Below are 115,343 nucleotides of genomic sequence, written 5' to 3' on the forward strand. Positions count from 1 at the left end.
TCACTAGCTTCTAAAGCTAAATCTGTTCTTACGCTAATCATATAAACCTCCAGTATAAATTAAATGCTAATTATAATTGTTAACAAAATTTAGTATTTTATAACAAAAAACTATAAATTTATTTAAAACAAGTAAAATTAAGGCTTTCAATGTAAGAAAATTGAGTTTGGTCAGTAATTTGTCAGTAAACTTTCTTATCTATCATTTATTTACAAATGTAAAAAGGTAGCAACTATTTATATAGGCGCTACCTTTTCATCTATTTATCATTTTCCTATTAAGTTTTCATTCGTTATATAGATTACCCTGTAACCACCTTACTCCTTTATTCTTGTTGAAAAAATGGTTCAGCAATTTCCAACCATTCATTTGGAAGATAAAGAGATAAATATCCATGATTATAATCCTTAGCTTCATAAATTTGGCAAGTACTAACAAAAGACTTAAACATCTTTGCAGAGTTTTTAACACATTTCATTTCTTTTTCTCCATACCAGTACATTACTTCTGCTTTGGTCGTTTTTATACTCTCTTTAAGCGTATATTTCATCATATAAGTACGATATATATTGTAAAATGTTTCTTTTCTGACATGTGGCATATCTTGCATATAATATTTTTTAATTTTCTCTGGATACTGCATATTTTTAGGTAACAATTTTGGCATCATAGCAATTTGAAAACGACAAGCTTTCTCACTGAATAAAAGTCCTCCAAAAAATCGAATACCAACAATACAAAATCGTGCCATAGTAGGTCTTGGGTAGCAGATACTTCCATCAATAATTGCTTTTTTAGCAATATCAGGTCTTCTAGATAAAAGCTCCATTACAATTTGACCACCCAGTGATACCCCACACAGAGCAAAAAGGTGTCCATCACACTTTTCATCTATATATAACATCAACTTGTCTGCTGTATCCTCAGTGGAAATGTATGTTGTTTCATATTCTTCTCCATGACCATCCAATGTAGGAAGTATCACATAATAATTATTGGACAAAACTTCTGCTTGTTGTAAATAGTTCCACCACGCATTCCCTCCTCCATGAATCAACATAATATGTGGTTTGTTTTTATTTCCAAATTCATGAAATTTCATACGTAACCTCCTTCTATAAAGATGAGATGTATACTATTTTGTCTTATCATTATCAACTGGTGGAGAAGATATAATTGAAAGTTTTCTAAGTTTTAGATTTGACTTAGGCTTCTGCTCTACATATGGCTTCAATAAATCAGCTATAATTTTAAGAAGATTTTCATATTCATCATCACTCATATATAGTAATGCTGAAGTAAAAAATACATTATCTTTTTTATGTTCTTGCTCTTTTCTACTAAAATACTCATTCATTTCCTGCATCAATCCTACATGAAATGCTGTGGAAAGTGCAACAAATGTTTCTCCTTCCATATCTGCTGTATATTCTTTTAGTGCATAAACTTTTTCAATAGTGCCACGCACACGATTTTCTTTTACCACTTCAATCATGTTGTTCTCTTCTAAAATTTTTACATGATGATAAACTGTTGCACGGGGTATATCATTTAGATATTTTACAATGTCAGATGTTCGAACACTACCATGAAGTCTAATATACTGTAAAATACGAAGTCTAACAGGATTTAAAATCAATTTTGCTATGTCCATCTTATCATCCCTTTCTTTAGTCTATAAAAATATTATAGTCTAATTTTTTAGATTATTCAAGTATATGATATAAATAGTGATTATAACTTAAATTGTATTTTTATTAATCCATTTTATAGATATAAAAATATCAAATAATCTATTTATATAGGAGTATAGAAAAGAGTCGTCACACTAAAAAAAGTAATTTTTAGTGCAACAACCCTTTGTGGATTTAAATAATTTATTTTACTATTCTTTTTGAGTTTTAAGAGCTTCACTTAGAGATATTTTATCAATTTTTCTAGCACACATAAATTTGGATACTTCAAATGTAAGAATTATTATAACAAAACCAATTATCACATAAGATAAATTGAGTCTTGCTTCTAAAGCTATATCTAATGATTCAAATATCTTAAATATTACTTTTATTATAGAGTAACCTATAGGAACTCCTATAATATATCCAAGGACTACATATATTCTTGAGCCATTAAGCATCATTGAGTTTATTTCTTTCTTTTTATATCCAAACACCTTCATAAGGGCTATATGATTTTTATTTTCATCTATACTTATAGATGCAACTACATATATGATAATTACACCTATAATAAATGCTACAAATGCTATTCCATATATAAAGGCTGACATTAATTGCATATAGTCTTCTAACATATTAGTTATATTGTTTGGTGTATTTATCATATATACCATATCTTTGTTAATTTCAATTGGTGTTTTTGACATAATCGCATTATATGAACCTTTTTCCAACCCCATCATCTGATTAAAGCTATTTAATGAAGTAAATACATAATCTCCTGAATTGGTCTGAGCGATATCAGTGATTTTTATAGAATACTCCTTATCATCAACTATATTAATAAAAGATAACTTATCACCAATACTAAGGTTATATTTTTTTGCCATTATAGATGTAATAATAAACTTGTTATCATCTATACTTATTTCATTTCCCTTTTTATCCTTTAAACTAATCATCTGTGAATTTTTATTTCCACCTATTAACTCAAAGTCATTATTCATTTCACTATCAAGTACGAACTTAACTCCTGATACTCCTTCTCCACCTATAGGTGGTTTATCTGTACTTAATTGCTTTAATATATACTCATACTTATAACTAATTACATCATTTCTTTCTTGATTTATCATATAATCCATAGAACATTTAGCAATAAACCCATACATTAAAAATACTGTAGCTATAGAAACTCCAATTACCAAAAATGCTAAACGAGATATTGACCTTAATTGTTCTCTTATAGCAAATTTATTTTTAAATTTTAAATTATTCAAAGTCAACTTTCTTTCAATTATATTTACCTTTTGTCTCTTATTTTCATTTTTCATTAACAACACTGGTGACAATTTTAATACTTTATTAATTGATAAATAACTTCCAATAATTGAAAACACCATACATAAAACTATACCCAGTATAAAATAAATAGGACTATATGATATTTTTTCTATTGGTATTGGGAAAAACGTAAGGAATAAATCAAATAGATACTTCTGTACTATAATACCAATTATCCCACCAATTACTCCTGAGAGGCTTGAAAGTATTATAGGATAGTTCATGTAATGAATCATTATTTCTTTTTTTCTATAACCTAAGGCATATAAAGTACCTATGTTTGCCATCTCATTTTTCATCATTCTACCTAAAACAATACTTATTAATACAACTGTTATTAGTAATATGACTGTAGGTAAAATAACTGAATAAACACTTATTGCTGTTACTTCGATATCTAACATTGATATTTTCATATTATTCTTAGCATAAGTCCAATCAATTATATTTACTTCATTAGTGTTCAGGTAGTTTTTAAGATTTTTTGACTGTGTATATATCTCTCTATTTTTATTATATTTTACTGAATATAAATAATCTCCACTTACCATATCTTCTTTATTTAAAATACCTATACCAAAATTCTTTGGATTATTAATCACATCTCCATCTTTTTCAAGTATATAAGCATAATTTGGTATACCAATATATCCTGATATTCTATAAGAAGAATTTCCAATATGATATTCATCCCCAATATTTAATTTATTAGATTTAGCAAATTGAGGGTCTAGTGCTATTTCTCCAACTCTTGGCATAGCACCTTCTAATACTGTTGTAATATTCACTTTTTTATTTGGTGTAAATAATCTTAATGTTTTATCACCATATTTATATTCTTTTACAAGCGTCTCTTGAAACTTTAAATCAAACTTATCTTCTATTTCTCTTATATTATCAATTTTGTTACTAGTATAAAATTCCAAATCTTCTTGAACATTATTTTTTACATACATGTCCTTATTATGCTTTAAGTTTTGAGCTGTAATAGTTAAAGCAACAAACAGAAATACTGATAATATCAACATATATAACATACCTATGTATTGCCCTCTATTTTCTTTCATTACACGTAATATACTTTTATTTAGCTTCATTACCACTCCACTCCCTTTGCATCAATAGGGTCATTATTAATAATATAGTCTTTAACTTCTCCACTTCTAAATTTGTATATTCTATTTGCCATTTCACCTATTGCTGCATTGTGTGTAATTATTAAAATTGTAGTATTAAACTTTCTATTTATTTCTTGTACAAGAGAAAGTACATCAATAGCAGACTCATAATCTAGGGCTCCTGTCAATTCGTCACAAAGTAATATTGCTGGATTTTTTATTATAGCTCTTGCTACTGCTACACGTTGTTGTTGTCCACCAGATAATTCTCTTGGAAATCTATTTTTCTTATCTATTAATCCTACTGATTCTAATACTTCATTAATATCAAGTGGTGATTTACTAATATTTTGTATTATTTCTATATTTTCTAGTACCGTTAAATGTGGAATAAGATTGTATGACTGAAATATAAAACCTGTCTTTTCTCGTCTGTATTCAACTAATTCATCATCTGATAATTTAACAATATCAATACCATCTACAATCACTTCACCGCTATCAGCACTGTCTAATCCTCCAAGAATATTCATCAAGGTAGATTTACCACTTCCTGAAGGTCCTAATATTACACCTATCTCCCCTTTATTTAACGAAATATTCGCATTTTTTAATGCTATGGTTTCTATATCCTCACTCTTATATGATTTACATAAGTTATTGATTTCAATAAACATTATTTTACTCCTTATAGTATAATTTTTTATAAAAATTTATATAATCTTCAACTTCATCAAATAAACTTTTCAAATCTTTTTCATAATTCTCATATGATAGTTTTTCTATCCATTTAATTGATAGTCCATCAAATGTAAGTTCAATCGCTTTTATTGCCATATCAATATCTATATCATCTCTAAATTTTGTCTTATCATAATCCCCCATAAAACTTAATACTAATTGATTTTTGTTCATAGATATATCATTTAACCATTTTTTTGCTATTTTTGAATCATCTAAGTATAAGGTTTTAAAGAATTTAAAAACATATGGATTTTTCTTAAGTATTTTAAACTTAGTATGCACTGCATGTCTGTACAGTTCAAAAAAATCAGTTTCATTAATTTCTTTTTGATTCAATATCTCGTCTTTGATGATGTTTATTTGATAATTACAAAGGTATATGTATAGACTTTCTTTATTTTTAAAATATTGAAATATAGAGCCTTTTGATATACCTGCTTTTGATACTATATTATCTATCGTTGCACTTTTATATCCTTTGCTTGCAAATTCTTCTATTGCAGAATTTACTATTCGTAATTTTTTTTCCTTGTTGAGATTTTCAAACGTCTTATTCAATTAGATACCTCCTTACCCAATAATATGACTATATTAGTCATATTATAATTATATTGTTTATGACTGAATTAGTCAATAATATGGATACACTTGATACTATTGAGAAAATAGAAATTACTAGTGACAACGAAATTTCCACAGTTAATAATTCTTTTTATATTTTAATAATATAAATCTTTCTTATATATTATTTTTCTCCTTAAATAATGGGCTATAAAATAAAAAATCATCTTAATCAATGAAAAATTTATCATAATAGACCATATAACTTTATATTTTTATAAATTTTTTTACTAAATCTATAAAAATGAGCAATTTCTTGTATTATCTTATAATAATTGGAAATACTATCAAAATGTATGTTAATAGTTTGTGTTATCTCAAAATATTTGTTGCAAAAATGAAGTATTAATTTATATACATTAAAATATTTAAAACACAACATAACCCAACCTAAAAACAAGATATTTCAAATTATTTATACACAATCTACAATCTAAAAAATCAAAATAAAAAACATTATTAAAATATATAAATAATAATCCTTGATTTTTAGATTTATTTCTGTTAAAATCTAATATGTTGACGATGAATATGATAAAAAAATACAGGGAGGTGAACACGGTGGCAAATATAAAATCAGCTAAGAAAAGAATAGGTGTTATCGAAAAGAAAACTGCTTTAAATAGAGTTAGAAAATCTCAAATAAAAACTGCAATAAGAAGATTCGAAGATGCTGTTGCAGCTGGAAACAGAGAAGATGCTGTTGCTAAGTTCCAATACGCTCAAAAAAGAATATACCAAGTAGCTTCTAAAGGAACTATACATAAGAATGCTGCAGCTAGAAAAGTAGCTAAATTAGCTCAAAAATTAAACGGTATGAACGCTTAATTACCAGTTTATATTTCTTATATATAATAACCCCTATGTAGGGGTTTTTTATTTTGGAAATTTATACAATAAAAAATAAATAGTTAGAATAACTCTACTATTTATTTTCTATATATTATTAATTTATATAATTTGTCTTTTACAATATCTACTGACCAACATTTCTATTGCTAAAGTATCCCTTATAAGACCTGTTTTTATTTTATAATCACTTTCTAATATATAATTTAAGATTTCTACAATTATATCATCAGAAAAATTCTTAGTTTGCTTTAATGCTTTTCCTACAACAAATTGATGCATTTTCAGTTTGTCAGATATGAGTTTTGTTGAATATCCATCAAGTTGTAACTGTCTTACTTGCATCACTATTTTAAATTGTCTTGCTATCATAGAAAATATCCCTAAAACAGACTCGCCTTCTTGTATCATATCATTCAATATTTTCATTGCATTAGAAGCATTTTGTTCTCCAATATAATCAATTAATTTAAATATATCATTCTCAACTTTTTTTTGAGATAATTTATCAATTACTTCGTTAGTTACATTATTACCCTTACCAACAAATGAACTTATTTTATTTATCTCGTTTTCCAAATCAGATAAAGTCTTTTCACTACTCTTGTCTCTGTATCCTTCTTGCTCGATGAAATACATTATTTGAGAATTTTCTATTATAACTTCATTTAGAGCAAAAGATTTTTTTATCCACTTAAATAAATCCATATCAGAAAGTTTATCACAATCAAAAACAATTCCATTACTTCCAATTTTCTTAACTAAAGATTTTCTTTTGTCAACATCTCCATACACAACAAAAACTATAGTGGTAGTATCTGGAGTATTGTCTAAATGCTCTATTAAGTATTTCTCATCACTATCAGTAAAATTCTTTTTCTTTCCTTTTAGTAATTCAAAATCTTTTATTATTACTATTTTTCTATCATCCATAAATGGAAGTGTTTCTATAGAGCTTATAAGCTGATTTAAGACTATTTCCTTTCCATCTATTATATCTAAATTAAAATCAAGCATTCCCTCGTTTAAACTCTCTTTAAATGCCTTTATTGCATTTTCGATTAAATAATACTCTCTTCCATAAAAAAGATACATTTTTTCAAAATTATTCTCTTTTACATTCCTTATAATATCCTTGTAATCCATTTTCTTGCTCCTTTATCTCTTTTCCTTCTATGTAAAATATGTAAAAAAACACTCCTATGTAATAAATCACTACAATATAAAATTTAGGATTTTCTATATTAATATATGCAAAATTTAAGTTGCTGAGCTTATCTAGTAAAAAAAATATGCTTTCTATCAACGAACTATTGAAAAAGGATATAATTTTAGCTATAACTACACTTACTTTAAATACTATTAAGCTTGCAATACTCAAATACATTATTACACCTACAAATGGTACTATAATCAAATTTCCTATAATTGAAAGTAATGGTATGCCCTTAAATGTATAATAAATTATAGGTAGAGTTAATATATTTGATGATATTGTCAATGATACCATACTTAATTTTACAATACTATTTATTCTATTATAGAATATTAATATAGAAAGTGTAGCTAAAAAAGACAATTGAAAGCTTACATTATATATAACATAGGGGTTATTCATAATTAAAACTATCCCTATTAGAGACAATGTTGATATACCATCCTTTTTTCTATCAATAAATATTGACAAATAGAACACTACAACAAATGTTATAGACCTAATTATGGATGGAGACGCACCTACCATTATACAATATAAAGTTATAAAAATCGACAATATTAATAATTTATACAATTTATTTATACCTCTTAATAAAAAAGATATAATTACACAAAGTATACCTGTATGAAGGCCAGATATAGATATTACATGACTAGTTCCTGTTCTAGTGAACATTTCTTTTTGTTCATCAGTCAGATTTTCAACTTCAGCTAATAATATAGAATTTATGAAATCAGAATTTTTCTTATATAAATATCTGTAAGTCTTACTTACATAAAGCTTTATTTTTCCAACTAAAGAATATATTTTATTTTTACCAATAACTTTATAGTTATTTATATATATTATGCCTCTATATCCAGTGCTTTTTATATATCTTCCATAATCAAAATCATCATACTTCATCTTGTCTAAACTCTTAAATTTTCCTGTAATACTAACTTCTTGTCCAATTTTCAAATTTTTATTTCTTGAATAATCATTTATTAAAAAAACACCTACCTTATATTGATTGTATTTTTTCTTTTCACTTTTACCTTTAACAGCTCCCTGTATAGTTATTATCTTATCATTAAGTTCTTCATCTTTCTTTTTGCTATTTGTGGTCATAAATGATATAACTATTACAAATATTAATATAATTAATAAAGGCCTTCTTATTTGAATTATAATCACTCCTATATAAAAACATATTATCTAGATTATTTTCAAATAGTAAATTTTTAAACAATATAAATTATTATATAAAAAGAATACGCCAAAAGACTTTGAAAATCTTTTGGCGTATTCTTTTTATATATATTCATTTATATAGTTATTTTTTTTAGAAAAAATACACTTAAGTATTTCTATTGTTTCTTTTGAAATACCTTCAAGATTATTTAAGAAAATAGCTTCCTCTACATCTATATACGAAAATGCTAGCTGTGTTAAGGCATTTATATCTAATTTAATATCAAAACCGTCTTGAGACTCTTCTATGGCTTTTTCATCTAATTTTTCTATAGATACCTTATGATTCTTTATAGAAACTTTAAATAGACCATTATTTTCATCTATAAACTTGTCTTCTATTAATAAATTAATCGAACCACTAATATCCTTATCCACAACTATATCCTCTATAAATTTGTTTACATTTATAACTCTTCCCATCATAAAAGGTTTTATTTTTATCTCACAATCTTTAGGGTTGTCTAATATAAATCTTATTTTGTCTATTATAGGAGCAGATATAGTAGCTATCTTACATTGAGTATTGTGATTATATATAAATTTAAGCATTGATTTGAGAGCATCTATATTCTTATAAAATAACTCTCTAACAAACATTTTGTCTCCTTGAAGAAAATAAACTATATATCCATCTTTTTCATTACCTTCATGAATGTATAAAAGCCCATCTTCACTTTGAATTTCTTTAAATAAGTTTTCATAATAATGTTCATCTTTTAACACATTACCATTAACCTCATTTAAAAAAGCTCTATCTATTTGTATTAAATCATCAATTTGTGATACATCAGCTTTTATCATCTTTCCACTTGACTTAAAATTTTTTAAGTCATCTGTATTAAGTGTATATTCAATCTGGTCATAACAGTGTTCATACCCAAATCTTCTATAAAGTCTATAATCGATTGGCATTAATATAGAAACTAATTGTCCTTTTTTATACAATTCATTTAAAGTAAATTTAATAACTTTACTCATATATCCAGCTCCTCTTCCTTCTGGAAGTGTGGAAACCCCTACTACATACGATGTATTGTATACCTTATTGTTTAGTATTAACTTATACTGATTTAGCTGAAGAGAGGAAACAACTTTTCCTTCATCTAAAGCTACTACAGTATTTTCATATTTATACTTATCCTCAAAATAGAACTTCATAAAACTATCACTATCATTAAAACAATAACTCCAAATTTCTTTTATACTTTCTATTTCTTCCTCTTTAGCATACCTAATCTCCATATAGCCTACTAAGCCTCCCTAACACTGTACTTTTCAACAAATCTACAAGGATGATAAGAAAGTTTAGCCTTTCTTAGACCTTCAATACCTAAATCTTCTTCTCTATTTACAAATTCAACATCTTTAAATTCATTTACTAAAAATTGTTGGTTTATAAATGGATATAGACCTCTTATATCAGGATTAGCTTTTTCTATATGAATAAGTGCCATATTTTTGTTTAAAAGCTCTCCTATACTGAATGCTTCTAATTTTCCATCCACATAAACACCAAACACTTTTACTCTATCTTTTAGTACGTCATAATGGTTAAATATCTTTTTGATACCTATCAATTCATCATCCATACTTTCATCAAATTCATCATTTTCTTCCTTATTACTTTCCCATTCTTTCATTAATACTAAACATTCATTGAAGTTTTCTTTATCTAATAATTTAACTTCATATCTACCTGCATATTCTTTTAAGAAATAATTTATATGATTTCTCTTCTTCTGGTTCTTCTTACCAGCTAGAGTTCTTAAACTTTCTGCATCATAGATATAGTCAAATAAATCTCTTTCTTCTATATACTCAAATCTATTTGGATACTTTTCTTTTAAAAATTCTACTACTTCAGTAGTAATACCTCTTAAGTATATCTTTTTATTATTTTTAGAAAAATATTCAAGTACAAAATCTACAACTTCTGGAAGTTTTTCTCTTTTAGCTAGTGGTAATATTGAGAAACTATCCCCTTCGTATTCACCAACTAAAACAGCAAAATCTTCTCCTATATAATATCCTGTCTTATAAACATGTTGCCACATATATAAAGTACTAAAACAGTACTCACAAGCTTCATAATCTACTAAATCAAAATATGGGTCTAGCTCCTTTTTTGAATTTAGTTCAATATCTTTGAAAAACATAAAATCCTCCTACCTTTTTTATTGCTTAATTTTTTTAAATTTTATATCTATAAAAACTCCAATTTTATTTTGGTATTAATTTCATTTATATTGTTTAAAATATAAAATATAATAAGTCATATATATCTTATATTACCCATCATAAATTTATATAAACATGTAATGACTGGAGTGATTTTTTTATTGAGAAATAAAATTTTTTTATTAATACTTATTATAATATCACTTTTAAGCGGTTGTGACAAAAAATCTCTACTATCTATACATATGATAGATGTGGGACAAGGTGATAGTATTTTAGTACAAACACCCACAAATAAAAATATATTAATTGATGGAGGTGATGAAGATAGCGGAAATATAGTTACTAGTTATTTGAAACATAAAAAAATAAAAACTATTGATATAATAATAGCCACACATCCAGATTCAGACCATATAGGAAGTCTTGATAATGTCATAAAAAAATTTAATGTAAGTTCTATATATATGCCTGAACAATCAACAAGTAGTGAATCTTATCAAAATCTAATAAATTCTTGTACTGACAAAAACCTCTCTATTCAATATCTCTATAAAGATGATATTTTAAATATCGATAACAATATAAATATATATGTATTAAGTCCATCATATATACAAGAAGAATCAAATTTAAATTCAATAGTTTTTGAACTAACTTTTAATAATAACTCATTTTTATTTATGGGTGATGCAGAAGAATCAATTGAAAAAGAAATCTTACATTCTTTTGAACTGAACAATATTAATTTTATAAAAATAGGTCACCATGGAAGTAATTCATCATCATCTTTAGAATTTATAAAAAGAATTAATCCAGATATAGCTGCTATATCATGTGGATATAAAAATCAATATGGTCATCCTCATAAAGAAGTTCTCAACAATTTGAAACAAAACCATGTATCGATTTATAGAACAGATAAAATAGGTGATATTGTTTTTTATAGTGATGGAGAAATTATATTTACAAAACATAAATATGAGATAGATACATAAAAAAATAAAACTATAACTACATAATATAATTAGGCTAAAAGTATCAATATAAAATAGTTTTACATTGATACTTTTAGCCTTCAAAATACGTATTTAAACCTTATAAATTAAAATATTTAAACTTATTGTTCTAATAATTCATTCACTATTACAGATGCAATTATTAGCCCTCCTACAGATGGTACGAATGATACACTACCTGGTGTTACTTTTCTCCCATTCATTACTTTCTTTTTAAGTTCTATTGGTTGTTCAGTTGAATATACTACTTTTAATTTTTTAATTCCTCTATCTCTAAGTTCTTTCCTCATAACTTTGGCTAAAGGACAAGTACTTGTTTTGTGTATATCAGTAATGACTATTTTAGTTGGGTCTAATTTATTTCCCATACCCATAGAACTTATTATTTTTAAGCCTTTTTTTTCACAGGTTTCAATTAGATGTATTTTAGAACTTACCATATCTATTGCATCCACAACATAATCATATCTTTCAGTCAATATTTCATCACTAGTATCTTTATTGTAAAGGCTTCTTATTTTTTTTATATTGATATTAGGATTTATATCCAAGATTCTATCTTCCATTACATCTACTTTATACTTTCCTACAGTTGAATGTAAAGCTGGTATTTGTCTATTTATATTAGTTATATCTACATCATCAAAATCCACAATAGTAAGATTACCAACTCCAGCCCTTGCTAGAGCCTCAACAGTAAAACTACCAACGCCTCCGACTCCAAATACTATTACATTTGAACTCTTAAGTTTTTCTATTCCATCATCTCCAACTAGAAAACTAGTTCTCGTTGTAAAATTATTTTCCATTTTTTCACTCTCCTAGATTTTTATCTAAATAATAATAGTATTATAAAATATACATTATATAATACTCAGATATTATATATCATTAAAACTAAATTATCTTAAAATAAATTTAAAAAGGTATCTTTTAATATTAAAAGATACCTTTTACATACTGGCGGGAATGCGTGGGAATCGAACCCACCTAAGAGGCTCTTAACCCCTCATACTAGTTTTGAAGACTAGAGGGCACACCGGCACCCATCCACTCCCATAGTGAAATGCTTCTCAACGAAATCTATAATATCATATATTTTGACTCTTTGCAACAATTTTTATAGATTTATTTGATAGTAAGTTATAATTTAAATAGCTTTTATCTATACATGGTTAAAATTTACTTTTTATTATGTGCTTAAAATTAAAAACTGGAAATTATATTTTATGTATATATAAAGAGCTCCTCTCTATATTAATTAAAATATAATTTCCAGTATAAATATAAATTATCTAATTATTTTAATATACGTATATCTATAGTTTTTCTTCCCCAGTTATAAACTGTCTTTGAGTCATTCATAAATATATCAATTTTATTTCCTTTTATTGCTCCACCACAGTCTTCTGCAGTAAATACCATGTCAAATTGAGGTATATAAACCTTAGTTCCATATGGTATAACCTTAGGGTCTACAGCTATCGTTCCCCACTTAGGCTTTGTTCCTGTAGCAGTTATACTATGACCAGTATATGCAGTTGCTACTACTCTCATATTTTTACCATTGTTACTACTACTATTACTAGATGATGATGAAGCCATTCTTCTTGAGTTTTCTCCCCTTGATGAAGCTACTTGCATCTCTACTTTTGTTCCTTTGCTTACAACTTTGTTTACAGGCTCAGCTTTAACAACCTTTTTCACAAATTCCTTTTCTACTTTCTTTCCATTGTGATAAGTTTCTTTATATATTAATTCACTTTTCCCAGATTTTCCTTCTTCTTTAACTTCAGAGTCTCCCTTTGATAAAGAACCATCTTCAACAACTGTAACTTCAAATGGAATATCTTTAGTTTCTACAACTGTTTTTTCTTTTACATCAATTACTTCTATTTTATCTCCATTAGATAACTTTGAGTTTTCATCTAAAGTAACTATATCATTTGCATCATAGCTAATGTTTTGAGATTCTAAAAGGTCTCCTACATTAGAACTAAATGTTGATATAGTTCTTTCTTCTCCCTTTACTACTAATGTTACTTGTTTATTAAGTGCAGAGTACCCTGATAATATCCCAACTGATAAAACAACCGCCATTACCGAGACTTTAGCATTACTCAATTTTTTAAAATTCATATAAACTTTCCTCCCTCAAATTTTTTTACACTATATATTTTTCTTCATAAAATTCTGCTTTGTAAATTTCTTTTTTTGTTTGTGTTTTTTGTGTAACTAAATTGTAACTATTTTTTCAAGAGTTGTCAACTTGACAAAAAAATAGAAATATGTATGCATAGTATTTTCAACTATTCAAACATATTTCTATAAGTTACAACAATGTCATTGTTTATTGTTGTTTTGTTATCATTTTGTTACCTTTTAATTTTATATATTTTCTATTTGCCAATTGATAGGTTCTTTTCCTAACTTTTCAAGAATTTCATTTATCTTAGAGAAGTGTTTACATCCAAAAAAACCTTTACTTGCTGATAATGGACTTGGATGAGGTGCTTCTAAAATATAATGCTTACTTGTATCAATCAATTCTACTTTTTTACGTGCATTACTTCCCCATAATACGAAAATAACTGGGTCTTCACGTTCGCTTAAAATAGAGATTACTCTATCTGTGAAAATTTCCCATCCTTTATTTTTATGAGAATTAGCTTCATGTGCTCTAACAGTAAGAGCAGTATTTAAAAGTAATACTCCTTGGTCTGCCCAAGGCATCAAATATCCATTGTTAGGTATAAAACACCCTAAATCTTCTTTTAATTCTTTATACATATTTAATAACGATGGTGGAGTTTTCACTTGTGGTTGAACTGAAAAAGCTAAACCATGAGCTTGATTATCTCCATGATAGGGGTCTTGTCCCAGTATCAAAACTTTTGTATCTTTATATGAAGTATGTTTCAAAGCTTCATATATATTATGCATATTCGGGAATATTTGACGTGTTTTATACTCTTCTATAAGAAATTTTCTTAAATTTAAGTAGTAATCTTTTTCAAATTCTTCTTTCAATAATTCATTCCAATCATTTTCTAGGTTAACCATATTTATCACCAATTCCTTTCAATTATTTTTATTATTTTATTTAGAAATTATATCTTCTTGATTATCATCCTTTTCATTTGTATTTATTTTTATGCTAACTCTATTAGGTATACAAACTATGCTTTGACTTGGTTTATTTATAAAACCAGTATGTACACAAACCTTGTCAGGACATGAAGCATCTACTATTTCTACCCCTTTATCATGAATCTTTACTGTATTATACCCCCCTCTATTCTCTATTTTAAATTCTTCTTTGGCATCTATTGGAACAGTTTTATACAACTTATTATCTACATAAATCTCAATATTTCCAGCATTTTTAGAATTTATAACATTTATTATTCCATAACATGCTGTAATAACAACTAAAATGCCTAAAATAAGAAGAATGTCTTTTTTCTTCATTTTTTGTCCTCCTATAAAATTATGTTATAATAAAATAATAACACAATTTCATAGGAGGAATATACCATGAATAAGAAAAAAATCACATTTATTTTTGTGATATTGATTTTAGCATTAATTTTATTTTCATTTTTTAGGAGTTCAAGCCAGAATACTAAATATAGTAAAACTAGCTATTACCTTGGTACAGTAAATGAAGTTACTGTATTTAATATAAAAGAATCCAAAAGTGATAAAATCTTAAATGAATGTGATTCAATTTTAAGATATATTGATAATAAAATGAGCACTCATATACCAGGCAGTGATATTTCTAAAATAAATGATAATGCTGGAAAGAATTTTGTCAAAGTTTCAGATGATACGTTTTTCGTTGTAAAAGAGGCAATACAATACTCCAAACTATCAAGTGGCTATTTTGATATAACAGTTGGTCCAGTATCAAACTTATGGGCAATTGGAACAGATAAAGCTAAAGTTCCAAGTGATTCTGAAATAAAAGAGCTTTTGCCTCTAATTGATTATAAAAACATTATATTAGATGAAAAAAATAAATCTATAAAATTGACCAAAGAAAACATGAAAATTGATTTAGGCGCAATAGCTAAAGGATATGCTGCTGATAAAATTGTGTCCTATTTAAAATCAGAAGGTGTACAAAAAGGTTTAGTTAATTTAGGAGGCAATATATTTACTTTAGAAAATGGTAAAAATGATAAGCCTTTTAAAATCGGCATTCAAGACCCAACTAGTAAAAATGGAGAATCTATAGGAAATATAGAAACCACAAACAAATCTGTTGTTACATCTGGAATTTATGAAAGATTTATAGAAAAGGATGGCAAAATATATCATCACATGCTAAATCCATTTACAGGTTATCCTTTTGAAAATAGCTTAAGTAGTGTAACAATAATATCTGATAAATCTATTAATTGTGATGCTTTATCTACTTCTACATTTGGACTTGGACTTGAAAAAGGTATGAATTTAATTAATAGTATTGATAATGTAGATGCTATATTTATAACTAAGGATAAAAAAGTATACTTAACTGATGGTATAAAAGATAACTTCAAACTTACTGACAAAGCTTTTTCTATTGAAAAACTAAATAAATAGCAAACTCATACTCTAAATACTTACCATAGGTATATATACTTATCTAAAACAAATCTACATAAACCATGTTATAAGAAATAAATTATACTGGCAAAGATAAACTTAAGACTTTAACAACAATAAAAAAAGCACCTTATTATATTAAAGGTGCTTTTCATAGCATTCTATTAATTATTACAAACAATTTATATTTTACTCTATAAAATTTTCTTCATCATATTTTTAAATACATAATCGCTCAAACAATATTATAATTATTGAAACAAAACTTACTTATCTTGTTTTTTAGAATTATTTTATAAAGACTTTAAAAATAAATCCATCCTATTTAAAGCTTCAACCACATTTTCTTTTTGAGTTCCTAAGTTTATTCTAACATAATTCTCACCATCTTTTACAAAATGGCTTCCATCCTCCAATAATACTCCTGTATCAATAGCCAGTTTATCAGTAAATTCACTCGCGCTTATTCCTAGCCCACTTATATCCATCCACGCCAAATAAGACGACTCCATCTTCATCAATTTTATATTATCATATTTTTCTACCCAAGTTTCTAAAAGTTCATAATTTGATTTTATATATTTGTTTACACCACTCAACCACTCACGACATTCATTATAAGCACTTATCAATCCTATAATTCCAAACACATTTGGAGAAGTTATAGAGTTTTGTTTTAGTTTATCTCTGAATATCTCTCTTATATCCTTATTTATAACGATTGAGTAAGAAGTCTTTAATCCTCCAAGATTAAACCCTTTATTTGGTGATGTCAATAGAATAACATTTTCTAAAAGCTCTTTTTCAATTTTAAGTATTGAATTAAATTCACCATAATGAATATGTTCTGCATGTACTTCATCTGCAACCAAAATAACATTGTTTTCTTTACATATGGTTGCTACTTTTTCCATCTCCTCAATTGACCATATTCTTCCAGATGGATTATGTGGTGTACAAAACATCATTAACTTAGGTTTATTTTCTTTAATTTGAGCTTCTAATTTATCAAAGTTTATATAATATCTATCATTTATAATATCTAATGTATTACAAACTATATTTACACCTTGCTTTTTGGCTGATGATTCAAAAGGGTCATAAACTGGTGTATTTAATATTATACTATCCCCCTTTTGACAAAAAGCTTGTACTACATAGTGAAGTGTCGATACAGTTCCATAAGTCAATGTAATCCATTCTCTTTCTACCTTTACCTTATGCATATCATTTTGCCATCTGATAACTGAATCATAAAATTCATCATAGCAGTATGTATATCCAAACACACCTCTTTTTACAGCTTCAATAAATTTATTTTCTATTTCTGTTGGTATTTTAAAATCCATATCAGCAATCCACATTGGTACAAAATCTTCTCTAATATCTCCAAACTTATCTCTTATAATATTTAAATCCCATTTTCTACACTTTTCACTTACTCTATCTGGTCTATCATCAAAATTATACATTTAAATTTACCTCTTCTTTTCTAATTATCTTACTTATTATAAAATATTTGTCTAATTCGCTTTTAATTTACAACTATTAAATCTTTAGTAGATGTAGTCAACCTCATACATCCATCTTGTGTTATAAGTACATCATCTTCTATTCTTACTCCCCCAAGATTTGGTATATATATTCCTGGCTCTATAGTTATAATCATACCTTCCTTTAATACTTCTTTTGATTCAGGAGCTAATGCAGGATATTCATGAACCATAATCCCTACACCATGACCTAAATTATGACCAAAATTATCAGTATATCCATAGGAACCAATTATATCTCTTGCAACTTTATCTATTTCACCAGTAGTCATACCTGGTTTTAAAACCTTTATACACTCTTCATTAGCTTCTTTTACTATATTATATATTTCTTGTAACTCTTTATTTACAGTACCCATACATATAGTTCTAGTAATATCAGAACAATAATTATTGTATTTAGCACCAAAATCAAAAGTAACAAAATCTCCATACTCTATAATTTTTTCACTGGCTTTTCCATGAGGCAATGCTCCTCTCAATCCAGATGCTACTATAGTATCAAAAGACTCTTTTTGACCACCCAACTCTTTTATAAATCTAACAATTTCATTTTCCACTTGTTTTTCAGTCATACCAACTTTTATAAAATCAATTATATGATAAAATGTAGCATCGACTATTTCACAAGCTTTTTTTATATATTTTATTTCATCATCGTCTTTTTCTTTTCTTAAAGTAGATAAATCAACCGATTTTAAAGTTACACTTAACCTTTGACTCATATTCTTATATGAATCAAAAGATACTTCACTTCCTTCAAATCCAATTTCTTTTATATTTTGATTTTCGCAAATTTCATTGACTATATCAAAGTAGGTTCTGTTTTTATCCATTAATATGACATCAAATAAATTTGATTTTCTTTTGATTTCTTCAAAGTATCTAAAATCTACTATTATATATTGTTTCCTTTTAGTTATAAAAACATAACCTGATGAACTAAATAGATTCCCAATGTAAAATTTATTGGTAGAGCTATTAATAAGAATACCTTCTATATCATATTCTTCTAAATACTTTCTTATTTTTTCTATTTTACTCATATTTTTTATCCACCACCTTTAATTAATATATAGGTAAGGCTGGTAATATTAATTAAAACAATATTACCAGCCAAAGTTATCATAAATAAACTTAAATGTTAGTCTATATAATCCACAACAAGTTTACCATCTTTTATTAATTTATTTCTATAGAATATATTTCCTACAGCTATGAATATAGCACCAACTGCTATACCTATGATATACCCAAACAAGTTATCAACTAGAGGCCATGCCCATATAGCTGACTCTGGGAACCATTGAATTGCACCTAGAACTATACCTGTAATAGCTCCTATTACACTTCCCACTATGTTTAAAGGTATAACAAAACCTGGTCTTTCAAGTGCAAATGGTATTGCTCCCTCAGATATACCCATAAATGATAGGAATATAGAAGTCTTTCCTGCTTGATAGAATTGTCTATCATATACTCTTCTTCCTACTAATCTTTTATCTAATAAAGTTGTTAATCCTAATCCAATTGGAGGAACAACTATAGCTATTGTTCTTGCTGTTATTGGTAGTACATTCTCTGTAGTTAAACCAAGTGCAACGAATCCTGCTGCTTTATTTATTGGTCCACCTAAGTCAAATGCTGTAGCTGCTGCTAAAGCTGTTGCATATACATACTCTCCAGCTGCTCCTGCTGCTGTTAAGAAGTTTTTCATACTTTCATTAATTAAACCACCAATTGGAGTTATTATAAATATCATCAATATCATACAAGTTAATGATGCTATTAGTGGTATTAAAAATGTTGTCTTAAAAGCTAACCAGTTATGAGAAACTTTTATAGATTTATTTAACCATTTTACAAAGTATCCTATTATGAATGCTATTAATATCGCACCTAAGAATCCTGATGCAACTGGAACAACTTCAGTCCATTGACCATCCACAAATTGTGGCACACCTACAGGTTTATTAGCTATATATCCACCTATAAAACCTGCAATTAAAGCTGTTTTTCCACCTATAGAATTTGCACAAAATGCTGCAAATAGTGGTATTGCAAATCCAAACAAAGTAAATCCGAAATTTGACATTAATTGTGCCATATTTAAAAGAGTAAGTTTAAACCCTGTAAAATCACCTGAATTCATAGCATCAACTATACCTACAGATGGGTCAAGTCCTAATATGGCATATGGTATTAATTGAGATAAGGCTCCTATAAGTCCACCCATTACTAAAACTGGTATCATATATGATATACCTGTCATTATATGTTTACTTATTTCCTTCCATTTTCCATTTCCCTTTGATTGAGTTGGATTAGATGGAGTAGGTTTTCCTACATTGTTTCCTCCTGTTGTAGAAGCACCTGAACTGTTTATAACTTTTTTCTTAATTGCCATTCTATTTCCTCCACAATAAATTTATTATATTCCTAAATCTTCTTCGATTTCTTTTATAACACCTTCTGCATTTTTTATAGCTTCTTGTAACTCAACTTCATATACTTCACAACCATCAAATCTTTCCATACCTTCTGGAGTTATTGCTACTGCATGTATTATCATAGTTGCACCTAATATATCATCTCTTGTTAACTCATTTTGTACACCATCTGCACCTTGAGTTTCAACTTTAGCTTCATAACCTAGTGCCTTTGCAGCTTGTTCTATTGCCTCTGCTGCCATGAAAGTGTGAGCTAGTCCCATTGGACAAGCACATAATGCTACTAATTTTTTATTCATTTTAAATTCCTCCTACTTTTCAATTAATTATTTGTTTTATTTTAGCCTTAGCGTTTAATTATAAACCCAAAGCTTCATTTATTAATTTAGATATTTCTTCAACATTATCACTCTTTAAAAGAGAATCTTTAAAGTCTTTATTTATTAATTTTCTTGAAAGAGATGATAATAACTTAAGATGAATATTCTCTTTACTTTTTCCTGGCATAAGTAAGCTTATTGCCAATTTAACCTTATCTTCATCTTCATTCCAAACAACATCATCAGTAAATTTCAATACTACTACTGCTGGATTTTCAATTGCATCATTTTTAGTATGAGGTATTGAGATAGATTCACCTAAATTTGTAGTAAATTGTTCTTCCCTAGCCATTAATCCTTCATATACTAAATTTTCGTCATCTGTTAAGTTTAATTCTTTAGCTTTTTTTGCTATAAATTTTAAAACCTCAACCTTAGACTTAGTATCAACATTTAAAAATACATATTCTGTGTTAAATATGTTTGTTTCCATTATTAATTTCCTCCTTAATTACCTATCAGTGCCATTAATTTATTAAAGTCACATATTTTAATAATTCCTCTTACTCCACCTTCATCTTTTATAAAATTATAAAGGTATTTAAATATTGAAAAATTATGTTTTTCTTTAGTGTTAAAAAATACCATAAATACTAGTTGAACTTCTTGTTTATCCCAAACTATTGGATTTTCAAGTATACCAACTCCTATTATAGATTTTTTATCTCCCTTCACAATTGTGTGAGGTATTGCTACTAGATTTCCTATCTCAGTTGATGAGATATTTTCTCTATCTATTATACTTTCTATTGAGCTTTCTTCTATAAAATCTCTTTCTTTTAGTTTGTTTGAAAGAGAAAGTATAACTTCTTCTTTCGTACTAGCCTTTATACTAAAAAAAGCTTTTTCATCAAACATATTACTTATTATCTTTCTTCTTTCCTCTTTTTCGTAAAATGCTTTATTTACGTTTTCAATTAAGCTATCATCAAATATATTTTCGATATACAAGACAGGTTTTTCATAACCTTTTAATTCAACAGTAGACACTATTAAATCAACATCTTGGCTTATAGCCATATCAAGATATCTAACTGGATAAACACCTACAACGTTTAAGTCACTTATATTTTGCTTTAATTTTTCAGAAATAAGTTGACCTGTTCCTATCCCATAATGGCAGACTATACAAATCTTCTTACTAGTATTTTTTTTCATTCTTTCATTTGAAGCAGCAAAATGAATAGCTATATATCCAAGTTCATCTTCATCAAGTTTTAAATTAAACTCAGTTTCTAGTTTGTTTGATAAAAACACAGCTAAATTAAAAGCTATTGGGAACTTTTCTTTTATCTGATGAAGCAGAGGATTATTAGATTTTATATTAGCTTTAGCCCTATTTAAAAATCTCTTTATATGGTCAGATATTGAAACCATAAACTCTTCATCTTTCGTATAATCACTTCCAGAAATAAGTAATATATCTTGAAGTGCACTATTTATAACATTATTTATTCGTTCCTCAATTTCACTTGTATTTTTTCTTCCTTGTGTACCTTTATATGCGATTACACCAGAGTAATTTGAAATATAAATCACTTCATCTTCAATAAGTTTAAATCCAACCTTATCAGATATTTCTTTCATTAAGCTTTCTATAAAAGAGTAATTATGAAATCTATAACTTGTATCTATTAGATTTATATTGTTACTATGTCCTCTCTTACTTCTAAACACAGAAACAATTATCTTTGAAAGCAGAAGATTAAAATCTTTATCTGAAATTATTGTATCTTTCTCTCTTAAATGTTTTTCTAAAATACTTTCTATACAGTGTATATCGTTTTCACTAATGTCATCTAAAAGCACCTTGATTTTACTTTTTTCATCCAGTTTTATTGCATAGTCAGTAATCAATTGTCTTATATTAATTTCTTCACCATGTATATAGCTTCCATAGTAAGGTTTAGATTTTATAACTAAGTCATACTTTTCAAGTTTTCTTTTAAGCTTAGTGGACAATTTGTTTATAGCAGCTATACTTAGATTTAATTCTTCTGCCATTGCTTCTATACTCATATAATTTCTATTAATAAGCATACATATTATATTTGACATTCTTGATTCTTCAGAGTCATCTAAAAAACCATCAATATATTTATTTGCTTCTTTAACAGCTCTTGCTATATTGCTTTTAGAGCCACTTAGCTTATATCCTATACCTCTAGAAGAATCTATTACCAAATCATACTTGCTTAAAATACTATTTAAATCTGCTATATATCTTTTAATAGTTTTTGTAGACACATCCAATTTGATAGCTAATTCATTTGATGTCATATATCCGTCTTTATTGCTTAAACTTTTTACTATTACTGCATGTTTCTTAGTTATCATTGTATCACCTTCTCTTTGATTTCAATTATATATCAAGTAAAATTTTAATTGTATATATAATATGTCTATATAAGGGACATTTTGTATTTATATATTATTGCATAATTCAACTATCGCCTCTGCATATATGGCTATTGAAGTTATAAATCTATCTAAGCTAGCAAATTCATTTGCACTATGGACATTTCCAAAACTACCATCAGGAAATTCACAACCAAATATTACTGAATTATTCATTTCAGAAGCATAACTTCCTGCACTAGTTACCCTAACATCATTTTTTAAATCTCCAGAGTACTTTGTATATATATCATGCAAAGTTTTTACAATCTTTGAATTTCTATCTATATAATTTGCTTGCTTTAAATTTACCCCAATAATCTCGAATTTATTAATATTATTTGTCTTCATATACAAATTAAATTTTTTTATTATTTCCTCAACTGTTAATACTTCTGGATATCTGACACTTAAAACTAATTCTAACTTTCCATCTATTATGTTTATTATTGTTGGAACCATCGATAAAACTCCACATTTTCCTTCAATATCTAAACCAAATAATCTTCCATCTGTATTATCTTGATTTATTAACTTATCTAAACTTTTTGTCCAATCTTCATCAATATTTTCTGATAAAAATTTAATTGCACCTAGTATAGGATTGATTGCTTTCTCAGGCTTAGATGAATGTCCACCTTTGCCATGTATAACATGATTTCCATTATTATAACTTATTGAAGTATTATTAAAATCACAGCATATATTATCTTTACCCAAATTTTTCATATTTTTTATATATACTTTATCTGGTATTGTGTTAAACTCTATTCCGCCACTTATGTATAAAGACTTATCTTCTATCTCTGAAATTAACTTTATTGTTGCCCCACCTTTTTCTCCATTTAGTACAGGAAACTTAGCATCTGGAGTAAATCCACATATACCATAAGGCTCTTTGCTATAATAATGCTTTATACATCTAAATCCACTTTCTTCATTTCCCCCAGCAATTAATCTAACCTTTCTTTTTAAATCAATATTTAGATTTTTTATCATTTTTAATGCTAAAAAATTTACTATCATAGGGCCTTTATTATCTGATACCCCTCTAGCAACCAATTTATCTCCTATAATATTTAATTTAAATGGCTCACTATCCCATCCTTCTCCTGGATTTACAACATCACAGTGTCCAAATATATCTACAAATTCTTTTCCATCTCCATATTCAATTTGAACAGCATGATTATCTATATTTTTGACCTTGAAATTGTTTTCTCTACCTAGATTTTCAAACCAATTTAATGCATCATAAACTCCTTTTCCAAAAGGCATATCTTCAGATACAGTTTTGTCATCATAAAATGACGGTATGCTCACCCATTCTTTCAACAGTTTTAAAAATTCTTTTTCATACTTTTTACTTTCTTCTTTAAATAATTCCATAATTATCACTCCAATTTAGAACTTTATATTATATATCATAGTTTATCTTATTTGATAACTCCTTATACTTTATGTCATTTCAAGGGACAAAACTTTTTTACTATTGATTTTATAATCTATTTATATATAATTATTTGTAGGATAAATTTAATATCATAGGAGGAACAAAATTATGGAACCATTATTTTTAAAACCTATTTTTATGGATAGAATATGGGGTGGTACTGCACTTAAAGATAAATTTAATTATGAAATAACTTCGCCAACAACTGGTGAATGTTGGGCTATAAGTTCTCATAAAAATGGAGATTGCTTAATAGAAAATGGAGAATACAAAGGCAAAAGTCTATCTGAATTGTGGGACAAAAACAGAGAATTATTTGGAAATACACTTGGAGATAAATTTCCTTTGCTTACAAAAATATTAGATGCAAATGATAATTTATCCGTTCAAGTTCATCCAAATGATGAATATGCAAAGAAAAATGAAGGTGGAGAATTAGGAAAAACAGAGTGTTGGTATGTAATAGATTGTTCTGATGATGCAGAAATTATAATAGGTCATAATGCAAAATCTCATAAAGAATTTGTAGATATGATAAAGAATAATGAATGGGACAAACTACTTAGAAAAGTTAATATAAAAAAAGGAGATTTTTTCTACGTTCCTAGTGGTACTATACATGCCATATGCAAAGGTACATTAATTTTAGAAACTCAACAAAATTCAGACACTACTTATAGAGTATATGATTATGATAGAACTGATAATTCAGGCAACAAACGTGAACTTCATGTTCAAAAATCCATAGATGTTACGAATGTTCCTCATATAAATCTTGATACTGATTATAAAACTGTATCAACATCAGACTTTAAATGTACAACATTTGTATCAAATGAATTTTTTAGCGTTTATAAATTAGATATCTTTGGAAAATGTAATTTTACACACGATACACCTTTTTCCTTATATAGTGTATTGGAAGGTAATGGAAAACTAATACACAATTCGGTAGAATATGATTTAAAAAAGGGTATGCATTTTATATTACCAAATAACTTTGGAGATTTTAGCTTTGAAGGTAATTTGGAGATTATATGCTCTCATATTTAGATACAAAATATAACTAAAAATAGGCTATCATAATAGCTTAATTTATGATAGCCTATTTTTTATAAAATACTTACTAAAACATATAGTATTTTGATTTAGAATTTGCTTATAAGAGTCTTTAATAATATATATCAGAAAATTCTATTTTTATTTTTTCTTCAATATTATATATTCTCTTGTCTTCTGTATAATGTTCACTATTAAAACTCTTCATTGGAAGTGAAATCAAGAATTCTGTTCCTTTGTTTACTTCACTTATTACTTCTATATCTCCACCATGAAGACTTACTAGATTCTTAACTATAGCAAGCCCTATTCCACTTCCTTCAGTATTTCTAGATAAAGTCTTATCAACTTGTGAAAATTCTTCAAAAATCAATTCTAGTTTATCTTGAGGGATTCCAACTCCTGTATCCTTTACACTTATGATTACTTTATCTATTTTATAATAAATATTTACATATATCCATCCTCCATTGTCAGTAAACTTAATGCAGTTTGACAATAGATTCAGTATAATTCTCTCAATTTCAACCTTGTCTATATAGACATTAATTTCTTCAAGTTCTGTATCAAACAGAATCTTTATATCTTTTCTACTTGTATACTCTTCTATATTCATAAATAGGTCTTCTATTACAGATACAATATTGTATTTTGCAAGTTTTAATGTATAGAATCCAGACTCCATCTTTGTTAAATCTATAATATTATTTATTAGTCTTTGAAGCCTATAAGAGCTTTGTCTCACTAAATCTACATGAGATTTAATATTATTGTTGTAATCTTTTATTTTCTCACTTCTATAGAAAGAGTCTACTAATTGATTTGAACTTGATATAACATTTAGTGGAGTTTTTAACTCATGAGACATATTTGCAAAAAACTCAGTTTTTATTTTATCTGTTTTAAATCTTTCAAGCAGTTCTTTTTCTGCTTGTTCTGAATATTTTTTATGTGCCAAATCTTTTATAATGAGCATTATGTATCTAGTATTATATATAGCAAAAGGTAATGCACTTAATTCTACTTCCACTATATCATCATAACTATTTATCAACTCATACTCTAGTAAAGATATACTCCTATTCTCATTTAAAACCTTAGACATATTATCAGTAAATTTCATTTTTTCTTCAGTATTTGCATTCATTAATAGCCTAATGTTAGAATCTTTTATATCATCTATATTTGTAAAAGCTAACATATCTAAAAATGACTTATTTGCATAGTTTACACTCAAGTCATCTTTTAGTAAACATATCCCATCAGGTAATATATCTATAAATCTTGAATAAGATGATTGACTTTCTTCAAGTTTTATTTGAGATATTTTTCGAGAAGTAGTATCACGTATCACAATAATAGTTTTATCTGAACCTGCATTAGTATACTGAGAAAAACTCATTTCAACATACTTTACCTCACCATTTATTAAATACCTTTTTTCTGCACTTTCTTTGCCTTTACATATTGAAGAAAAATCAATACTTTCCAAATTATTTTTAAAAATTTCTCTACATGCATTATTCACATATATTTTGTTACTACCTTCGAGTACTACTATACCATCTCCAACACTTTCTAAAAAATCTCTACTTCTCTTATTGGCTTCAATAAGTTTACGTTCATATTCCTTTTTCTTGGTCTTATCTTTTAATACACATAATACCCCTTCTATTTGTGAAGTAATAATTAAAGGAGCAAATATAGCTTGATAAACCTTATTATCACTAGTATTAATAAACTTTTCCACATTCTTTTCATTGTCAAATACAGAATGAATACTATCTATTAAATCGTTGAAATTTTTTATTTTATCGCCTAATTTATCCTGTTCTTTATAATCTCCAAAAATATTTCTAAAACTCTTGTTTGCATATGTAATTACTCCATCTTTACTAAACACAACTATGCTATTTACTGCAACATCCAAAGTAGATTGGAGTCTAGATTCTCTTTTTATAAGTATCCCTTTAAGCTCCTCTATCTTTTCTGTTTCATAAATTAGTTTTTTGTTTTTTTCTTTTAAGCTCTCCGTTTTTATTGTTAACTCTTCATTTGTATCATGCAATTCTAATGCTGTTTTCTTAATATTCTTAGATACTATGTAATTATATAAATAATATAAGGCTACATTTATTATTATCTGAGATAATATCTCCTCTATATGCCTATCAGCAATCACCATATGTAATAAATTTGGAGCCCTTGATAAGATTATTATTATTATTATTCTATTAAAAAACTTTTTTTCATTGTATTCCCATTTGCTTTCATTTGAACTTGAGTTTAATTCAATGCCACTTACAATAGCAGTAATTATCATGAATACAGATGTTATAACTCCTAAAGCATATTGTAATGCATCATTTTCTAGATAATTAAACATTCTAGATATTATGAATAAAGATGCTACAGTTAAAGTAACACTTGCTATGAATAAAACTACACTAGAGTTGATTTGTTTATTATCCCTAACAAATTTAAAACTTAAGTATACACCAAGTATAGGAAATAAGTCGGTTATTGCTGATATTGTGATATTAGTCTCAATCACAGACTCTGTTCTAATTCCCAAGCAATTAAATAAATATACACATTCTAATGCCCCAGTAGCTATAAAAATTAATCCTAAAAATGTAGAAAATGAATCTACTTTAAACTTAGTTGTATTAAATATAACCATTCCTGTAGCTATTAAAAATGTAGCATATATTGCATGTAATAAAGTTTCATATTTATCTATATCTTTTATAATAAATAATAAAAGTACTGAGCCCATTATTATAAATAAAAGGCTCATGTCTTCTCTTTCTTTTATATCTGGATTTACATCAGGTATTATATTCTTCAATACTTTACACTTCCTCTTAATTAATATTTTATACTAATTAATTTATACGATACTCGACATTATAATTCCTTCTTTATACCTCAAAGCAAAAACAGACATTTTCCGCTAAAACAAAATTCTTTTGTTTTCTACTCTCTTAGTTATCTTGTTTCTATCGAAGTTTTCCAGTATAATCATACAATTTTTTCTACTAGAATCAATCAAATCTCTGTATTCTCCTAGTGTTATTTCTTTATTCTCTTTTATATAATTTATTAAGGTATCCTTTGCATTTTCATAAATACCTTTGTCCATTATATACAAATCATCTAATTTCTCTACCTTATTACCTATCATTGACTCTAATACTTCAGCATAGTTATTATTTCCTTCAGAAACTTCATCTATTGTCAATATCGAAGAAACTCCACATGATTTTAATCTTTTTTCTATCTTTTTTGCTATTTCTTTTTGTTTGTCATTTAAAACAACCTCAAAATCAAATAGGGATACTATATTATTTTCTATTTTTATGATATTTTCTGTAGATAATCTTTCTAACAAAATATCCATTTCTCTAGTCTTAAAATTACTTTCTATTTTAGACCTTACTTCTTCTTTTAATATTCCTTTTCTCAATCTATATTTCTTATGGTATTCATTTAAAAGATTTACTATATTTTCTTTTAATTTATTATATTGATTTATATGCATATACATATTACCTATAATAAATACTTTACTTTCCGATATAAGTGTTTCAAGAGCTTTTTTTACATGTTCTTCATGGGCACCACTATAACTCATTATTTCTTTTATATTTGGATAATTTTTTAGGTTTCTTTTTAAGTATTCTTCTATTATATCTTTAAGTTCGCCTTTTTCTTTTATTTTTAATGCTTCTATAACCTTTTCATCAAATCTCTTATGTTTTTTAGGAGATGGGTCGATTATTACACCTCCACCAATAGTTTCCATTGGAGAATATCGTCTAACTACAAAGGTGTCACCTTTTTTGGACACTATACTTTCCTCAAGCCTTAACTGAACATAACCACTCTCTCCACTTTCGATTAACTCTTTATCTAATGGAACTGCTCTACAAAGTATTTCTCTAGTGCCATGATACAGTCTTAATCTATCCCAATGTTTTAACCCTTTGTCTAAATGATTTACCAGTGATAATTTCACATCTAGCATCATTGATTCTTCTAATGAATTTGGTGCAGCCAAAACATCTCCTCTATTTATATCTTCAACTTTTACATTTGATATATTGATTGCTGTTCTTTGCCCTGCATAAGCTGTATCTTTATTTTCTCCATGAACTTGTATACTTCTTATCTTTGTTTTTAATACTTGTGGATATATAACCAAATCATCTTCTATACTTATCTTTCCTTCTATTAAAGTTCCTGTTATTACAGTACCAAATCCTTTTATTGAAAATACTCTGTCTATATTAAGTCTCGATGGAGAATTTTCGTTTTTATCCTCTATATCATCACTCATTTTATCTATTTTTTCAATAAGGGTATCTATACCTTTTTTAGATACAGAATCAACTTCAATTATTTCTGCGTTTTCAAGAAAAGTTCCTTTTATTTTCTCACAAATGTCTTCTTTTACCAATTCTCTAAATTCTTCGTCTACAGTATCAGACTTAGTTAGAACCACTATTCCATTTTTTATATTTAAAAAACTTAAAATATCCAAATGCTCAACTGTTTGTGGCATAACTCCTTCGTCTGCTGCTACAACAAGTAATACAATATCAAGACCAGATGCTCCAGCCAACATGTTTTTTATAAACTTCTCATGTCCTGGTACATCTACAATACCAGCTCTTTTCTTATTTGGTAAATCAAAATAAGTAAATCCTAAATTTATTGAAATACCTCTCTTTTTTTCTTCATCTAATGTATCAGTTTCTCTTCCAGTCAATGCTTTTATAAGAGTTGTTTTTCCGTGGTCAATATGACCTGCTGTTCCAATTACTACATTTTTCATTTTTTGCCCCCTATCAAAACTTCAATACTTCTAATTACAAATTAAATTTAATATCAATATTACCTCAGATTTATTTAATTAAAGGCTTTTCTTAATTCTTCAACTATTACATCAAACTCATCATCAAATATAGTTCTTACATCTAATACATATTTATTATCATATACTCTAGCTATTATATGAGCTTCACTAAGTCTTAACTTCTTTTCTAAAGCTGACACATTCATATGTTCAGGAGTTATTGTTACTACCTTTGTACTTATAGTTTCAAGAGGCATAGACCCTCCTCCCACTTGTGAAAATCCATCTTCTATATTTATAATTGCATTCAAATTTAATGCAGTTATTTTTTCAAATAGCCTATTTGCTTTTGCTTCTAATTCTTCTATTTTATATGTTAACATTTTTAAAGTTGGTATACTTTCTATTGCCTTTGTTTCATCTAAATACATTCTCAATGTTGCTTCAAGAGCACATATTGTAAGTTTATCAACTCTAAGAGCTCTAGTAAGCTGATTTTTCTTCATTTTTTCTATATATTCTTTTTTGCCAACTATAATCCCTGCTTGTGGACCTCCAAGCATCTTATCTCCACTAAATGTTACTACATCTGCACCTTGTCGTATAGAATCTAATACAGTTGGTTCATAAGATAACCCATATTTTGATAAGTCTATAAATACTCCACTTCCTAAGTCTTCTATTACAGGTAATTTATATTTTTTACCTAAATTAACTAACTCTTCTATAGAAACACTCTCTGTGAATCCCATAATCCTATAGTTACTTGTATGAACTTTCATTAATACATTTGTATCTTCTGTAATTGCCTCTTTATAATCTTTTAAATGAGTTTTATTAGTTGAACCAACTTCAACAAGTTCTGCACCACTAAGAGCCATTATACTTGGAATTCTAAATGAGCCACCTACCTCAACTAATTCTCCACGAGATACGATTGCTTCTCCTCCTTTAGCCATTGTGCTAAGTACAAGAAGTACTGCTGCTGCATTATTATTTACAACTAGTACATCTTCTGCACCTGTAAGCCTTTTTATTGTGCTAGTTAAATGAGAATATCTTGAACCCCTTTCTCCATTGTCCAAATCATATTCTAAGTTTGAATATCTTGAAGCGGCACACCATAGTTCATCTTTTATATCTTCACTAAGCAAAGACCTCCCTAAATTTGTGTGAACAACTGTACCAGTTGCATTTATAACCTTTTTTAATGATAGTGAATAATTTAATTTAACTCTGTCTATCGCAGATTCTATTATTTCATCAAACTCTATTGTTACAGAATTTGACGCATCTTCTTTCAATCTTAATATAAACTGTCTTTTAAAATCGATTACTTCTCTAACAGATTCTAAAACTAAGCTTCTTGGATATTCATTTATTATTTCTACAATTCTATTATCACTTAATACTTCATCAACTGAAGGTAACATTGCAAATAATTCTCTTTTGCTCAAAACAATCACTCTTTCTCTATAATATTTTATAAAACGGTAATATATTTTTCCCCTTTTGGAACTACAGAACCTATAATTTTTGCTTCTATCGCTCCATTTAATTTCATATCTTTCACAAGTTCCTCTGCAAGTTCTTCTTTTACAGACATTAATAATCCTCCTGATGTTTGTGGGTCGTATAAAATATCTTGAACTGCTACTTCCACATCACCTACAACTTCTACATCTTTAGATACATAATGCATGTTTTTGTACATGCCAGCAGGTATAATTCCCATTTGTGCCATTTCTATTGCACCTTCAATAATTGGTACATGGTTTGATTCAATTTCAATACTTACTTCAGAAGCTTTAGCCATTTCTAAGGTATGACCAAGTAAACCAAACCCTGTTATATCTGTAACTGAATTTACATCAAATTTATCAAAACTCATTGCTGCGTATTTATTTAAATGTATCATTATTTCTACTACTTTATCTGCTATGTGTTGTTCTACCATACCTTCTTTCATAGCAGTATTTAATACACCTACTCCAATTGGTTTCGTTATAATTAACTTATCGCCAGGCTTTGCAGTAGCATTTGACAAAACTTTATCTGGATTTATAATTCCAGAAACTGAAAGACCATACTTAGGCTCCTTGTCATCTACAGTATGTCCTCCAACTAAAAGTGCTCCACTTTCTTTTACTTTATCAAATCCACCTTTTAATATTTCTGCAAGCACATCCATATCATGGCATGATGGGAAACAAACAATATTCATTGCAACCAAAGGTTTGCCTCCCATAGCATATACATCTGATAGAGAATTTGATGCGGCAATTTGTCCAAATACATACGGGTCATCCACCATTGGTGTAAAGAAATCCAAGGTCTGAATAAGTGCCATATCATCATTTAATTTATAAACAGCAGCATCATCCGCTGTATCTAATCCTACTAATAGGTTTTCTATATTATCATTTTTAGGTAATTGAGATAAAACTGATGCCAGAACCTCTGGCCCTATTTTAGCGGCTCAACCACCTGCTGTTGTCATCTCTGTAAGTTTTTTTTGTTCTTTTTTCATAAAAGTGCCTCCTTTACTAAATTTCCACATATACACACATATACATACATATTTATAATACCATATCTATAAGTAAGTTTTGTATTATATTTTAGTCTACACAAATTAAATCTTTTATATTTTCATATTTTTTATCTCCAATACCATTTACATTTTTTATGTCCTCGATTGAATTAAATTGTCCATTTTCTTCTCTATACTGCAAAATTTTATTAGCAGTAGCTTCTCCAACTCCAGGAAGAGAATCTAGTTCTTCTATTGTTGCTACATTTATGTTTGTTTTTTCTTCTTTAGATGCATTTTTATTATTTTTGGTTTTAGATTCTTTTTTTAATTCGTCGTTTTGATTTGGTTCATTGGAATCATTATTACTTGTCACAGATACCATCTCCCCTATTTTAGGTATTATGTAATGTTGCTCATCTTCTAGCTTTATAGATAAATTAACTCCATTTAAATCGGCTTCACTTGTTGTTCCTCCTAATAATTCTACAGCATCATAAAGTCTCTTATCTGTTTCTATGGTTACAATCCCTGGTCTATTTACTGCTCCACTTATGTATATAGTTATTTTTTTATTTTGAACACTTTTATCTATGTCTTTGACTACTTTATTGTGACCATCCTCTTCAGTTTTAATTGAGTTGTCTACATTATGTTTTTTTTCATTAATTGAATTTTTTTTACTTACAACATAAATATTATCGTTAAAAATATTCGATTTATAAACGATTACTGAAGATAATATTAAAAAACAGAAAACAAAAAATGAAATAAATTTTACCTTTTTTTTCATATATTAACCACTCCTTTCTTTTAATTATTGACAAATATATGCTATACTAAAAGATGAATTTAAAATTTGGAGGTTCACAATGAAAAGAAATTTATCACTTTTATTAATCTGTTTATTGATATTCACTTCATTTTTAGGAAGTTCTAATATCTCTTTTGCAGATGATGAACCAGCTATAGTTGCCAAACATGCAGTTTTAATGGACTATGAAACTGGAAAAATATTATACAATAAAGATGGAGATTCCAAACTTTATCCAGCTTCAACAACTAAAGCATGGACAGCTTGCATAGTTCTAAAAAAGGTTAAAGATTTAAATCAAGTAATAGAGATTAAAAATCTACCTCAAATAGATGGTTCTAGTATGTATCTAAAAGAAGGAGAATCCTTTACTGTAAGAGAGTTACTAAATGCTCTTTTAGTTCATTCTGCTAATGATGCCGCTTTTGTATTAGCTAGATATGTGGGTGGTGGAGATGTACAAAAATTCGTTGACCTTATGAATTCTGAGGCAAAAAAAATTGGAGCTAATAATACTCACTTTAATAATCCTCATGGATTGCCTGACCCTAATCACTACACTACAGCTCATGATATGGCTCTTATAGCTAGAGAAGCCATGCATAATGATATTTTTAGACAAATTGTAAAGACTAAATCACTTAAATTTGAGGCTACAAAAGCATACCCTTATGAAAGATATTTTGTAAACACTAATAAGTTTTTGACATCACATACTAAGATTACATATAAAGGTCAACCTATAGATATAAAATATGATATAGTTGATGGTATAAAAACTGGATTTACTGATGCTGCTGGTAAATGTCTTTTATCTAGTGCTGTAAAAGATGAAAGAAGAGTTATCTCTGCTGTATTTAACTCAACTAATGCCGATTTATATTTAGACTCACGAATCTTGATTGATTATGGATTTGATAATTTTAAGTGTGCCACTATTGTTGATAAGGAAAAATATGCTGATACTAAAAAAGTATTATTTACAAAACAGCATGAATTAGTTTATGAACCAAAAAATAGTTATAAGATATTTTTAGGAAAAAATGAATCTCAAAGTAACTATGATGTTAAAACAGAACTAAACAAAATTGATTTACCTATAAAAAAAGGAGCTAAGGTTGGTACTTTAAATATATACAATGGTGATAAGCTAGAAAATAGTATAGACCTAGTTGCAAAAAACAACCTTGATAGTAGTATTCCATTTATAACTAGTAATGATACTTTAATGACTTTAATTAAGATTGTTGCAGGAATTTTAATACTTTTAATTTTATTTATAATAGCTTCAATCATCAAGAAGAAAAATAAAAAAAATAACAGAAAAAAATCCAAAAGAAATATGAAAAAATAGTAATTATAAGAAAAAAATTAAATCTGTTTCTTCTTATAAAATAGGTACTGTTATAGTAATATGTATTTAATTTATTGAGACAAGCTCTCAAGATTATTAAATATAAAATACTATGACAGTACCTTTAATTTAAATTTATGTATTTTTCTGTTTTTGTTTATCATTAAGTTTACATTTTGAACAATTTCCAAGACATTCATCGACCATATCTAGACATTCATTAAATGCTACCTTACTACTATTCTTATGTCTTACAATTAATATATCTTGTTTTTTAGCTTGAGACTCAACCGTTCTAGACATCTTATGTGAAACTGTTGATGTGAGTATAACAACTGCATCTGGTTTTCCTATAGAATTATTTAATTTAGAAGACATAGTCGTATATACCTTTGTCTTATAACCTTTTTTCTTGGCCATAACCATATAATCTTTTTCCATTCTTTCATGACCACCAATCACTAATAAGTTCATTAGATTTCCTCCTATTTATTTGATATTGATTTTCATTATTATTTATATTATATATAATAGTATCTTGAAATAAATTTGTCAATACTTATTGATATTAATTATCATTTTAATAATAATTTTTTTGCTTATATTTATTTCCAATTTTACTCTTTTTAAACTTACTACTTTTATATACAATAAATTTTTAAATAAAAAAAGCTGTAGATTTGAATGTCATCACCCAAATTTACAGCTTTTTGAAATTTAATATATTATTTTAAATTCTTTTTTATTCCTTTATTTAATATACTCTCATAGTCGATAAAGTCATAAATGTCTTCCTTAAATGCATCTGAAAACTTATGTAATTCTTCTAATGTTAAATCTTCTATTGCCTTTTTATTGTCTTCACAATATATAACGATACTTCCTACTATTCCATGTGCATCTCTAAAGGCAACATTATTTTTAACCAAGTAGTCAGCAACTTCTGTTGCATTTAAAAATCCATTCTTTACTGCTTGTTTCATTTTGTCTTCATTTACTTTTAATGTAGCTATCATTCTATCCATTATCTGTATGCACATTTCAATAGTATGTACACTATCAAAAAAACCTTCTTTATCTTCTTGCATATCTTTATTATATGCTAATGGTATACCCTTCATTACTGTAAAAAGACCAAACAGATTTCCATATACTCTTCCAGTCTTTCCTCTTATAAGTTCCGCTCCATCAGGATTTTTCTTTTGAGGCATTATACTACTTCCTGTAGTATATAAATCATCTATCTCAACAAAGCCAAATTCTTGAGAACTCCAAAGTATCAACTCTTCACTTAATCTACTTAAGTGCATCATTATAATTGAAAAATCACTCATTAACTCTAATAAATAATCTCTATCACTTACTCCATCCATAAAATTATCTACTACTTTTTTAAATCCTAATTGTTCACAAGTTATATTTCTATCTATATCGTGTGTAGTTCCTGCCAAAGCTCCACAACCTAAAGGTGATTCATCTAATATTTCTATAGCATTTTTTATTCTTTTCTCATCTCTATCAAACATACTATAATACGCCATCAAATGATGTTTAAATGTTACTACTTGTGCTCTTTGAAGATGAGTATAACCTGGCATCATCACTGGATTTTTATCAGCAACATCTTTTATAGTTGCTTTAAATTCAGATATTAAATCTACCAAATCATTTGCCTTTTCTTTAGCATACAATCTCATATCAACTGCAACTTGGTCATTTCTACTACGTGCTGTATGAAGTTTCTTACCAACATCGCCAATTCTTTGAATTAAATTTATCTCAGTAAAACTATGTATATCTTCATATTCTCCATCTAATGCTAACTTTCCATTTTCTATATCTTCAAAGATTCCTTTTAAGCCTTCTGTTATAGTCTTTCCTTCTTCCTCTGTTAAAAGACCACATTTTACTTGCATATGAACATGTGCTATACTTCCTTCAATATCCTTTTTGTACAGTACACAATCATAACCAAAAGATTTATTAAATTCTTCCATAAGTTGATTTTCCGCTTTTCTAAAGCGTCCACCCCATAATTTCATACCTTTCACCTCATATTTTAAATTTTTTTATTTTAATTATAATATTTACATCTAAGTTAAAATTAAAAAATCTCTTGGTCAAAAAGACCAAGAGACGAAATATTCCGTGTTACCACTCTAGTTGATAAACAAAGTTTACCCACTCTATTCTCTTAAGGCGAGATTACCTACTACCATACTAAATTTCAAGTAGTATTCTCCAAAGCTCTTTTCAATATAAAGTGTTATCATTAGGCTCACACCATTCCTAACTCGCTGAGATTTTCTTTATACCTACTCTCTTCTTCACTGAATCTAAGTTTTTTATGTTTTATCTATTTGTATTATAATTACTATCAATAAAATAGTCAACCTCTTTTTTCCTGTATATACATTTTTTAAGAGTTAAGTGTTTTTTTTAACTCTAAGAATTTATAAATTGCCTTTGCAACTCCACTATCTTGATTGGTATCTGTAACATAATCAGCTTCTTGTTTAATTAATTCTTCTGCATTTCCCATAGCTATTCCAAGACCAGCAAATTTTATCATCTCTATATCATTATAATTATCTCCAAATGCAATTATATCTTCTCTATCTATATTCATCTTTTCAGCTAAAAATTTAACTGCATTGCCTTTATCAACACCTTCATTCATAACTTCAATATTGTTTGGCCATGAAGAAGTTATCTTTATACCTTGAACCTTTATCAATTCTTTTCTTATATCATCTAAAATAGACGGATTTTTTTCTTCTATGATTACAAATTTTAGTATATCATTTTTTAAGATTTCTTCTCTTAAATCGTCTTTTACAATTACTTTTGTCTCATTACCTAAAAATATACTTAACTTGTCCTCACGTCCCTCTATTTTTCTTGAAAGCATGGAATCTATACTATTACACTGATAGTAAATATCGTATTTGTCCAATACATCTAATATATTTAAACACGTTGTTGTGTCAATTTTATTTGAATATATTATATTTCCATTTTGCTCTCTTATCAATGAACCATTACAAGCTATTATTGGCATATCTTCTTTAAGAAAATCTACATTGCATTTAGCTGAATCGAAGGCTCTTCCTGTTGCTAAAGTTACATTAATACCACTCTCTATAACTTCTTGTAGTGCAGTTTTATTTTCATCTGTAACTTTATGATTATTTCCTAATAAAGTTCCATCCATATCTGTTACAATTAATTTATATCCCATAATCCAACTCCATAACTTTTTATTGTATACCTCTATTTCCTTAATATAATCTAAAGAATTACCCTTATTAAATTATATCATAACTTTCTACTTAAACTATTTCAATTTACAAAATTAATAACATTCATTTAACCCCTTTTAAGAGAAAAATAAATCGTTTCTTGTAGTATTTTTCTGAATATTTTCAATTTATAGTCTTATAATGCTAGAAATTTTACAATATATGATATATAATCATATTAAATAAAGTGAGCTATTATAATATTTATATTCATTTTTTACTATTATATATTTTCAAAATATTTTAAATCTAGCGACTTTTGTAACATTTATTATTGACTAAATAAGGAGTGATGAACTATGAAATTAAAAATTAACAAAGCTATTGAAATGCAGTTGAAAAAAAGTTATGCAATAGAATCTGGGCATTCAGAAGATGTATTTGAGATAGACTGTGGTGAAGGTATAAATACAGTTTCTTACTCAAATAAAGCTGTAGAAGCTTTTAATGCTTTAGAATTTGATATGATAAGAGGATACCCTCATTCAATTGCCTTAAAAGACAATATAGTTGATTATTGGAAAGACTTTATAACATTAGATATTGATAGAATCTGTTTAGCAGATGGTTCTATACATGTTATTTACCTTTTAAATAGACTATTTATTGAAAAAGGAGATAAGGTTTTAGGATATTCTCCTCAGTTCTCTGAATATGAAACAGATATAAAAATGCATGGTGCTACTTATGATTATGTTCTTTTAAAGAAAGAGGATAATTTCAAATTTAATGAAAAAGAATTTATTGAAAAAATAAATCCAGAATATAAAGTAATTTACATAGACAATCCAAATAATCCTACAGGACAAATTATACCTTTATCATCAATCGAAAATATAGTAAAAGAAGCATCTAAATATAATATCGCAGTTATGGTAGATGAAGCTTATGGTGAATACATGCCAAAAGAAAATTCAGCTGTAAAACTTCTAAATACTTATGATAATGTAATTGTCTTAAAAACATTTTCAAAAGGTTTTGGTTTAGCAGGACTAAGAGCAGGATATGCAGTTCTTCCAAAAGAACTTGTTGACCCTATTAAAAAGATTTCTACTCCTTACGAAGTATCTGAAATATCTCGTAGTATTGCAGCCAATTTACTAGATGATGTTCAATTTATAGAAGAATTAAAGGAAAAAACACAAGCTATAAAAAATCAATTATTAATTCCTTGGAAAAATCTTAATATAGCTGAAACTAATGATACTGTATCAATAATGACAGTTGAACATAAAAACAAAGACATAGATTTACAACAAGAATTTGCAAAGTTAAAAATAAGAGTTATATCTGGTAGTGACTTCACTGGACTTGATAAAAATTTTATAAGATTTAGAATGCCAGAAGAAAAGGAACTTCCTGAAGTTGTAAAAGCGTTCCAAATAATCGATAATATAGAGTAAATTATATAAGGGGCATATTGTTAAAATCAATATGCCCCTTTAATTTTTAAATTATTTTACTGTATTTCTGTTAATTAACTTATTAAGCTCCATTAGTATTGATGAAATCAATGCTAGACCTAGACAAATTCCTAATTGATATAGTCCAAACACTTCTGGTATAGAGAATATGCCTCTTAATACTGGTATTAGCGTTAAAGAGTAAAGCCCAAAACAAATTACAACTGCTCCTATAACATACTTATTACTAAAAAAACCTAATTTTATTACGGTTTGATTATTAGAACGTGCAGGTAATGTCTGCATTATTCTAGCTAATATCAATGTTGAGAATGCCATAGCTACTCCAAGTTCTGGAGATACTTGTAATCCTATATACTGTGCAATAATTGTAACTACACCTATTATACAACCTCTTATAGCTACTGCCTTCAATGTCCCTCCTGCTAGTATACTTTCATCTGGATGTCTAGGAGGTTTATCCATTATATTTTTTTCTGACCTTTCAAACCCCAACGCAATTGCTGGTAAAGAGTCATTTACTAAGTTTATAAATAAAAGTTGTAAAGCTGTAAATGGATTCGACCAACCTGCAAATACTGCAAACAATATAGCTACTATAGCTCCTAAGTTTCCTGCAAATAAATAAGTAATTGCTTTTATTATATTGCTGTATACTGTTCTACCAACCTCAACAGCATTTACTATACTTGCAAAGTTATCATCAACTAATACCATGGCAGAGGCATCTTTTGCTACATCAGTACCACTTCCCATACCTATACCTATATCTGCTTGTTTCAATGCTGGTGCATCATTTACACCATCACCAGTCATAGCAGTTATATTGTTTTTATGTTGCCACGCTTTTACTATACGAATTTTATTTTCTGGTGATACTCTGGCATACACACTTATATTTTCCAATTTTTCATATAATTCTTCTTCACTCAAAGCATCAAGTTCTTTTCCAGTAAGAGCTAAGTCCCCATCTTCCATTATACCAATTTCTTTTGCAATTGCCGCTGCTGTTGTTTTATGGTCACCAGTTATCATAACAGTTTTTATCCCAGCACTCTTTGCTTCTTTTACAGCATCCATCACTTCTTCTCTTGGTGGGTCTATCATTGCCATTATTCCAACCAATGTCATATCATGTTCATCATCAATTGAAGGTGTAAAGCCTTCTTCTGGAACATCTTTTATTGCGAAAGCTAATACTCTAAGTGCTCTATTTGAAAATTCTTCATTTTTATGCTTATATTCTTCTATTATCTCATCTGTTATATCTACTTTTGAACCATTTTTTAAAGCATATTTACATCTACTAAATACAATATCTGGTGCACCCTTTGTAAACATTATATAATCTCCATATATGCTATTTACAGTAGACATAAGCTTTCTATCTGAGTCAAATGGAATTTCATTGATTCTAACATACTTACTTCTTAATTTATCATAATCTAAATCATTTTTACTTGAATAATTTATCAATGCTACTTCTGTTGGGTCACCAACTTCTTTACCATCACTAGTTATATGAGAATCATTACAAAGTGTGGAAACCATAGTCAATAATTTAGCATGATAAGAATAGTTTACCTTTTCTTTATTTAACTCATCATTATTAGTTCCATACATGTAATAATCAACAACTGTCATTTTATTTTGCGTAAGAGTACCTGTTTTATCAGTACATATAACACTTGTTGAACCTAAAGTTTCTACTGCTGGTAATTTTCTTATTATAGCTTGTTTTTTTGCCATGCTGTTTGTTCCAACAGCTAATACGATAGTTACTATCGATGATAAAGCTTCTGGTATAGCTGCTACTGCCACGGCTACAGAGAACATGAATGAATCGAGAATTATCTGTGTCATTTCACCATTTCCAGCCATAAAGTAATTTCTTGCCACTTGAATTATAAATATTAAAAGAGCAAGTATTACAATACCTACACCAAGTTTTTTACTAAAGTCTTCTATTTTTTGTTGTAATGGTGTAAGTTTATTTTCAGCACTTTCCAAAAGACCAGCTATTTTACCCATTTCAGTATTCATACCTGTTCCAGTTACTACAAAAGAACCTCTACCGTAAACAACTACAGCACCACTAAATACCATATTTTTCTGGTCGCCTAAGCTTACATCTTCACTTATTTGCTCTGTATGCTTTAAAACTGGCTCTGATTCTCCAGTTAACATACCTTCTACCACCTTTAGAGATTGTGCTTCCATAAGTCTTCCATCTGCTGGTATGTAATCGCCAGCTTCTAAGAATACAATATCTCCAACTACTAAATCTTTTGCTGGAATTGTCATTTTTTTATTGTCTCTTATTACTTTTGCATTTGGTGCAGATAAATTTTTCAAACTTTCTAATGAACTTTCTGCTTTTTTCGTTTGTACGACACCTAAAACTGAGTTTATAATAATAACTGCAAAAATTATTATAGACTCTACAGTTTCACCTAAAAATATTTGTACTAAAGCAGCTATTAATAGAATTATTACTAGTGGGTCTTTAAAACTTTCTAAGAAAAGCTTATACGTAGGAACTTTATCTGCTTCTTTTAATTCATTAGCTCCATTTTTTTCTAACAGCTCTTCTGCTTTTTCTTTGCTCAAACCAGATAAGCTTGAGTCTAAATTTTTAATTACTTCTTGATAAGTACTTTTGTAAGACATTTGTTGCCCTCCTCTTTAATAAATTTATTTTATGTTTGGGGGCTCTTATGTATACTTGAAATTTAAATTTTTTTAAATAAAAATTCCTTTAATAAAAAAAGACCCCAAAACAAACATACTTAATGCTTATTTTGAAGGTCTTGCTATCAAGGAATTCCTTGCTAATTAACCGAGTATTTCTACTGTCTTGACGATTAATTACCACTTTCGTGTAAGCTACTCCCCTTCGAGTAGTTATCTTAAATTGTATTTACATTATATCACCTTATGTAATTAATAGTCTAGCTTATTTTTTATTTTAACCTAAATTTAACAAACTATAACTTAATTTAAATGTAAGTATTCTTCTAAAGTCAAATCATTCATTGCAAAGTTTTTGCTATGTTCAGTTCCAACATATCTATAATGCCAAGATTCATACATATATCCAGTTATATTCTCTTTGCCTTTTGGATATCTAAGTATAAAACCATACTTATATGCATTTTCATACAACCACTTAGCTTCTTTTGTATTATTAAACTTCTGATTTGCCCAACTAGATTGGTCATTTCCTCCAATATCAAAAGCAAGTCCAGTTTGATGTTCACTTTCTCCAGGCTTAGCTGAAAATCTATTTGCCTCTTTTTCACCATGTTCTTTCGCATACGACTTAAATAGTTTATCTTGATATTCATAACTTCTATATGTACTAAAAGCTTTTAAATTTAAACCTGACTTTTGAGCGTCTTTATTCATTTTATAAAAAGCATCTTTTGCTTCACTACTTTCTTGTGGAGAATATTCTTTAGGTAAGCTATACTCCTTATTTGCTACTATAATATTATTTATTGATAATACATTTACGCCCTTCCTGTATTTACTTAATTCAGATGTTATTATTTTCTTTCCTGCACTAGAACTATCAATAAACATTCCTATAAAAACTATAAATAGAGCAAAAACTATGGCTATACAAGTTTTCTTTTTCATATACTACACCTCCATAATTAGTATTTGATACAGAAAAATTTCAAGACATTTTCTTTCTTAGTATAATCATACCACTAATTTATTGCAATATATTTAAAGTATTCTTACGAAATTCTTAATTTCTTCTCTATATGACTAAAAACAACAACAAATTTTTCAAAATTCTCAGGTTAATGGTACATATATTGATTTTTTTTCCAAATAGTGTATAATATATCTATAGAAACTCTAAAGTACTCTTTAGTACTTTATGTTTTTATATGAAAGGAGATAGTAAAGTGACGGATAAACAAAGACTCATTATAACTATTGCACAAAGAATTTTTGACCAGAAAGGTTTTCAAAATACTTCGATACTAGATATTGTAAAAGAATGTAAAATGTCTAAAGCTACTTTTTATAAACATTTTGAAACTAAAGAAATTTTTATCTGCGAAATAATCAATTATTATGATGAAAAATTCTTGGAAATTATACATTCCATTAATGAAAATAAGGATATTCCATCATCTGAGAAGTTAAGAAGAAAGATAATTGCTGTATGGGAAAATATTTTTTCTAGAACTACTATAAACACCTATATAAGAGAAAACTTTTCTGAGGCGCAACGTAATACTACGAGTAAATTACAAAAAAAAACTCGAGCTAACTTATTGAATGAATACAAACTCAGTTTATTCGATAACTACGGGGATAAAATAGAAAACAATATATTCGATTTAGTTTTCTTATTGGATGCATTAATTCATCAGTTTACGTATATTATTCACATACAAAAAAGAGAAGTGAATGTATACTTTATTGCTGAATTCACTATACAAATTTTAGATTTAGTTGTAGAAAATATTAATAATCTAAATCCTTTAATTGAAAAATCAATGTTTTTATATGAACAAGAAGATGAAGCCTACTTTTCCATTCATAATAAATCGCTATTTTTTAAAACGATACAAGATATAGAGGAACTAATAAAAACGGATACTTCACTCCTTGAAAATCCCAAGCTACTAGAGGCAACAAAAAAATTATATATTGAGGAAAAAAATCAACAATATGATTCTTTAATCATGGATGCAATGATTACATACTTAGAAAAAGAAGACATTTTGAGACCAAAAGTACTTTTGTTGAACAGTATTAAAAATCAATTAAAAAAGGAGACGTTATAAATCATGGAAACCCAAAGTAATAACAAAAAAGGAAATTTAATAATAGCAATCGTAATGACTGGTGCTTTTATAAGCTCTCTTAGCCAGACATTATTATCAACTGCATTACCTAATATAATGTCAGATTTTAAAATTACTGCTGATGTTGGTCAGTGGTTAACAACAATTTATCTACTTATTGCAGGTATTATTGTACCTACAACAGCTTACTTGATAAATAGGTTTAGTACTAGAAAATTATTCATTACATCAATGACTATATTTTCCCTAGGATGTGTCATTGCACTTTTTTCTAATAGCTTTTCAACTATGCTAGTTGCTCGTGTATTACAAGCAGTTGGTTCTGGTTCTTTAATGCCACTACTACAGGTCATTATACTCTATTTATGTCCTGTTGAAAAACGTGGTACAGCTATGAGTTTAGTTGGTATCACAGTAGGATTTGCTCCAGCTATAGGACCAACTTTATCTGGATGGTTGGTAGATTCATTTGGTTGGCATAGTTTATTTTTACTTCTTTCACCTATAGCTATATTAGATGTTATACTTTCATTTATTCTATTGAAAAATGTTGGAGAAGCTCAAAAACTAAAATTGGATATACCTTCAATAATACTATCTTCTCTAGGATTTGGTGGTTTATTGATTGGATTTACTAATCAAGGTAATTATGGCTGGACTAATATTGCCACATATTTACCAATAATTATAGGAATTATATCATTAATATTATTTACATTACGCCAATTAAAATCTAAAGAACCATTTTTAGAGTTAAGAGTTTTCAAAAATAAACCATTCCTAATTTCTACAGTATTGATTATGATTGTGTATGCTTCAATGATGTCTGCTACATTAATGATTCCTCTATATATACAATCTGTAAGAGGTTTTTCTGCACTAGTTTCAGGTTCTTTAATGATGCCAGGTGCTATACTGATGGTTGCATTAAATCCAATTGCAGGTCGCCATTTAGATAAATATGGACCTCAAGCTTTATCAATATTAGGAACTGGCTGTTTATTTTTAGGAACTTTGTCTTTTGCTTTTTTAGGTAAAGATACCTCTTTAATTCATGTATCATTAATGTATTGTATACGTATGATTGGTATTTCACTAGTTCTAATGCCATTAACTACTTGGGGACTTAAAACTCTGGATAGGGAACTTATATCTCATGCTACAGCAATAAATAGTACACTTAGACAAATATCTGGTGCTATAGGCTCTGCTGTACTTATTACTATAATGACATCTGCTACAAAAAAAGCTCATATGAGTTCAGCTATTCTGTCTAACATACATGGAATGGATGTTGCATTTTCAACAGCTGCTACTCTTGCATTTATTGGTTTAGTTATTTCTATATGTTTTATAAAAGAACGTCAAATTATTAGAGGCTAACAAAAAGAAGTTAATAAAAAAGGAGTTGTCACATGAACAGTTTAAGTTTGCTATGTAATAACTCCTTTTTATTTATTTTAATCATCATATTTTTAATTATGCTATATTTTCCTATATAGGCTCTATACATTGAACACTCAGTTATTTTTGCCAAAATAATTGTTTCTAATCTTACATACATTTTTTGTCATTATTTTTCTAATAAAATGCACATAGATGAAGTTTTTTAATTTTGATAGATGTTGTGAATGAGTAGAGAAAAATACATCTGGTGAAGAAAAAACACCATAATCATATGCTATAGCTTCTTTTTGAATAAAAGTATCTTTACCATCCCAATCAATAGATGTGTTTTTCAAATCATTTGTGGCTATTGCATACTTTTTGAATGTTCCATTCTGGTTAATAAATTTCTTCTGAATTGCTTCTAAATATTTTTTATCAGTTATTACTCCCTCTAGAGCAATCCATTTATCTTGATAAAATACCTCTACCCAAGTATGAAGAATATATTTTGGTGCTAATAATGAAATCAATTTAGATGTAGCGCCTCGTTGAAAGTCTTTTGTTACATTAAAAGCATGAAGCCTACAAGGGATATTCACTGAACGCAATAATGCCATTAAAAGAGTAGCTTTTGTATTACATTGTCCCATACCTTCATTTAGTACCTGTGTTGCCCTCAACATATCAGAAGCATTATAGCCAAATAAAATATCATTTTGGACAAACTCATAAATAGATTTTATTTTATGAAAATCATCTAAATCTAACCACTTCTTAAGTGATACCAAAAACTTAAGTTGTGGGTCACTATAGTTTAGCATTTTTGTTTCTTCTAAATATTCTTTATTCATAATAAATCCCCTTTCTTAATACAACTTCATTATATAACGAGAATATTTAATATACTTTCAAAAACTCGCTATCTTTTAAAGATAAAGAAACGGGCATTCCCATCATACGCTTAACTGTTCCTGCAAAATGTGATGGAGTGTCGAATCCAGCAATCATAGAAGCTTCAGTAACATTTTTCCCAGAAAGCAATTCTCCAAAAGCACGCTCCATTTGATGAAGTAAAATATAGCTTTTTAAAGGTATACCAATTTGCTCTTTAAACAAATGTGATAATCTACTTGCTGATAGTGCCACTTTATCTGCAAAGTTTGAAATCGTATGATTATCACAATTACAAGTATGTAATAATTGAAGCAATTCTGTAATTCTATCATCATAGTATTTGATAGTTTCAGGGAAATTCAAATAGTTGTTAAGCATTTTCATAAACTTTAAATACTGTTCTTCACTAGATTGATATATCAAAAAAGTTCCTTGTTGACGTAATTCATCTAATCCATCTTTTTCACATATCCAATATCCAAAATCATTCATTTTTGAGGTAAGCTGTTCTGCAAATATAGATGTAGGTTCAATAAGAGCAGAATAATAAACTTTTTTTCTTGCTGAAAATGAGTGAGAGATATTTTTATCTACTACGATACAATTACATTTAACTAATTTTTCATTGACTGTTATTTCAATGCTGTCTTCTATTCCTATAAATAGTTGTAACATCCAATGGCTATGTTTATCTGCCTCTAAATGATTTGTAATCATACTAATTCTATCTTCTTGCCAAAAAATTTTATTTATAATGTTCATTGTATCACTTCCTTCTTCTAAAAATATCACTCTTTATTTTAATAGATTGTCCTATATTTGTGAATACATTTTGATAAAAGACCTGCAAAAAGGCATGAATCCTTAGGATAAAAATACCCAAGAATTCATGCCTAATCTAATAGCTACATGTTCCAAATTATATATTCTTATAATACAGCTATTACTTCTATTTCAACTTTAACATCTTTTGGTAATCTAGCAACTTCTACACAAGCTCTTGCTGGTTTATTTTCTCCAAAATATTCAGCATAAACTTCGTTTATAGCTCCAAATTCATTCATATCTTTTATAAATACTGTAGTTTTAACTACATTTGAAAAATCAGCTCCACTTTCAGCTAATATAGCTTTAAGATTTTTTAAAGATTGAGCAGTTTGAGCTTGTACATCTCCTTCAACTACTTCCATAGTCTCTGGTACAAGAGGAACTTGTCCAGATACAAATAATAAGTTTCCAGCTTTTATAGCTTGAGAGTATGGTCCTAAAGCTGCTGGTGCATCATTAGTATGTATTACTTCATGTTTCATTTTAAAATCCTCCTAATTCGTTAATCTGATACATATAAAATGTATCTTCATACACTATTATACTATTTTTCTTGTATATTATATACACTTTTTACTATAATTCTATAATTTTAAAACCTTTGTCTTCTATAGCTTTCTTTATTTTAGCTATATGGTCATAATCTATTGTCTCTAGTATAAATTCCGCACTTTGTTTTCCTAGAGCTTCTCCTGCTGATAATTTACCTTGATTAGCACTTAAAATGTTTCCACCATTCTCACTTATTATTCTAGTTAATTCAGCAAAGTTTCCTGGCTTGTCTTCCATAATTGTACTAAATGAATATCTTCTTCCTTCTTTAGCTAAAGCAACACCTATTATTCTATATAATGTATTTATGTCTATGTTACCACCAGATATTATACAAACTACATTTTCATCTTTTGCTGGTACATACTTACCACTTAATATAGCAGCTGTACATACAGCTCCAGCACCTTCTGAAACTATTTTTTGACTTTCCATCATAAATAATATTGATTCTGCAATTTCTGTTTCTTCAACCACAACTATTTCATCAACTAATTCGTTTATTATTTCAAAAGTTAAATCTCCTGGAGTTTTAACAGCTATACCATCAGCTATTGTAGTATCATTAAATGCTGTTGTTACTTTTCCATTTTTAACTGATTCTTTCATTGAAGGTATATTTGCAGTTTGAACACCAACTATTTTCACATTAGGATTTAATGCTTTTGCAGCTACAGCTACACCAGAGATGATTCCACCTCCACCAACTGGGCATAATATAGTATCAACTTTATTGTCTAATTGTTCGAAAATCTCAAGAGATATAGTTCCTTGTCCTGCTATAACATATTTATCATTGAATGGATGTAAGAAAGTTGCTCCTGTTTCTTTTTGTATTTCAACAGCTTTTGCATACGCGTCATCATAAACTGCACCATTTAAAACTACTTCTGCTCCATAACCTTTAGTTGCACTAACTTTTGCTAAAGGTGCAGTTGCTGGCATTACTATTGTAGATTTTATACCAGTCATTTTTGCCCCTAATGCAACACCTTGAGCATGATTTCCTGCACTTGAAGCTATAACTCCATTTGCTTTTTCTTCATCTGTTAAACTTGCTATTTTGTTACAAGCTCCTCTTAATTTAAAAGAACCTGTTTTTTGAAGATTCTCACATTTATAGAACACATTTGCTCCTGTTTTTTCGCTAAGTTTAACACTTTCAAGTAAGTCAGTTCTTTTTACTATGTTTTTGATGGTCTCTCTAGCTTCTTTCACATCTGTTAAGGTAACGTTTATCATTTTATTCCACTCCCGTAAATCCAATTTTTGTTTATTACTTTCTATATAATTCTATATCTTTTTTTTTTAAAAATCAACATGTAAACGATTTTTATAATTTTTTAATTAATCACAAAAAAACTAAAAATACAACAATTGAATACAATAAACACATATCTTCAATTCGTTTAAATTACATTAAATGATAATTTAAAAATATATTTTACAATTTTATCAAAATAACAATGTATTCTTTATTATTTTTATTAAAATTTGTATTTTATATTATTTTATTTACTTACAAACTATTTTTTTGGCTTTTTTTAATCTTATTAAAGTTAACAAAATAATAATAAACATATATTACTAAACAACTTCAATTTAAAAGAAAGTTTTACTTTATTTTTATTCAAAATTAGAAAACTATACATTAATAATAAAATATAATAAAAAAACTAAAATACCAATAAAATTGAAGATTTCTTTTATATAACAATCATTTTTTATTAAAAGGTGTTTTTTATTTTAATATATATTTAATAAGGTTAAATAGAATAATCATTTTAATTTTATACTTTACTTTTTCTATAAACCTATTATAATTAAAGTATAATCATTTTGCTAACTTGTTTATTTTATTATAAAAATGTGAAACTTATTACATAAGGAGGAATTTAACATGAAAAATAATACTTATAAAGAAATCAAAAACATATATGGAAAAATAAGCCCTTTTGAATTTAAGGACAAATTAATAGATATTGCAAAATACACTGCAAAAGAAAATAACAGAGAGTTACTTGATGCAGGTCGTGGTAATCCAAATTGGACTTGTTCAACTGCTAGAGAAGCCTTTTTTACTTTTGGTCATTTTGCTATTACTGAAACTCGTTCTAATTGGGATTTAGGTCATTTGGCTGGAATGCCTCAAAAGAAAGGTATAAAAGAAAGATTTTTTAAATTTATAAATGAAAATATAGATATGCCTGGAGCATACTTAGCTAGAGATATTATAAACTTTGGTATAAATGAACTTGGATTTGATGGAGATGAATTTGTTCATGAACTAGCTGATGGAATTATTGGTGATAACTATCCACTTCCAGATAGAATGTTACCTCATATGGAAAAAATAGTGCATGATTACTTGGTTCAAGAAATGAAATATGATATATCAGGTAAATATGGTGATGTAGAGATTTTTGCTGTTGAAGGTGCTACAGCTGCCATGTGTTATATTTTTGATTCATTAATGGCTAATGAACTACTAAAAAAAGGTGATACTATAGCTTTGATGACTCCAATATTTACACCTTATCTTGAAATACCTAATCTTCCTCGTTATGATTTTAAAGTTGTAAATATAAATGCTAATGCAGTTGATGAAAAAGGTGCTCATACATGGCAATACACTAAAAAAGAATTAGAAAAACTTCGTGACAAGTCTATTAAAGCTTTATTTGTTGTTAATCCTAATAATCCTGCATCTATAGCTATGGATGACACATCTTGTAATAACCTAATAGATGTGATTGAGAATTATAATAAAGATTTAATGATAATATCAGATGATGTGTATGGAACTTTTGTAGAAGACTTTTCATCATTGATGTCAAAACTTCCTTACAACACTGTTGGGGTTTATTCTTATTCAAAATATTTTGGAGTTACAGGATGGAGACTTGGTACATTTGCACTTCATAAGAAGAATGTTTTTGATAAGAAAATAAATGATTTAACTGGAGAATTAAAAAAATCAGTAGATAAGCGTTACAGTGATATGAGTCTTAATCCTTCTAGTCTTTCATTTATGGAAAGAGTTGTTGCTGATAGTAGACTTGTTGCTCTTAATCATACTGCTGGTCTTTCTACTCCTCAGCAAGTACAAATGGCATTTTTCTCTGCATTTGCCTTAATTGACAAAGTTGATGCCTACAAAAAACTTAATATGAGTATCTGTCATAGACGTCAAAAACTATTGTTTGAAGCTTTAGAGCTTCCAATCAATGAAAGTAAAAATAATGCTGCATATTATACTCAATTTGATATTGAAGAATGGGCTAAATTAAACTATGGAGAAGATTTATTTAAATTTATAAGTAAAGTTTCTGCTCCAGTGGATGTTCTTTATAAATTAGCTAATGACTATTCTGTAGTCTTACTTAGTGGAAATGGATTTTATGGTCCTGAATGGTCAATCAGAATATCTCTAGCAAATTTATATGATGAGGCTTACACTAAGATAGGAAAAGCTATCAGAGAAATACTAAATGGTTACATTACTGAATGGCAAAAAACTAAGAAATAGTTATATTACACTGAAATATCTAAATTATATGAATAAAAGAATTTATGTAGACCTTAGCTACTTTTTTTGATATAATCCTATCGGAATTATAAATTTTATTTATGAAAGGCAGAGAATAGTATGAGTATTAAGAAAAAAGTTGCCATAGTTTTTACTGGTGGAACTATATCTATGACAGTAGATGATAAAGTAGGAGCTGCTATACCAACTTTATCGGGGGAACAAATATTATCAATGGTTACCAATATTGATAAAGTCGCAGATGTGGAGGTCTTTAACTTTGATGAAATTCCAGGACCTCATATAACGCCTTATAGAATGATGGAATTGAAAAATTATGTAAATGATTTATTAGCAAGAAAAGATATTACAGGAGTTGTAATAACACATGGTACAGATAGTTTAGAAGAAACAGCTTATTTTCTAGACCTTACAATTGATAACATTAAACCCGTAATAGTCACAGGTGCTATGAGAAGTAGCTCTGAGCTTGGATATGATGGTTCAAGTAATTTATCTGCTTCAGTTTGTACTGCTGTATCTAAAGATGCTATGGGCAAAGGTGTTCTTGTAGTCCTAAATAACGAAGTATTATTAGCTTCTGAGGCTACTAAGACAAATACTCTTTCTTTAAATACATTTAAATCTTTAACTAGTGGTCCATTAGGAATAATTGACTGCAATGAACTTGTTCTTACAAGAGATATTGTAAATAGAACAATTATAGATACTGATAAGGTAGAATCTAAAGTTGCTTTATTTAAAGCATATGTAGGAGAGAATGCAGATTTTATAAGATTTGCTGTTGATAGTGGATATAAAGGTATAGTTATTGAGGCAATGGGTAGAGGTAATATTCCTCCTCATATGCTTTCTGGAGTTGAATATGCTAGAGAAAAAGGACTTCCTGTTGTTATAGTTTCTAGATGCCACTCAGGTAGAGTGTTTGATAGCTATGGTTATTATGGTTCTGGTAGAGATTTAAAAAATCTTGGATGTATATTTGGTGGAGACCTTCCAGGTCAAAAAGCTAGAATAAAACTTATATTAGCACTTGGGAAAACTGATAATCTTGATGAAATCAAAGACTTCTTTGAAAAAGGAATCTACTGTTAATTATAATAAATCTTAAAATAATAAACCCCTATTACAATTTTTAATTAACTTGTAATAGGGGTCTTATTTTATCTTATAGTTTTGATTTATTTCACAACTACATTGACTAACTTCTTAGGTACAGCAACAACTTTAACTATAGTTTTACCTTCAACTAATCCTTTTATTTTTTCATCTTCTAAAGCTACTTTTTCCATTTCTTCTTTAGATATATTTGAGTTAACAGTTAATTTTCCTCTAACTTTTCCATTAACTTGTACAACAACTTCTATTTCATCTTTTACCAAAGCTTTTTCATCATACTTAGGCCAGTCTATATCAAATACACTTCCATCTTTACCTATCATAGTCCATAATTCTTCACCTAAATGAGGTGCAAATGGTGCTATTATAGTTACTATAGTTTGTACACCTTCTTTTATAACTGCTTCATTTATATTATCTAATTCTTTATATTTATACATATCATTTATTAATTCCATAAGAGCTGATATAGCAGTATTAAATCCAAATTTTTCACTTAAATCAGCAGTAACTTTTTTAAGTGTAGAATGTATAGTATATCTCATATCTTTATCTTGAGAATTTAATTCTCCAAACTCTACATCCTTTTTAACTACATCTGCTAACTCATCAACCAATCTATAAACTCTATTTAAGAATCTAAAACATCCATCAACACCTTGCTCTGACCAGTCTAAATCTCTTTCTGGTGGTGCTGCAAATAATACGAAAAGTCTTGCAGTATCTGCTCCATACTCATCAATTATATCCATAGGTGATACTGTATTGCCTTTAGATTTACTCATTTTAGAACCATCCATAAGAACCATTCCTTGAGTAAGTAAGTTTTTAAATGGCTCATCGAAATCTACCATACCCATGCTCTTAAATGCTTTTACAAACCATCTTGCATATAATAAGTGCATTATAGCATGTTCCACTCCACCTATATATTGGTCTACTGGATGCCATCTATTAACTAACTCTTTACTAAATGGCTCATTTTCATTATTACTATCCACATATCTTAAGAAATACCAAGAAGAATCTACAAATGTATCCATAGTATCAACTTCTCTTCTAGCTGGTTTTCCACAGTGAGGACAAGTTGTTGACATAAATTGCTTTGAAGTAGTAAGTGGAGATTCACCTTTTCCAGTAAACTCAACATCTGTTGGTAAAAGAACTGGTAAATCTTCTTTTTTAACTGGAACTATTCCACACTCATCACAATAAACTACAGGTATAGGACAACCCCAGTATCTTTGTCTTGAAACTAACCAGTCTCTTAATCTATAGTTAATAGTTCTCTTTCCTCTACCTTCTTTTTCTAATTTATCTATTATTCCTTCAAATCCTTCTGAAGCATCTAATCCATTAAACTCTTCTGAATTTATTATTTTGTTATCTTCTGTTATTACATCTATTATATCTAAATTATATTTCTCAGCAAAATCTCTATCTCTTTCATCATGTGCAGGAACTGCCATTATAGCTCCAGTTCCATATTCAACTAATACATAATTAGCTATCCATAAAGGAACCTTCTTACCATTTAAAGGGTTTATAACATATCTACCTATAAACATTCCTTCTTTTTCTACATCAGCAGCTGTTCTTTCTATTTCTGTCATTGTATGCATTTTTTGAACGAAAGCTTCAACTTCTGCTTCATATTCAGTACCAGCAACCAATTCTTTAACTAACTCATGTTCTGGAGCAAGTACCATATAAGTAACTCCATAAGTTGTATCTGGTCTAGTTGTAAACACTGTCATAGACTTATCAGTTCCATCTATATCAAAAACTAAGTCTGCTCCTGTACTCTTACCTATCCAGTTTTTTTGCATTATTTTAACCTTTTCTGGCCATCCATCTAATGTATCTAAATCATTAAGTAATTCTTCTGCAAATTCAGTAGTCTTAAAATACCATTGCTCCAAATCTTTCTTTAATACTGTTGCTTTACATCTCTCACATGCTCCTTGAACAACTTGCTCATTTGCAAGAACAGTCTCACAAGAAGGACACCAGTTAACATAAGATTTTTTCTTATATGCAAGCCCATGTTCTAAAAACTTCAAAAATATCTCTTGAGTAAATCTATAGTATTCTGGAGTTGAAGTTGCTACTTCCTTATCCCAATCATAGCTAAGACCTAATAAATTTAATTGTTCTTTCATTTCTTCTATATTTTCCATTGTCCATTTGTGTGGATGTATACCATGTTTTATAGCAGCATTTTCAGCCGGCAAACCAAAAGAATCCCATCCCATTGGATGAAGTACATTATACCCTTCCATTTTTTTGAATCTTGCGACAACATCACCTATAGAATAGTTTCTAACATGACCCATGTGTATCTTTCCAGATGGATAAGGGAACATTTCTAATGTGTAATAATTAGGTTTTTCAGTTTGTGCTGTATCCATTTTATACTGCTTATTGTCTTTCCAGATTTTTTGCCATTTCGATTCTACTTCTTTAAAATTATATACGCTCATATTTTGCCTCCTATTTTAGTTGTGTTCAACTACCTTATTTAATATTATTTACTTATAATTTCCAAATAATGCCTTGAAAATAAAAAATCCCCATCACTAAACTTACGTTTAGGGACGAGGATAAATCTTCGCGGTACCACCCTAATTAGTCTACATTATATAGACTCTCTTAGATAGCTTTTAATCCAGCTATGGAGAATAGATTTCAATCTAGTAAGTTCAAAGTTATATAATATTAGTTCTCACCTTCCACTAACTCTCTGAAAAAATATAATCTTTTACTGCTCTAGTCTATTCAATTTAATATAATTTTTGAAATTTTCTAACTATAATAACATATATTATCATGTTTATGCTAATGTGTCAATATCTATATAAGGCGCATCTTTCCATAATTTTTCTAAATTATAAAATCCTCTGTTTTCCTCATTAAATACATGAACCATTACATCTCCATAATCAAGAAGTACCCAAGTTTGAGTGCTTTGTCCTTCTTTTCCTCTTGGCTCTAGTCCTAGTTTTGCTAATTCATCTTCTACATTATCAGCAATAGCTTTTACCTGTCTCTGAGAAGATGCTGTAGTGATAATAAAGTAATCGCACAAACTAGAAACTTTTCCTATATTTATTATAACTGTATCTTGACCCAGTTTATCTTCTATGGCATCATATGCTATTTTTGTCATTTGTTCCACTGTCATATAAAATTCCTCACTTTCCTAATTAAAATACACTTAGTTATTGTAACATATTAATACGATTTTGTAACATAGTCAATTTTAAATTTATTAATATATTTGCCTTTATGTATGTTTTTTATAATAACTTTTGTTTAATTAGATAGTTTCTTGCCATAACTGTTCTTGGATGTATCTCTTCTTTTTTATTAATAACAAACATTAAAGTATTGTTAAAAGAAGTTAAAAGTGCTTCATCAAGCTTTCCTCCATATGCCAACTCTCTTAATGTATCTACAACTGGGAATTTTCTACCTTCTTCAATTAAATCAGCTATGTAAATTATTTTTTCTAAAAGAGACATATCTTCTCTTCCTGTTGTATGATATTTGATTGCATTTATAATATCTTCATCTTCTATTCCAAACTCATACTGACATATGTATGACCCAATTACACTATGAGATAGAGAGCGATTTCCATCCTCTATTGGGTCTAAGTATATTTCATACTTATTTACATAATCTTCTATTTCTTTATCACTTAAATACTTTGCACAATCATGAATCATTCCTGCTAAACAAGCTTTTTCTTTGTCACACCCATAAATCTCACATAATTTTTCAGCACATTTTGCAACATTTTTTGAGTGGCTAAGCCTCCCCACTGGTAACATTTGATTTAGTCTCTGGTTAATATTCTCTAAGTTCATTTAATCATCTCCATATTGATATAGTTTATTTTCATATAAATAATTTTCTACATTTTCGGGTACTAAGTAACGTATTGACTTGCCTTCATTTAGCTGTTCCCTTATATATGTGGATGATATATCCAGTGATGGAACATAAACTGTTATAATGTCAGCATCGTACTTTTTAGTTAGTTTTTCTATAGTCTCTTGTGACCTTAACAAACTAATTCCTGGTCTAGTTGCAGCTATAAAGGTAGCTAACTCAAAGTTTTTCTTTACATCTTTCCACTCTTCAACACTACAAATAGCATCTGCCCCTGTTATAAAATAAATATCTGCATTTTTGTATTTTTTCTTCAAGTATTTTAATGTATCTATTGTATAAGTCCTTTTTTTTCTTTCGATTTCTACTTTTGAAACTAAAAAATCTTCATTGCTTTCAGTTGCTAGAAGTGTCATATTATATCTATCATACTTGTCTGTAGTGATACATAACTTATGTGGTGGATTTCCTGATGGTATAAAGATAATTTTGTCAATGTCATACTTGTCTCTAATAAATTCTGCTGTTGCTAAATGAGCATAATGTATAGGGTCAAAAGTACCTCCCAATATACCTATTTTGATTTTGCCTTTATGGCGATTAAATTTCTCTAGTTTTTCAGTATTTTTCAACTCCGCCTTCTTAACTAGATTTTCGCTTTTCATATTTTGTCTCCTTTTAATGTTATAATACTATTGTACCATTATTTTTTATTTCTTAAAGCTTATAATTTATTTTTTTTGGTATATAATTATATTTATATGATAAAAAATGCTTTAAAAAATAATTATTTAACATGTTTTTACTTTACTTTTTAATAAAAATAACTTTTTACTATTTTGTCTTAATTTTGATAAAATATAACATATAAATGTAAGTTTTTTATTAAATTTTATTAGTTGCTTTTGTTAATATAATTACATACAAAAAGGGAGGATTTATGGGTATAATTACTAAGATAGAACAACAAAAAAGAAATGATGATAGAGTTAATATTTATGTAGATGATAAATTTTTTATTGCTATATTTAAAGAACTTGTTTATACATTCAACTTAAAAAAAGGGAATGAAATAAATGAAGACGAATTAAAACCTATTTTGGATGATGAAATGTATATAAAAGCTAAAAATAAAGCACTAAATATTTTATCTCATGCTGACCAGTCCGAAAAAAAAATAAAAGAAAAGTTATCAGCAGAATTTGATGAAAACATAATTGATAGAGTTATAGATTTTCTTAAAAATTATAATCTCGTAAATGATAGTGTATTGGCTCAAAAAATAGTTAATACAAATGTTAATTTAAATAGATGTGGCAAAAACAGAATTAAGCAAAATCTATACAATAAAGGTATCAATAGAAGTACAATTGATGAAGCTGTGTCTGAATTGGATAAGGATACTGAATTTGAAAATGCTATGTATCTAGCAAAGAAAAGGTTTGAAAGGGTAAAGAAGGAAGATAAAAAGAAAATATATCAAAAAATTTCTCAACATCTTTCCTATAAAGGCTTTGATTATGATATTATTAAAAGAGTTTTAAACAAACTTTTAAATTTTGATGAATATGATATATAAGTGTAAATACTAAGGAGGTAAATTATGAAATTAATCATTGGTGGCTTAAGCTTTTTATTAGGATTATATAATATATATCAATTATATAGAGAAGATAGTATGAGATAAATATTATTTTTTAGATGTAATATTTATTATGGAGGAGAAACAAAATGAAAAGTCAAAAAAGATTTAAAATTTTAGATATTGATGTATACCTACAGCCATTTGAATCTGATATAAAAAAGAGAATGAAACATTATGAAGATGTTAAAGCAAAACTATTAACCAATTATAAAGATTTTAGTTCTTTTGCAAATGCTCATCTTTACTATGGCTTTCATCAGACAAATGATGGATGGTTTTACAGGGAATGGGCTCCAAATGCAAATAGTTTATCGTTAATTGGTGACTTTAATAATTGGAATAGAAAATCTCATCCTCTAAAAAAAATTGGTTCTGGTAATTGGGAAATATTTATTCCCAACAAAGATAGTTTACCTCATAAGTCAGAAGTAAAAGTACAAGTCATTGCAAATGGAAAAACATTTGACCGTATACCACTATATATAAAAAGAGTAATTCAAAAAGATTTTGGTGGATTTAATGGACAAGTATGGCAGCCAGAGACTCCATTTATTTGGACTGACAATGAGTTTGACTTAAAAAGCATAACTTCTCCACTAATCTATGAATGTCATATAGGTATGGCTACTGAAAATGAATCTATTGGGACTTATAGTGAGTTTACTGAAAATATACTTCCTAAAATAAAAAAATCTGGATATAACACTATTCAGCTTATGGCTATTATGGAACACCCATATTACGCATCTTTTGGGTATCAAGTTTCAAATTTTTATGCAATCTCCTCTAGGTTTGGTACTCCTGAAGACTTAAAAAATCTAATAAATACTGCTCATTCCATGGGAATTGCTGTTTTATTAGATTTAGTTCATTCTCATGCTGTAAAAAATACTCTAGAGGGAATAAATGAGTTTGATGGAAGTGAACATCAATTCTTCCACTCAGGTCCAAGAGGAAATCATCCTGCTTGGGGTACAAAACTCTTTAACTATGGTAAACCTAAAGTAATCCATTTCTTACTTTCAAATATAAAATTTTGGTTAGATGAGTATCATTTTGATGGTTTTAGATTTGATGGTGTAACCTCAATGTTATATCATAACCATGGTCTTGGAGTTTCATTTGATAGTTATAAAAAATATTTTAGTATGAATACAGATATTGAGGCTATAACATATCTCCAATTTGCAAATGAATTGATAAAAGAGATTAAACCTAACTCAATAAGTATTGCAGAAGATATGAGTGGAATGCCTGGTATGTGTATACCTATAAAAGATGGTGGAATTGGATTTGACTATAGACTTGCAATGGGTGTCCCAGATTTTTGGATAAAAACTATTTCTAACTTATCTGATGAAAATTGGGATTTGGGTAAAATGTGGTATGAACTTACAACTAGACGCCCTGGTGAAAAAAATATAGGTTATTGTGAATCTCATGACCAAGCATTAGTTGGTGACAAAACAATTATTTTTTGGCTAGCTGATAAGGAAATGTACTGGAACATGGAAATAAACTCAAATAATCATATTATAAATAGAGCTATCTCTCTAATTAAGCTAATCAAATTAATAACTTTTTCTCTAGCTGGTGAAGGATATCTAAATTTTATGGGAAATGAATTTGGACATCCTGAATGGATTGATTTTCCACGAGAAGGAAACAATTGGAGTTATAAGTATGCTAGAAGGCAATGGAGCCTTTCAGAAAATGATACTTTAAAATATAAACAATTATTAAACTTTGATAAAGCTATGCTTGAACTTACAAAATACAGTGATGTTTTTATCCAAAATGGCTACGAACTTATACATATGGATAATGATAAAAAACTTTTAGTATACAGTAAAGGCAAATATTTATTTATATTTAATTTCCACCCTAATCTAATACAGTCAGTTGATATTTCAAAATTTCAAAATACAAACTACAAGACAGTACTAAGCACTGATATGATAGAATTTGGAGGAAACACAAAAAAAGAAAACTTACTAGACTATAATGTCTATTTTAGCTCAGCCCCACCATCTTCAAAACTACCTATTGCCTCTCGTACAGCAATAGTTCTTTTAGATAACAATATTTAAATATTAAAATAGATACTAAAAGCCAAATAACAATTTTAATACAAAATGTTATTTGGCTAATTTATTTTTTTGTGGTTTAATTACTTTTTAGATTTAAAACTATAATTTCCAGCTTTTAATTTGTGGTATTATGTTCATTTTAACAGTTTGACTTTTTAAAGCTTTTCTAAATTTCTCAGTTGAAGACTCCTTAAACATTTTGCTAGAAGAATTCTTAAGGTCTTCCATAGAATCCCAATGTTGTATCATAATCCATTTTTGGCTTTTTTCATCATGTAAAAGCTCAGTATCAATAAAACCAGGTTGTATAGAATGAAATTTCATTTCTAAATCATTTACAATCTCTATAAACTCCCCTTTTGACAAGTTTTCTTCCACACTAAACTCCACTATCTCTGTAATAATTTTCATATACAAAACCTCCAATTTATTTTTCTTATATCATATCAAAAACTAAATTAGAGGTATTGTAAAAAATCGACAGCGTAATTACAAGTAACTATACCTTATATTTTCTTTAATAGTCTTATTCTCACTAATAAATTTAATTGGTGATGTCCCTGAAAATTCTTTAAATTCTTTTATAAAGTGTGCTTGGTCATAGTACTCATTTTCATAGATAAAATCAAAAAGTTCATTATTTTTATAGGTACGAATAAGCTGATTACTTGCCATTTTAAATCTACATATTCTCTTTAAAATTTTAGGTGTATATCCTGTATATTTTAAGCAGATTCTTTCCAAAGTTTTAATATTTATATTCATATCATCACAAAAAGATTTTATATTACTATACCTATTGTCATATATAAATGAATCCAAAATTTTTACAGATTTATTTTCAATCAAACCTTCATCCATTGTAGATAATAATACTTCTTCTAAGTACAAGATAGAATTTTCTATTGATGATTCTTTATTTAAAGAGTCTTCCAACTTTTTTGCAAAGATATCTGATACTTGTTCTAGATTGACAATTTGACCATTAAATTCTGAAATTGGTACCTTTAAAAATGGATAAAGACCAAATGGATAAAAAGAAATTTCCATAACACGTATATTTCCACGTTGAATGATAAATCCATACTTGTCTCTTATTCCATTAAAATGTATATTACTAGTTGTATAGTTTTGGTTTCCAATTTTATATTCTATAATATCAGAAAGATTAAGAATAATATCTATACTATCTGTGGGTAATAACTTATTGTTTAACAATATATTTTCATCTGTCTTAAGATACCAAATAAACTTTACCCATGGCTTTAAACGAGCACTTCTAACTGAATATCTTGTAACTGATAACATATTGAGTTCGCCCCTATCCTAAAATATTTTTATTATTATGTACTTCACCTTAATATTATACAATATAATTTATGCTATCAGAAAATTTTAGTCTACTTTATTATCATTTCATACATTTTTTCAATATTTTAGAAATAGGAAGTGCTATTATAAGACCTATTAATACTTGCATTAAATTACCTGGTATTGATGTAAGAGGTACTACAAAATTTCCATAAAGTATAACCTCTGTTACATAATATCCAAACAACATCCAAATTGATGAAACAACTATTCCTATTACATTTATTAAAAAATTGTTTCCATTCTTGCCATTTGCCCATACAATTTTTCCAAGTAAATAACCCATGATACCTCTAACTATAAAAGTAAATGGAGCCCATAGAGTCCATCCAGATATTAAATCAAAAAGTGACATACCAATAGCACCTGATAAAGCACCTTTCTTACTTCCAAATACTATCGCTGATATGAATAACATTGCTGTTCCTAAATGAACAAGCCCACCATTTATAGATATTGGCAATCTTATATTTATAAATTTGGTTGCAATAAACACTAAAGCTATTAATAGTGAAGTTTCTACCATGTCTTTCGTCGTAAATTTTTGTTTAGCTATAATTTCCATGCTTCATCCCCCTTGTCTAACTATTAAAAATAATACTTATTAAATAAATCTAATAAATTTCCATTTCCTTTAAATCCTAATGTATTTAAACTTTTATCCAAAATATTTAGTATGTGTTCTATTTTGTTTAGATTAGCATTTTCTCCCATATGACCTATTCTTAAAATAGTGTCCATGTATTGATTTAATGATGTTGCAACAAGTGTATTATAATTTTTAAGCATGTATTTGGTAAGTTTTAAAGCTCCTATACTTTCAGGAATTTTTATAGCTGTGACTGTATTAGAATACCCTTCTTCTAAAAATAATTCTATACCATATTCCTCAATAGATTTTCTGACACTATAAGCTATTTTTTCATGTCTATCTAATACTTTTTCTATTCCCTCTTCTAATATATTATCAAGAGCTTTATCAAGACCTATTATGTCGCTTATTGGCATTGTATAAGGAAAGTATTTTTTTTCATAATAACCTTCCCATATATTTAAATTGCAATAAAAACCTGTTACATTCGTTTTTCTATTCTTTATACAATTTTTTGCATCTTTACTTATCCCAACTATAGTAAGACCTGCTGGTGCAGAGATAGCTTTTTGCGAACCACCTAATATTATGTCTATTTTAGATTCATCTACATTTAATCTCTCTCCAACCATACCTGCTACAGAATCAACTACAGTTAATATTCCATATGCCTTAAGTAATGGGCATATTTTACTTACATCGTTTAGTACACCAGTTGGAGTATCACAGTGTACAACTGTTGCATACTTAAAGTTACTATCTTTATCTAAAAATGCCTTTAATTCATCAACATCTATACTTTTAGTATATTTACTTGAAAAAAGCACATACTCTCCACCATACATTGTTACAAAATCTTTAAAACCTTCTCCATATATCCCATTATCAATTACAAGGACTCTGTCTCCCTTTTCTGTAAGTGATGCACATGCAGCTTCAAGCCCTAATATACCTTCTCCACTCAATATGTAAACATCATTTTTTGTACCAACTATATTACCAAACTTTTCACATGTCTTTTTATAAAATTCAACAAAATCAACATCTATATCTGGGTTTGTTGTCTTCTCTGCTCTTGCTAATCTTACATTTTCCCTAGTTTCTGTTGGTCCTGGTGCATAATTAATTTTATTGTTCATATATATTCAGCTCCTTTTTATTTTCTATACGATTATTATACAAAATTTTCATTTTATATGGTACAATTTTATGTTTTTTTAAAATTGTACCAATACATTTCCCCTATAAACAATCTCCTCTATTAGACATACAAATAATTGCACAATAAAATACAGAGCAAATATCATTTTAGAATATCTACTCTGTATCTATATATTTTAATCTATTTACTTATCTTTTTATATTCTTCTTTTTATTACTTAAAAACTACCCATTAAATATCCATATTTTATTCACTATATCTTACTCTATCAATAAGTGATTCTTTATTGAAACTTTTTCCTATTAAATACGTTGTTATAAATTGAGCTATAAGAATACATACAGCCATCAATAGGATTGGTACTATTGGTAAAGCATATGTTGCATAAGATAATCCAGTCTTTTTTAGAAATATAACAGCAATATATCCTAATATTCCTCCAGATAAAATACTTCCTATCATCATTCTAGAAGTATAATATATAGCTTCTGAGTTAAGCATTTTTACTAATTGTTTATTAGTAAGACCAATAGCTTGAAGCATACCAAGTTCTTTCTTTCTAGTAACTATACTAGTTATCATTGTATTTACAAGATTCATAAATCCAATCACACCTATTATACATGTTAAAGTGTATCCCATTATCTTTATAAATGAAATCACAGCCTTATTTGATTCTACTCTACTATCTAAAAAATCTGTCTCTAAAAAACCATTAGATTTAGCGATTTTCTTTATACTATCTTTTATTTCTTGATACTTTCCTTCTTCTGTATATATTCCTAAACTACTTGTTGAATCATGTTTCAAAGTTCTATCTATAAAATCTTTTCCTATGCCAAAGCTTGGAGACCCCATAGCTATTGCTTGAACTTTAAATTCTTTTTTTATTATTTTATCTCCATCATATAGAGTTAATTTTATTTTATCTCCTGCCTTTACTCCCATTTCTTTTGCTGTATCAACATGAGTAATTACTATTTCATCTCCTGTCTGCAGTCTTTCAAAATTTATTTTTCCATCTACTAAATTATTATTTAATGCTTTGACATCATTTTCATCTATACTCTGTAAAAGGTCATGTTTAAATTCAACATCATAATCATCCATTCCAACCTTTACACTTCTTGCAGACTCTATCTTTTTAATTCCCTCTATATCTTTTATTTGATTTAAAAAGTCTTTACTTAAAGGATTATTCATTTGCAAAATATTCAAATTATTTTTAGGATTTTTATCACTATCCATTTCATAACCAGCAAGGCTAACCTCTATATCATAAGGAAAATTTGCTCTTGCCATCTTTTCAGCATCAAAACTTTCTAAGGCAGTTGATACTGTTATAAATATAGTTCCACTCAATATAAGAGATACCAATGTCATGTAAGTACGTTTTTTATTTCTTTCTAAATTAGCTTGTGATAATCTCTTTAAATTTATATTTTTATAACCTTTTCTCTTATTTTTATTACTTATTTTATTTCCGGTATATCTTACTGCATCAACTATAGATACTTTTGATGCTACTTTCATTGGCTTTAAAAGTGATAACACAACAGACATAAAGCTTATTATTATAACCAATAATATAACTGGTAATTGTGATGATTTTATATCTATATCCATAACTGATTTTATTATAATATTTGAAAGTGCATATCCTAAGATTGTTCCTATTGGTATTGCTATCCCTGCTAAGATAAAACCTTCCTTAAATACTATATTTTTTACTTGTTTTTTAGTCGCACCAATTGCTCTAAGCTTTCCAAATTCTTGAACCTTCGTAACTATTGAAATGTAGAATATATTGTATATTACTAAAATACTAGACAATACAATTACTAGTCCTACAAATACTCCACCCATAATTGTTTCCATATCAGGTTTTAAAGCATTTATATAATTTTCATTTACAGCTACATTAATAGTATCCAATCCTATATCATTAGCAACCTTATTTAATTTTGATTTTGCTTGTTCTATCGATAAATTACTTTTATCATTTAATTTCACATATATATTAAAATCTTCTTGTGACATATCTCTAGTATTTTTCATATATGTTTCTGATATAATAGCTGAATAAAATTTACCTGCTTCAGATATTTCACTAGTTTTTAAAATTCCAGTTATAATGAATTCTTTTTCAATTCTTTTATCGCTTTTATAATCATTATAAGATATTTTTATCTTTTCACCTAAGTTTTTGTTACTATAACCAAGTGCTTTTAAAGCTCCTCTATCTAACACAATTTCATTTTCTTTTGTTGGTAACTTCCCTTTGACAAACTCAAAATTATTTAATTTTAAAGCATCTTCATTCATGTATGCTAGAGAAATATTTGAATCATCTTCTAACTTCTCAAAACCTACTCCATTCATTTTACCAGTTAACTCTACATCTGCATGATTACTCAATATATTAGCTTGTTTTTCATCCGCATTAGCTAATATACCTTGATAATTACCTGAATACTTTATAGTATTTTCTTTCTGATAGGTTCCTGCATCAACAATATAAATTCCAATAGATGAAAGCATTAAAGTTGAAAGTATTATAGTAATTATTATTAGAATACTTTTTGATTTATTTTGCTTTAGATTACTTTTTGCTATTTTAGTAGTATTAATCATTTTTATCACCAACCTTTGATACCCTACCATCTTCTATAAATATAACTCTATCAGCCATTTGAGCTATACTATCATCATGAGTTATCATAACTAAAGTTTGACTGTATTTCTTAGACATAGACTTTAGAATACTCATAACTTCATCAGATGTTTTAGAATCTAGGTTTCCAGTTGGTTCATCTGCAAGTATTATAGCTGGTCTTGTAGCTAATGCCCTTGCTATTGCCACCCTTTGTTGTTGACCACCTGATAATGTATTTGGCAAAACATCGTGTTTATTTTCAAGTCCCAATGATTTTAAAAGCTCTTTTATAAATTGTTCATCTACTTCTCTACTATCTAGACCAATTGGTAACACTACATTTTCCCACACATTAAGAGATGGTATCAAGTTATAACTTTGAAATATAAATCCTATTTTTCTTCTTCTGAATACAGCAAGTTCTTCTTCTTTTAATGTAAATATGTTTTTATTATCTATATATACATTCCCAGATGTAGGTATATCAAGACCTCCAATCATATGTAAAAGAGTGCTTTTTCCAGAACCTGATTTTCCTATTATTGCAACAAATTCACCTTCATTTATTTCTAAGTTGACATTATCTAAAGCTCTTACTAAGCTCTCTCCTGTTCCATAATGTTTTGATAAGTTTTCAGTATATAGTATTTTCATAAAATTATCCTCTCATTCTAAGTTATATTACTCCATTTTTTATTACGTTTTATTTCTGGAGCTGTTTATACTTATATAATAAATGTAGAGGCTTACATTTTCCTTTCATTTAATATTACATAGTTGTAAGAAACAGAGAAAACTTGCTTCCTACCCCTACTTTAGAAGAAACTATAATATTTCCACCCTGTTCTTCTAATATTTTTCTACTTAGATACAATCCTACTCCACTACCTTCTATAGATTCAACTTCCTCAGATATACCTCTATAAAAACGTTTAAATATGTTATTGAACTCACTCTTTTTAATTCCACTACCATTATCTTCTATTATAATTTTAAAATAATTAACAGTTTCTTCTACAGAGATGTTTATTTCTCCATTTATTTGTGTATATTTTACAGCATTATCTAATACATTGAAAATACTCTCTTCAGTCCATTTTTTATCATGAGGTATAATCCTACTATCGAATTCATTTATATTTAATGTTATGTTTTTAATCTTAGCTTTAGGCACTACACTTTTTATAGCATTTAAAATGGTATTTTTTATATCATTATCTTCTTTTTTTATGTTTATCATACTAATCTCTAGTCTTGATATGTTAACCAAAGAGTTTATCAAGTTTTCTAATTTATTTATAGAATTTTTGTTAGTTAATAGAAATTCTTGAGCTTCGTCTTCATCTAATTCTTCTTCTATAAGCAATGTATTATACAATTTTAATGATGCTAAAGGAGTTTTTAGTTGATGAGAGATATCTGTTACTAATGATTTCACACTCTCTTTTTCTTTCTCCAATTTAATAAATTTTATCTTTAAGCTTCTATTCAGCTCATATAGACAGTTATTTATTTTGCTAAATGTACCTTCTTTAAAATACTCATTATACTCTACTAGATAACCAGTATCTTCTAGGTCAGTAGTGTCTTTCAAATAATTTTCTTGTGACATCTTATCTACTATAAAGTAAATTTTACTCAATCTTTTATTTATGTATCTTATAAAATAATAGATTATGCTTGTAACAACTATAAACATTACTAAAAAAACAAGAACTGATTCTCTAAAAAAAGATTTTAAGTACAGTCCAAAATTTTTATCATTTGACATTTTATTTTCTAATCCATATCCAAATTTTTTAAATGCTTTTTCTCCAATATCTACCTTACTATAGTCAGAATTGTAAATAGATTTTACTATATCTATTTCATCATTGGGATATTTATCAATCAATACCCCTACAATACTTTGGGTGTTTTTTATTTGATATTCATATAATTTATGTAATCTATTGTATTCAAAGAGTATAAACATAAGTGTTATTATTAGTACAGATAAAACAGAACATCCAATAACTCTTCTCATTATATAATCATCTCTCATACTGAAGTTATCTTTGAGATTCATACTTTTTAACATTTTTTTATACTCCTTTCCCCCCACATATATCCAACCCCTCTTACTGTCTTTATATACTTAGGTTCAGATGGATTTTTTTCTACTTTCTGTCTAAGTCTTCTTATATTTACTGCAATAGTATTATCATCTACAAAATTTCCACTATTGTCCCATAGGGATTCTAATAGTTGTTCTTTCGTCAACGTCTGCATTGAATTTTCCATAAGATATCTTAAGAGTTTAGTTTCTGTTTTACTCAAAATTATCTCTTCTTCTTTATTATCTGTTTTTATAATCAACTTATTTTCTATATAATAAAAAAATAAATCATCACAAACTAATAAAGTATAATTTTTTACTGTATTTACCCTTTTCATAAGTGCATTCACTTTGGATATCAATACCATCAAACTAAATGGCTTTGTGATATAATCATCTGCACCTAAATCATATCCTGTGACAATATCTACTTCTTCATCAAGGGCTGTTAGCATTATTATGTAAACATCACTTTTATTTCTAATCTCCTCACAAAAATCAAAACCACTTCCATCAGGAAGACCTATATCAGAAATAATTAAATTTATCTCTTCTTTTACGAAAATATTTTTTGCTTCTTCTATGCTAAATGCATTAAAAACATTGTATCCTTCTTTTTTTAGTTTAAAACTGATTCCCCTATTTAAAGATTTATCATCTTCCAAAAGTAATATATTATTCATCCTTCTATCCTCCATTATCATACATACTAGCTAAATTATATCATACTAGTAAAAGCATTTTATTTATCAATTTATAAATATTTATAGATTATTAATTGGATTTTACTTAGATATAAATATACTTAAACACAAAAAAACAAAGGTAATTAGTATTTATACAACTAATTACCTTTGCACTTTTATTAGTGTCTAAGATTAAATTTTTATTTGCTAACTCTTACTTATTAATTTTTATTTTGACTTTTTGTTTTTTAAATCTATTTGATTAAAGTTTAATAAGTATAGTAATGTACTTGATGCTATAAATACAATCATACTATTTGAAAAACCTAAGTCTCCTGTTTTAGGAGATTTTTCTTTAGCTTCTCTTTTATATACTCCTGTATTAGAACTCTCTATAGGTTTTATTTTATCTGTTTTTTTACTTTTATAACTATCAGAATTTTTTATATCATTATTAGATGTACTACCTTCATTATCACTAATATTTTCTTTATTTTCTCCTACTATCAATTCACTCTCTTGATTATTACTTGCTATCTCTTTTTTAGATTTGATACTAATTCTTCCATCTATACTTTGTGATATTTCTTTTTTGTACTCTATATATTCAATTACCATACTCTCTAAATTTCCGAAATTCTTTAATACTGGCTCTTTTGAAAAGCAACTAAAGTCATCTCCACCTGATGCTATATAATCATTAGTTGCAACCACATACTTTTTATCCAAATTTAATGGTTTTCCATCTTTTAAAATATCCGTTATTTTTTCTCCTTCTTTTTGTTTTGGGTCAAAATAATATGACATTCCTCCTACTTGTAAAAAGGCTGAATTCTTTTCTGGATAGAGTTTTACTCCTTGCTCTAATACATCTTTAATTTGTGCTCCTGTAAGTTCTTTGGTAACTATCGTATTATTAAAAGGAAATACATCTACAATATCTCTTCTTGTTATGTTCCCTTTTTCTATTGTATCTCTGATATTTCCTCCATTAAATAGAGAAATATCAGCCTTAGTCTTATCAAGTAAAATATCACTTATTAAATTACCTAAATTAGTTTCTTTTGTCCTTACATTTTCATATGACCCATCTAGAGTATTTTTTGTTACACCTATAACTTTATCTAATATTTTTTCTTGATGTTCTTTTATTTCATCAATCTTTTTACTTATACTATCATCCAATTCATATTTTAATGCTTCTTCCTTATCTATCAATCTAGCTGATTTATTTTCTATTTTTATATTTTCTATATCACTAGTATTAAGTGTTAGTTTTACTTCGCCAATATGTTCTAGATATTGTCCTGTACTTACAATCAATGTGTCACCAACTTGCTTGCCATTTTCAAACTTAGTATGACTATGCCCATCAATAATTAAATCGATACCTTGGACTTCATTTGCTATATCTATACTATTTGGCTTACTTAAATTATTAGTACCGATATGGCATATTGCAACTATTACATCTGCACCTTTTCCTTTCAACTCATTTACTTGCTCTGTTGCATTCTCTATAGTACTTGTAAACTCCAATCCTTCCACATTTTTAAATCCTGTTTTGCTCTTTGTTTCTTGAGTTGTAAGTCCAAAAAATCCTATCTTTATACCATCTATTTCTTTTATATCATTACTATCAAATACTTTTTCACCATTTTTGAGGATATTTGATGATAAAAATTTTAAATTGTTCTCTCCTGAACTAGCCATTTGAGATAATTCAAACAATCTATCTTTTCCATAATTAAAGTCATGATTACCAGGAGTAATGTAGTCATACCCAGCACACTTAATCAATTCGATTGCTTCTTTCCCTTTGTCCATATTTACTATTGGAAGTCCATGTAAACAATCTCCTGCATCTACTAAAATTGAGTTTGGAGTGTCTTTTTTCAATGTAGCTAGATTACCTATTTGTATATGTTCATTACCTTCAGCATATCTTCCATGTATGTCATTAGTGTGAAAAATAGTTATTTCTTCAATTTGCTCTAGCCCATAAGAAATAACACTCTGACTTGTTGTAATTAGAATTATAATTACCAAAATTAAATATCTCCTAATTTTCAATATAAATTATCCTCCTCAAATTAGTTTTAGCTTTAGATAAAATTTATATTTTACATAAAACCTTTTAGATAAATATTAAATATACATAAGATTAATTAACATAACCTTTAATATCTATCAATTTAATTTTGTCCATATCCAATTAGTTTTAATCTAATTACATTTTTTCTCATATGTATTTTTCTTTTATTTTATATAAAATTATTTTAAAATCTTTTCAATTGGTCTCTTTTAAAAGTCCATTGAGGTATTGTTAAATCACCTTTAAAGTCTACACTATACCAAGGACTTAGGTTTGCGTTTTTGCGATTAATAAGAAGCTGAGTTTGTTGTGCAGGCATATAGCTTTGAGCTATCATAAATACCTTTTCTCCAGTCTTTTCATTTTCTGCCATATCCATAATTATACTTGCATGTCCTGGGCTTCCACCAATTATAAACACATCTCCTATCTTCATATCATCAACTTCTACAGGTTTTAATTCTTTTTCAAGAGATAAAGTTCCTGAATAAGCAAATACTATATCCATAAACTTTCTAAAGCTCTCATAAGATGTTGAATATTCAGTTGATTTATACCAACTTGAACCACTATCTTTTACTGAAATTCTATATCCTTCTACCCACTTTGAATACTTAGCCTTAAAACCATCGACAAAATCAAAACTTATTTCGTCATACCTTTTATTCTGATATAAGTATTCAGCTCTCATAAGCATAATTGCATCTGCACATTGATGTAAATCTCTATTACCAATATCAACATCAAATACACTATCATAAATGCCTTTTGATTCCTTAGTTCTGCCATCATAATACTTTACCTTTTCTCCATAATTTTTCAACTTAGTATTTCTAAGAAATGATTCAAAACTACCTTTTTCTACATCCACTCTTTTAAAACCTTTTGGTGGCTCATACCTATCTTTCAATATATTTGCATCTTTATGTACTATTATTGCTTGTTCATATTCTTTAGAGCTTTGAGTTTTCTTAGAACCTTCAATAGTTTTTTTACTTTCTCCATTACTACATCCAACCAAAGTTAATGTAATCAATGACAAAATAGTTATTTTCTTTAATATTTTCATTAATTTATCCTCCTTTAAATGTTTCTAAAAATAAAATTCAATTTCTTCTCATAAAGTTTTTATATATTTCAATACAAAAAAACTATTTGACAATATTTCTTGACTCAAATACACATTTATTGATATATTTAATGTTAAAATAATTATAATAGGATATTATAATAAAAACAAACAACAGATTTGTGTTAATTTTAGAAAGGGGAAAAAATGATAGATTTAACTTTACTTGGATGTGGTGGAAATGTCCCTATGCCAAACAGATTTCTATCTTCTGTGTTCATAAACTATAAAGGTAGAAAAATACTAATTGATTGTGGTGAGGGCACTCAGGTATCCATGAAGCTAAAAAAATGTGGCTTTAAAGATATAGACTTGATTTGTATAACCCATTTACATGGTGACCATATATTTGGACTTTTAGGACTTTTATCAACGATTGGAAATAGTGGTCGTACAAGTGATTTAACTATAATTGGCCCAGTTGGAATAGTTGATTGTATTCGTTCTATGAGAAATTTAGTAGAATATATACCATATACTTTAAAAATCATAGAAAATCCTCAAGGTAATTTTACTTTAGATAATGAGTTTTTAAGAAATGTAGAAATTTCAACAATTGATTTAGAACACTCCATAGGGTGTTTAGGGTATAGTTTTAATTTTAGAAGAAATCCTAAATTTGATATAGATAAGGCAACTAGAAATGAAGTTCCTAAAATATTGTGGAAAAAACTCCAAGAAGGTCAAAGTGTAGTTTTAGATTCAAAAAAGTACACTCCAGATATGGTCTTAGGAGAATCAAGAAAGGGCGTTAAAATAAGTCTTACAACTGATACAAGACCTATAGAATCAATACCAAGCTTTATAAAAGATAGTGATTTATTCATATGTGAAGCTATGTATGGCGATGATTTAGATATATCAAAAGCTGTTAAAAACAAACATATGACTTTTAGAGAAGCTGCAAATCTTGCAAAACTAGGAAATGTTAAACAACTCTTATTAACGCATTTTAGTCCATCATTAGATATGCCTAATATGTACTTAGAAAATGCCACTAATGTTTTTGAAAATACAATTCTTGGAGAAGATAGGCTAAGCCTACACTTAAATTTTGATGAATAAATATCTATTTATATTTATTAAAAAAAACTTAGGAATGAATTTTACATTTATAGAAATATTTTCGTGTAAATTCATTCCTTCAATTACTTGTTGGCTATAATCTAAATAATATTATTTAGATACATTTCCAGCCACATTTAACACATCCCAGGTTCTTGCAAATGGAGGAGCATAACACAAGTCTAACATTCCAAGCTGATTTGTGGTCATTTTTCCAAAAATAGCAGCTGCCAATACATTTGCTCTTTGTACAGCATCCTTAAACCCAGCCACTTGTCCTCCTAAAATAACTTTTGTATCTGCATCATAAACAAGTTTTACATATATCTTATTTCTTCCTGGATAATAATGAGTTTGATTATAATCAGAAATAAATTTAGATTTAACATTTATACCTAAAGCTTTAGCTTGTCTTTCTGTAATTCCAGTTGAAGCAGCTTCCATATCCATAATTTTTATACAACTTGAAGATAGTGAACCTTGATAAGAAACTTCTCTTCCTCCTAGATTTTCTCCTACTATCCTACCTAATTTATTAGCTCCAGTTGCTAAAGGTACATATACATTTTCATTACTTACTATATTCTTTATGGTTGAACAGTCACCAGCAGAGTATATATCTTTTACAGAAGTTCTTCCGTACTCATCAACTACTATAGCTCCATTTTTTAGCATTTCTATATTAGTATTTGACAAAAACTCTGTATTAGGTCTAACACCAGTAGCAATTATTACTACATCTGTATCTATTTCTCCTTTATTTGTTATAACTTTTTCTACTTTATCTTCTCCATATAGCTCTACAACCATTTCATCCAAGTGCAATTTAACATCATGTCTTCTTATTTCTTCCTCTAAAACATCTGTAATTTCCTTATCAAATACTTGAGGTAATATTCTATCTTCCAATTGAATTACATGTACATCTTTGCCTAACTTCTTACATGCCTCAACTGCTTCTAATCCTATAAATCCAGCACCTATTATTGTAACTCTTTTATTTTCTTTGTCACTTAAAATCTTTTTTAAATATTCTCCATCATCTAAACTTTTTAACATAGAAACATTCTTCAATTCTACATTTTTTATAGGAGGCATAATACTTCTTGCCCCAGTTGCTATCATCAATTTATCATAATAATCTTCATGTATTTCACCTGTTTTTATATTTTTTACTTTTATTTTTTTAGATTCACTATCAACTTCAATAACTTCTTTAAATATATTTAAATCAATTCCAGATTCTCTAAGCTTTTCAGGTGTTCTTGCTAATAAGTCATTAGCATCATCAAAATATCCACCAACAAAATATGGCAATCCACAAGCACCAAAAGATACTATCTCTGTTTTTTCGTAAACAACAACCTCATATTCAGGTTTTATTCTTTTTAATTTAGCTGCAGCACTCATCCCAGCTGCAACACCACCAATTATTATTACTCTCATTTTATCTCTCCTTTGATGTCTAATTAATTTCTTTACTTATTTTGAGCTTTTCATTTGATATATATTCTATGTACACATCTTTATAATAAATTATCGTTATTTTTTTCACACCATTTTGTTTGAAATCAAATTTCACAAAAGCTATTTTATCTTTTCTTACCCAAAGTCAAATTCTTTAAACACATATTATACCCTATTTTTCTGTATTTAATCACGTTTACGTAAATTAAATTAATTTATTCTATTTTAGTAAATTATGATATAATATTGACATTTTTTTAATATATTGATATTATTTAGACTTAGAAAAATTTATTTTTAGATAAAGGAGAAAAAATATTGGAAAGTTCATTCTTATCACAATTTCTTATGATTACAGATTTTAAAACGATTTTTTTTATAATCTTGCTTTTAGGTACATTCTTTATTGTTAGGCAATTTGAAAAGAAAAAAATCAAATTTTCATTGAGAACAATATATGCTACAATACTCGGACTTATATTAGGAATTATAATTCAAGCTTTTGCTGGTTTTCCTAATGATACAACTCAAGTTACTTGGCTACAAGAAGTAAGTAAATGGTATAGTCTATTTGGCTCTGGATTTATGGACTTATTAAAAATGTTAGTAGTACCTTTAGTTTTCTTATCAATTATAAAGGTAATTATTAATATGAAAGATAATAATCTTGGGACGCTTACTTTTAGGTCTTTAGGTATGCTTCTTACTACTACTGCTATAGCTGCTATTGTTGGAATTGTAGTTGCAAATATAATGAAGTTAGGTGTAGGAGTTAATCTACCTGCTTTAGGAGGAACTCAAGAACTTAAAGAAATAAATTCTCTTGTGGATACTTTAAGAGGATTACTTCCATCAAATCCTGTAATGGCTATGGCAAATGGAAATATCGTAGCTACAATAATATTTGCTACATTTATAGCTACATCAATAAAGAGATTAAACAAAAAACATTCTGAAATGATAAAACCATTTATAGATTTTATAGAAGCATCTTACAAAATAATTGTAAGTGTATCTATGACTGTTATCAAATTTATGCCTTATGCTGTAGTTGCTCTACTTGCAAATACAATAACTTCACAAGGTATTAGCTCAATAGTATCTGTTTTACATTTTATATTAGCACTTTATATATCAGTTGCAGTATTATTTGTTATACACTTAATTTTTATAACTTTAAATGGACTAAATCCCATTACTTATATAAAAAATTCAACAGAAGCTCTGCTTCTAGCATTTACTTCGCGTTCTAGTTTAGGAACATTGCCTGTAACGATAGAAAGCTTAGTACAAAATCATGGAGTTGATGAGGGTGTATCAAGCTTTACAGCAAGTCTAGGTGCAAATATGGGTATGAATGGTTGTGCAGGTATATATCCTGCTTTAATGGCTGTTACACTTGCTAATATGGCTGGCGTAAACATGGACATAAGCTTTTATGTTATGTTGTTAATAGTTATAACAATTAGTTCTTTTGGAATAGCAGGTCTTCCAGGAACTGCTACAATGGCAGTTTCAGTTGTTATATCTGGAGTTGGCCTTGGCTCTTATTTTCCATTAGTTGGTGGAATCCTTGCAATAGACCCTATATTGGATATGGGACGTACAATGATAAATGTTAATGGTGCTATGGTATCATCAATTACTGTAGGAAAATCACTTGGAAAAGTCGATAAAGAAGTATTTAGTAAAAAAAATATTTCTTAAAATAAGCATGAAAATAAATGAGGCTGTCTCAAAATAGAGATAAGCCTCTTTTTCATTGTTGAAATAATAAAAATATATTTGATTTCATCTAAAAAATAGTGCCTCATGAACTAAAAAGTTCATGAAGCATTCCCATTTATTGTTTATTTTATTTACAAATTTACTCACAAAATGGAAAGAATTCTTTTGTAAGATTTTGAGGATATACAGATATAAAAACAAAATCATAGTCTTGAGACTTTGCATATTCCAAAATATCTCCATCATAATATCTAGGGTCTATCATATCTATAGTTGAACAAACAGAAGAAAAGAATGTGGCTGTTGGTACAATTAAAGAGTCTTTAACAAATAGCACTTTTAATCCTTCTGGATTTTCTATATTTTTTATTTTAACTAATGGTCTATTTCCCAATAAATAAGTAAAATACTTATCAGATTGACCATCCATTAAATTAAGGTCTGCATTAAAAGGATATGACAATATCAGACTCTCTTCAAACCTTCCTTTTAATTCAAATTTCTGTGACTTAGAATCTGTATAATAAGTATAATCAGTCTTAAATTTAGGATAAATCAATGTAAAGTCATCTATACCACCATACAAAATACCAGTCTTTCTTCCCATAGAACCAAGAAATGATTTAGGGTATACAATTGAATTATAATTATCCTTATCTCTATAATAATGATTTTCATCTAAATTCATACTGTATTTTTTATTAAGTTGTTCAACTAGTTCTCCAAACGCCCAAAAAGAAGTTTCTACTTTCCAGTGATGGTCTGTTTTAAAAAATAAATCATCTTTTGGAATGCCACTTTTTAAAATACTTTCCCTAAAATCAATATAGTCGACATTGTACTTTTTTAGTTGATTTAAAAAATTATCTGCAGTCTCATTACTATAAGAATAAGGTATCCCTTTTGGAAATTTTGTCACTCCTTTTATATATTTATCTGGAGTCATTAAATAAACTAATTTAGTGTTTTGTTTGTTCATCTCCTCAGAGAATTTTCTCACCCTATCTGCTAGTACTCCAACTTGATTTGGAGCTTTAGCAAAATATGTATAATGCATCTTCCCAGAAGTATCCTTTACAACACTAAACTTTGAAAACTCATTTTTACCCATTAGCTTTTGTAAATATCCATAAGTTTCAATAAATGTGTTTTTATATATTACTTTATCATTTACGGTATTATCAATAGATGATATTGTATCTTTTAGACTACTTTTCTCAGCAACTGAATTTTTTATTTCCTGTATCATATCTTTTCCAGAATAACAAATATTAAAGATAGAGAAAGCGAATAAAACAATTAAGAATATGATTGCTGTTATTAATCTTACTTTAAAAAATCTATTCATACTTTTCCCCCTTAACTAAAAATTAAAATAAATAAATGGATTATAGCTTCCAGTTACTAAATATGTCACAGAAATAAAGAATAATAAAATTGCTGATATTGGATAAAACACATTAAATAGCATACTGTATTTAGCCTGTTCAACAACAAACTTATTGATTTTCTTCGCAATAGGCATGCTAAAAATAAATGCAAATATAAAGAAAATCCAGTATTCTTTCAAAAACATATATGTATAATCACTCCATATGGCTCTATTTCCTCCAAACATAGCTTTAAAATAATTATATGCTTCTTTTAAATTAGGTGACCTAAATAATACCCACCCAAAATTAACTACTAATAAAGTGTAAACATGCTTTATAAAATTATGATTTTCAATTTTTTCAAGCATTATAAATCTCTCTATAATTAAGAAAACAAAATTTAAAATTCCCCATATTACAAATGTCCATTCTGCTCCATGCCATATTCCAGTAAATAACCATACTATAAACATATTTCTAATCATAATATCTTTATTTGCCACTCTAGAGCCTCCAAGCGGAAAATAGATATAACTCTTAAACCACATCCCTAAAGAAATATGCCACCTTCTCCAAAATTCAGTAATTGATTTTGATATATATGGATAATTAAAGTTTTCTTCAAATTTAAATCCAAACATAAGACCTAGACCTATAGCCATATCTGAGTAAGCAGAAAAGTCAAAGAATATTTGCAGAGTATAAGCTATGGAACCAAGCCATGCAAGTGATGTAGCTATTTCTCCTTGACTATTCATGGTATAAATATAGTCTGCTACTATAGCCATATTATTTGAAATTAATACTTTTTTACCTAGACCTGTTATAAACCTACAAGTCCCAATGGAAAACTTGTTCCAAGTTTCTTTTCTATTATGAATTTGTTCTGCTACACTTTCATATCTAACTATAGGCCCTGCTATTAATTGTGGAAAAAAAGCTATATAAAGCCCCACATAAAAAGGATTCTTTTGAACATCTCCATGTCTACGATAAACATCTATAACGTAAGACATCCCTTGAAATGTGAAGAATGAAATTCCTATAGGTAAAACAATACTAGGTATAGTCAACTCAGTACTAATAAGTTCGCTAATATTTCTTAGTGCAAAAGCTAGGTATTTAAATATAAATAAAACACCTATATTATATACACACATTAAAACTAAAAAAACTTTTACTTTTATTTTACTTTCCCTATATCTATCTACTAGTAAACCAAATATGTAATTCACTATTATAGAAGCTACCATAATAACAACAAATTTCGGTTCTCCCCAAGCATAAAAAAATAGACTAACAACAAGCAATATCATATTTTGTATAGTTCGATTAAATCTAAACATATAATACAATACTAAAGTTATTGGCAGGAAATAAAATAAAAAAATTAAGCTTGAAAATAACACACTCAAACCTCCTCTCTCTACTTAGTTTTTGAGCGTTTTTTCCAATACAAATATATTCCAAAACATATTATTACTAAACATATAAATAAAATTTGAATAAATATTATAATATTGTTCATAAAGTTTATCTTTTTCATATCTTGTACTGTTGGTGATTGTTTAGGAGATACTAATGTATATGGAACACCATCTTTATCTTTTTGATTAATACTCCAAGACTGAGTCAATTTTATTTTCTTTCCAACTTTAAATTTCTCATCAACATTAACTTGTAAAATAATTTGTTCTGGTTTAGCTTTATTACTTAATGTTAATTTACCTGTTTGAGATATATTTACATTATCTTGTTTTTCAGTAAGAGAATACTTAATTTTTGAATTACTTTCAAGACCTAGCACCTCGTACTGACTTATACTTTGACCCAATACAGGTATTTGTACTTCTTCATCACCAATTATTTTAATGTTATGCAAAGATTCTAACTGCTCCTCAACCAATAAAGATAACTTTTTTATAGCAATAACATTATGTTCTTCATCAGATGGGATAAATGTAATCCCCCAACTGACAACATTTGATAGCATATTTGAATCCAGTAATATATTATCCTTATCATTTATAAAACTATTAAAATTCACATAGATTTTACCATCAAACTCTCCTGGCAATTCTATACATCCATCTTTTATTCTATCTGAATATATTATATTTTTATCTTCAAAAAATACTTCACTTCCTTCTTTTAACCTAAACTCAAGCATATTCTTACTTTGTATACTTAAATTTATTCTTTGAGAACTTTTGTTTTTATTTTGAATCTCAATATAAAAATTATGGTACATACTCCAATTTTCTTTTATATTTTGATAAATATATAAATAATGTTCCTTATCATTTTTAGAACTATCTGTTTCTATTTTTATACTTCTATCTTCATGTATAATCTTAGAACTTAGGTCATTATCTATCTTCTTAAAAGATAAATCTAATATTTTGTCACTCGTTGCTGAACTTATAAAAGTAGCATTTATTAAAAAAACAAACACCAAAATAAGATATTTCACAGAACAAAAAAACACTTTTAAAGCTTTCATCTCATCTCTCCTAAATATATTCCATGGGTTCAAACTCATCATTACTCTGTTCTTTCTTTTTACTAGGTTCTGAAACAACAACTGTCTTATTTTGTAATATCCAATCCATCATTTCATTTCTTAAAAAGAAATTTTGCATTATACTGTCAATGTTATTTACTTTATATAAAATACCTCTTTCATCGGTTTTGCCCTCACATAAATCACATTCTAACACAATATTTTCATTAATTTCCAATGTTACTTCTTTAGGATAAATATTTTTATTCTCAAAATTTAATAATACATATTGATAATTAAAGTTTACCATTCTTAATTTGCCTATATTTTCCACATCCATATGAAAATTCATATTGATTCTTGGACTTCTTCGTGATAATGTTCTAGCTTTTTCAATACGTTTTTTTACATTAATTTGCAAGTCATCAAAGAAACCTAGTTGATTAGATATTGTCATTGGTAAAGTAGGTATTCTATCATGAACAATACACATCCAGTTATCTACTTCATTATCTTCAATATGTGTAATATAGGCTGCATATTTCCATTTTGAACTTACTTCTACAACATTAACAATCTTTGCTTTCATATTAGCTATATACGTCTCATTTCCTGATTTTTCTCTAAACTCTACTTCAAACTCTTTTTCTGGACAAATATATTCTGGCTTATCTAACAAAAATGCAAATCCATTTTCTGATATATCGATTGTCTTTGAAGAAAGTACATAAGAATTTTGCTTTAACTTAAATTCAATTTCAGCAACATAACGCTCAGACTTTCTTAATTGTTGTCTTCCTGATATAAATAAAGTAGCCATAACAAGATTGAAAAGATTTCCTATTAGCCAAAATAAGACGACTGAATATGTCATTGAACCTATTTTAAATATTGATATAAACATTTTTAAAATTCCTATTATAGATAACACTATATAAATAAAATACGGGATACCCTGTAAAAACTTATACATTTTATTTTCTTCTAACTTATTCTTATTTGTGACTGAAAATTTATTTTTGGATATTGCAAACGTTTCGAGTATCACTGATGGCATTAAAGACTGAAACATTATAGTTTCATATATATTGGTCCATCTAGTATTTCTTATGTTTTGAGAAAATATTTTAAGAGATAAACTACTTAGAATATACATAGGTAACCAAAATACCAATACTTGAAGTAGTGTACATTTTACTACAATCACATTAAATACAGAAAATAATATAGGTGCCATTATATATACAAATCGTTTTATACTTGCATACCAATAAGTAATTGAAGAAATATAACTTATTTTCTGCCAAAAACCTAAACCTCTCCTAAATAAAATATTTAGTCGTCTACCAGTTTGTATACACCCACGTGCCCATCTTTCACGTTGTTTAATAAGACTTTTTAAGTCAGTAGGAGATAGACCTGATGCATGTACTTCTGGAATAGCATAACATCTATACCCCTTGCTTTGAATTAATATACCTGTTGCAAAATCTTCTGTAATGGAATTAGTATAAAATCCATCAACTTCTTCTAAAGCTTCTCTTGAAATAACAGTATTACTACCACCATAAATTACAGAATTTGTTCTGTTTCTAGCTAACTGAATATCTCTATAAAAATAATCCTGCTCATTTGGAATTCTACCTTCAGAGTGCAGATTAAATTGAAATAAATCTGGATTATAAAAGCTTTGTGGCGTTTGCACAAAACCAACTTTTTCATACTCCTCTTCTTTTCCATCTTTTTTAGCTTGCTCATTTTTCAAAAAGTATGGTATTGTAGCAATCAAGAAATCATGCATTGGTATCATATCTGCATCAAATGTAACAATCAAAGGAGAATTTGTATGTTTCATTGCATTATTTAAATTCCCAGCTTTTGCTCCTTCTCTTTCCGTTCTAGTTATATAATTAACCCCCATTTTTTCTGCTAGAATACGCATTTCTTCACGATTTCCATCATCACAGATGTATATATGTACCTTTTTCTTATCTGGATATTGCATATGGATACATCCATTTATAGTTTTTCTCACTAAATCAACAGATTCATTATATGTTGCAACGAATACATCCACATGTGTATAAAGCTCTTCACTTATAATTGGCTTTTCAGGACACTCAATATTTGACATACCATAATAATGTACAAACATTTCCATCATTCCTAGTATCTCTACAAAAAGAAGTATTATAGCGCATATTAATGCAAACATCCCCTCTTCTTTAGGCACTGTATAAAAAATTCTCCAAAAAATATATATGATATTAGTAATGATAGTTAAAGTTATAAGTATTTTCTTTGAATTTTTTTTCACAAAAATCATCTCTTTTCTATTAATGAATTTAACATATCTTTATCCCAAGTCCCTTCAGTTTGATTATATATTCCAAACCCAGAAGCAAGCTCCCAATAAGCCCATGAAAAATTTCTTTTTTCAGCCTCTTTTCTTACAGCTTTTACCCAAGCTTTTCTTGAAGCTTCTGGTGCCTCTTTTGTTATTCCAAATTCACCCAGAAAAACCTTTACTTTATTTTTATTTGCCCAATTTTCCACAATATCAAACCTTTTTCTTATATACTCCATTTGTTCATTGGTTCCTTCCCAAGTAATATTGCTCAAGTGTTCAAAGCCCTTGTGGTATATATTTCCTTGGAATGCAAAATCATTTGGCTCATAATAGTGAAAAGAAACTACTATATTAGAATCTTTAGGAATATTTAATTCATTTAAATAATCAATTTGATAGAAATTGTATGGTCCAACTATAATGGTTCTTTTAGGGTTAGTTTTTCTAATTATATTTACTGCTTCTTTAATGTATTCATTTAATAACTGTGAAGATAGGTTTTCTTTAGGCTCATTTAACAATTCAAATACCAGTCTTTTATCGTATTTTTGGTATCTATTAGCTATTTGTTGCCATATTTTTAAAAACTTATCTTTATTAACTTCTGGTTCTTTCATAATTTCCTCAAAATGATGCAAATCCAACACAACTATTAAATCTTTATCCAACGCATAGTTTATATATCCATCAATTTTCTTAAAAAATTCCTCATCAATTTTAAAATCTTTAGAAGTTGATGTATAATCAGAAAACCTTACAGGTATACGTACTGTATCAAAACCTGCATTTTTTATATCATCAAAAAATTTATTTGACATTTTCACATCCCAAGGAAAATCTTTGGGTGATTCTAATGCATTACCTATATTTATGCCTCGTTGCATCGTGACTGTATCACTATTTCCTCTTATTATAAAATAAAACCAAACAAACACTATACTTAAAAAACATATTATAATAACACCTATTCTTTTTATCTTACTCTCCCCCTAACAATATTATTTTCTACATAATATTATGCAATCTTTATTATAACAAATTAAATTGCATCATGTTATATACAATTATTCTCATTTATAAACTTTACATTGATTATAATTTAAAAATACTTGATACATCTAAAAAAAGGCAGTATATTACTAAATAGTTTTAACTACTTAGTAATATACTGCCTTTTATTTTTTTACAATTTATCCAATAAATCTAACACTTGTTTTTTAACTTTATCATATCCAAAATTATCAACTGAATATCCTAGTTCTATGTTTCCAAAACTTTTAATCTCAGCATTTTCTTTTTTATTTAATAATTCTTGCATAAGTTCAACTTCTATATATTCTCTTCCCTTTTCTTTTTCCAACATAGTAAATAATTCAAAATCTTGTATTCCAAATCTTAAATTCTCCATTCTAACACTTCTAACTGGCTTTAAATCTTTTCCAGGATAAACAAAGAACATATCTCCAGCCTTCCAAATAGGGAATTTGTAACTTGCATCCCTCCAAGGGTCTTCCGTCCATAAATTGTAATCCCATCTTAAAAATCCATAAAGACCAAAATAATAAGTATACCATCCTATTATTCTATTTTCCACAAAAGGAGAACTTATAAAACTATTTGGCTTCTCTGGAAAACAACATACAAACCAAGTTAATATTCCACCCTTATCATTAACCTTTTTCTTTAACTTGTCTATATCTTTGTAATTTTGAATAGTAAGTTTTAAGTTTATTGACATATCATCAACTTCATCTTTAGCTCTATCTAAGAAATTTTGGTCATGTGTTGCTGACTTGTACTTAACTTTATATTCATCTACAGTAGAGTTTATAAACTCGATACACTCTTTTACTACTTCTGGATTATTTGGTTCATCAGCTATCACTCTAACTCTATCCCATAACCCACATTCTATTAAGTGATTTAAAACTAATCCTATATATTCTTTTAAATCTCCTGTATTATTTATAAACTTAAATACCTTATCATTTTCATCATAATATCTTACTCTTATTGGGTCTTTATAGCCTTCTATAGGGTTTCCAAACTCACCAGCACACCAATTACCCAACAAACCAAATAAATCTATCTCCTGAGCCATTTTATGCTTATTAGCTATATTTATATACCTGTCCATACTTTCAAAATTACATTTAATCTTTCCATCTATACCTTTTGAAACACTCACCATATTGTATTCATATAAGTTTGATGGATTTTTATAAACTTTATAACAACTTTGCCCTGCCCATGGATAATCAGAAACTATCACAGTTGCAACTTTTTCCCCTAAAGAAGCTAGTTCTTTTAAATAGTTATCAATTATTTCAAAATGGACATCAGACCATAATTCAACTTTATACATTCTGGCTAAACAACTTGGATGTTGCCATAAATCCAAAAAAAATCTGCTTTCATCTAAAGATTTTAATACAACATTTTTTACTTTTACAGGTACATCAATAGTACAAACTTTTTCTTCATCTTCATATCCAAAGCTTTTGAATACATCAATACCTATATTAAAGTTATCTTCTGTAAAGTCCTCAGGTACTTGACCTTCAATCCAAAACATTTGAGGTAAATGTTGTTCTACTAATACATCTTTATCTCTCAAAATAGCATCATTTACAAATGCCTTTGTATCATCTTGAACATATCCCATTACATTGATACTAAAATCATTTTCTAATTCATTAGGTACATTTAACTTAAGTCTTACTCTATTTCCAAGACCCTTCCATGATATAGTACTACTTCCATCAATCGTACAATTAAATTCTTCTGTCGCTTTTAGCATAATTTGAAAAGCAAACTTCTCCCCCTTAGCTACTACAATATCTAAATCTTTAGGTTCCCAAGTCTCAGCTTCTATAACTGAATATTTATTGTGTTTAAATGTACAATCCTTCAATACATATGAAATCTCCATATCTTAAACTCCTCCACATCTACATAATTCTATTTTATATTTTAAATTAAAGTATCTAACCCTTTATTCCTGACAGAGACACACCTTCTACAAATTTACTCTGTAAAATCAAATAGAAAATAAATGGAGGTAAAAATGTTATTGTTGCACCTGCCATCATTTGTCCATAGTTTGTTATCTGGAATGTCTTAAGAGTTGATAATCCAACTGTTAATGTTCTCATTGTATCTTTAGTTGTGGCTATAAGAGGCCACATAAATTCATTCCATGCTCCCATAAAAGTAAATATTGCTAATGTAATTAATGCCGGTTTAATTAGAGGAAGCACTATTTGTATTAAAATCCTAAGGTCCGAACAACCATCTATTTTTGCTGACTCTAATAGCTCTTTTGGTACTCCTAAAATAGCTTGTCTCATTATAAATACACCAAATGCAGTTGGTATTGGCATAATAAGTGCAAGGTAACTGTTTATCCAGCCTAAATGTTTCATTATTATATAAAGTGGTATCATTGTAACTTGAGATGGTATAATTAAAGTCATTATCATAAATAAAAATAACTTATCACTACCTTTAAAATCCATCTTTGCAAAAGAATATCCTGCTAGTGTACTAAATACTAAGTTTAATATTACACCTGAAAAAGATACTATTGCTGTATTTAAAAAGTATTGTGTAAATCCTTTCTTAGTAAATATATCTATATAATTTTGTAGTGTCACTGTTGAAAAAGATATATCTAAATTATATGAATTATATGTTACCTTTAAAGATATTATCAACATATATATAAAAGGTACCAAGCTTACACATGCTATAAATAATAACAAACCGTCACTCAATAATCTTCTTGTCGCTTTCATTTTGTACCTACCTTTCTAAATATCTGAACTATCTCGTCTTACAAATTTATTCTGCAAAATTGAGACTACAGCTATCAACAAGAATAATACATTTGCTACAGTCATTGCATATCCAGAATTAAAATTTTTAAAGTTCAAGTTAAAAGCATGCATAACTATACTCATAGTAGATATCCCTGGTCCTCCACCAGTCACGGTATAGATTAAGTCAAATACCTGTAGTGACCATATAGTTCCTAAAAACACAACCATTATTGTTGTTGGCTTCAATAAAGGAACTGTTATTTTCATAAATTCTTGAAGTTTTGTAGCTCCATCAACCTTTGCCACTTCATAACAATGTTTTGGTAAATTCATTATTCCCGAAATGTAAATCACCATAAAATACCCTATATTTTTCCACATAGATATAAACATAAGTGTAGGTAGTGCGGTCTTACTGTCTCCTAAAAGTTTGGAAGACTCTATGCCAAAAACACCTAATACTTGATATACAATTGAACCTTCACCATTTAATAAAGCTCTCCATACCATACCTATCAAAACCATAGATGATAATACTGGTATAAATATTGCACCTTTAGCAAATGAAGCTATTTTACTATTTCCCTTCCCAGTAATCCAAACCGCCAAAACCAATGATAAAATAGTCTGACATGGTACTACAACAATAGTAAATTTAATTGTATTTATAATAGATACTTTTAGTGTTTCATCTGTAAACAACTTTTTATAGTTTTCTAAACCTATAAATGTAGCTGGACTAATAATGTTATACTTTGTAAAGCTAAAATATATTGACATTATTATTGGTATCACATAAAATGCCACTAAAATTATACCTAATGGCAATATATAGATATATGGTTTAATATTCAATCTTATTCTTTTCTTTTTTGAATTTCCTTCAAAATCTCTAACTAAGTTTTCCATTTTATCCTCTCCAATATAAATATTAGCATTGTACTATGATACAATGCTAATTTTAATCTGCAAGATACTATAAAACGTCTTACAGCTGTAAACTTTTATTGTGCTAATAAATCATTTGAATATTTTGCAGCATCATCCAATGCTTGTTTTGGAGTTTTATCTCCTGAAATCATTGTTTGAAGTTCTTTCCATAAATATTCATATATTTCAACACCATGAGGACCTACAACTAATGGTCTATATATATCTTTGTCATTTTCAACCATTTCTTTAAATCTTTCATCACCTTGATATGGTTCACCTTTTGTTATTGGTGCTCTTGGTATTGCTTTATGGAATTCTGTCATCGATTCAACACTTAACATATGTTGTATTAGTTTGTATGCAAGTTCTTTGTTTTTTGCTGATGACATTAGAGATAAATGGTCTACTGCTCCAAAAGTCGCTGCTTTCTTATCTTCTAATCCAGTTACAAATCCCCAATTTAAGTCTGGGAATGATTTATCAAATACACTTGTTGCAGCAGAAGATAGCATTACTGTAAATGCTGCTTTTCCTGGACCAAATACACTTTCTATTATTTCATTACTATCTTTAGATAAAGAATCTTCAGGTACATATGCTTGTAATTCGTTTAAGAAATTTGCTGCATCTAAACCATTTTTATTATTAAACTTAACTGATTTTAAATCATCATTATATATATCCCCACCAGCTTGCCACAAGTAAGGGTACCAGTTCCAATTTAAGTTACCAAAAGTTTTAGCTCCCCATCCTTGAGCCAATCCCCATTGGTCTATCTTTCCATCACCATCAGTATCTTGTGTTGCTTTTTTACAGATTCTTTTAAAATCTTCCCATGTTTTAGGAGGTTTTTCTCCTATTTTTTCTAAGATATCTTTGTTATAGTACAGTACACCTGGATTTGCTGCTTGGAATGGCATTCCATACATTCCACCCATCATTTCAGATGTCTTTATATAAATAGATTGTTCTTTGTCCTCTTTGGTTGCGTAGTTAGTTAAATCTTCTACTGCGCCACTTTGTATAAATTGTGGATACATTTCTGCATACATATATCCCACATCCGGACCTTCATCAGCACTTATAGCTGTTGCAAATTTTTCAGAATAATTGTCCCAAGGAATTATCTGTAAATCTACTTCGCAGTTATTTTTTTCCTCAAATTTATCTAAAATAGGGTCCCAAACTTCCTTCATATTATCTTCTACTGGTGGCATCCAAAGAACTAACTTTTCTTTTTCTCCATCCTTTTTTGAATCTTTTCCATTCCCGCTTGAACACCCTGTTATAAGAGTTGTAGTCATAATTGCCACCATAGCTAGTGAACATAATTTTTTCAACATACCCAATTTTATTCCCTCCATCTTATTTTATTTTTCATTATAATTCTACATATTTTATTCCATTTAAAATATTATCAAAGCGTGTATTTATTGTCTAATCAGTTTTTTCTATGCACTTTTTTTTATTATAGTTTTTTTCTATGACAACGTTTCCTAAAATGAGCTTTTTAGTTCATGAGGACTCTTTTTTGTATAAAATCAAATATATTTTCATCATTTCAACAATTAAAAAGAGGCTTATCTCTATTTTGAGATATCCTCTTTATTTTATACTACTTATTTATATTGTTATAATACTTTAGAATTTATTAAAACATATCCTTCACCTTAATATTCGTAGTGAATTACATTTTTATACTCTTCAAAAATCTTCTTATTTAATTCATCTCCACCATCTATATTTGCACTATAAAAAATTGGTGGATTCTTTAATCCTCTATTAACTAGTTCTTGAGTAATTTGAGCTATAATAGAATTCATAACAGTAGTTGCAATTACAGTAGAAGTTGGGCTAACTTTTTGATTTAGACCATCTATTTCTACGCAAGCATCTCCCTTTTGACCATGATTATCTATTACCAAATCACATACTTCATAAAGATTTTTCCCTAAAGAATGTCTTGATGATACACTCTTTGAGTAACTTAAATTGGTTATGCATATTACTATTGCATTTCTTTTTTTAGCCTCTATAGCAAATTCTATACTTACTGGATTTCTACCAGATACTGAGTGAATTATAACTACATCTCCTTCTTTAATTGGAGTCTTATCCGCTAAGGCTGAACCATATCCTTCTAACCTTTCCATCTTGCTAGTGTGGGTTATAGGTGCTGTATCTAACATCAAAGATTTCGCAAATACTGGATTTATAAGAACACAACCACCTGCTCTGTAGAATAATTCTTCTGTTAGTATTCCTGCATGTGAAGCTCCAAAAGAAAATATTGCTTTCTTGTTTTCTATTGCTTTAACAAGGATTTCCACTGCTCTTTCCATATTGGCTTTTTCTTCATTTTCTATTATATCGATTAATCTCTTTATCTCACTTATGTATTTAAATTCCATGTCTATAATACTCCTCCAAATAATGACCCCATAAATTTACTGATTATGCCAAATAAAGAAAGGTCATTACCACCAAATATTAGTATCCAGTTTTGAATAGTACCTGAGTAAATTACAGCAGATACTCCTACTAAAGCTACCATAAATATTGCAGCTACAGCTGTACCTATTATAGCTCCACGTATGCCTCCTTGTGATTCTCCTATTACGGCTGCTGCTCCACACTCAAAGAATGAAGTTATAACAAGTGGTATAAGTAACATATTAAATACATTAAAGTAGTTACATATTAAAATCATAGCTGTAGATGTTAACATGGCAACTAAAAATCCTATTAATACAGCATTTGGCTTATAGTTAAATAATATTGGACAGTCAAAAGCTGGTAGCGCATTTGGCACAACTTTTTCTGATATACCTTGGAATGCAGGCATTATTTGATTTATTAACATTCTTACACCATGAAGCATTATTATAAGACCTGCCCCAAAAGAAAGACCTTGTTTTATTGCATATGTTCCAATAAATTCATTAGCATCTTTAAACGCATCTGGTATCACTATTCCAACAACTATAAACATTAGAAATACTGCCATTCCTCCACTTATAGATATTTCTCTAAAGAATGATATACTTTGAGGTATGTTTATATCTTCTGTAGACTTTTCTTTATTTCCTACTAACTTAGCAACAAATCCTGATATAAGCGCTAGACAACCTGATGGATGTCCTAGTGTAAATGACTCGTCTCCAATAACATCAAATACATACTTTCTTAATAACCAAGGCATTATTGACCAGTAAAGTGCTGATAATATTGCTGAAAAGGCTATTAATACTCCACCACTTAATCCCGCTTCAACTCCTGATGCTACAAATATAAATGGAAACCAGTAAAGCATGTGACCTGTTAAAAAAATAGTCTTAATAGGTGTAAACCTCGCTATCATTAAATGAAGAGCCAGACCTACAAACATGGCTAAACCTATAATCCCCCCATAACTTGCGGTAAAAGTGACATCACTTAAACCTTTTGTTACTGCACCACCACTTATACTCTGGAAAGCTCCATTAATTGGTGCTATTGAACTGACTAACATGCCTGTTCCAGTCTCCATGATTATGATTCCGAAAGCTGCAAGTAATGCCCCCTTTATGACATCTGATGCTTTCTTTTTCTGCAATATAAGACCAAATGCTGCTATTAATCCAATTAGCATAGATGGATTACGTAAAATATTATTTGAAATAAAATCAAGCATTATATTTTTTTAGTGATAGGTCAACTATTTAAGTTTTGTACCACTAAATTCCTCCTCTCCCTCTTACTATTTTCAGTTTTAGTAATCTTTTATTCTATTTTACTTATCTTAAATTTATTTTTAAAAATTTATACTATTTCTTATCATTTAAAAAAGTTTGAACAACTTCTTTAACTTCTGATAAATCCATATACTTCTTAACTGGATATACTGGCACATTGCAAGTTCCTTTTAATTCATTTAATAATTCTTGACTTGTAAATATACAGTCACAATCTGTTCCTCTAGCTGAGTTTATATCTGTATTTTCTACTTCACCTTCTATATCTAACTGCTTTAAAACTTTTTGTATTGTCATTTTTAACACCATTGATGAACCTACACCAAATCCGCATACTGCTAATATCTTCATTTTTCAGTCCTCCTAATTTTGTTTATTTATAAGCTCTAGTATTGAACTTTTATTGCTATTAATTATTAACTTTATATTTTCTTCTTCATACATCATCTCTGATAGTGATGCTAATGCTCTAATGTGAGTAGTATTATCTATAGCAGCCAGTACCATGAATATGTTTACTGGCTTTCCTAATAAGTCAACTTCTTCTTCTACTATAAGTAAAGACATCGCTAGCTTGTTTACTCCCTCTTTAGAACTTGCATGTGGTAGAGCAAATCTGTCAGCTAAAACAATATAAGGTCCATATTTTTCAACTGATTTTATCATATTCTCTACATATAACTCTTCTATAGAATTATCTTCTAATAAGGGTTCTGAGGCTATTTTTATTGCCTCTTTCCAATCTTTAACACTACTTACTATGTTAACTCTTTCTTCATTAATTAATTCCTTTAACATTGGTTGATACATCTCTCCTTCATCTATCTTGTGTATTATGTTTAATAAATCAGACTTTAGTGCTTCTTCATTATTAATAACTCCATTTTTTCTTATAACTTGCATTATTAGTTCAAGATTGAAATATTTATCATTTTCCTTTACACTTATGAGTTTATTCATAAGTAATTGAATATCTGACGCTGTTAAAAGAGGATTTACAACTATTACATTACTTACATCTTGTATATCGATAGTCGTAATTATGTAATCGTAGTATACTTTTACTTCTTTCAGTTGCTTAATAGACACTATCCCCACTATTTCTATAGTTGGTATATATTTGTATAGCTGTATTTCCAAGCTTTTCGATACCATAAGACCATTAGGACAAACTAATAAGACTTTATTTCTTCTTAGACCATTATCTCTAGACCCTCTTAGGTATCCACCAAAGTATGCTGCTATAAACCCTATTTCCTCTTCCCTTATACCCTCAAATATAGGAAACTCTTCTTCATTCTCTATAATTGATTTTATAATTTTATAAAGTGACTCATGTTTATACTTAGTTTCATCTAGCATGGGGTTGCTAATAGGGAACTTAAATCTTATTCTGTTGTAAGAAGAATGTAGATGTCTTAAAATGTTTTTCTTAAATTCATGCTTACTTTCTAATTTTATTGCTGTATTCACTTCAAACTTGTCTATAAGTTTATCTACATATTCTTCAACGACATCTCCCTTAATTTCACTATTTAAACTAGGTAGTGAACTTACATAAGTACATACATAAGCCTGTTCATTTTCATTTGCTTCTTCACATAGAAGGTCTTTACAATTATTAAAGTAACTAATTTTTTTAGCTTCATTTAGGTATTTATATGAGTATAATGTTTTCCCATCTCTTATCCTTTTATTTACAAATTCTGTAAACTTAGTTAGATTTAATAAAGAATAATCTGTAAGATTTATACATCCTTTTGTATCAAATTTAGTGACTTCCTCACTTATACAATTAATTTCTAGTACATTTTCTTGTGTAAGTAATAAAAATAGTTCTCTAATAGCATATTCATCACCTATAATTTTGTATTTTCCATTATATTCTAGTTTCAATCCCATTGTCTGAAGGTATTTTTTTACATCAGTTATTGTCTGCACTACTGTATTTTTTGAAAGTAACATTTCATTTGTTAGTTTTTCTATAGATATCTTTTCACCAAGTAATATTTTGTTTAATATAAAAGTTCTTCTATAGTCACTATCCAAAAACTTATCTTCTTCAGTTGAAATTATTTTTCTTGCATTAACTAAGTTACCTTCAAATGTAAATTTATGTTTTACATTTTTTATATTACCATTTTTTCCTAGTTGTTCATTTATAGCTAAGATATCATAATAAATAGTTCTCTTTGATACATTAAACTTTTCTTGTAATTCTTGTGATGTTACATTATTATTTTTAATAATAAAACCTAATATTTTTTTAGCCCTTTCTTTCATACTACCTCCTTAATTTTATTATCTATATTTTCTATATATAATTCCATACCAAATAATTGCACATGATTTTATAATTTTGCACATTTTAACTCTAATCTAAAAGAATTTCTATAATAAAAAAGAGCTATCACAAATCATTTAAAATTATTTGTATGATAGCCCCACTTTATTCATTTAAAATTTACTTTTTAGGTCTAAGTTCATTCTTATCTCTTTTTACTTCTTCTAATATTTCCTTCAGATTATACTCAACACTAGAAAGCACATCTTCTGCATATTCAATTGACCCAATTCTTATCTCATTTGCTATTCTTTCAGCTCTCTCAACTATCTCCTTAGCTCTTTGGTCTGCTTGAACAACAGGTTCACTTGATTCTACATATGCTTTTACCACATCTTCAGAATTTTTCTTTAACTCTTCTATATTCTCATGATACTCTTGTTGTATTCTTTCAGCTTCTTTTTTTGCTTGTTCAACTATATTTGCAGCATCTTGCTTAGCTTGGCTTATTATTTTATTTCTTTCTCTATTAATCCATACTGCTTGTGTCACTTCCTCTGGTATCAAAGTTCTTATGTCGTTAATTATGGCTAAAACTTCGTCTTTATCTACCGTACATTTATGTGAGAAAGGAATCGTAGAGGCACTTCTGAATATCTCCTCTAATTGATCAAATAGTTCAATCATTTCTAAATCTATCTTCATATATCAATTACCCCCAGTAGTTTTTTTCTTTAATTCTTCCAAAACAATCTTTGGAACCAAATTTTTTATATCAGCATCAAAGAGCAAAACCTCTTTTATCAAAGATGAGCTTATAAATGAGTATTTTGTACAGCTTGGTAAAATTATAGTCTCTATATTTGGATTAAGTTCTCTATTCATATGAGCCATTTGAAGTTCATAATCAACATCAGCACCACTTCTCACACCTCTAACTAGCGCTCCAATCCCATTTTCCTGACAGTAATTTATTAATAAACCATCAAAAGTTACAACTTTTATATTATTTAAATGGCTTGTACTTTTTTCTATAAGCTTTACTCTCTCATCAAAGCTAAATAGACCTTTTTTATTAGGATTATTTAATACTCCTATTTGTAATTCGTCAAATAACTTAGAAGCCCTGCAAATAATATCTAAATGTCCATTAGTAATTGGGTCAAAGCTTCCTGCAAATATAGCTTTTCTAGGTTTATTTTCCATATTATGCCTCCATCTTATAAAAAGTTAATGTAGTATTTCCATATTTCTTATCTCTAGTTTTTTCTAATTTACATATTTTGTCTGGAAACAAATCATTAGTATCATGTTCTACAACTATTATTCCATCTTCATTCAACAGATTAGAATTATCAATTTTTTCAATAGCTTCTATAAACATATTTTTATAATATGGAGGGTCCATAAAAATTATGTCAAATTTACTATTTTGTGATTTAAGCTTGTCTACAGCAGTTTTAAAATCTAGGTTTAAAATAATACTTTCATTTTCAACTCTTGCCTTTTTTATATTAGACTTAACAATATCTATGCTTTCCTTACTGATATCTACAAAAGTACATGCCTTGGCACCTCTAGATAAACACTCTATTCCTAAAGAACCCGTCCCAGCAAATAAATCCAGAACTTCACTTTCCATTATATATGAATTTATTATATTAAATAGAGATTCTTTTACTCTATCTGTAGTTGGCCTTACATCTTCATTTTTTGGAGTATTTAGTTTTAATCCTCTCGCTTTTCCTGAAATTACTCTCAATATGACAATCTCCCTTCAGCACATTATTACATTAATAATATTTTAACATAATCTAAAATTAATTTAATGAAATTTCTTTCAATGTATCTTTAAATTTATCTATAATTTCTTTTTTAAGTGGCATATTTTCTTTCAATTGTAGATTATTATCTTCACCTAATATATATCTAGCTTCTTGTTGAGCTAACTTTAATATTTTTATATGTTTAAACAAGTTTGCTACTTTGAGTTCTGGAAGTCCATGTTGCCTTGTTCCAAAAAACTCGCCAGGCCCTCTTATTTCTAAATCCTTCTCTGAAATCTTAAAACCATCATTTGTCTCTTCCATTATAGCCATTCGTTGTCTGCATACCTCTGTTTTAGAATCATAAATTAGTACACAATACGATTTATGACTTCCTCTCCCAACTCGTCCTCTAAGCTGATGTAATTGTGCAAGTCCAAATCTCTCTGCATTTTCTATTATCATTAGTGTTGCATTTGGCACATTGACACCAACTTCTATAACTGTTGTTGATACTAAAATATCTATTTCTTTATTTTTAAAACGACCCATTACTTCGTCTTTTTCACTTGACTTCATTTTACCATGAAGCAATCCAAGCCTTAAATCTTGGAAATATTCAGCTCTTAATTCCTCTACAAGTTCAACAGCTGATTTAGCTTCTATGGCTTCACTTTCTTCTACCAAAGGACATACAATATATACCTGTCTGCCTGCTTCAACCTCTCTTCTTACAAGGTTATTATAGGCTCTATCTCTTTTATTCTTTTCGATAGCAAGTGTTTCTATTGGTTGTCTCCCTGGTGGAAGTTCATCTATAATAGAAATATCTAAATCTCCATAAAGTATAAGTGCTAAAGTTCGTGGTATTGGTGTAGCTGTCATTACTAATATATCTGGATTTGCACCTTTCATTGAAAGCTTACTTCTTTGCATAACACCAAATCTATGTTGCTCATCTGTTATAACTAAACCAATATTGTTAAATTCAACCTTGTCTTCTATTAGTGCATGTGTTCCTATCAATATATCAATTTCATTATTTTTGATTTGTTCTAATACTGTATCCTTTTGTTTTTTTGTAAGGCTACCTATTAATAAGCCTACATTTATTCCAAAATCTTTCAGAGATTCAGTAAGAGAAATATAGTGTTGTCCTGCTAATATCTCTGTAGGTGCCATCAAAGCGCCTTGATATCCATTTAAAACGCAATTTGCAAGTGCCAAAAGGGCTACTACTGTCTTACCACTCCCTACATCACCTTGAACTAACCTATTCATTATTTTATCCGAATCCATATCTTGTATAATTTCATCCAATGCTCGATTTTGAGCTTTAGTCAATTTAAATGTTAAAGAACTTATTATGTTTTTTAAATCTTTACTTATTTCAAATTTTATTCCATCTTCTTTATTTCTTCCACTTTTAAATACAAATAATCCAAGTTGTAGTATAAGTAATTCTTCAAATACAATTCTATATAAAGCTATTTTTAATGATTCTTTATTGCTTGGAGAATGTATATTTCTAACTGCAAAATCTATATTACATAGTCTATACTTCTCTATAATTCTCTTTGGCATATATTCTTGTATAATTAGTTCTTTATCTTCAAGTACTGTTCTAATTATACTCATAATTTCTTTATTTGTAACACCATATGTAAGCTGGTACACAGGCATAAATCTACACGTATTCTTAGGTGAATTAGTAAGATACTCTAACTCACATGATGTAAGCTCTAAATTATTAAATTTTTTCTTAACCTTACCAAAAACTAATATTGAATCACCTGGACGAAATGTATTTTTTATATAAATCTTGTTAAAAAACACCAATTTAGCTGAACCAGTCTCATCTTTTACATCAATTTTTGTCAATGTCATACCTTCTTTTGGACTAAACGTATTTATACTTGATATGACTGCTTTTATTGTAACTTTCTCATCATCCTCTAATTGTGCTATTTTCTTTAGATTATTTCTATCTTCAAACTGTCTTGGAAAATAATACAATAAGTCTTTTAAAGTAAATATTCCCAATTTATTCAGCTTATCAGCTTTTTTAGGTCCTATCCCTTTAACATATTGAACATCTTTATATAAATCCAACAAATATATCACCTACTACACAAAAATCCTGTACAACCAACTTTATAAAAGCTACTTGGTCATACAGGTTCTTATAATCATTATTCAACTGAAATTAAGTAATAATAAAGAGGTTGTCCTCCATAATATAATTCTACATCTACATCTTCAAACTTTTCTTCTAAAGAAGTACGTAGTTCATTTGCTTGAAATTCTGTAACATCTTCACCAAAGAATAATGTTATTATAGCAGTATCTTCATCAACCAACTTTTCAATAAGGTTTGATGTTACTTCATCCACATAATCTCCTGCTGATAATAAATTCCCTTCTGCAATTCCAATTATATTACCTTCTTTAACATCAATTTCATTCATTACTGTATCCCTAACAGCAAAAGTTACTTGACCTGATTTAACTGAGTTTAAAGCATCCATCATAGCTTCTTTATTCTCATCTTCACTTAACTCTCCATTAAATGTTACTAATGCAGCAAATCCTTGAGGTGTGTTTTTTGTAGGTATAACTATTATATTTTTCTCACTCAATTCTTTAGCTTGATTAGCAGCCATTATTATATTGCTGTTATTTGGGAAAATAAATATATTTTTAGCATTTATATTATTTATGGCATTCATAAAGTCTTCTGTGCTTGGATTCATAGTTTGACCACCTTCTATTATATGGTCAACTCCAAAGTCTTTAAATATATTTGCCAATCCTTCACCCATAGAAGTAGCTATAAACCCAAACTCTTTTTCTTCTTCTAAAGGTTCCTCTTCTTTTTCTTTCTTCTCTTCTACATCTAATAATGTATTTTCATGTTGTAACTTCATGTTTTCTATTTTTATAGTTAATAATTGACCATACTTTAGAGCTTCTTGAAGCACATTTCCTGGGTCATTAGTGTGTACATGTACCTTTATGACTCCATCATCTCCAACTACTGCTAAGCTATCACCATAAGCCATCATTATATCTCTTATTTTAGTGTCTTCTACCTTAGAACTTTCTAGTATAAATTCTGTACAATAACAATATTTTATATCATCTGTACTAGTAGTACTCTTTGCAAAATCCATACTTGCTGAAGTATTAACATCCAAGTTAGCATTTTTTATTTCTATATCATTTCCCTTTATAGAAGCTAACATTCCTTCGTATATAAGTACAAGACCTTTTCCACCAGAGTCAACTACACCAGCATCTTTTAGATTTTTTAGAAGGTCTGGAGTTCTTTCTAATGAAGCATTAGATTCCTTTACAAGCATACTTAAAAACTTTACTATATCTTTTTCTTTTTTGGCAGCTTTTATTGCAAATTCGCCACTTTCTCTAACTACAGTAAGTATAGTTCCTTCAATTGGTTTTATGACAGCTTTATATGCTGTATCTGAACCATTTTTAAAAGCTTTTGCTAAATCATCTGTTGATAATTTACTTTTTCCTTCTATAGACTTAGCTATACCTCTTATTATTTGCGAAAGTATAACTCCTGAGTTTCCTCTAGCTCCCATTAAAGAACCTTTAGATAATGCCTTTCCTATGTCCGATATGTTATCAGTTTCCACTTTTGCTAATTCTTTTAAGGCATAAGATATAGTTAATGACATATTAGTCCCTGTATCTCCATCTGGTACAGGAAATACATTTAACTTGTCAACCAAATCTTTATTGTTTTGGAGATTGTTTGCACCTGAAATAAACATCTCTCTTAACCTTTTACCATCTATATACTGAATCATTTGTTTCCTCCTATGAAATTACTTAACTCTTATTCCTTGTACATTAATATCAATTCTAGTGACTCTTACGCCAGTCATTTTTTCAACTACATATTTTACTCTATCTATTATATTATTGGCAACAGTAGATATATTTGTGCCATATTGTATTATAACATAAAGTTCTATTGCTATGGCATCTTCTTCAACTTCTTCAACTCTAACACCTTTAGTAGCATTTTCGCCTTTTAATAACTCTACTATTCCTTTGGATTTATACGCTAAACCTACTAAACCATAACTTTCCATTGCAGCTCTATATATGACTTGAGCTATTACTTGATTATCTATTTCTATACTTCCATATTGATTCGTTACCTTTGCACTCATGGTTGACCCCCTTAAGCTTATTTTTATTAAAAATACTTCTTAATTTATTTTTTACTATTTTTACTTATTTATTATATAAAATTATAATCATATCATACTATAAATATGGTATAATTTAAACCTAGAAAAGTTTTTGGATAAAATTTCTTCTATAGTATATATATTCAAAGAAAAATAATAATTATTTTCCAAATATATTTACTTTATATAAAATTATATATATAATTTTATATGATAATAAGAAATTCTTCAATATGTGTAAGGCAAATATATATTTCTATTGCAAATTTTTGTTATTTATGATAATATAAATATGTTTTTAGTCTTTAAATAGTTATCATTTTAAGGAGGTGTGCGTAGATGGCAAAAGTATGTAGCGTATGTGGTAAAGGTAAGGTTTCTGGAAACCAAGTATCACACTCAAATAAACATAATAAAAGAACATGGTCAGCTAACTTAAGAAGCGTAAGAGCGATTATAGATGGAGCTCCTAAGAGAGTAAAAGTTTGTACTAGATGTTTACGTTCTGGTAAGATTGAAAGAGCTTAGTAACCACGTTTAAAAGCCTACTTCCGTAAGTAGGCTTTTTAATTTAATCATTTTTACTCTTTCTCATGAATTTTAAGACTATATTTGAAATCCATTTTGGTAACTTTATTGTTACTACTTTCATCAATACTCACCCCACACTTTATAGTTAAAATTATTTTAACAAAAAAATAATAATGCTCCACATCCAATAAGTATTAATGCGGTAAGTGCTGACCAAATCCAGCCAGGAAGCAACATAGACAAAATTACAGCCATTCCTGTTGCCAGACATAGTATTCCTAGCAATACCTTAGACTTGTTATTTCTCATGGAACACCTCCACATAGAACTTGTATCTATAAATATTTTCATATTCAAGTTTATGCGATAGTTTTCCATTTTAGACCAACAAACATAATATGTAATTTTAATTTTTTATACTAGAATTATTACTCTCCTCTGATATAGATTCTATCATATCTAAAATACCTCTTTTTCTGCTTAATCTTTCAGGTCCACTATATAAAACCACTGGTATAACTTTGGGAAGTTTAAAATTCTTGTCTTCAATTTCTTCAAGACTCTTTTTCATAATAAAGCTTTTCCAAATTTGCTCTCTATATGATTTTAATCTTGGTACAATATCAGTATCCATTTCTGTTTGAAACTCCAGTACTATATAATGTGATACCTTATGATTTTTAGAAAAAACCTTATATATTATATCAACTTCCTTTCCTTTATATTCACATATAAAAGATGTTTCTAACTCTATATTTTTAAGAGTTAATTCTTTTGCTATTGAGACACTTGTAAAATTTTGAATCAAACTTAAAAAACTTTCTTTATCTGAATACATTCTTATATACTCTTCTCGTTTTTCGTTGCTTCTTTTTAAATTCATACAGTTCCTCCTAGATTACAGACTCTCTATATTTCAATAAAGAAAATCTATAAATATTATTTTTTTAATTTTCACTAGTGAGTATTGACACTTGTGTGTAAAATATCCAGTAAAGATATTTTTTTATATTTTTATTAAAAGATATGAATTTTTATATTTTAATATATTGACATTGACGTTGCGTAAAAGTGTATATTTAATTTATAGGAGGTATTACTCATGGAATATACAGTTCAAAAATTAAGCAAAATAGCTGGTATAAGCACTAGGACACTTAGATACTATGATGAAATTGAACTTCTTAAACCACTTAAAATAAATTCGTCAGGTTATCGTATATATGGTCAAAATGAAGTTAATAAACTACAACAGATACTTTTTTATAGAGAGTTAGGCATTAGCTTAGAAAATATAAAGAATATTATAAATTCACCAACTTTTGACAGTCTAAATGCATTAAAAGAACATCACAACAAGTTACTAGCTAAAAGAAAACAAATTGACTTGTTAATAGAAAATGTAAATAAAACTATAGCTTTAAGGGAGGGAAAATACAATATGACAGATATAGAAAAATTTGAAGGTTTTAAAGAAAAAATGATTGATGAAAATGAAAAAAATTATGGAACTGAAATTAGAGAGAAATATGGTAAGGATGCAGTAGATGCATCAAATAAAAAATTTAAAAATATGTCTAAGCAAGATTATGAAGATTGGCAAAACTTAAGTATTGAAATAATTGCTAAACTCAAGAAAGCTTTTAAAACTGGTGATTCTTCTAATGAACTTTCTCAGGAAGTTGCAAGATTACATCATAAGTGGTTGAGTTACACTTGGAATACATATTCTAAGGAAGCTCATGCCTCTTTAGCGCAGATGTATGTATATGATGAACGCTTTACATCATACTATGATAAAGAACAGCCTGGGCTAGCAAAGTTTTTGAGAGATGCTATAGTAATATATACAAGAGATAATTAGTAAGTTACTCAATTCTACAGGCCAAAAACGGTGAATCCTAACATATAGGATTCACCGTTTTTATTTTAACAAATTGTAATTATATTTTAATATTGTACTTATAAAAATTTACTTTAGTTTTTATTAAAAGTAATTGTAACTTTAAATAAATCACCATCCACACTTATATTCATCTTTCCACCCTGCAACTCTACAAAACTTTTTGCTATTGCTAGACCAAGTCCAGAGCCTTCTGTATTACGTGACTTATCCCCTCTTACAAATCTCTCCATTATATCATCTACACTAAAATCAATCTCAGTTGCAGACATATTCTTAAGCATAACAGTTACTTTATTATCTGTTTCTAAAATATCAATATACACTCTTGAACTTGGCATTGCATACTTACTTATATTCATTATAAGATTTTCAAATACTCTAAATGTACGCTGACTATCCAGTGGTAATATTATCTTTTCACTAGAAAAATTATTTTTTAATATTAGAGATGAATCTGTAATTTTATCATCTAATTCTAAAAGTGTCTGTTTCATTAGAGATACAATATCCACATTTACTATATTCAAATGTACATCTCCACTATTTACCTTACTTACTTCAAACAAATCTTCTATTAAATGCTGTAATCTTTGTGATTTTCTATCCAATGTATCAATGTACAATCTACGATTTTCTTCTGTTATATTTTCATCTTTTAATAAATCTATATACGTGATTATAGATGTTAAAGGTGTTTTTAAGTCATGTGATACATTTGATATAAGCTCTGTTTTCATCTTTTGACTCTTAACTTCTTCATCAACAGCTTTTTTAAACCCAGTTTGAATATTTCCTAGTTCATCTTTTATAGGATTAAAAAATCCTAAATCTTTTTCCATATTTACTTCTAAGTTTCCATCTGAGATTTTCTTCGTAACATCTAAAAGTTGATTATATTCACATACTGTCTTTTTAGAATAATCAGATAGTACTTTAAATAAAACTATTGAGTAAATTATTGCTAGTATTATCCCAAAGAACCACATACTACACATTATAACTATAATTAATAAGTTTACTCCAAGAATTATAACTATAGTTTTATTTGGTTTTTCTTTCAAATCTATTGTTCTAATTTGATTAATAGCTTTTTTTCCTACTTTTTTAAACCATACAAGGAACATTCCTGTTATAGTACTCTTTACAAAATACTCTCTTATTCCAACATTTAAAATATGTTTTAAAAGTGTTATAAATACAAATATTATTGAGAATATTACAAACCAATAAGTTAGATTCATCAAGCTTACCAATATACTTGCCATTTTAGCACTTATATCATTATTTATTAGATACTCTACATAATTTCCATTCAAGGTACCACTTATTATTCCAGTTGGATATAAGTCTACAATCCCCTGTACAATAACAATAGCAATAAAAAGTATCTCTAATGGTATTTTTGATAATGTATCAAATCCCATTAATTCCTTAGATTTTCTATATGGGAATGCCAAAGCTACAATCACGACTATGGCTAATATAATTTTTAAAATCATTCCAGAAATTTTATAATAAGAATTATTTTCTACATTGTTTATATATGCACTTATATTATCACTGTTATAAATGCTTCCATAACCATACTCTGTACTATCATCTTTGCTTATTACTTTAGGCACAGCATATACTACTGTTACATTTTTTATTGGTGTTAGTTTATATGAAATTGAATTTCCACCTAAATTGGTATTCATTAAATCTTCTCTTGCTTTAGATAGCAACATTTGGTTAATAACTTTTTGATTTACTCCATAAGAATCGACAACATTTACTTTTCCATCTTTATCAAAATTCATTGCAACATAAAATCTATAATTATCCTTTATATCCTTAAGCTTACTTTGTCTCTCTTCATTGCTCATTGTTGTATTTTTTGTCTGATTTTCATCAGAATTTTCTCCTGGACTATCATTCTTTGTTGTATCAAGAGCCCTTAATTCTTTATCTTCATTGAAAAGTTCGAAATTTTTTTCTTTATCAACCAAATAATATTTTAAATTTTTTCCTGAATTATTAATAAAAGACTCCCAACTTTCAAAGTTTTCATTAAAATCTGCATTAATACTCTCATCTGTATAATAGCTTTCTGAACCATCATATAAGTTTTTTTCTTTACTTACATTTTTTATATAGTTTATAGTCTCTTCATTTATAAAAAGCTTTGATGGTTGTATCATTTTACCTTCTTGATCTTCTTTCATATTATGATATAAAACATAACTACCTTTATATATATCATCTACAAAACCTTCTTGTTCAAATGGATTCTTAGCTCCACCTTTAGCACCTGCTTGTATAGTAGAATATTGACTAATCATACCTAATGATGCTGATAACATGAGTATAAAAACTATAACAGTAACTATATATTTATCTTTAAATTTTTTCAATTTTGTATCCAACACCCCACACCACCTTCAAATATTTTGGATTTTTTGGGTCTATCTCTATTTTTTCCCTTATATTCCTAACATGTACCATGACTGTATCTGTATTTACAGCATTCTCATTCCAAACTCTTTCATATATTTCATCAGCAGAAAAAACTCTTCCTGCATTTCTCATAAGTAAACTTAGTATTTTAAATTCTATAGGAGTTGTTTTTATATATTTTCCATCAATACTAACTTCTTTTGTGTTTTCATTTAATTCTAATCCACCTATTACAAATACACTGTCACTAGTTTCTACACTTTGCTCTTTATCTCCAATCATGTTTAGATACTTAGTATATCTTCTAAGTTGTGAATTAACTCTAGCCAATAACTCTAATGGTTTAAAAGGCTTTGTCACATAATCATCTGCTCCTATGTTAAGTCCCATTATTTTATCAACTTCCTCTGATTTTGCAGATAACATTATTACTGGGAAATTATGATTTTCTCTAAGTTTCATGGTAAGTGTTATTCCATCCATTTTAGGCATCATTATATCAATTATAGCTAAATGTATTTCTTGGTCTTCTATAACTTTAAGCCCTTCCACTCCATTGTACCCCTTAAAAACATTATATCCTTGATTTAATAGATATATTTCTATAGCATCTGCTATTTCCTTCTCATCTTCTACCACCAAAATATTATATGAATTCATTTTAATCTCCTTTTATTAATTAGTTTGAAAGTTTTCTTTACATCTATGATTATACAATATGATAGAAGTTTTTCCATTTTTTTATAGATTTATATCTTTTGATTTCAGTTATTTGAACTTAATTCCCATTTTAAAAACCTCCCTCTAGCACAATTTAGTATTGTTTTGTTTTATTTTGTTTATATACTTAATATTAAAGTTAAAAACTAAAGATATTATACATAATTTTCTAAAGATTTTCTAAAGATTTAAAACGTTCAACATTAATATACACAAAAAAAGTAGCTCTTATTGTATTAATCAAATCAATGATTTGAAATATAATATCAATAAAATCTACTTTTTAACTTTTAACATACTTATTTTTACTTTAATTTATTTTTATAAAAATCATTATTTTTACTTTATAAATGTACATATTTCTTCTACTGGCTTTTTAGATGGACTCTTTAGGTTGTCTTCTGGTACTCCAAGAGCTAACATTGCACCTAAAAAATACTCTCCCTTTTCAAATCCAGTTTCTACTTCTAAAATAGCTTCTATCTCATCTGCTGCATAGTTTTGACTTGTCAACCAACAAGAGCCATACCCTAATTCAATTGCTGATAATGTAAAGTTTTCAATTGCAGCACCTAAACTTTGCATACCTGGATTTCTTATAAATAACTTATCTATAGTCTCTTTAGGTGCATCTATAAGCTCTAATTCATAATATCCTGATGGATTATATACTTTTGTAAAAACTAATACTAAAACTGGAGCTTTTAAGTAGAATAATGTAAAGTTTGGTACAAACTTTCTAAATCTATTAGCTTTTTCTACTGATACTTTATCCATTTCTACAAGTATTTCTTGTTGTTTTTTAGTTATTACATCTGCGATTTTTTCCATTAAATCACGTCTCTTTATAACTACAAAATGCCAGTTTTGAATATTTTTCCCTGATGGAGCTGCTCCAGCTGCTTTTATCATTTTTAAAATATCTTCATCTGAAACATCTTCATTTTTAAATTTTCTTACACTTTGTCTTTTAAAAATAGTATCTTGTAATTCCATTTTTAAATCCCCCCATAACTTTTTTATTATATTAATATAATCTTTAAACTCACCTTATTTTAATATATCATGTTCTAATAAATCTTTAAATGAGTCTATAGAATATTCATATCCATCCACATTTCCAAATCCATATTTTGCATATATAAAAGGTATATTCACGAACTTAGCACTATTTGCATCACCTTGAGTGTCTCCAATATAAATTGGATTACTTAATTTATTTCTATCGATTATAAGCTTATTATTCTCACCTTTATGCAAACCAGTATTTCCAGGACATTCAAAATCTATAAAATACTGTTCTAATTTATGTGCTTTTAAAAAAGATTCTATATATCCAGCCTGACAATTACTTACTATGAATAATTTATATTTTTGGGATAACAACTTCAGAGTATCTTCTATATCGTCAAATAATTTAGCTCCATTTTCAGATAAATAGTCACATTCTTTTAAAGAACATTCATTCAATAAATTCTTTCTTTCTTCTTCATTTAGATTTGGAAATAAACGATTAGCTATTTCATCAAAAGAAAGACCCATAACACTTCTAAACAACTCTCTTGTGACATTTAAGTCTATATCTTCATGTTTATTTAAAACATCCTGCCAGACCTTGCATACTTCTTCAGTTGAATCCCATAATGTTCCATCTAAATCAAAAATAATACTATCTACCACAAAAAAATCCCCCTTATGTCCAAAATTTATCATATATTTATAATTATATACTAAAAAACAGATACAATCATAAATATATTTTACTTGATTGTATCTGCTTTGTAATATAAAATCAATTGTCAAAATCGATTTTTATAAATTTCTAACTACAAGTGCACACCCTTGCTCTACTTTAATTCTGCAAGAATCACTTAGCATAACATTTGACATTCCAATAGGCACAGAGTATTTCATATAATAGTTATCTAGAGGATATTCTAAACCAGTAAGTGTTACCCCTTTAGCATCTCCTTTTACAGCTATTACAGAAATAGTGTCACCTGCATTGCCATATAAGGTAATTTCCTCATTCATAACTATATACATTTCTTCTTTATCTGATAGTATTCTAGAATATATACCATCTTCTTTTAGATAGTATAATAGATTTACATTGGTAATTGTATGGTCAATCCTTCCACCTAAAGCTCCAAAAAAATCAATATGATTTGCTTTAAGAGTCTTAGCTAAAAAAAGACAAAGCTCTGTATCAGTCTCATCTTTCTTAGATGGAAATTTTTCAAATTTAACACCTTTGTTTCTATAGAAATCTACCTTTTCTTCTTCCACTGAATCTAAATCGCCTAATATATAATCTGGCATGATTTCCATTTTGTAGGCATGATTTGCCCCTCCATCTGCACATATTATATAGTCATAACATTCTTTAGTTATAATATCTCTTGTAATTTCGTAATCTTCAATTTCTCCATTTAAAATAATACATATTTTCATTATTAAATTTAAACCAATTCTTCAAGAGAAGCATTCTTTCTAAATAAATTAACTGTTTCTTGAATGTCATCACTTCCAAATATTGCAGAACCTGCTACTATTACATTAGCCCCTGCTTTTACAACTTCAGCCACATTTTTAGGGCTTATACCACCATCAACTTCTATATCGATGTTTAAGCCTTGATTATCTATAATAGCTTTTAACTCCTTAATTTTATCTAGAACACAAGGTATAAATGATTGACCTCCAAATCCAGGATTAACAGACATTAATAATACCATATCCAAATCAGGTAGAACATGCTTAATAGTATCTATTGGTGTAGCTGGATTAAGTACAACACCAGCTTTTATTCCATGTGATTTTATATTTTGTATAGTTCTATGTAGATGCACACAAGCTTCCTGATGAACAGTTATTATGTCACATCCTGCTTTTACAAACTCTTCAATATATTGGTCTGGATTTTCTATCATAAGATGAGCATCAAATACCATATTTATATTTTCTTTTTTTAAGCTTTTAACTACAAGTGGACCTAATGTAATGTTTGGTACAAAGTGTCCATCCATTACATCGATATGAAGATACTCACATCCTGCACTCTCTACCTTTCTTACATCTTCCAATAATTTTGCAAAATCTGCTGATAATATTGATGGTGCTAATTTAATCATACTTCTAATACCTCCTACTGTTATTTTGTCTTATTTCATTTAGTAGCTGTATATAACTATCATATCTTTCTTTAGATATTTCTCCATTTGCAACAGCTTCTTTTATAGCACAATTAGGTTCATTTTCGTGAATACATTTTGAACCAAACTTACAATCATTAAATTTATCAAATTCTATAAAATAATCTTTAAGCTCAACTTCTTCTATGTCTTCAAGTGCAAGCGAACTAAAACCTGGTGTATCTGCAACCATTCCACCAAATTCCAACTTTAAGAGTTCTGCATGGCGAGTAGTATGCTTTCCTCTTTTTATTTTATCACTTACTACTCCAGTTTGTAGTTTAAAGTTCGCATCTATTTCATTTAATAAGCTTGATTTTCCAACTCCAGATGGGCCTGCAAATACTACAACATTTTCCTTTAATTCTTCTTTTACTTTCTCTATATTTAACTTAGTAATATTACTTACTGGAATAACCTTATATCCACTAAGTTCATATATATTTTTAACAGTTTCTAACGTATCATTATCATCTAAATCTGCTTTTGTAAGGATTATTACAGTTTCTAAATTTTCTTTTTCTGCCAAAACTATAAATCTATCTAAAAGAGACAAGTTTGGTTTAGGATTTTTTATTGCAAATACTATTAATGCCTTATCCACGTTTGCTATAGGAGGTCTTATAAGTTCTGTATCTCTACTATCTATTTCTTCTAAAATACCTTTTTTTTCTTCTTCATCAACAATACTTATTTTTACTCTATCACCAACTAAAGGTGTTATTTTCTTCTTTCTAAAGATTCCTCTAGCCTTGCATTCATAAATACCATTATCTGTATCTACATAATAAAATCCACTAATCCCCTTTATAATTTTTCCTTCTAGCATCAAATGCCTCCCTTTATAAAATTTATATAAACACATACTGTTCATTAGCAGTATATCGTGTTATTATTTCCTATTTTTATATAATACCACATTTTTTTTAAATAACAAATCCTCCATTTGGGCTAATTACCTGACCAGTGATAAAATTTGATTTATCTGATGCTAAGAAAATAGCACAATTTGCTATATCGTCTGGAGTACCTAGCCTCATTAATGGAGTTTCTTCTACAAGAACATTTATATCTTCACTATTATATTCAGATAGCATGTCAGTATTAATGACTCCTGGAGCTATACTATTTATCCTAATATTTGATGGTCCAACTTCTTTAGCTAATGCCTTTGTCATACCTATTATACCTGCTTTTGTTATAGAATAATGCACTTCACAAGAAGCACCTGCTATTCCCCAAATCGAAGATATATTAATTATATTCCCTTTTTTTTCTGATATCATGTATTTTAAAGCCACTTGTGAACAATAAAAACATCCTTTTAAGTTAATATTCATCATCCTATCCCAGTCTTCATCAGTTATATCTGTAAATAACTTGTCTTGACTTATACCAGCATTATTTACAAGCACATCCAATCCACCAAATTCTTTTACACAGTAATCTATCATATTCTCTACTTCTACTCTATTTGAAACATCTGCTTTAAAAAGTTTTACATAGGCATTTTTTTCACTTAATTTAGTATATAACTCATTAGCTTCATCTTCTGACTTATTAAAATTTATTAATACATTATATCCTTCTTTTGCAAAAGCTTCAGACATAGCTTTACCAATACCTCTAGCTCCTCCTGTAATTAAAACTGTTTTATTTATCATAAATACTTTTCTCCTTTATTATAACCAATTTCATATTTTATACAAAACAAACTGCCTCTTTAAAGAAAATAGTTTCCATAAAAAGACAGCTCTTATTTTGCTAATGTTTATTCTGTTTTACCAATATTTCCGCCAGTTCCAGATGGAGTTTCTCCATTTCCTCCTGAACTTGAACCTCCTGAATTATCTCCACTATTTCCTGAGTTTGAGCCTCCTGAGTTATCTCCATTTCCGCCCGAATTTGAACCTCCTGAGTTATCTCCATTGTCTCCTGAGTTACTGCCATTATTTCCTGAGTTTCCGCCACTATTTCCTGAGTTTGAGCCTCCTGAGTTACTACCATTATTTCCTGAATTTCCTCCACTGTTTCCTGAGTTTGAGCCTCCTGAGTTACTACCATTATTTCCTGAGTTTGAACCAGGTGTTTTTGTATCATCATCAGGTGTTGTTGGTGTTTTGTCTGGTGTTGTTGGTGTCTGTGTATTTGATTTTTCTGAGCCTTTACTCACATATAGGTTTATCTCATCACCCTCTTGAGCTCTTGATGAACTAGCTCCTGGACTTTGATTTAAAACTGTACCTTCTTTATATATTGAACTATACTCATACTTAACTGTTCCCACTTTTAAATTATTTTCTTCAATAAGTTGTTTTGCATTACTCAAAGTGAGTCCTACTACATTAGGAACAGAAGCTTGATTTGCACCTTTACTTACAACAACATTTATAGTATCACCCTTCTTAACATTTGTACTTCCTCCTTCAGGTGTCTGTGATATTATACAGTTTTCATCTACTTCACTACTATATTCTTCACTTTTTACACTTAAGGATAATCCTTCTTTTTCAACAGTACTTTGAGCTTCTTCTAAAGTCATATTTACAAGATTAGGAACACTTAAAGACTTATTCCCAAATCCTCCTGCAAATAAAAATTTATATGCTAAGAATACTTGAGCACATAATATCACTATTAAAATAGCAGCTATTACTTTCAATCTTTTTCTAGACTTTGGACTTTCCTGTTTTTTCTTCTTTTTCTTAGCCCTCTTACTTGGAGTATTCTTCGGTTTCTGATTCTTCTTAGCTCTCATTATCTCTTCCTCATCTTCATCTTCTTCTTCATCATCGTCTTCATAAAAATCATCGTAGTAATCATCATCTTCATCCAAATCAGCAACTTCAACAGGCTTGACTACTTTTTCGGGAGCTGGCTTTGCAAGTATTGGATTTACAACTTTATTAATTTCCTTTTCATCAATTTTCTTAGTTGCAAAATCATCATATTCTTTTATAAAATCTAAATCGATATTTTTTTCTATATACTCAATGTCTTCTATCAATTCCTCAGCAGATTGGTATCTATCTGCACTAGATTTTTCTGTAAGCTTTTTTATTGTAGTTCTTACACTTTGTGGAATCCTAACCTTTTCTTCTGATGTAAAATCTATATCATCATTAATATGTTGAAGAGCTATAGAAATTGGACTATCTCCTCTAAATGGAACTTTTCCTATCAACATTTCATATAAAACTATACCTAAAGAATACAAGTCAGCATTATTAGTTACAAATTTACCTTTGGCTTGTTCTGGTGAAAAATAATGTACTGAACCAATTATACTCCCAATATTGGTCATTGTTGAGTTTGAGACAGCTTTAGCTATACCAAAATCAGCTACTTTTACTACTCTTCCTTCATTGGATATGAGAATATTATGAGGTTTTATATCTCTATGTATAATCCCCTTTTTATGCGCAGCACTAAGTGCCATAGCTATTTGTTTTGTTATATCTAATGCAGTATATTCATCTAATGTACCTTCATCTTGTATAATCTCTTTTAAGTTCTTACCATCTACAAACTCCATTACAATGTAGTGAACTTTTCCATCTTCACCAACATCATAAACATTTACTATATTTGGATGAGAAAGACTCGCTACTGCCTCTGCCTCTCTTTTAAATTTTGTTAAAAATTCATCATCATCAACAAATTCAGGTCTAAGTACCTTGAGCGCAACGGTCCTATTTAATAACCTGTCTTTAGCCTCATATACAAAGGCCATACCTCCATCACCAATCTTTCTGATGATTTCATATCGATTTCCTAAAATTGTATCTCCCACAATATCACCGTCCTAATTATACTTTTATCACTATAACCGAAACATTATCTTTACCAGAAACATCATTGGCCATACTTATCAATTCTTCACTTATATTACTAATTCTCTCGTATTCATAATCTAATATTAAATCTCTTATATCTTCATCGTCAATAAACCCAGTTAATCCATCTGTCGCAAGAAGTATTATATCACTTTTTTTAATTTCTTTCTTAAAAATATCTACAACAACCATATCATCTGTTCCAATTGCTCTAGTTATTCTATTCCTTTGTGGATGTCTTCTTGCCTCCTCTTCTGTAATAACATGAGCCATCATAAGTTCTTCAACCACGGAATGGTCTATAGTTATTTTATCAAATTTTTCACCTGTTAACAAATAACATCTGCTATCTCCAACATTTGCCACATATAAGACATTATTATACACTATAGCTGTAACTAATGTAGTTCCCATTCCTTCAAACTCTATATCTTCCATAGATTTTTTGTGCACAATTGAGTTTACATTATTATAAGCCTGTTTTAATATATCATCTATATAGTCTATTTTTACATTATCATGCTGTAATAAGTTTTCTTTTAGAAAATCAATTATATTTTCTACTGCTAATTTACTGGCGACCTCACCTTTTTTATGTCCGCCCATTCCATCAGCTATGGCAAATATTCCTATTGGACCATGTTCTGTATCTATAACTTCTCCCTCACAATAGTCTTCATTGTTTTTTCTTATTTTACCTATATGGGAGGCACAACTATAAACCATACGACTTCCTCCTTACAAATTACTTGTATTTTCTTCTCAATTGCCCACAAGCTCCACTAATATCAGAACCCATAGACATTCTAACTGTGGCAGGTATATTATTTTTCTCTAAACTATCCCTAAACTTATAAATAAATGCTTTATCAGGCTTTTCATATTCTCTTTCTTCAACTTTATTTATTGGAATTAAATTCACATGGCAAAGCATACCTTTTAGGAGCTTAGCTAATGCCCTTGCTTCTTGTTCTGAGTCATTTACTCCTTTTATAAGAGAATATTCAAATGTGACCCTTCTATTCGTCTTTTTTATATAATATCTACATGCATCCAATATTTCTTTAATGGAGTAAGCATTGGCTACAGGCATAATTTTTCGCCTTTCTTCGTCATATGGTGAATGAAGTGATAAAGCTAAATTTATAGCTATTTTTAAGTCTGCCAATTCATACATTTTAGGTACTATCCCACAAGTTGAAAGAGTTATGTGTCTATACCCTATATTAAGTCCATTTTTTTCATTAATTATCTTTAAAAATTGTTTTGTGTTTTCAAAATTATCAAGTGGCTCGCCACTTCCCATCAATACAAGATTTGATACTCTCTTTCCAGTATCTTCTTGAATTTTAATAACTTGGTCTAAAATCTCCCAAGGTTCTAAATTTCTAATCAATCCATCCATTGTAGATGCACAGAAATTACATCCCATTCTACAACCCACTTGATTAGAAACACAGACAGTAACCCTACTATCATAATCCATCATCACAGTTTCTATTATATTTCCATCATCTAATAAAAACAAATATTTTTTTGTACCATCTACTTTAGACTCTAATTTTAATTCTATATCTATATGTCCTATACATGAGACTTCCTCTAATTTATTTCTCAAACTTTTTGGTATATTATTCATATCATCAAAAGTTTTTGCACCCTTATATATCCAGGCAAATATTTGACTTCCTCTAAAAGGCTTTTCATCTATAGTTTTCATAAATTCTTTAAGTTCATCTTCAGTAAAATTTTTTAATACTACCTTTTTCTTTTCCATTATCTTCACTACCTTATTCTCTTTAATTTTGCTATGAAAAAACCATCTATTCCATGAATATTAGGATATATCTTTAAATATCCTTTATCTTGATTATCCAAGTCTACATTTATTGTATCAATTGGAGTTAATTCAAAATTATTATTGTCTTCAATAAAAGAAGTAATTATATTTATATTTTCCACATCTTGAATTGTACATGTACTATATACTAAATTTCCACCAATTTTAACATACTTTGATGCATTTTCTAAAATTTGCTTTTGTATAGAAGTAATATCTTTTAATTCTTCTTCTTTCTTGTACTTAATTTCTGGCTTACGTCTTATTATGCCAAGGCCAGAACAAGGAACATCTGCCAAAACATAATCGAATTTACTTATACTATTTTCATCAATTTCAGAAGCATCAAACTTTTCTATACATACATTTTTAATACCTAGCCTATTTACAGTAGCTTTTATAAGCTTTAATTTGTGGTCAAAAATGTCTCTAGCTATTACTTTACCAGTATTATTCATCAAAGTAGCTAAGTGGGTAGATTTTCCACCAGGAGCACTACATACATCCAAAACAGATGAATCTTCTTTTGGATTAATTACTTTCCCTACTATCATAGAACTTATATCTTGAATTGTAAATAAACCAGCCTTAAATAATTCATTTTTTTCTATATTCTTCATTTTTTCGACTTTAATAGCTTCTTCTACCATAGGAACTTTAAAACATACAATACCCATTGCATTTAATTTTTCAATAAGTTCTTCTCTACTTGTTTTAAGTGTATTTGTTCTTATATAGATACTCGGCTTTTCATTGTTTGCTTCCAATAAATCTTCAGTAAATTCTTGTCCAAAATTATCCATCCAATTTTTTATAATCCAAGAATTATAAGAATACTTTATAGATAGGTATTTTACACTAT

At 28.1% G+C, this 115,343-nt stretch carries 99 protein-coding genes, 1 tRNA gene and 1 other annotated feature (2 of these 101 running past the window's edge); of the genes, 16 read left to right on the top strand and 84 right to left on the bottom strand.

From position 1 onward, the window contains the following. The 6 genes from gpr to Q3304_RS03550 form a co-directional block, all read right to left on the bottom strand. Nucleotides 1-41, bottom strand: partial view of a GPR endopeptidase gene (gpr, locus tag Q3304_RS03525; protein WP_407813773.1) — the 5' end (the start) only. The gene continues 913 nt to the left of window position 1, outside the view; 41 of the gene's 954 nt are visible here — the first part of the coding sequence; the start codon lies at nucleotides 39-41; the stop codon falls past the left edge of the window. A 284-nt stretch (nucleotides 42-325) separates the two neighbouring features. Further along, nucleotides 326-1,102 (bottom strand): alpha/beta fold hydrolase, encoded by a 777-nt coding sequence (locus tag Q3304_RS03530; protein WP_407813774.1) that lies wholly within the window; start codon nucleotides 1,100-1,102, stop codon nucleotides 326-328. Nucleotides 1,103-1,135: 33 nt separating this feature from the next. Then, complete coding sequence (locus tag Q3304_RS03535) at nucleotides 1,136-1,654, bottom strand: helix-turn-helix domain-containing protein (RefSeq protein WP_407813775.1); 519 nt, start codon at nucleotides 1,652-1,654, stop codon at nucleotides 1,136-1,138. A gap of 231 nt (nucleotides 1,655-1,885) precedes the next feature. Continuing rightward, nucleotides 1,886-4,120 (bottom strand): ABC transporter permease, encoded by a 2,235-nt coding sequence (locus Q3304_RS03540; protein ID WP_407813776.1) that lies wholly within the window; start codon nucleotides 4,118-4,120, stop codon nucleotides 1,886-1,888. After that, nucleotides 4,120-4,818: an ABC transporter ATP-binding protein gene (locus Q3304_RS03545; RefSeq protein WP_054271081.1), complete on the bottom strand. Its 699-nt coding sequence runs from the start codon at nucleotides 4,816-4,818 to the stop codon at nucleotides 4,120-4,122. Before Q3304_RS03545 ends, Q3304_RS03540 begins: the two co-directional genes overlap by 1 nt. A gap of 4 nt (nucleotides 4,819-4,822) precedes the next feature. Further along, on the bottom strand, nucleotides 4,823-5,443 hold the full coding sequence (locus Q3304_RS03550; protein ID WP_407813777.1) for a TetR/AcrR family transcriptional regulator: 621 nt from the start codon (nucleotides 5,441-5,443) through the stop codon (nucleotides 4,823-4,825). A 624-nt stretch (nucleotides 5,444-6,067) separates the two neighbouring features. On the opposite strand from Q3304_RS03550, the gene rpsT reads away from it, so the two are divergent. Next, nucleotides 6,068-6,334, top strand: a complete 267-nt coding sequence (gene rpsT, locus Q3304_RS03555; protein ID WP_021385419.1) for a 30S ribosomal protein S20 — start codon at nucleotides 6,068-6,070, stop codon at nucleotides 6,332-6,334. Nucleotides 6,335-6,457: 123 nt separating this feature from the next. Here the strand turns inward: rpsT and holA are convergent, their stop codons facing one another. The 4 genes from holA to Q3304_RS03575 all read right to left on the bottom strand — a co-directional run bounded on the left by holA (nucleotide 6,458) and on the right by Q3304_RS03575 (nucleotide 10,966). Further along, nucleotides 6,458-7,501 carry a DNA polymerase III subunit delta gene (holA, locus tag Q3304_RS03560; protein ID WP_054271083.1) on the bottom strand — a complete coding sequence of 348 codons (1,044 nt, stop codon included), beginning with the start codon at nucleotides 7,499-7,501 and terminating at the stop codon, nucleotides 6,458-6,460. Further along, nucleotides 7,461-8,756, bottom strand: a complete 1,296-nt coding sequence (locus Q3304_RS03565) for a ComEC/Rec2 family competence protein (RefSeq protein WP_407813809.1) — start codon at nucleotides 8,754-8,756, stop codon at nucleotides 7,461-7,463. The genes holA and Q3304_RS03565 overlap by 41 nt, the downstream gene beginning before the upstream one ends. A 111-nt stretch (nucleotides 8,757-8,867) precedes the next feature. Continuing rightward, nucleotides 8,868-10,052: an enhanced intracellular survival protein Eis gene (gene eis / locus Q3304_RS03570; protein WP_407813778.1), complete on the bottom strand. Its 1,185-nt coding sequence runs from the start codon at nucleotides 10,050-10,052 to the stop codon at nucleotides 8,868-8,870. Between the two features lie 8 nt (nucleotides 10,053-10,060). Further along, nucleotides 10,061-10,966 carry a phosphatidylglycerol lysyltransferase domain-containing protein gene (locus Q3304_RS03575; protein ID WP_219673257.1) on the bottom strand — a complete coding sequence of 302 codons (906 nt, stop codon included), beginning with the start codon at nucleotides 10,964-10,966 and terminating at the stop codon, nucleotides 10,061-10,063. A 183-nt stretch (nucleotides 10,967-11,149) separates the two neighbouring features. Between Q3304_RS03575 and Q3304_RS03580 the strand changes: the two genes are divergently transcribed. Further along, nucleotides 11,150-11,986 carry an MBL fold metallo-hydrolase gene (locus Q3304_RS03580; protein WP_054277203.1) on the top strand — a complete coding sequence of 279 codons (837 nt, stop codon included), beginning with the start codon at nucleotides 11,150-11,152 and terminating at the stop codon, nucleotides 11,984-11,986. Nucleotides 11,987-12,108: 122 nt separating this feature from the next. On the opposite strand, the gene Q3304_RS03585 is transcribed toward Q3304_RS03580, so the two are convergent. The 5 genes from Q3304_RS03585 to Q3304_RS03605 form a co-directional block, all read right to left on the bottom strand. Beyond that, the gene (locus Q3304_RS03585) at nucleotides 12,109-12,816 is read right to left on the bottom strand and encodes a ThiF family adenylyltransferase (RefSeq protein WP_054277204.1); all 708 of its coding nucleotides are present in this window, start codon (nucleotides 12,814-12,816) and stop codon (nucleotides 12,109-12,111) included. A gap of 152 nt (nucleotides 12,817-12,968) precedes the next feature. Beyond that, nucleotides 12,969-13,065 (bottom strand) — tRNA-Sec (locus Q3304_RS03590). Nucleotides 13,066-13,306: 241 nt separating this feature from the next. Further along, nucleotides 13,307-14,146 carry a G5 domain-containing protein gene (locus Q3304_RS03595; protein WP_054277205.1) on the bottom strand — a complete coding sequence of 280 codons (840 nt, stop codon included), beginning with the start codon at nucleotides 14,144-14,146 and terminating at the stop codon, nucleotides 13,307-13,309. 249 nt (nucleotides 14,147-14,395) lie between these two features. Further along, nucleotides 14,396-15,070, bottom strand: a complete 675-nt coding sequence (locus Q3304_RS03600) for a uracil-DNA glycosylase (protein WP_021385356.1) — start codon at nucleotides 15,068-15,070, stop codon at nucleotides 14,396-14,398. A 36-nt stretch (nucleotides 15,071-15,106) separates the two neighbouring features. Continuing rightward, complete coding sequence (locus Q3304_RS03605) at nucleotides 15,107-15,478, bottom strand: NusG domain II-containing protein (protein ID WP_407813779.1); 372 nt, start codon at nucleotides 15,476-15,478, stop codon at nucleotides 15,107-15,109. A 66-nt stretch (nucleotides 15,479-15,544) separates the two neighbouring features. On the opposite strand from Q3304_RS03605, the gene Q3304_RS03610 reads away from it, so the two are divergent. Next, nucleotides 15,545-16,600 carry an FAD:protein FMN transferase gene (locus Q3304_RS03610; protein WP_407813780.1) on the top strand — a complete coding sequence of 352 codons (1,056 nt, stop codon included), beginning with the start codon at nucleotides 15,545-15,547 and terminating at the stop codon, nucleotides 16,598-16,600. A gap of 296 nt (nucleotides 16,601-16,896) precedes the next feature. On the opposite strand, the gene Q3304_RS03615 is transcribed toward Q3304_RS03610, so the two are convergent. From Q3304_RS03615 to Q3304_RS03645, 7 genes are all read right to left on the bottom strand, one after another. Next, nucleotides 16,897-18,075, bottom strand: a complete 1,179-nt coding sequence (locus Q3304_RS03615) for a MalY/PatB family protein (RefSeq protein WP_054277207.1) — start codon at nucleotides 18,073-18,075, stop codon at nucleotides 16,897-16,899. Nucleotides 18,076-18,137: 62 nt separating this feature from the next. Continuing rightward, nucleotides 18,138-19,202, bottom strand: a complete 1,065-nt coding sequence (locus Q3304_RS03620) for an aminopeptidase P family protein (protein WP_074178443.1) — start codon at nucleotides 19,200-19,202, stop codon at nucleotides 18,138-18,140. Nucleotides 19,203-19,300: 98 nt separating this feature from the next. Beyond that, on the bottom strand, nucleotides 19,301-20,563 hold the full coding sequence (locus Q3304_RS03625) for a PTS fructose transporter subunit IIC (protein WP_054271093.1): 1,263 nt from the start codon (nucleotides 20,561-20,563) through the stop codon (nucleotides 19,301-19,303). 24 nt (nucleotides 20,564-20,587) lie between these two features. Beyond that, entirely contained in the window at nucleotides 20,588-20,905 is a 318-nt protein-coding gene (locus Q3304_RS03630; RefSeq protein ID WP_003416512.1) for a PTS fructose transporter subunit IIB, read from the bottom strand. A 58-nt stretch (nucleotides 20,906-20,963) separates the two neighbouring features. Next, on the bottom strand, nucleotides 20,964-21,419 hold the full coding sequence (locus Q3304_RS03635; protein WP_054271094.1) for a PTS sugar transporter subunit IIA: 456 nt from the start codon (nucleotides 21,417-21,419) through the stop codon (nucleotides 20,964-20,966). Nucleotides 21,420-21,433: 14 nt separating this feature from the next. Continuing rightward, nucleotides 21,434-23,323, bottom strand: coding sequence for a BglG family transcription antiterminator (locus tag Q3304_RS03640; protein WP_407813781.1), 1,890 nt, complete (start codon nucleotides 23,321-23,323; stop codon nucleotides 21,434-21,436). A gap of 87 nt (nucleotides 23,324-23,410) precedes the next feature. Beyond that, nucleotides 23,411-24,772, bottom strand: a complete 1,362-nt coding sequence (locus Q3304_RS03645) for a Sapep family Mn(2+)-dependent dipeptidase (RefSeq protein WP_407813782.1) — start codon at nucleotides 24,770-24,772, stop codon at nucleotides 23,411-23,413. 172 nt (nucleotides 24,773-24,944) lie between these two features. Between Q3304_RS03645 and manA the strand changes: the two genes are divergently transcribed. After that, nucleotides 24,945-25,889: a mannose-6-phosphate isomerase, class I gene (gene manA / locus Q3304_RS03650; RefSeq protein WP_407813783.1), complete on the top strand. Its 945-nt coding sequence runs from the start codon at nucleotides 24,945-24,947 to the stop codon at nucleotides 25,887-25,889. Between the two features lie 118 nt (nucleotides 25,890-26,007). On the opposite strand, the gene Q3304_RS03655 is transcribed toward manA, so the two are convergent. The 5 genes from Q3304_RS03655 to Q3304_RS03675 all read right to left on the bottom strand — a co-directional run bounded on the left by Q3304_RS03655 (nucleotide 26,008) and on the right by Q3304_RS03675 (nucleotide 34,082). Next, on the bottom strand, nucleotides 26,008-28,746 hold the full coding sequence (locus Q3304_RS03655; protein WP_407813784.1) for an ATP-binding protein: 2,739 nt from the start codon (nucleotides 28,744-28,746) through the stop codon (nucleotides 26,008-26,010). A 105-nt stretch (nucleotides 28,747-28,851) separates the two neighbouring features. Beyond that, nucleotides 28,852-30,735, bottom strand: coding sequence for a selenocysteine-specific translation elongation factor (gene selB, locus Q3304_RS03660; RefSeq protein ID WP_223195702.1), 1,884 nt, complete (start codon nucleotides 30,733-30,735; stop codon nucleotides 28,852-28,854). A gap of 74 nt (nucleotides 30,736-30,809) precedes the next feature. Continuing rightward, nucleotides 30,810-32,189: an L-seryl-tRNA(Sec) selenium transferase gene (gene selA, locus Q3304_RS03665; protein WP_054271284.1), complete on the bottom strand. Its 1,380-nt coding sequence runs from the start codon at nucleotides 32,187-32,189 to the stop codon at nucleotides 30,810-30,812. A gap of 50 nt (nucleotides 32,190-32,239) precedes the next feature. Continuing rightward, nucleotides 32,240-33,286, bottom strand: a complete 1,047-nt coding sequence (selD, locus tag Q3304_RS03670; protein ID WP_407813785.1) for a selenide, water dikinase SelD — start codon at nucleotides 33,284-33,286, stop codon at nucleotides 32,240-32,242. 91 nt (nucleotides 33,287-33,377) lie between these two features. After that, nucleotides 33,378-34,082 (bottom strand): helix-hairpin-helix domain-containing protein, encoded by a 705-nt coding sequence (locus Q3304_RS03675; RefSeq protein WP_407813786.1) that lies wholly within the window; start codon nucleotides 34,080-34,082, stop codon nucleotides 33,378-33,380. 79 nt (nucleotides 34,083-34,161) lie between these two features. Between Q3304_RS03675 and Q3304_RS03680 the strand changes: the two genes are divergently transcribed. Beyond that, on the top strand, nucleotides 34,162-35,457 hold the full coding sequence (locus Q3304_RS03680) for a D-alanyl-D-alanine carboxypeptidase family protein (RefSeq protein ID WP_407813787.1): 1,296 nt from the start codon (nucleotides 34,162-34,164) through the stop codon (nucleotides 35,455-35,457). 135 nt (nucleotides 35,458-35,592) lie between these two features. Here the strand turns inward: Q3304_RS03680 and Q3304_RS03685 are convergent, their stop codons facing one another. The 3 genes from Q3304_RS03685 to Q3304_RS03695 form a co-directional block, all read right to left on the bottom strand. Then, nucleotides 35,593-35,931: a DUF2325 domain-containing protein gene (locus tag Q3304_RS03685; RefSeq protein WP_021385441.1), complete on the bottom strand. Its 339-nt coding sequence runs from the start codon at nucleotides 35,929-35,931 to the stop codon at nucleotides 35,593-35,595. A 251-nt stretch (nucleotides 35,932-36,182) separates the two neighbouring features. Beyond that, entirely contained in the window at nucleotides 36,183-37,499 is a 1,317-nt protein-coding gene (gene argH, locus Q3304_RS03690; RefSeq protein ID WP_074178451.1) for an argininosuccinate lyase, read from the bottom strand. An 87-nt stretch (nucleotides 37,500-37,586) separates the two neighbouring features. Beyond that, nucleotides 37,587-37,797 (bottom strand) — a binding site (T-box leader). A gap of 79 nt (nucleotides 37,798-37,876) precedes the next feature. After that, nucleotides 37,877-38,698 (bottom strand): Cof-type HAD-IIB family hydrolase, encoded by an 822-nt coding sequence (locus Q3304_RS03695; RefSeq protein WP_219673240.1) that lies wholly within the window; start codon nucleotides 38,696-38,698, stop codon nucleotides 37,877-37,879. Nucleotides 38,699-39,058: 360 nt separating this feature from the next. On the opposite strand from Q3304_RS03695, the gene Q3304_RS03700 reads away from it, so the two are divergent. After that, a complete protein-coding gene (locus Q3304_RS03700) occupies nucleotides 39,059-40,162 on the top strand; it encodes a pyridoxal phosphate-dependent aminotransferase (RefSeq protein WP_407813788.1) in 1,104 nt (367 codons plus the stop codon). A 51-nt stretch (nucleotides 40,163-40,213) separates the two neighbouring features. Here Q3304_RS03700 and Q3304_RS03705 read toward each other — a convergent pair whose 3' ends face one another. Then, nucleotides 40,214-42,853, bottom strand: a complete 2,640-nt coding sequence (locus Q3304_RS03705; RefSeq protein ID WP_407813789.1) for a cation-translocating P-type ATPase — start codon at nucleotides 42,851-42,853, stop codon at nucleotides 40,214-40,216. A 324-nt stretch (nucleotides 42,854-43,177) separates the two neighbouring features. Next, on the bottom strand, nucleotides 43,178-43,825 hold the full coding sequence (locus tag Q3304_RS03710) for a D-alanyl-D-alanine carboxypeptidase family protein (protein WP_054271107.1): 648 nt from the start codon (nucleotides 43,823-43,825) through the stop codon (nucleotides 43,178-43,180). 278 nt (nucleotides 43,826-44,103) lie between these two features. Here Q3304_RS03710 and Q3304_RS03715 point away from each other — a divergent pair, with 278 nt between their 5' ends. Both Q3304_RS03715 and Q3304_RS03720 read left to right on the top strand, forming a co-directional pair. Beyond that, nucleotides 44,104-44,994: a TetR/AcrR family transcriptional regulator gene (locus Q3304_RS03715; protein ID WP_074178455.1), complete on the top strand. Its 891-nt coding sequence runs from the start codon at nucleotides 44,104-44,106 to the stop codon at nucleotides 44,992-44,994. Nucleotides 44,995-44,997: 3 nt separating this feature from the next. Beyond that, entirely contained in the window at nucleotides 44,998-46,398 is a 1,401-nt protein-coding gene (locus Q3304_RS03720) for an MDR family MFS transporter (protein ID WP_054271109.1), read from the top strand. 137 nt (nucleotides 46,399-46,535) lie between these two features. Here Q3304_RS03720 and Q3304_RS03725 read toward each other — a convergent pair whose 3' ends face one another. From Q3304_RS03725 to ilvA, 4 genes are all read right to left on the bottom strand, one after another. Beyond that, nucleotides 46,536-47,255: a transglutaminase-like domain-containing protein gene (locus tag Q3304_RS03725; protein WP_407813790.1), complete on the bottom strand. Its 720-nt coding sequence runs from the start codon at nucleotides 47,253-47,255 to the stop codon at nucleotides 46,536-46,538. A 46-nt stretch (nucleotides 47,256-47,301) separates the two neighbouring features. Beyond that, nucleotides 47,302-48,060: a helix-turn-helix domain-containing protein gene (locus Q3304_RS03730; RefSeq protein WP_054271111.1), complete on the bottom strand. Its 759-nt coding sequence runs from the start codon at nucleotides 48,058-48,060 to the stop codon at nucleotides 47,302-47,304. A gap of 167 nt (nucleotides 48,061-48,227) precedes the next feature. Beyond that, nucleotides 48,228-48,608: a RidA family protein gene (locus tag Q3304_RS03735; protein ID WP_003416451.1), complete on the bottom strand. Its 381-nt coding sequence runs from the start codon at nucleotides 48,606-48,608 to the stop codon at nucleotides 48,228-48,230. A 94-nt stretch (nucleotides 48,609-48,702) separates the two neighbouring features. Then, on the bottom strand, nucleotides 48,703-49,920 hold the full coding sequence (ilvA, locus tag Q3304_RS03740) for a threonine ammonia-lyase (RefSeq protein WP_054271112.1): 1,218 nt from the start codon (nucleotides 49,918-49,920) through the stop codon (nucleotides 48,703-48,705). 658 nt (nucleotides 49,921-50,578) lie between these two features. On the opposite strand from ilvA, the gene aspD reads away from it, so the two are divergent. Continuing rightward, nucleotides 50,579-52,207 carry an aspartate 4-decarboxylase gene (gene aspD / locus Q3304_RS03745; protein WP_407813791.1) on the top strand — a complete coding sequence of 543 codons (1,629 nt, stop codon included), beginning with the start codon at nucleotides 50,579-50,581 and terminating at the stop codon, nucleotides 52,205-52,207. A 120-nt stretch (nucleotides 52,208-52,327) separates the two neighbouring features. Further along, nucleotides 52,328-53,323, top strand: coding sequence for an asparaginase (locus Q3304_RS03750; protein ID WP_054271114.1), 996 nt, complete (start codon nucleotides 52,328-52,330; stop codon nucleotides 53,321-53,323). An 86-nt stretch (nucleotides 53,324-53,409) separates the two neighbouring features. Here the strand turns inward: Q3304_RS03750 and leuS are convergent, their stop codons facing one another. The 4 genes from leuS to nadD form a co-directional block, all read right to left on the bottom strand. Beyond that, complete coding sequence (leuS, locus tag Q3304_RS03755; protein WP_074178459.1) at nucleotides 53,410-55,830, bottom strand: leucine--tRNA ligase; 2,421 nt, start codon at nucleotides 55,828-55,830, stop codon at nucleotides 53,410-53,412. Nucleotides 55,831-56,180: 350 nt separating this feature from the next. Then, entirely contained in the window at nucleotides 56,181-56,531 is a 351-nt protein-coding gene (gene rsfS / locus Q3304_RS03760) for a ribosome silencing factor (RefSeq protein ID WP_054271116.1), read from the bottom strand. 115 nt (nucleotides 56,532-56,646) lie between these two features. Beyond that, nucleotides 56,647-57,219, bottom strand: a complete 573-nt coding sequence (gene yqeK, locus Q3304_RS03765; protein ID WP_054277225.1) for a bis(5'-nucleosyl)-tetraphosphatase (symmetrical) YqeK — start codon at nucleotides 57,217-57,219, stop codon at nucleotides 56,647-56,649. Continuing rightward, nucleotides 57,220-57,909, bottom strand: coding sequence for a nicotinate-nucleotide adenylyltransferase (gene nadD / locus Q3304_RS03770; RefSeq protein WP_054271118.1), 690 nt, complete (start codon nucleotides 57,907-57,909; stop codon nucleotides 57,220-57,222). Between the two features lie 275 nt (nucleotides 57,910-58,184). Here nadD and recX point away from each other — a divergent pair, with 275 nt between their 5' ends. Continuing rightward, nucleotides 58,185-58,823, top strand: a complete 639-nt coding sequence (recX, locus tag Q3304_RS03775) for a recombination regulator RecX (protein WP_054271119.1) — start codon at nucleotides 58,185-58,187, stop codon at nucleotides 58,821-58,823. Between the two features lie 152 nt (nucleotides 58,824-58,975). After that, a complete protein-coding gene (locus tag Q3304_RS03780; protein ID WP_407813792.1) occupies nucleotides 58,976-60,979 on the top strand; it encodes an alpha-amylase family glycosyl hydrolase in 2,004 nt (667 codons plus the stop codon). 99 nt (nucleotides 60,980-61,078) lie between these two features. On the opposite strand, the gene Q3304_RS03785 is transcribed toward Q3304_RS03780, so the two are convergent. The 10 genes from Q3304_RS03785 to Q3304_RS03830 all read right to left on the bottom strand — a co-directional run bounded on the left by Q3304_RS03785 (nucleotide 61,079) and on the right by Q3304_RS03830 (nucleotide 72,708). Continuing rightward, nucleotides 61,079-61,390, bottom strand: coding sequence for an antibiotic biosynthesis monooxygenase (locus tag Q3304_RS03785; RefSeq protein ID WP_219673232.1), 312 nt, complete (start codon nucleotides 61,388-61,390; stop codon nucleotides 61,079-61,081). Nucleotides 61,391-61,468: 78 nt separating this feature from the next. Next, nucleotides 61,469-62,287, bottom strand: coding sequence for a DUF6597 domain-containing transcriptional factor (locus tag Q3304_RS03790; RefSeq protein WP_407813793.1), 819 nt, complete (start codon nucleotides 62,285-62,287; stop codon nucleotides 61,469-61,471). A 103-nt stretch (nucleotides 62,288-62,390) separates the two neighbouring features. Beyond that, a complete protein-coding gene (locus tag Q3304_RS03795) occupies nucleotides 62,391-62,915 on the bottom strand; it encodes an ECF transporter S component (protein WP_054271123.1) in 525 nt (174 codons plus the stop codon). A 23-nt stretch (nucleotides 62,916-62,938) separates the two neighbouring features. Continuing rightward, a complete protein-coding gene (locus tag Q3304_RS03800) occupies nucleotides 62,939-64,081 on the bottom strand; it encodes a pyridoxal-phosphate-dependent aminotransferase family protein (RefSeq protein ID WP_407813794.1) in 1,143 nt (380 codons plus the stop codon). A 269-nt stretch (nucleotides 64,082-64,350) separates the two neighbouring features. After that, complete coding sequence (locus Q3304_RS03805; RefSeq protein ID WP_407813795.1) at nucleotides 64,351-66,738, bottom strand: ABC transporter permease; 2,388 nt, start codon at nucleotides 66,736-66,738, stop codon at nucleotides 64,351-64,353. Further along, on the bottom strand, nucleotides 66,731-67,414 hold the full coding sequence (locus Q3304_RS03810; RefSeq protein WP_054271126.1) for an ABC transporter ATP-binding protein: 684 nt from the start codon (nucleotides 67,412-67,414) through the stop codon (nucleotides 66,731-66,733). Before Q3304_RS03810 ends, Q3304_RS03805 begins: the two co-directional genes overlap by 8 nt. Before the next feature lie 115 nt (nucleotides 67,415-67,529). Further along, entirely contained in the window at nucleotides 67,530-68,840 is a 1,311-nt protein-coding gene (locus Q3304_RS03815) for a sensor histidine kinase KdpD (protein ID WP_176702456.1), read from the bottom strand. Next, a complete protein-coding gene (locus Q3304_RS03820; protein ID WP_054271128.1) occupies nucleotides 68,834-69,541 on the bottom strand; it encodes a response regulator transcription factor in 708 nt (235 codons plus the stop codon). The genes Q3304_RS03815 and Q3304_RS03820 overlap by 7 nt, the downstream gene beginning before the upstream one ends. Nucleotides 69,542-69,772: 231 nt before the next feature. After that, complete coding sequence (locus Q3304_RS03825; protein ID WP_407813796.1) at nucleotides 69,773-71,593, bottom strand: bifunctional metallophosphatase/5'-nucleotidase; 1,821 nt, start codon at nucleotides 71,591-71,593, stop codon at nucleotides 69,773-69,775. A gap of 230 nt (nucleotides 71,594-71,823) precedes the next feature. Next, nucleotides 71,824-72,708, bottom strand: coding sequence for a DUF4846 domain-containing protein (locus Q3304_RS03830; RefSeq protein ID WP_407813797.1), 885 nt, complete (start codon nucleotides 72,706-72,708; stop codon nucleotides 71,824-71,826). Between the two features lie 207 nt (nucleotides 72,709-72,915). Here Q3304_RS03830 and Q3304_RS03835 point away from each other — a divergent pair, with 207 nt between their 5' ends. Next, nucleotides 72,916-73,833, top strand: a complete 918-nt coding sequence (locus tag Q3304_RS03835; RefSeq protein WP_407813798.1) for a ribonuclease Z — start codon at nucleotides 72,916-72,918, stop codon at nucleotides 73,831-73,833. 111 nt (nucleotides 73,834-73,944) lie between these two features. Here the strand turns inward: Q3304_RS03835 and Q3304_RS03840 are convergent, their stop codons facing one another. Beyond that, the gene (locus tag Q3304_RS03840; RefSeq protein ID WP_074178468.1) at nucleotides 73,945-75,279 is read right to left on the bottom strand and encodes a CoA-disulfide reductase; all 1,335 of its coding nucleotides are present in this window, start codon (nucleotides 75,277-75,279) and stop codon (nucleotides 73,945-73,947) included. A 339-nt stretch (nucleotides 75,280-75,618) separates the two neighbouring features. Here Q3304_RS03840 and Q3304_RS03845 point away from each other — a divergent pair, with 339 nt between their 5' ends. Continuing rightward, a complete protein-coding gene (locus Q3304_RS03845; protein WP_407813799.1) occupies nucleotides 75,619-77,007 on the top strand; it encodes a cation:dicarboxylate symporter family transporter in 1,389 nt (462 codons plus the stop codon). 160 nt (nucleotides 77,008-77,167) lie between these two features. Here the strand turns inward: Q3304_RS03845 and Q3304_RS03850 are convergent, their stop codons facing one another. The 19 genes from Q3304_RS03850 to Q3304_RS03940 form a co-directional block, all read right to left on the bottom strand. Then, the gene (locus Q3304_RS03850; protein ID WP_407813800.1) at nucleotides 77,168-78,376 is read right to left on the bottom strand and encodes an alginate O-acetyltransferase AlgX-related protein; all 1,209 of its coding nucleotides are present in this window, start codon (nucleotides 78,374-78,376) and stop codon (nucleotides 77,168-77,170) included. 15 nt (nucleotides 78,377-78,391) lie between these two features. Next, nucleotides 78,392-79,810 carry an MBOAT family O-acyltransferase gene (locus tag Q3304_RS03855; RefSeq protein WP_407813801.1) on the bottom strand — a complete coding sequence of 473 codons (1,419 nt, stop codon included), beginning with the start codon at nucleotides 79,808-79,810 and terminating at the stop codon, nucleotides 78,392-78,394. Nucleotides 79,811-79,827: 17 nt separating this feature from the next. Further along, complete coding sequence (locus Q3304_RS03860) at nucleotides 79,828-80,904, bottom strand: hypothetical protein (protein WP_407813802.1); 1,077 nt, start codon at nucleotides 80,902-80,904, stop codon at nucleotides 79,828-79,830. Nucleotides 80,905-80,914: 10 nt separating this feature from the next. After that, complete coding sequence (locus Q3304_RS03865; RefSeq protein ID WP_227832256.1) at nucleotides 80,915-83,137, bottom strand: glycosyltransferase; 2,223 nt, start codon at nucleotides 83,135-83,137, stop codon at nucleotides 80,915-80,917. 89 nt (nucleotides 83,138-83,226) lie between these two features. Beyond that, complete coding sequence (locus Q3304_RS03870) at nucleotides 83,227-84,138, bottom strand: glycoside hydrolase family 5 protein (protein ID WP_407813803.1); 912 nt, start codon at nucleotides 84,136-84,138, stop codon at nucleotides 83,227-83,229. Between the two features lie 299 nt (nucleotides 84,139-84,437). Then, nucleotides 84,438-86,186, bottom strand: a complete 1,749-nt coding sequence (locus tag Q3304_RS03875) for a DUF4091 domain-containing protein (protein WP_407813804.1) — start codon at nucleotides 86,184-86,186, stop codon at nucleotides 84,438-84,440. A gap of 55 nt (nucleotides 86,187-86,241) precedes the next feature. Next, nucleotides 86,242-87,051 (bottom strand): carbohydrate ABC transporter permease, encoded by an 810-nt coding sequence (locus tag Q3304_RS03880; RefSeq protein ID WP_054271139.1) that lies wholly within the window; start codon nucleotides 87,049-87,051, stop codon nucleotides 86,242-86,244. Between the two features lie 15 nt (nucleotides 87,052-87,066). Then, nucleotides 87,067-87,984 (bottom strand): carbohydrate ABC transporter permease, encoded by a 918-nt coding sequence (locus Q3304_RS03885; protein ID WP_054271140.1) that lies wholly within the window; start codon nucleotides 87,982-87,984, stop codon nucleotides 87,067-87,069. A gap of 95 nt (nucleotides 87,985-88,079) precedes the next feature. Then, nucleotides 88,080-89,372, bottom strand: a complete 1,293-nt coding sequence (locus Q3304_RS03890) for an ABC transporter substrate-binding protein (protein WP_407813805.1) — start codon at nucleotides 89,370-89,372, stop codon at nucleotides 88,080-88,082. 306 nt (nucleotides 89,373-89,678) lie between these two features. Then, nucleotides 89,679-90,419, bottom strand: a complete 741-nt coding sequence (locus Q3304_RS03895; protein WP_054277243.1) for an SIS domain-containing protein — start codon at nucleotides 90,417-90,419, stop codon at nucleotides 89,679-89,681. 2 nt (nucleotides 90,420-90,421) lie between these two features. Then, entirely contained in the window at nucleotides 90,422-91,681 is a 1,260-nt protein-coding gene (locus Q3304_RS03900; protein WP_407813806.1) for a PTS ascorbate transporter subunit IIC, read from the bottom strand. 133 nt (nucleotides 91,682-91,814) lie between these two features. Beyond that, nucleotides 91,815-92,093: a PTS sugar transporter subunit IIB gene (locus Q3304_RS03905; RefSeq protein ID WP_054271143.1), complete on the bottom strand. Its 279-nt coding sequence runs from the start codon at nucleotides 92,091-92,093 to the stop codon at nucleotides 91,815-91,817. 12 nt (nucleotides 92,094-92,105) lie between these two features. Further along, entirely contained in the window at nucleotides 92,106-94,025 is a 1,920-nt protein-coding gene (locus Q3304_RS03910; protein WP_054271144.1) for a BglG family transcription antiterminator, read from the bottom strand. 181 nt (nucleotides 94,026-94,206) lie between these two features. Then, a complete protein-coding gene (locus Q3304_RS03915) occupies nucleotides 94,207-94,731 on the bottom strand; it encodes a hypothetical protein (protein WP_054271145.1) in 525 nt (174 codons plus the stop codon). Between the two features lie 3 nt (nucleotides 94,732-94,734). Then, entirely contained in the window at nucleotides 94,735-95,232 is a 498-nt protein-coding gene (gene coaD, locus Q3304_RS03920) for a pantetheine-phosphate adenylyltransferase (RefSeq protein WP_054271146.1), read from the bottom strand. A gap of 1 nt (nucleotide 95,233) precedes the next feature. Next, a complete protein-coding gene (gene rsmD / locus Q3304_RS03925) occupies nucleotides 95,234-95,788 on the bottom strand; it encodes a 16S rRNA (guanine(966)-N(2))-methyltransferase RsmD (RefSeq protein WP_054271147.1) in 555 nt (184 codons plus the stop codon). Between the two features lie 58 nt (nucleotides 95,789-95,846). After that, the gene (gene recG, locus Q3304_RS03930) at nucleotides 95,847-97,904 is read right to left on the bottom strand and encodes an ATP-dependent DNA helicase RecG (protein ID WP_407813807.1); all 2,058 of its coding nucleotides are present in this window, start codon (nucleotides 97,902-97,904) and stop codon (nucleotides 95,847-95,849) included. Nucleotides 97,905-97,984: 80 nt separating this feature from the next. Then, nucleotides 97,985-99,628 (bottom strand): DAK2 domain-containing protein, encoded by a 1,644-nt coding sequence (locus Q3304_RS03935; RefSeq protein ID WP_407813808.1) that lies wholly within the window; start codon nucleotides 99,626-99,628, stop codon nucleotides 97,985-97,987. Between the two features lie 18 nt (nucleotides 99,629-99,646). Further along, the gene (locus Q3304_RS03940) at nucleotides 99,647-99,997 is read right to left on the bottom strand and encodes an Asp23/Gls24 family envelope stress response protein (RefSeq protein ID WP_021385398.1); all 351 of its coding nucleotides are present in this window, start codon (nucleotides 99,995-99,997) and stop codon (nucleotides 99,647-99,649) included. A gap of 360 nt (nucleotides 99,998-100,357) precedes the next feature. On the opposite strand from Q3304_RS03940, the gene rpmB reads away from it, so the two are divergent. Next, a complete protein-coding gene (rpmB, locus tag Q3304_RS03945; protein WP_003416297.1) occupies nucleotides 100,358-100,546 on the top strand; it encodes a 50S ribosomal protein L28 in 189 nt (62 codons plus the stop codon). 159 nt (nucleotides 100,547-100,705) lie between these two features. On the opposite strand, the gene Q3304_RS03950 is transcribed toward rpmB, so the two are convergent. Together Q3304_RS03950 and Q3304_RS03955 are read right to left on the bottom strand one after the other, a co-directional pair. Continuing rightward, on the bottom strand, nucleotides 100,706-100,858 hold the full coding sequence (locus Q3304_RS03950) for a hypothetical protein (RefSeq protein WP_009893656.1): 153 nt from the start codon (nucleotides 100,856-100,858) through the stop codon (nucleotides 100,706-100,708). A gap of 97 nt (nucleotides 100,859-100,955) precedes the next feature. Beyond that, entirely contained in the window at nucleotides 100,956-101,432 is a 477-nt protein-coding gene (locus Q3304_RS03955) for an Rpn family recombination-promoting nuclease/putative transposase (protein ID WP_219673209.1), read from the bottom strand. 219 nt (nucleotides 101,433-101,651) lie between these two features. On the opposite strand from Q3304_RS03955, the gene Q3304_RS03960 reads away from it, so the two are divergent. Beyond that, the gene (locus Q3304_RS03960; RefSeq protein ID WP_407814758.1) at nucleotides 101,652-102,413 is read left to right on the top strand and encodes a MerR family transcriptional regulator; all 762 of its coding nucleotides are present in this window, start codon (nucleotides 101,652-101,654) and stop codon (nucleotides 102,411-102,413) included. 113 nt (nucleotides 102,414-102,526) lie between these two features. Here Q3304_RS03960 and Q3304_RS03965 read toward each other — a convergent pair whose 3' ends face one another. The 12 genes from Q3304_RS03965 to rsmB all read right to left on the bottom strand — a co-directional run. Then, complete coding sequence (locus tag Q3304_RS03965) at nucleotides 102,527-104,863, bottom strand: histidine kinase dimerization/phospho-acceptor domain-containing protein (RefSeq protein WP_407814759.1); 2,337 nt, start codon at nucleotides 104,861-104,863, stop codon at nucleotides 102,527-102,529. After that, on the bottom strand, nucleotides 104,835-105,551 hold the full coding sequence (locus Q3304_RS03970) for a response regulator transcription factor (RefSeq protein ID WP_054277247.1): 717 nt from the start codon (nucleotides 105,549-105,551) through the stop codon (nucleotides 104,835-104,837). The genes Q3304_RS03965 and Q3304_RS03970 overlap by 29 nt, the downstream gene beginning before the upstream one ends. A gap of 399 nt (nucleotides 105,552-105,950) precedes the next feature. Continuing rightward, nucleotides 105,951-106,607, bottom strand: a complete 657-nt coding sequence (locus Q3304_RS03975; RefSeq protein WP_407814760.1) for a nitroreductase family protein — start codon at nucleotides 106,605-106,607, stop codon at nucleotides 105,951-105,953. Nucleotides 106,608-106,661: 54 nt separating this feature from the next. Continuing rightward, entirely contained in the window at nucleotides 106,662-107,291 is a 630-nt protein-coding gene (locus Q3304_RS03980; protein WP_074178477.1) for an HAD family hydrolase, read from the bottom strand. 132 nt (nucleotides 107,292-107,423) lie between these two features. After that, nucleotides 107,424-108,065 (bottom strand): thiamine diphosphokinase, encoded by a 642-nt coding sequence (locus Q3304_RS03985; RefSeq protein WP_407814761.1) that lies wholly within the window; start codon nucleotides 108,063-108,065, stop codon nucleotides 107,424-107,426. Nucleotides 108,066-108,073: 8 nt separating this feature from the next. Further along, on the bottom strand, nucleotides 108,074-108,745 hold the full coding sequence (gene rpe / locus Q3304_RS03990; protein ID WP_054271155.1) for a ribulose-phosphate 3-epimerase: 672 nt from the start codon (nucleotides 108,743-108,745) through the stop codon (nucleotides 108,074-108,076). Nucleotides 108,746-108,749: 4 nt separating this feature from the next. Next, nucleotides 108,750-109,634 carry a ribosome small subunit-dependent GTPase A gene (rsgA, locus tag Q3304_RS03995; protein ID WP_054271156.1) on the bottom strand — a complete coding sequence of 295 codons (885 nt, stop codon included), beginning with the start codon at nucleotides 109,632-109,634 and terminating at the stop codon, nucleotides 108,750-108,752. A 97-nt stretch (nucleotides 109,635-109,731) separates the two neighbouring features. Next, nucleotides 109,732-110,469 (bottom strand): elongation factor P 5-aminopentanone reductase, encoded by a 738-nt coding sequence (gene ymfI, locus Q3304_RS04000; RefSeq protein ID WP_407814762.1) that lies wholly within the window; start codon nucleotides 110,467-110,469, stop codon nucleotides 109,732-109,734. Nucleotides 110,470-110,576: 107 nt separating this feature from the next. Then, nucleotides 110,577-112,598 carry a PASTA domain-containing Ser/Thr kinase PrkC gene (gene prkC, locus Q3304_RS04005; protein ID WP_407814763.1) on the bottom strand — a complete coding sequence of 674 codons (2,022 nt, stop codon included), beginning with the start codon at nucleotides 112,596-112,598 and terminating at the stop codon, nucleotides 110,577-110,579. A gap of 16 nt (nucleotides 112,599-112,614) precedes the next feature. Next, nucleotides 112,615-113,367, bottom strand: coding sequence for a Stp1/IreP family PP2C-type Ser/Thr phosphatase (locus Q3304_RS04010; protein WP_054271159.1), 753 nt, complete (start codon nucleotides 113,365-113,367; stop codon nucleotides 112,615-112,617). 19 nt (nucleotides 113,368-113,386) lie between these two features. Further along, a complete protein-coding gene (rlmN, locus tag Q3304_RS04015) occupies nucleotides 113,387-114,418 on the bottom strand; it encodes a 23S rRNA (adenine(2503)-C(2))-methyltransferase RlmN (protein ID WP_054271289.1) in 1,032 nt (343 codons plus the stop codon). 8 nt (nucleotides 114,419-114,426) lie between these two features. Beyond that, nucleotides 114,427-115,343 carry the 3' portion of a 16S rRNA (cytosine(967)-C(5))-methyltransferase RsmB gene (gene rsmB / locus Q3304_RS04020; RefSeq protein ID WP_167639610.1) on the bottom strand. It continues 409 nt past the right edge of the window, so only the last 917 of its 1,326 coding nucleotides appear in the window; the start codon falls outside the window, past its right edge; it ends in the stop codon at nucleotides 114,427-114,429.

It is taken from the genome of Clostridioides sp. GD02377, from assembly GCF_045899875.1.
GTDB lineage: Bacteria > Bacillota > Clostridia > Peptostreptococcales > Peptostreptococcaceae > Clostridioides > Clostridioides difficile_A.

Excerpts from the sequence above, each read along its gene's own strand:
- Q3304_RS03530 (WP_407813774.1), bottom strand. The coding sequence starts at position 1,102 with ATGAAATTTCATGAATTTGGAAATAAAAACAAACCACATATTATGTTG.
- Q3304_RS03535 (WP_407813775.1), bottom strand. The coding sequence starts at position 1,654 with ATGGACATAGCAAAATTGATTTTAAATCCTGTTAGACTTCGTATTTTA.
- Q3304_RS03540 (WP_407813776.1), bottom strand. The coding sequence starts at position 4,120 with ATGAAGCTAAATAAAAGTATATTACGTGTAATGAAAGAAAATAGAGGG.
- Q3304_RS03545 (WP_054271081.1), bottom strand. The coding sequence starts at position 4,818 with ATGTTTATTGAAATCAATAACTTATGTAAATCATATAAGAGTGAGGAT.
- holA (WP_054271083.1), bottom strand. The coding sequence starts at position 7,501 with ATGGATTACAAGGATATTATAAGGAATGTAAAAGAGAATAATTTTGAA.
- eis (WP_407813778.1), bottom strand. The coding sequence starts at position 10,052 with ATGGAGATTAGGTATGCTAAAGAGGAAGAAATAGAAAGTATAAAAGAA.
- Q3304_RS03575 (WP_219673257.1), bottom strand. The coding sequence starts at position 10,966 with ATGTTTTTCAAAGATATTGAACTAAATTCAAAAAAGGAGCTAGACCCA.
- Q3304_RS03585 (WP_054277204.1), bottom strand. The coding sequence starts at position 12,816 with ATGGAAAATAATTTTACAACGAGAACTAGTTTTCTAGTTGGAGATGAT.
- Q3304_RS03595 (WP_054277205.1), bottom strand. The coding sequence starts at position 14,146 with ATGAATTTTAAAAAATTGAGTAATGCTAAAGTCTCGGTAATGGCGGTT.
- Q3304_RS03600 (WP_021385356.1), bottom strand. The coding sequence starts at position 15,070 with ATGGTTAACCTAGAAAATGATTGGAATGAATTATTGAAAGAAGAATTT.
- Q3304_RS03605 (WP_407813779.1), bottom strand. The coding sequence starts at position 15,478 with ATGAAGAAAAAAGACATTCTTCTTATTTTAGGCATTTTAGTTGTTATT.
- Q3304_RS03610 (WP_407813780.1), top strand. The coding sequence starts at position 15,545 with ATGAATAAGAAAAAAATCACATTTATTTTTGTGATATTGATTTTAGCA.
- Q3304_RS03615 (WP_054277207.1), bottom strand. The coding sequence starts at position 18,075 with ATGTATAATTTTGATGATAGACCAGATAGAGTAAGTGAAAAGTGTAGA.
- Q3304_RS03620 (WP_074178443.1), bottom strand. The coding sequence starts at position 19,202 with ATGAGTAAAATAGAAAAAATAAGAAAGTATTTAGAAGAATATGATATA.
- Q3304_RS03625 (WP_054271093.1), bottom strand. The coding sequence starts at position 20,563 with ATGGCAATTAAGAAAAAAGTTATAAACAGTTCAGGTGCTTCTACAACA.
- Q3304_RS03630 (WP_003416512.1), bottom strand. The coding sequence starts at position 20,905 with ATGAATAAAAAATTAGTAGCATTATGTGCTTGTCCAATGGGACTAGCT.
- Q3304_RS03635 (WP_054271094.1), bottom strand. The coding sequence starts at position 21,419 with ATGGAAACAAACATATTTAACACAGAATATGTATTTTTAAATGTTGAT.
- Q3304_RS03640 (WP_407813781.1), bottom strand. The coding sequence starts at position 23,323 with ATGATAACTAAGAAACATGCAGTAATAGTAAAAAGTTTAAGCAATAAA.
- Q3304_RS03645 (WP_407813782.1), bottom strand. The coding sequence starts at position 24,772 with ATGGAATTATTTAAAGAAGAAAGTAAAAAGTATGAAAAAGAATTTTTA.
- manA (WP_407813783.1), top strand. The coding sequence starts at position 24,945 with ATGGAACCATTATTTTTAAAACCTATTTTTATGGATAGAATATGGGGT.
- selB (WP_223195702.1), bottom strand. The coding sequence starts at position 30,735 with ATGAAAAATGTAGTAATTGGAACAGCAGGTCATATTGACCACGGAAAA.
- selA (WP_054271284.1), bottom strand. The coding sequence starts at position 32,189 with ATGTTACCTTCAGTTGATGAAGTATTAAGTGATAATAGAATTGTAGAA.
- Q3304_RS03675 (WP_407813786.1), bottom strand. The coding sequence starts at position 34,082 with ATGAAAAAAAAGGTAAAATTTATTTCATTTTTTGTTTTCTGTTTTTTA.
- Q3304_RS03680 (WP_407813787.1), top strand. The coding sequence starts at position 34,162 with ATGAAAAGAAATTTATCACTTTTATTAATCTGTTTATTGATATTCACT.
- Q3304_RS03685 (WP_021385441.1), bottom strand. The coding sequence starts at position 35,931 with ATGAACTTATTAGTGATTGGTGGTCATGAAAGAATGGAAAAAGATTAT.
- argH (WP_074178451.1), bottom strand. The coding sequence starts at position 37,499 with ATGAAATTATGGGGTGGACGCTTTAGAAAAGCGGAAAATCAACTTATG.
- Q3304_RS03695 (WP_219673240.1), bottom strand. The coding sequence starts at position 38,698 with ATGGGATATAAATTAATTGTAACAGATATGGATGGAACTTTATTAGGA.
- Q3304_RS03700 (WP_407813788.1), top strand. The coding sequence starts at position 39,059 with ATGAAATTAAAAATTAACAAAGCTATTGAAATGCAGTTGAAAAAAAGT.
- Q3304_RS03705 (WP_407813789.1), bottom strand. The coding sequence starts at position 42,853 with ATGTCTTACAAAAGTACTTATCAAGAAGTAATTAAAAATTTAGACTCA.
- Q3304_RS03710 (WP_054271107.1), bottom strand. The coding sequence starts at position 43,825 with ATGAAAAAGAAAACTTGTATAGCCATAGTTTTTGCTCTATTTATAGTT.
- Q3304_RS03720 (WP_054271109.1), top strand. The coding sequence starts at position 44,998 with ATGGAAACCCAAAGTAATAACAAAAAAGGAAATTTAATAATAGCAATC.
- Q3304_RS03725 (WP_407813790.1), bottom strand. The coding sequence starts at position 47,255 with ATGAATAAAGAATATTTAGAAGAAACAAAAATGCTAAACTATAGTGAC.
- Q3304_RS03730 (WP_054271111.1), bottom strand. The coding sequence starts at position 48,060 with ATGAACATTATAAATAAAATTTTTTGGCAAGAAGATAGAATTAGTATG.
- Q3304_RS03735 (WP_003416451.1), bottom strand. The coding sequence starts at position 48,608 with ATGAAACATGAAGTAATACATACTAATGATGCACCAGCAGCTTTAGGA.
- ilvA (WP_054271112.1), bottom strand. The coding sequence starts at position 49,920 with ATGATAAACGTTACCTTAACAGATGTGAAAGAAGCTAGAGAGACCATC.
- aspD (WP_407813791.1), top strand. The coding sequence starts at position 50,579 with ATGAAAAATAATACTTATAAAGAAATCAAAAACATATATGGAAAAATA.
- Q3304_RS03750 (WP_054271114.1), top strand. The coding sequence starts at position 52,328 with ATGAGTATTAAGAAAAAAGTTGCCATAGTTTTTACTGGTGGAACTATA.
- leuS (WP_074178459.1), bottom strand. The coding sequence starts at position 55,830 with ATGAGCGTATATAATTTTAAAGAAGTAGAATCGAAATGGCAAAAAATC.
- rsfS (WP_054271116.1), bottom strand. The coding sequence starts at position 56,531 with ATGACAGTGGAACAAATGACAAAAATAGCATATGATGCCATAGAAGAT.
- yqeK (WP_054277225.1), bottom strand. The coding sequence starts at position 57,219 with ATGAACTTAGAGAATATTAACCAGAGACTAAATCAAATGTTACCAGTG.
- nadD (WP_054271118.1), bottom strand. The coding sequence starts at position 57,909 with ATGAAAAGCGAAAATCTAGTTAAGAAGGCGGAGTTGAAAAATACTGAA.
- recX (WP_054271119.1), top strand. The coding sequence starts at position 58,185 with ATGGGTATAATTACTAAGATAGAACAACAAAAAAGAAATGATGATAGA.
- Q3304_RS03780 (WP_407813792.1), top strand. The coding sequence starts at position 58,976 with ATGAAAAGTCAAAAAAGATTTAAAATTTTAGATATTGATGTATACCTA.
- Q3304_RS03785 (WP_219673232.1), bottom strand. The coding sequence starts at position 61,390 with ATGAAAATTATTACAGAGATAGTGGAGTTTAGTGTGGAAGAAAACTTG.
- Q3304_RS03790 (WP_407813793.1), bottom strand. The coding sequence starts at position 62,287 with ATGTTATCAGTTACAAGATATTCAGTTAGAAGTGCTCGTTTAAAGCCA.
- Q3304_RS03795 (WP_054271123.1), bottom strand. The coding sequence starts at position 62,915 with ATGGAAATTATAGCTAAACAAAAATTTACGACGAAAGACATGGTAGAA.
- Q3304_RS03800 (WP_407813794.1), bottom strand. The coding sequence starts at position 64,081 with ATGAACAATAAAATTAATTATGCACCAGGACCAACAGAAACTAGGGAA.
- Q3304_RS03805 (WP_407813795.1), bottom strand. The coding sequence starts at position 66,738 with ATGATTAATACTACTAAAATAGCAAAAAGTAATCTAAAGCAAAATAAA.
- Q3304_RS03810 (WP_054271126.1), bottom strand. The coding sequence starts at position 67,414 with ATGAAAATACTATATACTGAAAACTTATCAAAACATTATGGAACAGGA.
- Q3304_RS03815 (WP_176702456.1), bottom strand. The coding sequence starts at position 68,840 with ATGTTAAAAAGTATGAATCTCAAAGATAACTTCAGTATGAGAGATGAT.
- Q3304_RS03820 (WP_054271128.1), bottom strand. The coding sequence starts at position 69,541 with ATGAATAATATATTACTTTTGGAAGATGATAAATCTTTAAATAGGGGA.
- Q3304_RS03830 (WP_407813797.1), bottom strand. The coding sequence starts at position 72,708 with ATGAAAATATTAAAGAAAATAACTATTTTGTCATTGATTACATTAACT.
- Q3304_RS03835 (WP_407813798.1), top strand. The coding sequence starts at position 72,916 with ATGATAGATTTAACTTTACTTGGATGTGGTGGAAATGTCCCTATGCCA.
- Q3304_RS03840 (WP_074178468.1), bottom strand. The coding sequence starts at position 75,279 with ATGAGAGTAATAATAATTGGTGGTGTTGCAGCTGGGATGAGTGCTGCA.
- Q3304_RS03850 (WP_407813800.1), bottom strand. The coding sequence starts at position 78,376 with ATGAATAGATTTTTTAAAGTAAGATTAATAACAGCAATCATATTCTTA.
- Q3304_RS03860 (WP_407813802.1), bottom strand. The coding sequence starts at position 80,904 with ATGAAAGCTTTAAAAGTGTTTTTTTGTTCTGTGAAATATCTTATTTTG.
- Q3304_RS03870 (WP_407813803.1), bottom strand. The coding sequence starts at position 84,138 with ATGCAACGAGGCATAAATATAGGTAATGCATTAGAATCACCCAAAGAT.
- Q3304_RS03875 (WP_407813804.1), bottom strand. The coding sequence starts at position 86,186 with ATGGAGATTTCATATGTATTGAAGGATTGTACATTTAAACACAATAAA.
- Q3304_RS03880 (WP_054271139.1), bottom strand. The coding sequence starts at position 87,051 with ATGAAAGCGACAAGAAGATTATTGAGTGACGGTTTGTTATTATTTATA.
- Q3304_RS03885 (WP_054271140.1), bottom strand. The coding sequence starts at position 87,984 with ATGGAAAACTTAGTTAGAGATTTTGAAGGAAATTCAAAAAAGAAAAGA.
- Q3304_RS03890 (WP_407813805.1), bottom strand. The coding sequence starts at position 89,372 with ATGGAGGGAATAAAATTGGGTATGTTGAAAAAATTATGTTCACTAGCT.
- Q3304_RS03895 (WP_054277243.1), bottom strand. The coding sequence starts at position 90,419 with ATGGAATTTAAATACATAAGTGAGATAAAGAGATTAATCGATATAATA.
- Q3304_RS03900 (WP_407813806.1), bottom strand. The coding sequence starts at position 91,681 with ATGCTTGATTTTATTTCAAATAATATTTTACGTAATCCATCTATGCTA.
- Q3304_RS03905 (WP_054271143.1), bottom strand. The coding sequence starts at position 92,093 with ATGAAGATATTAGCAGTATGCGGATTTGGTGTAGGTTCATCAATGGTG.
- Q3304_RS03910 (WP_054271144.1), bottom strand. The coding sequence starts at position 94,025 with ATGAAAGAAAGGGCTAAAAAAATATTAGGTTTTATTATTAAAAATAAT.
- Q3304_RS03915 (WP_054271145.1), bottom strand. The coding sequence starts at position 94,731 with ATGAAGATAGATTTAGAAATGATTGAACTATTTGATCAATTAGAGGAG.
- coaD (WP_054271146.1), bottom strand. The coding sequence starts at position 95,232 with ATGGAAAATAAACCTAGAAAAGCTATATTTGCAGGAAGCTTTGACCCA.
- Q3304_RS03935 (WP_407813808.1), bottom strand. The coding sequence starts at position 99,628 with ATGATTCAGTATATAGATGGTAAAAGGTTAAGAGAGATGTTTATTTCA.
- Q3304_RS03940 (WP_021385398.1), bottom strand. The coding sequence starts at position 99,997 with ATGAGTGCAAAGGTAACGAATCAATATGGAAGTATAGAAATAGATAAT.
- rpmB (WP_003416297.1), top strand. The coding sequence starts at position 100,358 with ATGGCAAAAGTATGTAGCGTATGTGGTAAAGGTAAGGTTTCTGGAAAC.
- Q3304_RS03950 (WP_009893656.1), bottom strand. The coding sequence starts at position 100,858 with ATGAGAAATAACAAGTCTAAGGTATTGCTAGGAATACTATGTCTGGCA.
- Q3304_RS03955 (WP_219673209.1), bottom strand. The coding sequence starts at position 101,432 with ATGAATTTAAAAAGAAGCAACGAAAAACGAGAAGAGTATATAAGAATG.
- Q3304_RS03960 (WP_407814758.1), top strand. The coding sequence starts at position 101,652 with ATGGAATATACAGTTCAAAAATTAAGCAAAATAGCTGGTATAAGCACT.
- Q3304_RS03970 (WP_054277247.1), bottom strand. The coding sequence starts at position 105,551 with ATGAATTCATATAATATTTTGGTGGTAGAAGATGAGAAGGAAATAGCA.
- Q3304_RS03975 (WP_407814760.1), bottom strand. The coding sequence starts at position 106,607 with ATGGAATTACAAGATACTATTTTTAAAAGACAAAGTGTAAGAAAATTT.
- Q3304_RS03985 (WP_407814761.1), bottom strand. The coding sequence starts at position 108,065 with ATGAAAATATGTATTATTTTAAATGGAGAAATTGAAGATTACGAAATT.
- rpe (WP_054271155.1), bottom strand. The coding sequence starts at position 108,745 with ATGATTAAATTAGCACCATCAATATTATCAGCAGATTTTGCAAAATTA.
- rsgA (WP_054271156.1), bottom strand. The coding sequence starts at position 109,634 with ATGCTAGAAGGAAAAATTATAAAGGGGATTAGTGGATTTTATTATGTA.
- ymfI (WP_407814762.1), bottom strand. The coding sequence starts at position 110,469 with ATGATAAATAAAACAGTTTTAATTACAGGAGGAGCTAGAGGTATTGGT.
- Q3304_RS04010 (WP_054271159.1), bottom strand. The coding sequence starts at position 113,367 with ATGGTTTATAGTTGTGCCTCCCATATAGGTAAAATAAGAAAAAACAAT.
- rlmN (WP_054271289.1), bottom strand. The coding sequence starts at position 114,418 with ATGGAAAAGAAAAAGGTAGTATTAAAAAATTTTACTGAAGATGAACTT.